This is a genomic window from Sporosarcina sp. G11-34, assembly GCF_026931025.1.
This window is the reverse complement of the sequence record NZ_JAHNZW010000003.1, coordinates 1-115,343: the sequence shown is the minus strand read 5'-3', so window position 1 is coordinate 115,343 and position 115,343 is coordinate 1. Positions and strand designations below refer to the sequence as shown.

Below are 115,343 nucleotides of genomic sequence, written 5' to 3'. Positions count from 1 at the left end.
TGTCATTTACTGTGTCATTCGCACGCGCTTCATAAAATAATTGAATCGTAAACACCTACTTTCATCGTTGAAATAAATCTCCGCCCATAACGTATCGTATTCATAGGACCGGTATATTGTTCAAAACAAAAAAACATGCAAGCGATAATGAGATCGCCACATGTTTTAGGATGTTAATAGAATGTCTTATTGTTTATTTAATCATCGCAGCGACGTCTGCGTAAGATAAAACATTTTTCGTCATCTTATCAAAGCTTTGTGTATTGAATATTTCTTCGCTAATACTTTTCAAATGTGTCACTGTCGCTCTAAATGGACCAGATCCACAACTGACGCGTTCGATTCCGATTGCCGAAAGATCCGATAAAGATGGTAATTCAGAATGTGCCAATAGATTAATCGGCACGGAAATTTCTTTTCTAAATTTTTTAATCGTTTCTAAATCTGTTAGCCCGGGTATGAAAATGCAATCGGCTCCCGCCTCTATGTAGGCTTTAGCCCGTTTTAAAGCTTCTTCAAAACGTTTTTCCGGCGCACCAACATTGGCCCAATACAAATCTGTTCGGGCATTGATAAACAACGACATACTAAGTGAGTCCGAAAGATCCCTTATCGCTTCAATATTTTCTGTTTGGATCGTCAGGTCATGTAAAGGCTCTTCCACATTTCCCGTTCCATCTTCAATATTAATGCCAATGGCTCCCGCGTCAATAACTTGCTTTACATTATTCACAATTTCTTCAATCGTAAACCCATAGCCAGCTTCAATATCCGCACTAACAGGAATATCCACTGCATTCGAAATCGTGGAAATTGTATCAATTAATTTCTCAAAAGGCATATTTTGGCCATCCGTGTATCCTAACGACATCGCAATCCCCGCACTCGTCGTTCCAATTGCTTGAAAACCACTTTGTTCAAACGTTTTTGCACTAATTGCATCCCAAGCGTTGGGCAATACAAATGTAGTCGACTGTGTATGAAGTTCATGAAAATTCTTCGATTTTGTTAACTTTTTCTGATTCACAAAAAAACTCCCTTACATTACTCAATTTTGATATTCCAATATGGAGGTAATAATATGTTTGGGTGAATTCTCAAACAATGAAAAATAGTGCATCGGATGCTTTTTTGGGAACATCCTTTTCTGTATTTCGTGTCGAGTCAAGCCCTCGCTATGTAACGCAATGACCTTTTTTTGAACAGCAAGCAAATAATTCAATTTCTTGTTAACTTCTTGTTTCCCTTGCCCAATGACACCTTTATGGGAACAAATATATGTATCAAAATCATATAGTAACATTTTTTTCAATGAGTCAATAATTGTTGGGATCGATTCGAATGCAAACAAACTTTTTGGAGTCGATTGAATATATAAATCCCCGCCAAACATCCACTTTTTTTCACGATTGTATAATGCAATATGATCATCGGCATGTCCGGGTGTATGTATGATGTCCCAAGTATAATTAGGCGTTTTGAATGTCTCACCTAAAACTTTTGGTTGAAATGGGTCTCGTTCTCCCCAAGATATTTTTCGGTATAGTGGTAACTTCATTGCATTGCGACAATTTTCAATTCCAGTTTCATGAATATAAACCGGTACGTCTTTATTTTTCTGAATCCATTGTGCCGTCCCCGTATGGTCTTCATGATGATGCGTTAAAACAACTTCCCTTATGTCCCATTGTTCAAAAAGATGAATAAGTTCCTTTTGCTTGTTCGCAGGACCCGTATCTATCAATAAACCATCTATCAAATAAACGGAAACAACTAATTTCTGACCAAACAAAGAAAGTTCTGCCTCCGCTTGAATTAAATCTTCGCACGTTTTGATTTTCATAAAATCACCCACTTTTCAAGTTTATAATAAATTGAACAAATGAAGCAATTGACTAATAGGTTGGTAATTCCGAAAACTTTTCTTACTGTCATACTAACAATACAAAGGGCTCAGTTCAACACTCTAGATTCTTATAAAAGATTAATACTTGACCTCTGTCATTTGAACGTCAACAATCCCTTTACTTATAAATGCGTTTTAAATTTGTTATACTGCTATTAGTAAGTTATTGACAGCAAAGGAGATTATGAACATGCAAAACTTAAAAGGTAAAACCGCATTAATAACTGGGGCGGGCAGAGGTATTGGCCGCGCAACTGCAATTGCTTTCGCAAAAGAAGGCATAAATATAGGACTTTTAGGAAGAACAGCCGCTAATCTTGAAAAAGTGGCCGAAGAACTTAGTGAATACGGAGTTAATGTAACAATGGCTACGGCTGATGTATCAGATAACGCATCAGTCATTTCTGCAGTCGAGCATATCAAATCCGAACTAGGTCCAATTGATATTCTTATTAACAATGCTGGTATCGGTAAGTTCGGTAAATTTTTAGATCTTTCCCCTGAAGAATTTAAAAATATTATCGATGTCAACTTAATGGGCGTCTATTATGTTACACGTGCCGTCCTACCGGAAATGATTGAAAGACAAGCTGGAGATATCATTAATATTTCCTCAACCGCTGGGCAAAAAGGCGCACCTGTAACAAGTGCATATAGCGCTTCTAAATTTGGTGTTCTTGGCCTTACTGAATCACTTATGCTTGAAGTAAGAAAACATAACATCCGTGTAGGTGCATTGACACCGAGCACTGTCGCTACTGATTTGGCGTTCGCCGAAAACTTAACAGACGGCAATCCCGACAACGTCATGCAACCGGAAGATCTCGCTGAAGTGATGGTTGCGCAATTAAAACTACACCCGCGCATTCTTTTCAAATCAGCAAGCCTATGGTCGACAAATCCTTAATACAAAAAACAAAAAGACGATTCGTTCAAATTCGAACGAATCGTCTCTTTTTTCACTATTAATAGTAAGGTGAGATTAGAATGTACACCAATACTCCCGTAAAGCTGACATAAAGCCAAATCGGCATTGTCCAACGTGCAATTTTTTTATGGCGTTCATTTTCCATATTCCAAGCACGAGCCACACTCGTCAGCGCTAGTGGAACTATTGCCGCGGCAAGAATAATATGCGTGATTAAAACGAAGTAGTAAAACCCCGCCATAAACCCTTCGCCACCATAAGGCGTCGACGCTGCCAAATAATGAAACGACACATACGTAATGAGGAAAAGAGAAGTCGTAACAAATGCCGCATAAATAAAGCGACGGTGTACAGTTACGTTGCCTTTTAAAATAGCAATAAGTGCACACACTAAAAAGACAAAAGTAAAACAGTTCAAAACAGCATTCATTAAAGGTAAAATCGTTACGTCAAATGCATCAAAATCTTCAACGCCTGGCACTCCCGATAATACACCGATTGCACCTATTAAAATAATGGACAAAGCAATAATTAACGGTTTATAATTCCGTTTTTTAAATGGGCGCCCAGACCCTGTATTATTCTGCAATATAATGTTCACTCCAATATAAATAATAATCATCATTATTACTTTAATTGTATAACAACAAACAAAAACGTGCCTTCAATAAAAGCACGTTTTTGTGAACGTATTTGATTTATCATTAGGTTGAAGTAAAGTGTTCCTAAATTTCAGTACAAATCCAGTGAAGGCTAGCCCTAGCGTTTTTAGTAGGATTCTTTATTTCAAAGCATATAAATCCTTCATCTTTCTAAACGGACAACCCATTGTTCATCAATGTATTCCATTCCAGTACCAATCCAGCCATCTTGCAATAATCGTTGTTGCTCCTCGGTATTCGCCATTTCAACCGAACAACTTGTCGTATAGTTGTTCATCACAACGGGTTGCTTGAGATCTTTCACCAAAATATACCTAAGCAAGTTACCGTACTTTACTTTTAGCGACACGATTTGCATACCGTGTGTGAACTTATCTTTTAAACTCGCAATGTTAAATGGGGCTACAGTTGTACAAATGTAACGAAACCGTTCTTGGTCCACTTCTTCGAAAAGGTGTTTTCCCAATACGACTTGCAAATTATTCCCTCTGAAATTGGGGTCCACATTCGTTATTTCTGAATATAACACGAGCGGCAACTCATCTTTTGACAATCCCGCATCGATTCCTAGATGCTCTTTGTCATCTACTTCCGGCTCGAGCATCGCCCGAAATGCAATTAGTTGTTCATCGGCATACGCGCCAATCATTGGTCCTTTACCGTTTAAAATCGTAAGAAACTCTTCTTCCGTCAATGGCTGTAAAAATCCGCCGGTAGCCAATGAGTCGATTACTTTTTGCTGCAGTGTAAGAATCTCACTGAGGTGATCGGCTTCTAATCGTACAATTGTAATGTCGTTACCATTTTTTAACGTATGCTTTATTTTCACAGACTCACCTTTTCCGAAAACACGGTAAGTTCCCGCAATACTTGCTCGTCAATATCGATTCCCAACCCAGGCTTGCCATTCAAACGGATGAATGGAACATCATAATGTAAATTGCCAACGTCTTTGCTAAATTTAAGTGGCCCTGTTAATTCGACACTTGTAATAATCTTTTTTGAAAATGCGACATGGTAACCGGCTGCTGATCCAATCGACGATTCGACCATCGAACCTATTTGACACTCGATTCCAGCCATTTCCGCCATATGTGCAAGTTTTGTCGCTGGATAAATACCACCGCATTTCATCAGCTTAATATTCACTTTATCCGCAGCACGTTTTGCAATGATTTCTTGCATATCACGCACACCGCGTAAACCTTCGTCTATCATCATTGGCGTAGACGATTTAGATTTCACCTCGACCATTCCATCGATGTCGTCGGCACGTACAGGCTGCTCCAGCCAATCGAGTGAACAATGCTCTAGTTTTTGAAGACCTTGTAGTGTGTTTGCGCTTGTTCCCCATCCTTGGTTCACATCGACTCGAATCGCAATGTCTTCACCTACACGTTCACGTACCGCTTGAATACGCTCTACGTCTTCTGAAACTTTCGTTCCAACCTTCATTTTCATCGAACGGTATCCTAGTGCTACTCGTTCTTCAGCTTCGTTCGCCATTGCTTCAGGATCCCCAATACTTAGCACATGCGTAATAGGAAATTCCTTATGGTATCTACCCCCAAGAAGATCATAAACAGGGACGCCCAAAGTTTTACCCGCCACATCATAACAAGCAATATCTATGGCTGCTTTTGCAGTCGGAGCACCGTAAATTTCGGCATCCATCAGATCATGAATGCGCTCCATATTCATTGGATTTTCACCTAATAATTTGGGAGCAAGGGTATTTTTCAAAATTGCGAATGTACCTTCCCAGCTCTCGCCAGTTACATGTTCGTCCGCAACGCTTTCTCCATAACCAACAATCCCTGTGTCTGTTGTGATTTTCACAATAATAGAAGGCATATAATCATACGTTGCATAGCTAATTACAAATGGTTCATAGAGTGGTAAGTGAATTGCATACATTTCAATTTCAGATATTTTCATCATCAAAATCCTTTCTATTGGCAAAGTATTGTATTCATTGTATCATTGTCGTTAAATAGTCGCTAATGAAGGAGGCTTATTGTGAAAATAAAAATTGCAATCATCGGGTCCACTGATTTTTGTCATCGTACAGAACGACTTGTTGCCAATCGAAAAGATATTGAACTCAATTGCTATAGCTACAGCGAGCCAAAAGAAGCTCCTAGTTTACTAAAGACACTAAAACCATGTGATGCCATTCTATTTTCGGGGTCGCTTCCATACTTTTACGTAAAAGATATGCTTCAAACAATTCCAATGCCGGCCCTTTATCTGCAACAAGACGAAACCGCCGTGGCGATTACATTACTTCATATAGCTACACAAGGTTGGAAAGATCTAAGTCGTATATCTATCGATGTGCGTGACCAATCCTACATTGAACATGTGTTAAGTGATTTGGAACATACCAATCAGCTACCTTTCATCCATTTACTGAAAGATGATGAAAAGATTGAAGCAATTACTTCCTACCATCAAACGCTATTTTTACAAGGCAAAATAGATATGGCCATTACAAGTGTCCATGCTGTTTTCCAACAGTTACAACTACAAAACATACCAACTCATAAGATGATTGACCCCGAAAGTTCAATACTACGATGCATTGAACAAGCGAAACAGCAAGCTCTGTTACAAAAGAGTAATTCTGCCCAGATTGCAATCGGAGTTGTGAAAGCAATCTCCGCGGAACAAGATCTTAAGGCGTCTGTCGAGAGAATTGCATCTATTATGCAAGCCCACTGGAATGCCCAAGATGGACAATATACGCTGTACACATCGATGGGACATATCGAATACGCTTTGAAAACGAGTGAATTTCTATCCATATTTCAGTCGCTTGAAGGCAAAGCCAAGATCGCATTTGGCTACGGGGTATCGATTGTAGACGCCACTGAAAATGCTAATTTGGGGCTTAACCTTATAAAAGAAAGTGATGGCCATAGTTTTTATGTACTGGATTCAAACAAAAAACTATATGGCCCATATCCTCAATCTGATGCAAAAATTGAAATGAAAAACACGGAACCTAAACTTGTTGAAATGGCGGAAAAAACAAAACTAAGCCCTTCCAATATTTCAAAGTTGGTGCACTACAGTCAAACGCGACAAACGAAGCAATTTACAGCAAATGATTTAGCGCTTTACTTAAACGTCTCACGAAGAACCGCGGAGCGTACGATAAAAAAACTTGTCGAATGTAACTATGCAAAAATAATTGGTGAAGAAATGACCTATCACCAAGGCAGACCTCGTGCTTTATATGAGTTCAACTTTCATACTTATGTATAAGAAAAATGGAAAGCTCACAAAATAGATGTGAACTTTCCATTTTTCATTCAAGCTATGTTCAATTCTTTTTGTAGTTTTTCTTCCTTTAATTCGTCAGCCGCAAGTTTGTCTTTTTCTTCTTGTGTCAGTTTAACAATCGTAAATCCGGTTACTGCATAAAGAATTGAAAGTAACGGAACAGCGAAATTTAATATGGCATAGGGACCATATTCGAAAACACTAACGCCCAATGTACCTAATATGAACACACCACACGTATTCCATGGGATGAAAACCGAAGTTAGCGTTCCGCCATCCTCAAGTGCACGTGACAAGTTTTTCGAATGCAATCCCATATTCTGATACGCCTTACTAAACATCCTTGACGGAACGACAATTGAAATATACTGCTCTGAACATGAAGCATTCGTTAAGAAACACGCCGCAATCGTTGAAGTGATTAAAGATGCCGATGACTTCACGACTTTCATCAGCTGATTCATCAATGCCTGAAGCATCCCCGAGAACTCTAAAATTCCGCCAAATGTCATCGCAATAATGGTCAGTGAAACAGTAAACATCATTGATTCTACTCCACCGCGATTAAATAATTCATCGACCATTACATTGCCCGTCGCAATAGTAAATCCACTTTGTAACGCCTCTATCCCACCTGCAAGAGAACCACCTTGTATAAAGATTTGGGATAAGTATCCAAGGATTATACCTACAACAAGTGCCGGTATTGCGGGCACTTTCAAAGCAACTAAGACAATAACCGCCAGTGGTACTAACAAAAGCCACGGCGAGATGACAAAACTCTCCTGCATGACTTTTGAAGTTTGCGCAATTTCAAATGCTTCAATTTGATTTCCAGCAAAACTTCGACCCAAAAATGCATAGACTCCCAATGCAATTAGCAAGCCCGGAATCGTCGTGTAAAACATATGCTTAATATGGTCGAATAAGTCTGTACCCGTCAATCCAGCTGCTAAGTTTGTAGTGTCCGATAGTGGTGACATTTTGTCGCCAAAATAGGCTCCTGAAATAATTGCACCTGCAATCATTCCCGCAGGAACTCCCATACTCAAACCAATACCCATCCCTGCTACACCAATTGTTCCCATCGTTGACCATGAACTTCCAATTGCTAAAGAAACAATCGTACAAATAAGACAAATCGCAACTAAGAACCAGGAAGGGGTAATAATTTTCAAACCATAATAGATCATCGTGGCTACAATTCCCCCGCCCATCCAAGCCCCAATTATTAACCCTACTAACATAATAATAACAACCGCTGGAAGTGCCAAACGGATTCCCTTATACATCATTTCCTCAATTTCTTTCCACTTGAATCCCATCTTCCAAGCAACTATTGCCGCAGTTGCTGTTCCAATCATTAATGGAACATGGGGATCTTGTTTCAATTTAACAATCGTAAAAATCATCACAACAATCATCACAATCAATGGAAGTAATGCCATCCAAAAACCAATCTTTTTTTCTTGTTGTTCCATATAAAGGTCCTCCTGCTCCTAAGTATTTAGAAAATTATAAGTATTGTCGTTATATAGTCGTTAATAGTTATAATAAGTGCTGTCTGAACCAAAGTCAACAGCACCCCCGGCATTTTTTGTAAGCGATTTCATCTGTTTCATTCAAAATACGTACTATTTTTTCACCGTAAGCCATGGACGTTCATCTTCCCAGCCGATATGCACGGGTACTTGGTATGTTTCACTTAGTAAATCATCCCTTACGACGTCTTTCTTTGGCCCTGCCGCAATAATTTCCCCATCCTTAAGAAGTAGTACATGTGAAATTCCTTCGACAAACTCTTCAATATGATGAGTCACATAAACGATATGGCATTCGTTTTTCATAATCTCATTTATCGATTGTAAGAACTGCTCACGTGAAAGTAGATCTAACCCTGAACACGGCTCATCTAAAATAAGTAGTTCGGGATCACTCATTAACGAACGGGCGATGAGTACCCTTCTTTTCTCCCCTTCAGACAGTAACTGATACCGCTTCCCTTTCAAATACGTTAAACGCAAGCGCTCTAGAAGAGAATTCGCCTTCTCCCAATCCTCCTTAGCCACTTGTTCATACAGTCCAAAACTCGCAAATTTACCGCTCACTACAACCTTTTCCATCATTTCATTGTTAAAGTACTGGGAAAATCGATCCAATGAGTTGCTGACGAATCCGATTTTTTTGCGAAGTTCTGGTAAGTTGGTTTTTCCAAATAGATTTCCTAATACACTCACTTCACCCGATGACGGAAATTGGTAACCAGATACGATATTCAAGAGAGAAGTTTTCCCTGATCCGTTCAATCCTAAAATTCCCCATTGCTCATTTTTCTGAATCGACCAATTGATATGACGTAATATCTCTCGCCCATCTCTTGTAAAAGATACATTTTTCAAAGAAACTATTTCTTCCATGAAAACCCCTCCAGTTTAATGATAATTTCCTTGGTTTACGATTTAAACAAACGAAGCCATCCTTTACGCTTAAACCACAACAACATAGTCCCCCCAATTATAAGCATACCAATTATGACAACTGGATAACTATACCGCCACTTCAGTTCTGGCATGACCTCAAAGTTCATGCCGTAAATCCCCGCAATAAACGTCAGTGGAATAAAAACAGATGAGATAATCGTAAGAATCATCATAATTCGATTCATCTGATTCGAATTAATGGATAATTGACTGTCCCTTATATCAGCTGTCAGTTCCCTATTTGATTCCAATATATCCCCTAACCTCAGCAATTTATCGTATATATCACTATAGTAAGCGCGCTCATTTGTGGACAGCCCTAGCCGTTCAGAACTAATCATTCGATGCAAAAGCTCGCGCATTGGCAAAATAGTGCGTCGTAACTTAAGTAAGTTGCTTCGAACATCAAATACAGAATCCATAGATAGATGCACGGTTGAAGGGGAAAGAGTGTCTTCAATCTCATTCAAATTATCTTCAATTTTATATAGAATTGGAAAGTAATCATCGATGATTTCATCAATAATTTGGTGCGTAATTAAAACGTGGCCTTGCTCCCATTCGTTGGGGTATTGTGCTATTCTTTCACGAGCCCTTTCCAACTCCAGAACTTTTGTGTAATGAAAAGTTACAACGAAATTCTTTCCAAGAAAAAGATTCACTTCCTCTGCCTTTAGACTTTCATGACATATAGAATGCAGCACAAAGAAAATGTACTCATCATAGTGATCCATTTTTGGTCTTTGAAGCCGGTGAAAGCAATCCTCAATGGCAAGCGGATGGAAGTGAAAAAACGAGTGCAATAATAATTCCTCTTTTGCATCGGGCTGATCCAAATCAACCCAATACCATTTGAATGACTGAGTATGTATGTCTTCTAACGGGAAATCAAAAACCAGTTTATTTTCTTTCGTAAGCCCTATCGTCCGAATCAATGATAACCCTTCCTTCCATATATACTGTCACCATATAGTAATTGAATCTTACCAATAAACAGAAGCACGGCGCAAGCTCCCCAGTATATATGTTGAAATAAAGAATCCCATTGAATCCGCCACGGCACTTTTTTATATAAATCATCATGTGTTCAACATATATTTAAACATAAGATAACATTTTCAAAGTACCTGAATCCAAATTCCCTCTTGCATGCTATGATATGGAAAAGAGGGAGGGGAATAAGTTTGGATTTAATCTTAATTATTTTACCGGTATTCATCATCTTTTCAATTGGTTACATAGGTCAAAAAACAATTGGATTTGACATTAAATCCATTTCAACGGTAGCTCTTTATTTAATGTCCCCGTTTTTGGCATTTAGGACATTTTACACAAATGAATTAACGATGGACTATTTTTATATCATTTCATTTAGCTTAATTCTTACTTTTGTCCTTCTACTAGTTGTATGGATTACGGCATTACTTATGAAGTCCACGCGGTCGGAGTTATCAGCAATGATTCTTGGTGGCGTGTTCATGAACAGTGGAAACTATGGCGCACCCGTAGTTCTATTCGCTTTCGGAACTGTCGGGTTTGATTATGCAGTTATTATGATGGTTTTTCAGTCGTTGTTAATGAACAGCGTCGGCATCTTCTTTGCATCTATCGGCGGTGAGGAAAAAGCGACGTTGCGTCAATCCGTTCAACGTGTCATCCGGATGCCGCTTATCTATGCGGCCGTTGCTGGTATTCTTCTTCAATTGGTAAAAATAACGATTCCTGAAACATTAATGACGGGAATTAGCCTTGTTGCTGATGCATCTATTCCAACGGTTATGCTCGTTCTTGGTATGCAGCTCGCCGCGATTGCGAGAAAAAAGGTAGCTTATCGCTATGTTTCAGCGGTCGTTGTGATTCGTATGGTCTTGTCCCCGTTAATTGCATTTGGAATTCTATATTTCATGCCGGTGAACGATCTATTAAAAGCTGTGATCATTGTACAAGCATCCATGCCGGCTGCTGCAAATACGACGATGTTCGCCTTACAGTTCGGGACCGAACCTGATCTCGTATCATTTACAACATTTATTACAACCCTAATTAGCATCTTGACGATTCCCGTCGTATTGTGCTTTCTCGGTGTTTAATACGCAAAATAGCGAAAGACCACATTTGGATTTAATGTGGTCTTTCACTATTTATAGAGTAAGAAAAAGGGTTGTTAACCTAAACCACAATTAAATGACCAAAAAGAGATACAAATAACAAACTGACTGATCCAACAGATAATGCTGCAATCAATCCGATATAGAAAGGTTTTATCCCAAGCCCTTTGAAAACTTTAAAATTGGTCGATGATCCCACACCAGCCATAGCCAATCCGAGCATATATTTGGATCCAAATGAGCTCCAAGAATTATAAAATTCCGTCCACGTCGATGGATCAAGGAAACCAAACGCTGCACCCGTATTTGTGACCGTCACATCACCAATTGTTCGTATAAATGAAAGTACTAAAAAACCAATAACAAACAAGGGAATGAGCTTATACCATTTAGGTAATTCGTATTCATTTCCCTCTTCTTTTTTACCCTCACTTTTGAAAAAGAAATAAGAGACGAGCTGAATAACTGCAATAATAAATAGATTTCTCGTCAGTTTTGTAACCGTTGCAACGTCGACCGCCTTTTCCATATCATACATTTGGCTAAAAATTAAAGCCGCACCAGTAACTTGGGCCGTATCATGAATCGCAGTACCTAAAAACAACCCTGCTTTAATCGGATTGTTTGCGAAAAAAAGATTCGCTAAATACGGGTAAAACAACATTCCGACTAACCCAAAAATCGTTATATTTGCGACAGCATAGGAAATTTCATTATCCCTCGCTTTGACGACAGGTGAAACGGCCATAATTGCAGTGACTCCACAAATGCCAGTTCCACAAGCAATCAGCGTTCCCAATCGATTCGATTGATTCAACTTTTTTGTGAAATAGAGTGTAACAACTAACCCACAACTTATGCAGGCAATAATAAGTGGAAGCCCCCACGCCCCCAGTTTCAACGCTTCCGTAAGACTTAAGCGAAGGCCCAGTAAAATAATACCGGCACGCAATGCATATTTAACAGAAAACTGTACACCTTCAAGGAATATTGTAGACAATCCAATTATGTTCCAAATAATAATTCCTAGTAAAATAGCGACGAAAATTCCGGAGACTGGACTTGCACTTCCTTCAGGTAAGAGCCCAAGTTTCACAATGAACATTCCCAACAGATCCGCTGCATAAATACCAAACAATGTGACTACTAAAAAAATTAAAAGCCCAGGCAACGCTCTTGTAAGCATATTTGAATTTTTTTACGCCTTTTCCATATGTTCGCCCCCCATAACCCGAAAAGATTTCAATGTTCTTTATTCTTCATATAATACTAGGCAAACACCGAAAAATATCATTTACAAGAAAAAAACACAATCCGTTTAGGGATTGTGCTAGCCAATTCAATTCATCATTTCTGCAAGTATTTCATATGAATGAAGGCGATCTTCTTGATTGTAAATTTGGGTGTTAATAATAAGTTCATTGGCTTTTGTTTCATGAATAAAACTTTCAAGCTTTCGTTTAACGGTTTCGGGACTACCGACAATTGTTGTGCGTGGATCGAGCGTTTTCCCAATCGACGCTTTTTCATGAGGTGACCAATGTGCATCCATATTATCGACGGGTGGGCGTAGCAATGACGGCTTCCCTGTTGTAATACTTAAAAATTGCAACTGCTGTGAAGTTGCCAACCACTCGGCTTTTTCGTCCGTTTCGGCTGCAATCACATTTACGCCAAGCATTGCATACGGTTCTTTAAGAACTTTTGAAGGTTTAAAGTTTTGATGGTAAAGTTGCATCGCTTGTAATACGTATGCCGGTGCAAAATGACTTGCAAATGAAAACGGAAGTCCTTTATGCGCCGCAAGTTGTGCACTAAAGCCACTTGAACCAAGAAGCCATATCGGAATTTTCATGCCTTCTCCGGGCACTGCACGTACACGGGCTTCTGGATTCGCTTCAAAAAACATTTCCAGTTCAGCTAATTGTTCTGGAAAATCATCACCGCTACTTTGCAATGTGCGACGTAATGCATAAGCCGTCGCTTGATCTGAGCCAGGCGCCCGACCAAGTCCCAAGTCGATTCTTCCGGGATAAATAGATTCAAGTGTGCCGAACTGTTCGGCAATAACAAGCGGTGCATGGTTTGGAAGCATAATTCCTCCCGCGCCAACACGTATTCTTTCCGTCGCCCCCGCAATATGACCAATAAGTACAGACGTTGCGGAACTTCCGATGCCCGGCATATTATGATGCTCAGCTAACCAATAACGATTGAACCCCCACTTTTCAACATGTTGGGCAAGTTCCACACTATTTCTGTACGTTTGTCCGGTACTGCCACCTTCGATAATAGGCGCCGTATCTAGGACGGAAAGCGGGATATTGTTGAATTTCCTTACTTTATTAGACTGCAAATCTGTTCACTCCTTAGCTAATTCTTATCATGAATGATACCTATGTATGGAAAGTTCCACTATCAATTCGACTTCATTACTAACGGAACACCGCGCCTAATTCGCTTCGGCGCTTATTCTATAATATTTTACGATATATTATGAAGGTGAAAGAATTAGGTAAATGCACGTTAAATAACCCGTTCCTGGATAAACAAGCCCAGGAACGGGTTATTTTATGCGTTATTTATCATTTAAATTGTTGCCTGCTTTCATCGTACTGTCCTTTAAGCTCTTTGATTTCATCTGTGGTGGCTTGAGTAAACGAGCACCAGCCGTGCTGGAATTGTAAATCTAACAGTTTCCGATTTTGCTGTGAAATATCTTTAAACATTGTGAATAATAGCAAGTACAATTTTTCGCTACTTGCACTTTGCATCGACGCCGCGTACGAGTTACACAAGTTTTTTCCAGTTGAAAGTGCTGCATTAAGTAAATCATCATCATTAAATGTTGTTTTCTTTGAAAGCTCGGTTTTTGGGTTTTTAATTGTTTGAGAAGAATTCATTGGACATTGCCCCCATTTTCACTTAAAAAACCTAGTAAATTGTCATAGTGTTTCAAATAGATTTGACTTAATTCATCAAATTGATGTTTTAAATCTGGAAGTTGGCAATTTTGAGTGGCTTGCCGAATTTGTTTTACCGCAAGTAAATTCGAATTTAATAATTCTTTAATATGACCAATATCTATCGTTGAAATAATCATCGGGACCTCATAATAGCGACGTGCTTCTTGTACTGCATCTGTCTGCCCCTTTTTTTCAGATCCACTTTGTGTAGATTCCTCTTTCTCTTTCTCTGGGGCTTCTTGCTCTGGAGCTTCTTGCTCTCCTTCCTGCTTCTTTTTTTGCTGTTGTAATTGAATTTGCAGCTCTAATTGTTGGAGTTGGATTTGTAATTGTTTAAGTTGTTGTAGTTGCTCATTATTAGGTTGTTGGTCGTTATCCACTGTTTTTTCTCCTTTCGGCAAATCAAAACTTATATGTGTTGAAATAAAAAATCTTTTTCAATTCAGTATATGTAGTATGATTCCAGCCCTGAAAAATATACGTCGTGAATGAGGATACTTTGTTGAATGTCCAAATACTTGGGTCTTTTCACCTGAATTCTTTCGATATTTCCTTTTTCAACAAACGTTCTATTATAATTAGAATAAATGGTTAAATAAAGGGTGATTATTCCATGTTTAAATGGTTCAAATTCGGTGTAGTAAGTGTGACGGGTATTTTTGTCATTGTCGGTGTAATTATTGGCATCGCTTTGACGGTTCTTTTTAATTTATATATTGATCGGCAACAAAAAGAAATTAGCCCACCAATTTCTGAAGAGAAGACACAGCCAGCAAAATCAGATGATGATAGACAGTTTGATGAAAGAGAAGAGTCTTTCTTTGAAAAAGAAGTATTGAAGAAAGAAAACTATGAAAAACTACAGCGAGGAATTGATTACAACGAAGCTGTAAATATTCTTGGTGGAAACGGGACCCTTGAATCGGAAACAAAAAGCCGTGGCCATCACTCACTTTCCTATAAATTCGAAGAAGAGGACTGGGAAGGTATTCAAATTTCACTGAGATTCGTAAATGATGAACTTGATAGTAAAAGATATTATCATTCAACTACTAAAAAATCCGAGGCAATTATTACGGCAGATATTTTTGACCTTGTAAAGACAGGTATGACGTATGATGAAGTGAAAAAAATTACTGGAGGTGACGGGACCCTCAGATCCGACAGCGGTTTTGCTAACGAAGAATATCACAGACAGACATACCAATTTGACGGTGCATCTCGTCATTCGTCGGCCGATTTTACATTTGAAGAAGGTAAATTGGCAGCCAAATCCCAGTACGGATTATGATTACAGCGGCAACTTCCTATATTATAGGAGGTTGCCTTTTTCATTTCACACTAAGGAAGTCAATCTACAAACTACTAAACTTCTACTTGAATGAATATTCTATCAAAATGACGTATGCTAAATGTATGATTAAAGGAGGAATGGCTGATGAATGTAGCATCACTTTGGAGATATCCCGTCAAATCAATGATGGGGGAGGAACTGAATGCTTGCGAACTTACTGAAAAAGGGCTACTTGGTGACAGGACATATGGTGTAATTGACGAAGAAACGGGGAAACTGGCCAATGCGAAAAATCCTAGAAAATGGCCGGGTATGTTTCATTACCGCGCTTCTTTTACGGAACCCACTCAATTATCCGGGCCCATTCCACCTGTTCGGATTACTTTACCTAATGGACAAACTGTCATAAGCAACGAAGAAGATGTCAACGCTCGCTTAACCGAAAGCTTTCAAAGAGCTGTGACACTCTCTTCTCCATCGCTTGAAACCGTTGAATTTGAAGGGTATATTCCGGAAGATATTGAAGAACTAGACAACCCTGGAACTGTTTTTTCAAAAGCTTCACCAGAAGAAACTTTTTTTGATATAGCTATGGTTCATATCATTACAACTTCTACGATTGATATGCTTCGCAAGCTGACACCGAGTAGCCGAATCGAACCAAGACGATTTCGTCCAAACATCATTTTGGACGTACCAGGTGCTGAAGGCTTTGTAGAAGAACAATGGACAAATCGAATGCTAACGATTGGGGATAATGTCGTCTTGAAAATTATTCAGCCGACAAAAAGATGTGTTATGACCACACTCGCACAAGGTGATTTACCTAACGATCCAAACGTTTTACGAACACTTGCACAACAAAATAACGGAAACTTCGGAGTCTATGCAGAAGTCATTAAAACGGGGTCGGTCAAAATAGAAGACAAAGCCGTTCTTCAATAAGTAAAGCCCAAAAGTATTATACTTTTGGGCTTTCTTTTTAATAACTATTATTCGGCACTGTATTCAGCAATTGCGTTAGCAATCGCATCTTCAATCGGAGTCACTGTCGTCAAATCATTATTAATGAGTATCGAGAAGATCATCAGTTCCCCATCTTTTGTCGTAGCATACCCACCTAAAGCAGACACGCCCGTCAAGCTTCCTGTCTTCGCTGTTACATTACCTTTAGCGGCCCCACTTGTCATCCGATTTCTAAGCGTACCCCCGACTAGACGGTCTGCTTCCCCAGCAACCGGAATAGAAGTTAGGTACGTGTCATACCAACCTTCACTCTGTACTGCGTATAATAGCTGTGTAATTTCATGTGCTGGAATCAAATTCAAATGTGACATGCCGGATGCATCCCGTAATTGAACGGTCTTCGTATTGACACCTAAGTCAGCTGCTACATCTTCAATTATTACCATCCCAGCGTCCCAACTACCTTCGCCAGAAACAACTTGTCCCATCTCTTTTGCCAACACTTCGGCATGTCCGTTATTACTTAATTTCATGAACGGAATGAACAACTCACGCATTGGCATGGATTTTCGTTCAGCAAGCAACGTCGTACCTACAGGCGTTTTACCCATCTTCATTTTGTGATTACCAATCAACTGGATGCCTTGCGCCAAAAGAGCATTTTCAAACAGATCAAGCGCATAACCCGAAGGTTCCCATACTGCAATCCATTCGCGTGAACGCGTGCTTTCCAGCGGCATTTCTCCTTCAATAATAATATTATTCGAACCATGCTCACGTTCAATAGTTACTGTCTTTTTCTTATCCGCAGCTACTGTCGTCGTATTGTTAATAATATTGACGTATTCTGTTTGAGGTGTCAGCGTCACTTTCGTTTCCACACCTTCAGAATCACCTGGATTTACTTCCACAATAACCGATCCCGCGTCATAGTCTGCGTTTGGAGATGCAGTCAGCGCTGAAACTTGCGCCCCATAATAATAACTTTCATCGTCCCATGTAATGTCAGATGATAATCGAACATCATCATACCATGTATCATCGCCTATCAGATTACCCTTGATTTTCTGTATCCCTTTACTTTTCAGTTCTACTGCGAATTGTTCAAAGTCTTCCTGTAGTAATGTCGGATCTCCTTTTCCTTTCAAGTATAAATTTCCTTGAAGTACTTTCCCTTTTAGTGCACCATCCGTATGTACTTCGGTCGTAAATTGATAATCTTCGCCGAGTGTTTCAAGAGCGGCGGCCGCTGTAAATAACTTCATATTCGATGCAGGGTGTAGTCGTGTATCCCCAAAATGATCATAAACTATTTCGCCTGAATCGGCTTTTCGAACACTAACGCCTGTTGTAGCACCAGCAATCCGGTCATCTTGCATAATGACATTGATTTCATGTGCAAGCTCTGCATACGAATCATCTGCACCGACCGATAGTTCTAAATCACCTATTTCCATCGGGGATATAACCAACAACATCATTAAAAATAAAAGCACAGTAAACTTTAACGGATTCTTCCTTTTCATTTTTCTCTCTCCTTTGTCTATCAGACTATAAGAGAATACTATCACAAGTTAATGTCGAATCTTCTGATTATTATACAAATGATTCAATTAGCACAGTATTACTTGAAATGATAGACTAAAAAACCTATAGACCTTTGATTCCTTAGTATCTTTTCCGCCATAAAAATAACCGAGCACAAATTGCACCCGGTCAAATCTACTATCTATTTTCAAAATCCTCTATTTCTCAAATAAGATCATCTTACTTATGTGCATCTCCCAGATAGAAAATACTGCTCGGGTATTGCCAGAAGTCTTGTAAATCATCACGAACGCCTACAAGTAATTCCGAATAGTACAAGTAAACAGCTGGCGCTTCTTCCGCTAATTGATTTTGAACTTCTTTGTATAAGGCAAGGCGTGCATCCGAATCGGTTTCAACACGTGCCGCGGTTAACAATTCGTCAACTTTATCACTTTTCAAGAACAATCGGTTACCCGGTGCCCCGACATTCGAAGAGTGAAACATTGGATATAAAACGTAATCCGTATCTAATGTTACAGTTCCCCATGGACCGATAAACAATTCACTATGACCGTTTCGAGTTGCGTCTAGATATGCACCAGTTTCCATTGTATCAATGCTTACTTCAATTCCAAGGATCAAAGGTATCATGTCCTTCAAAAATCTGTCCACTTCTTCTAGTTAAGGAATTAAAACTTCTTCATCAATACTACTCCAATATGGTAAGTACGAGTTTAGTTGATTTGTTTTCAGTACAAAGTTTCATAAAAAAACCAATCTGAATGGGCTATAATAGCTCCATTTAAATTAGTGTTTTTGCAATCTATAGTTTTAATCAAATCGATTGAGCTCAATTTAATAGAAGCCTACGGGGCTAGTCTGTGTACTCAACAAAATATTTTTTGTTTGTTGGTAATGACTCAACATCATTTGATGGCCTTCCCGGCCAATCCCAGATGATTTATACCCACCAAATGCGGCATGAGCTGGATACGAATGGTACGAATTTGTCCAAACACGCCCTGCTTGAATTGATCGTCCCATTCTATACGCACGATTTAAGTCGCGAGTCCATACCCCGGCCGCTAAACCATACATTGAATCATTTGCAATTTCTAATGCTTCTTCTTCTGTTTTAAACGTAGTGACTCCAACCACTGGTCCAAAGATTTCTTCTTTAAAAATTCTCATGTCGTTAGTCCCTTTAAAGATTGTCGGTTTTACATAATAACCATCTCTAAGATCACCCTCAAGATTATTCCTTTCCCCCCCAATCAAGCATTCTGCTCCTTCTGCTTTACCGATTTCAATATAAGATAACACTTTTTCTAGTTGCTCTGTGGAGGCTTGGGCACCAATCATCGTTTCTAAATCTAAAGGATTTCCTTGCTTAATTTTCGCTGTTCTTTCTAATACCTTTTCCATAAACTTATCATAAATTGATTCCTGGATGAGAGCTCGTGATGGACAAGTACATGCCTCTCCTTGATTTAAAGCGAACATGACAAACCCTTCAACCGCCTTATCAAAAAATTCATCATCCGCGTCAGTGCAAACATCTGAAAAGAAAATATTGGGGGACTTTCCACCTAATTCAAGTGTCACAGGAATAAGATTTTGGGAAGCATATTGCATAATGAGTCGTCCTGTACTTGTCTCTCCTGTAAAGGCGATTTTTGCGATGCGATCACTTGTAGCAAGTGGCTTGCCGGCCTCTAGCCCGAATCCATTTACAACATTGACAACCCCTTCTGGAATTATATCTTGAATTAGCTCCATTAACACTAAAATTGAAACTGGCGTTTGTTCTGCTGGCTTAAGCACAACACAGTTACCCGCGGCTAAAGCAGGGGCAAGCTTCCATGAGGCCATTAAAAGTGGAAAGTTCCAAGGAATTATTTGCCCAACGACTCCTAACGGCTCATGATAGTGATATCCAATGGTTGTCCGGTCAATTTCACTAATACCGCCTTCTTGTGACCTGATTGCACTTGCAAAGTAGCGAAATTGATCAATTGCTAGCGGGATATCGGCAGCCAATGCTTCTCGAATCGGCTTCCCTTTCTCCCATGCTTCCGTAACTGCTAGCATTTCAAGTTTTTCTTCCATTCGGTCCGCGATTTTATTCAAAATACGTGCTCTTTCAGCGACAGATGTACTTCCCCATGAATCCTTCACTTTATGTGCGGCATCTAATGCCAATTCAATATCTTCGCTTGTTGAACGGGCAGCACTTGTGAAGGATTGTCCAGTTGCAGGAGCGATGTTTTCAAAATATTGGCCTTGAACGGGTGGCACCCATTTACCTCCAATAAAGTTATCATATCTCTTTTTAAAAGTTATTAAGGATCCTGGATTTCCTGGCGTTTCAAAAATCATCTTTATACCCCCTCTTGGATTTAAAAGGAAAAGAGCTAATCGTTACTAATTAGCTCTTTTCTTTTCTTAGGTTATAACAAAAAATTTACTGAAAGGTGTAATCGTTTTCCAATTCCCTGAAAATCCAGCTGCAAAAGAATATGAATTACCTGCTTCTATTTTTAAAACCTCACCATTTTTCAAAGTTAGTTCAGCCGCTCCATTTATAACGTGAAAGCTCTCGCTTCCAGCTACATTAAAGGGAATTCCATTTGGGTTCTCACCTGAAGTATGTTTCCATAACCCTGCAACTACCATTCCTCTTTCTTCTTCGGTCTGCCTTAATAATACAACTTGACCAGACTCTTCTCCTTCAATAAGATATGGCTCCCATTGCAATGCATTTTGTGATAGCTGAAAGATGTCTACTGTATTTATATTTGTCATTATGCTTCCTCCTCCTATAAATAGGCTTAACCCACAATAGATTCCCCTAACTTTATTTGCTGACGAGTTGTTTCTTCCCTTCTTTTAAATAGTGAGCAATCTTTTTACTCACTTTATAACCACTCTCAATTCCACCATCCATAAAGCCGCCCCAAAGATCTCCATAATCAGAACCTGAAACGAATATCCCACCCTCAGGTCTACCTAATTCAGCGTGATATTTTGTAAGTTGATTTGTCTTTCTCATTGACCATGTTTGACGAACAAGTTCATCATCAACCCAATTGTGGCCAGTACACTCAATCACTTCAATATCTGGGATCCAATGGCGTAGCGCTTGTTCAACTTCTTCTTTATTTTCAATATCTATTTTCGAAGCATCTGACCCAAAGGCTACAAGAAGTCCATTACCATTTTGATCAAATTCATACTGAACATAATTCAATGGATATTCCGCCGGGGCCATAGCCATAAAAGGCTTGGCGATATTCCGGACTTTCGCCCAAACCTTGACGCCTTGGGATGTTTGTTTTTCATCGGATATCGCACGTTTTCCTTTGGATAGAGCCGGTTTGAATTCAATATTATTCAACACATTCGTCGCTACGGTTACGACGACTGCCTTTGTAAAAAACGTATCGCCTTCTTTTGTTGTTACAAGATAACCCTCTTCATTTTTCTCCACTTTCGAAACGATTTTCTCAAATAATATATCGCCTTTAATATCACTTGCGATACAATCAATTAAAGACTTTGTCCCATTTTTCAATTTAAAATCAATCGTCGCTTCCATACAAAGTCTCCAATCATTATTAGAGACGGCTTGCCATCTAAATGCCTGCGTTAATCCACCATTTGCAAGGGGACCACAAAAGTATAGCGACCAGATGCTTTCTACCAAATCTTGCTCTCTTTTACTTAAATTCAATTCTGCCAATTTATCGGCAACTGAAAGATGATCAATCTCTTTTAACTTTTCTTCTTTTAAAAGTGGTTCTGATGGCTTCGGAAAATAATCCCTTACTTCTTCTGCAAACTTGTTCATCCCATGATCCATAATGTTGAATAACTCTTCAGGAGTTCCTTTTTCCAACTTATTGTCCGCAATCCAATAAGCTTCCTCGTAAGCCGGGGTTTCAACCGTTTCCAATCCATACCGTGTGATTTCTGCCCAAATATGGGGTTGAATCCAATGGACCCAAGTCCCACCCATTTCAAGATTTCTCCCAAGACGGTTATCGTACCAAGTCCGTCCCCCTAATCGGTCTTTCCCTTCAAGAACCAATGTTTTAAGGCCTTGATTACTTATTTCACGTGCTGACGTTACACCGGCAAAACCTCCACCAATAACAATGACATCATACTTAGCTTTCATAAAATAACTACCTCCATTTTCTTTTTTTATAATTGTGGAATAAATGATGCAAAATCATTTTACAAAAACAGGAATAGATATTTCTTTTGGGCTCTTGATTGCCATTAAAGTATTTAGGGATGGAAGGGACCTTTTTCCTTACCTCCTTCTTTTTTACAACAGATAATTTAATCATGGTTTACACTGGTTTACGTATAATCCCTTCTGCTACTACTCTAATGAAAAATATTACATTTAACCATTACCCATCCGGGCCATTTAATTAATAATTTGGATTAATCTAAATTATATGTGTTAATATTAAATTAATAATAGTAATAAGGAATAGGAGTGATTATCATTAGCAAATCTATGATAAGCGAAAAAAGTTATACGAAAGTACTATCATTTATAGACGATATATCTATAAGTGAAGAAAGTTTCGAGAAACAAGTATTATTAGCTTTTCAAAGATGGTTTGGTATTGATCAATCTTATTTTTGGCACTGTAAAGATAATAATTTAATAAACGCGGCAACTTTAAATTCACCTGAAAATTTACTAGAAGATTACTGCATGAATTATTCTGGACTAGATATTTTACGCCCCAATAATGTTATGCACAAAATAAATGAAAAAAGAGTCCTAGGGATTTTTGATATAAAAACGAAAGAAGAATATGAAAGAAGCGAATTTTACAATGACTTTATGAAGAAATACGGATTATATAATAATGCAGGTATCTTTCTACTTAATGATAATAAAATAATAGGATTAGTTGATTTGGCATCCAGTAAAAACGAAAAATTTATTAGTAATGATGACTTCATATCGATGGAGATCATCTCAAGATTTTTATCTCAAAAGCTATATAAACATCTTATTCCTAATGAAAACAATCAATCATCAACATTATTAAACAACTATATGAATATCTTGTCGACTAGAGAGTTCGATGTTCTTGAATTGGTTCAACTAGGCCATTCAAATAAAGAAATTGCCGAGCAACTATATGTAAGCGTTAACACAATCAAAAAGCATATTCAAAGCCTTTTTAAAAAACTCGGCGTAAATAATCGAACAAGCCTAACCTATAAAGTGAATACGCCTAAATACTAACCATTTAAACTCAAAATAACCCCAATTTAAGATTCGGCAGTTAATGATAACTTGGGTCGCTTTAGGTTCATACGCCTCTTAATCAGGTGCTAAGTCGAATAAGATTTTAGTTATAAAAAAGGACGGTAACGAATATTTCCATTACCCCCCTACTCCCTTTCCTATTTATGTGCATCCCGTAAGTAGAAAATACTACTTGGATATTTCGAAAACTTTTTAAATCATCACGAACGCCTACAAGTAATTCCGAATAGTAAAAGTAAGCAGCAGGTGCTTCTTCCGCTAATTAATTTTGAATTTCTTTGTATAAGGCAAGATGTGAATCGACTCCAATAATCGACTTTCCTTTTTTGATTCCAAATAGCTTTGTTAGAACTCACAGCTTCGACGTTGGAATTCGAACCCGCCTGGTTGGAACTCACGACCCCGACATTGGAATTCGAACCCGCTTAGTTGGAACTCACGATTTCAACATAATCCAACACCCTTAACTCCGAGGCGCCCATAGCATAACCGAAACCCCGATAATACAAATTAAAGCACCAGCCCAATCATAGACATCTGGGGTCTTCTTATCCACACCCCATCCCCACAAAACAGCAAGAACGACGAATACACCGCCATACGCAGCATACACTCTGCCGAATGTAGGAAAGGTTTGAAATGTAATAATAATTCCGTAAGCAATTAACACCATTCCACCAATAACGCCAAAACCGAATGGCTTACCTTCTCTGAGCCAAAGCCAAATTAAGTACCCACCGCCGATTTCGGCAAGCCCCGCTATCACAAATATTACCGCCACCAAAAGAATAATAACCACGTCCTTGAATTAATCTGGATTCGTATATTCAACGTATATAATATTCTATTCATAAGTATACCAGTTCAATTTACTTACACTCCCCGCTTTATTGTTATCCCTTTAGTACGTTTCAAGATTTCCTTTCACTCCATTGTGTATAATCAATAGTAACGATAATGTTTTGGAGTTAGGATGTGGTCTATATTTTCCCCAATGGAAAACAACAAGATAATATAGAAGAAATAGATGATGATGAACTGCAAGATCTTGTACTAATTGCGCAACAAAAGGCTCTTCAGAGAGCAGCAGAGGAAAAAGTAAATCCTAGAACGAGACGCCCTTTTCCTAAATGGATATTTTGGTTGCTTTCCATTGTGTTGGCGCTCAATACATTTGTCGTTATTTTTGAAATCTATTCCATACCAGCTATTGAATTTTTAAAAGCTTCCGCGAAATTATCGGCACAAGAAGATATTGCTTCCTATAAAAAATCCGTTGTCGTTATTAAGACAGATAACAGCAAAGGTACAGGCTTTTCCATATCTAGCGAAGGAACGATTCTAACGAATTATCATGTCGTTGAAGGCAGCGATACAGTTATGGTCACCTTTCCAGACGATGGTCGTTTTACCGCCAATGTAGTAGCCACATATCCTTCCGTCGATCTCGCCGTATTGGAAGTAAACGGTCACAATCTACCTCATTTACAACTTGCCGAGCAAACGACCTTCACAGATCATGAACCGATTAACTTCATTGGCAATCCACTTAGCTTTACAGGCATTGCAAATGAAGGAACGATTCTTGATTATACAAAATTAAGCGATTGGGAAAACCCAGTCGTCATGATGAAAGCACCGGTTTACCGTGGAAACAGCGGAAGCCCCGTACTCAATCGGGAAGGGCAAGTAATTGGTGTTGTCTTTGCCACATTAAATCATGAAACGTTCGGTAAAGTTGGACTGTTTGTACCTATTGATGAGTATTATCATGCCATTAACTAAAAATACGACCACCTACCCAACTTGGGCAGTGGTCGTTTTTCTTGTAAATAGTCACACAAGAATTTCTTTTCGTTTACTCTCCTTCTTTTTTTCATACAATCTTTTCGGGAGTTGAAAAGAAATGAAACTTGCGATAAATAAAACAACCGCTGCACTGCCGAATGATACCCAATGTGTATTAAATTTGTCGTATCCCCATCCGCCTAACAGTGAACTAATCGTCCCTGCGATTTGGTGGGAAAAATACGCCCATCCATACAATACACCAAGAAGACGTACCCCATAAATATCCGCCAAAATCGCAGAGGAGAGTGCAACACTACCCGCCCATACAAACCCCGCAATCAATGCGATCAGATAAAGTTGGTATGCAAAAGTAGCCCATACAAGGAAAACAAAGCCCAATCCTCTTATTAAATAAATAACTGAAAGAATATTTTTTCGGGGCACCCGGTCAGATAACTTCCCTAGTATAATTGTACTTGGAATCGCAACTAAACCAATCAATCCTACACCAAATGATGCAGTCATTTCTGAAAAACCATGATCGATTAACATTGGAACCCCGTGACTTCCCAATAAATTCATACTATACCCACAAGCAAATAATCCGAGACTTATTTGCCAAAAAGGTAATGTTTTAATCGCTTGGAGTACTGTTAGTTTCGGATGTGGGTCTTGTACGATACGCGGGGTCGTTTCAATAGTTCTTACACCTATCGTACTTGGTCCTTCATCTGCCCCTTCCGGCACATCCTCACGTATGATGAAAAGTGCTGTCGGTAAAACGAGGAGCACAAATACAATCGCAAAAATTAAAAACGTCTGCTGCCATCCAAATGCATTAATCAGCATCGTGTTAACAGGCGTCATAATAGCAATCCCCGCCATCGATCCAGTTGTTAAATAAAAGAGCGCTTGTCCCCGCCGTTTAACGAACCAACGTGCGATAAGTGGCGTTAAAGCAACCGGACTCGTTAATGCTAATCCTAATGATAAAAAGATACCGAAAGAAAGCAGCAAACTAATTGGTGTCTTTGAAAGCATCGTTCCTAAACTTGAAATGAAGACAATTACAGCACCCGTTAATAAAACAGTACGTGTTCCGAAGCGTCTTTCCATATACCCAGCCAACGGCATACCAACGCCGTAAACAAACATCCCCACCGCAACGATCATAGACAAGTTTGTCCGCGACATATCAAAATCTGCCAGCATCGGCAAAAAGAATGGACCAATACTCATTCGCATTCCGACCGTAATTAGCGTCAGAATGGCAGATGCAACGACAATATTCCAACCGTAATACCATTTCCCTTGAATCGGTTCCCCCATGTTTTTTCTTCCCTTCTTCAATCAAACATTCAACAATTACTTCTATCTTACCATATAATTTAGACCCAATCAGAAAAAATTCAGACAAACAAACTACGTGATTGCAATATCGGAATAGGTTATGCTAAAGACAGAACAGCTATAAAAGAAGGAGTTGGAAGCATGATTAGTTATAACTTAGCCGAAGCACTGAACCGCCAAATGAACAATGAGTTTGACGCAGCCCAATCCTATATGGCAATGGCAGCTTATTGTGAACATCGCAATTACGGGGGATTTGCAAACTATTATCTCCAACAAGCAGAGGAAGAACGCTTTCACGGTATGAAAATCTACAATTATTTAAATGACCGTGGAATCCAAGCAAAATTCTCAGCTACATCCGAACCAAAAATTGATTTTGAATCAATCTTGGATACGTTCGAATCTGGACTACAACAAGAAAAAATGGTTACGAAAAACTTCTATGAACTCACAGACTTAGCATGGGAAGAAAAAGAACATGCGACCATTTCATTTCTCAGATGGTTCTTGGACGAACAAGTAGAAGAAGAAGCATCTTTCGACACACATATCGAGTACTTAAAACGCATTGGTGAAGACAAAAATGCATTATTCATCTATGAAAAAGAACTTGGACAACGTCAATTTTCCCCTGAAACTGGAGAATAAGTTATAGAATTCACTTATCGAATTGAAACCGACCCTTTCGCATCCAGTGCGAAAGGGTCGGTTTTTCTATGTACGTTAAACGCCAACCATTCTCAAAAAGTCGCTTTCGCCTACAATTTGTATTGGATGACCGCTATTTATCAGCTCTTCTGTTTTCCTCATTTTTGTACTGCTAAACATCTCCGTAAAGCTTGTTAAATCATAGTCCCCGATCACTAAATAACTTGTATCTTTCGTCACGTTATTCTTGCAAATTCCACCGCATTTCACGACAAGTCGTGACGCTTCCCCACGAGTCATAGATTGCAATTTCCCTGTAAAAACAACATTCGCGCTAAATAATGGGTGCGATTCATCCATCCCCGTTTTCGAAGTTGGAGCCTTTACAGATTTCTTTCTTTTCTTTGTTCCAGCGGGTGTATACCCATCATACTTATGTACGCCAAGTTGTAAGTTATGCATATCTGATAACCCTTCGAGTGAATCCGTTTCACTATTCTCCAACGCGGCTAATGTCACTAACGCCGCTGCTCTGGCATCTTCCAATGCATCGTGATGTTTGAAGCTGATTCCTAAATAATCCGCCATTGTGGAAAGCTTATGATTGTAAAGCGAAGGCCACACCTTTTTGGAAAAAACATAAGAACAACCATACGTAAACGATGCATATGGTTCGTGAAATAAATTCAACGCATAACGCATGGCGCTCATATCGAAACTCGCATTATGTGCAATCAGCGTTTTGTTTTCAATCAATGTTTTAAATTCCGGCCAATATTCTTCAAAAGTTGGTGCACCTTGAACCATATCCTCGGTAATTCCGTGAATTTCAGTATTGAAGTACATAAACTCTTCCTGCGGATCTATGTACGTATGTATTTCTTCTTTAAGAACACCCTTTTCAACTATGACAATACCGACTGAACAAATACTCGCTCTCGAATCATTTGCGGTTTCAAAATCAATCGCTATAAAGTCCATTTGAAGTACCCCCTATCAATAATTATCCGGTCCCCTCAGTTTATCATAACGGTGGCCCATCAACGTACTAACCCGTGACTGAAAAATCACGTCTTATAATAATTTATATAATACCTATGGAAATAGTATACTTAGACTCTTGACAAGGCCAAATACATAGCTTAAAGTAAGTACCAACAACTTCATATTTCTTATTTAGAGAAGCTAAGGGACTGGCCCGATGACGCTTCAGCAACCTCTGTATCCTTGAAAGGTGCTAAATCCAGCAAGAGAACGTTCTTGGAAGATAAGAGCCGTAGTGTAAAATCGGATTCCTCTTTTCTCTTGAAAAGGGGTATTTTTTATAACTATATAGGTTGAACTAAAGAATGCGACACCTAGTTGATTGTAGTGGAGAGCGGCGACTCCAGCGGAAAAAGCGCGTCCAGGTGAGACCCCGCAGAGAAGCGAGGAGGCTCACGGACCGCCCGCGGAAAGCGTCCGCTCGGAACGGAAATCAACGGCTTGGTAAAGCAATCATCATTGAAGTCTTTCAGTATACCCAAATCGCCTCTTAACAAATTACGTTCGATTCATTTATTTATAAAACCTATTAAACAAATAGGAATTATTGAATATACTAAACGAAAGCATCTACTTTCATTTCTAAATACGAGGAGGACTATTATGATTAACTTATTTGTGAAAACGGAACAACAAAGGCAATGGTTGAAAAAGTTACATGAGAAAGAAACAAAGTTTAAAAGTTTATCGGCTCAAATTGATGAACTTTCCATCTTCCCCGAAGAGAATATTCAAGACTTAATTGACATTGGCTACACAAGTAGCACACTCCCTACAGCTTATGGCGGTGAAGGACTAAAGGTTTATGATTTGGTATTACTTCAAGAAACGTTAGCTAGTTTTGACGCAAATACCGCCCTTTCCATTGGCTGGAATCTAGGAGTTGTAGGTGAACTTTTCGAGAAAAAACTTTGGAAGGAGGAAAGCCTGAACTTCTTCGCAACAGAAGTGCTAAATGGCGCGCTAGTGAATCGCTCGGTCAGTGAAACTCAAACCGGCAGTCCAACAAGAGGAGGTCGCCCTGGAACAAATGCAAAAAAAGTCGGTGATTCTTGGGTGCTCTCTGGACGTAAAATATTCACGACTGCCTCTCCTGTATTAACTTATTTTCTAACTTCCGCATGGATTGAAGAAAAGCAAAAAGTAGGTTTCTTCCTTCTCCATAAAGATTTGGAAGGAATAACGATTGAAGAAACATGGGATGTCATTTCCATGAGAGGAACAGCAAGCCACGATCTTGTGCTCAACAACGTAACAGTCGATGAATCTAAACTTGTTGAGCTTCCCGAAACACCAAGTGGCGGTCCTATATCGAATGGTTGGATGCTTCACATTCCCGCGTGTTATCTCGGAATTGCACAAGCTGCGCGTGATTATGCGGTACATTTTGCAAATACCCATTCACCAAACAGCTTAAATGGACCCATTAGCCAATTGCCGAATGTCCAACAGCTACTAGGTGAAATCGATTTGGCGTTAGTTCAAGCGAGACATCTTCTTTATAGTGTGGCGGAAATCTATGACGACGAATCCCGCAGAGCGTTCCTGACCAATGAAATCGGTGTAGCGAAACATACAGTAACAAATTCAGCCGTTTCGATTGTCGATAAAGCGATGCGAATTGTAGGCGCAAAAAGCCTTCAACGCAGCAACCCTCTCCAAAGGTATTATCGCGACGTACGGGCGGGCTTACACAATCCCCCAATGGATGACATGACCATTAAAAAGTTAGCATTATCAGCGATTGAACAGGATAAAACAAAAAACGCGATTCACGCGTAAAAAAGGAGATTTTTATAATGAAAAATAAAAAGCTTTTAAAACTTGTAGCGCTTGGATTCGCTTTGACAACTATTTTAGCGGGATGTGGCGCGGGAGAAGCAACTACCGGGACAGATACCAATAACACGGACGTTAAAAAAGTGAAAGTTGCCTATGATCAAGCATCAAAACCAATGTCCTGGTTAGACGAAAAAGGTAACCCCACTGGCTATGATGTTGAAGTAATGAAATTGGTTGATGAACTGATTCCGGAGTATGAATTCGAATACATTGGGACAACAAGCGATGACTTACTCATCGGTGTCGAACAAGGTAAATATCAAGTCGGCGTCAAAAATGCGTTCTGGACGGAAGAACGCACGGAGAAATTTATCTTCCCAGAAGAATTCCTTGGACTAAGCAGTGCCGGACTCGTAGTTAAGAAAGAAAACGAACATATAAAAACACTGGCCGATTTTGCAAATGCTGGATTTACGCTAGCACCTATCGCTGCAAACAATGCCCAGTACACGGTCATAGACGAATACAATAAAGCCAACCCAGACAACGAAGTCAAACTCGTAGCTGGCGACGCTTTCTCAGTGGAAGTTGTGCAATGGGTAAATGAGGGCCGTGTAGATGGTGGTGTAATGATCGAAGGTCCTTTCGAAAAGAAAGTAATCGCAGAAGACGGTCCATTCCATGACTTTATAGATAACGTCGTTTACAACGAATTCGCGGTTATTAAAACTTGGCCGTTGTTCAATAAAAAAGAACAGGAATTTGCGGATGCTTACGATAAGGCTGTCAAACAGCTGAAAGAAGAAAAGAAGACCAACGACTTAACTGTAGAGTTTTACGGTAGAGACTTATTTGAAGTATTGGATGAAGTAAAAAGGTAAGTAGAAAGACCTTAAAAGGCTGTTGGGTGTACATAACCCCAACAGCCTTTAATCTAAAATAATAATGGAGTGAAGGCATGGAGAAATACTTTGATGCAAGCTATATATGGGATTCACTTCCAATGCTAATCCCCTTTTTAAAGGTCACATTTATGGTGGCTAGTCTATCCGTATTATTTGGAACACTACTTGGCTTCGTCCTTGCGGCAGCAAAAATCGGGAAAAATGCATTCGCAAGGAAAATAGCGAATGGATATACGACAATCATGAGATGTACACCATCTATCGTACTTTTATTTCTTATCTATTATGGCATTCCAGCAATCGGAAATAATTTTGGCGTAAACCTTAACGATGTCCATACAGCCGTATTTGTCGTCATCACGTTTGCCCTACAATTTGGGGCCGCCATGTCGGAGGTAATGAGATCCGCCTACGAATCGATTGATAAAGGACAATTAGAAGCCGCCGTAAGTGTCGGATTAAGCAACACACAGGCGTACAGAAGAATCGTCTTTCCACAAGCTTTCGTCGTTGCTTTACCGAACATTGGAAACAGTTTACTTGCGGTGCTTCAAGAAGGTTCCCTTGCCTATACAATCGGACTAATTGACGTTGTTGGGAAAGCGAATCTTATTATCGCCAATAACTACGATGCCCATGCACTCGAAATCTATCTCGCACTTGCCGTTATCTTTTGGGTAATTTCAATTGCAATTGAACAATTTTTCTTGAAGTTAGAAAAAGTATTTAGCAAAGGGAAATCAGTAATAAAAACGACGTAAGGTGGTGAAAACGTGTCAGAAGGTCTTAATTATAAATTTTTAGTAGATACATTTTTTGTCGCATTGTCTGGAGTCCCTATCGCTTTGGCCGTTACGGCCGTCGCTTTACTCATTGCATTGCCACTTGGCTTTTTACTAGCACTTACAAGAATCAATCGTATTCCGATTTTAAATCGCTTTGCACAAATATACGTTTCTTTTGTAAGAGGAACGCCGATCATTATTCAAATTTTCATTGTATACAGTAGCGTTCCCCTGTTACTCGATTCGTTTTTCACCAAATTTAATATCACTATGAATATTTACGATGTACACCCGATTTGGTATGCATTCATTGTTTTCTCCTTGAATACAACAGCCGTTTTAATCGAAGTGTTTCGTTCGGCCCTTGGAACAGTCGATAAAGGACAATTAGAAGCCGCCCAGTCAGTCGGGTTAACAAATCCACAAGCATTTAGAAGGATCATCATTCCACAATCACTCGTTGTTGCATTGCCAAATATTTGTACAGCAACCGTCAACCTCATTAAAGCAACGTCTTTAGGCTACGCAATGTCCCTGCAAGAGATTACACTAAAGGCAAAAGTAGCCGCCAATGTTGGATACAATTACGTCGAGGCATACATCGATATCTTTTTAGTTTATTTAATTTTATGTGGGTTAGTGGAATATGCATTTAAACTCTATGAAAAAAGGTTACGTAAATATAAACCGGCAAATGCGTAAAGTGAAATAGGAGGCCAAAGCATGTTAAAAATCAGCAATATCCATAAATCATTTGGTAAAACAGAAGTGTTAAAAGGCGTTGACCTAACAATCGATAAAGGCGATGTAGTCGTCATACTTGGCCCAAGTGGTTCAGGTAAAACAACATTACTCAGATGCATAAACTTCCTCGAAAAAGCGGATCAAGGCCATGCATTTTTTGGGGATATTGACGTCAATCTTAAAACCGCATCGAAAAAACAAATCCATAGTATTCGGCAAAAAATCGCTTTTGTATTTCAAAGTTATAATTTGTTTAACAATAAAACTGCATTGGAAAACGTCACTGAAGGGCTTATTATCGGAAGGAAAATACCCAAAAAAGAAGCCGATGAAATAGGAAGAAAAGCATTGGATAAAGTAGGCCTTTCTGAAAAGTACAGTGCATTCCCTAGTGAATTATCCGGTGGACAACAACAACGGGTTGGTATCGCCAGGGCAGTTGCTTTAAATCCAGACATCATTCTATTTGACGAACCAACTTCTGCATTGGACCCTGAATTAGTCGGTGAAGTGCTAACGGTTATGAAAAATATCGCAAAAGAAGGAACAACTATGTTAGTCGTCACACATGAAATGTCGTTTGCAAAGGACGTCGCAAACAAAGTCATCTTCATGGATGGCGGAGTTGTTGTAGAAGAAGGATCACCACAGGAGATTTTCGTTAATCCAAAAGAAGAACGAACACAGAAGTTTTTAAGAAGGGTTTTACCAGAAGATTTTACTTATTATATTTAATAAACTCTATTTCTAGCGAGTTATAGCAGTATTCATTAAGCAAAATATGGACGGATTAAGGATTCTTCGTACTATAACATTTTGGCTTATTGTGGATGCCTCCGCAATAAGCAGGATAGAAAACCGCTGTCCGGGAGGGATTGAACTACATCCCTCTTTTATCTTATCGCTTCAGCTACCCGGCAGGTGCCCCCGCCGGACTTTACATGGAATCATAAGTTCAACCTATATGAGTTAATTTCATAATAGAAGATTTAGTGTTGAAATACGAACAAAGTTGATTTCCGCTTCGGGCGGACGCTTTCCGTGGGCACAGCTTCAATCTCCTCGTCACTGCATTCCTGCGGGGCTTTCAGCTCGCGCTGTTCCCACTGGAGTCGCCGCCCTCCGCTCCAATCAACGGAACGCCTTCTATATTAATGAACAATAAAACTTAAAACCCCATTATCATTCGTATTTTAAGTTAAAATAGGGAATTATGAAATCGACTCACATAACATCAACGATTCTTTACCTCTCCAGGTTTAGCAGTTGCTCCTTCATCGATAACCCACCACGAAAGCCCGTCAATGAGCCATTTTTCCCAATAACCCGGTGACAAGGAACAATGATCAACATCGGATTTGCACCGATTGCCGTTCCAACAGCGCGCACAGCAGTCGGCCTTCCGATACGCTCCGCAATAGTCGTATACGATACCGTTTCACCAAAAGGAATGTCTACCAATGCCCGCCAAACAGATTGCTGAAAAGGTGTTCCGTGTAAACTAATAGGCGTTGTAAATTCTTTCCGTTTCCCATCCAAATACTCAATCAGTTCTGTCATATAAAATTGTATCGCTTTTTCCTCTTCAATTAGTACATACCCGGGCAATCGCTTCTTCGCCCATTTTTCAAGGTCATCAAAATCCTCATCTGGCGTTCCAAGATAACAAAGTCCCTCTTCAATGGCCGCGATATATACATTCAATTGGCCATGCTTCAGCCGTGTCCAAACGATTTTCTTGTCCATTCTGTCGCCCCCTACTTATCTATATTGTCATCGATTTAATAACGAATTGCAAAATACAGAAGCAATTGCTTATACATTATTCTACCCTTTTGAATAGTTTATAGTATGTAGTCAAAAAGTCGGTAGAAGGAGGGTTTCGTTTTGCTAAGGAGGGGAAATAATAGATTTCGTTTTTGTATCTTGCCAGGCTATAACTGGTGCGGGCCCGGTTGTAGTGGACCCGGTGCGCCTATAAATGAGGTAGATGCTGCCTGCAAAGCCCATGATGAGTGTTACCAAATGGGTGTCCATCCATGTGTTTGTGACCAAGAATTTCTCGATCGCCTTTACTCAAATATAAATCCATATACACAAGAAGGAAGACATGCTCGTCTTCTTTATAATTATATGAAACTACAATCTTTTTTTAGTTGCAACTCTTATCGCTGGTAACAAGTAGTAAAAGATACCTATATATAAAGTATAAAACAGACCGCCGATTTGTGAAATCTGGCGATCTGTTTTATTTGGACTATGGTCGATTATCTAGAGGTTTCTTGAAATTCAATAGCAATTACTTTTTCAGTTTCAGTCGTATATTCGATTCTTACAAAAACACCGAATTCTTTATCGCCATCTTTTAACCAAAGCTTAAACTTTTCAATTGTCGTATCCCTTTTAGATTCGCTTCCTTCATGCAAATAATCAATAACTTTCGCACTCGGATATTTTGCATGTGTCTCCTTTATCGCGAGCTTGCCCCACTTAGCGTAGGCTGGAACTGCCTCTTGTATATTGGAAATTGTCGGGATATGTGTTGGCGACGAATTAACGATGATAAACGTTCCAAGTACAATAAAAGTTTTTCGCATAATCAAACCCATCTCCTTCTTTCTAGGATGAGTAATTTACTTGAAATCATTCCCTACATATATCCGCCAATCAAAGGGCTACTTTTTATTCCACATAGAACTAAGATTCCTAATAGTTATATAAGCAAATTTCTTGTAGGTCTAAATAGGTCAGTGTATAATTTAGTTAAGATCAAAAATAGTCAAAGTCAAATACAATAAATACTCGAAAATACGAAGGGGGAAATATTTATGAAATGTCAACATTGTGGTCAAAACGAAGCAACGATGAACTTAAGATTTCGAATGAATCAACAAAATATGCAAGTGAATATGTGTCCTACGTGTTTTCAAGAAATCCAAAGACAATTGAATGCAGGGAATATGCCTTCTTTTAGCAATGGGGCCAACCAATTTTTCCAAACAAACGGCAACCCTCAAGCAAAAACACAAACAATGCAGGCACATGAAAATCAAGAAAATAGTTTGTTAGACCAACTTGGTAAAAATATTTCAAACGATGCAAAAGAAGGGCTAATTGACCCAGTCATCGGACGCGACCAAGAAGTAAGACGCGTTATCGAAACATTAAATAGAAGAAATAAAAACAACCCGGTGCTAATCGGGGAACCTGGTGTCGGTAAAACAGCAATCGCCGAAGGGCTTGCTGTAAAAATTCACGAAGGCGACGTACCTGTGAAGCTTATGAACAAAAAAGTATATTTGTTAGATGTCGCTTCACTTGTCACAAACACAGGCATTCGTGGACAGTTCGAAGAGCGAATGAAACAGCTAATTGAAGAGCTTCAAACACGGAAAGACGTCATTTTATTCATCGATGAAATCCACTTACTCGTTGGTGCAGGCTCTTCAGAAGGATCACAAATGGATGCCGGTAATATTTTAAAACCCGCTTTAGCACGGGGCGGCTTGCAACTTATCGGTGCAACAACATTGAAAGAATATCGTCAAATCGAAAAAGACGCTGCACTTGAACGCCGCTTCCAACCAATTATCGTTAAAGAACCATCCGCAGAAGATACGATTAAAATCTTAAACGGCATTAAAAATCGTTACGAAGATTTCCACGAAGTCCATTATTCAGACGAAGCCGTGCAAGCTTTTGTAACCTTATCAGAGCGCTATATTCAAGACCGCTTTTTACCAGACAAAGCGATTGATTTGATGGATGAAGTCGGATCACGTTTAAATCTTATACATGCCGCGGCCAATCCAGATTCAATTGGAATACGTCTAGGCGAAGTCATTCAGGAAAAAGAAAAAGCGGCAGAAGCGGAAGACTATGAAAAAGCGGCAAATTTACGCTATGAGGAAATTCAATTACGTAAACATTTAGAAGAAGCGAAACAACAAGGAGAAGCCAAGAATGCAGAAGTTTCTGTTGCAGATATCGAATTAATTATAGAGGAAAAAACAGGGATTCCTGTCACAAAACTACAAGCGGCAGAACAAGTGAAAATGAAAGGGCTTCAGGAAAACCTCGGTAAAAAAATCATCGGCCAAGAAGAAGCAGTCGATAAAATTGCGAAAGCAATCCGTCGTAGTCGCGCGGGGCTCAAATCTAAAAATCGTCCTATCGGATCTTTCCTATTTGTCGGTCCAACAGGTGTCGGTAAAACGGAAATCACAAAAGTTTTGGCTGAAGAACTATTTGGTTCACGCGATACGTTAATACGTCTCGACATGAGTGAATATATGGAAAAACATGCGGTATCTAAAATTATCGGTTCCCCTCCCGGTTATGTAGGGCATGAAGAGGCCGGTCAATTAACAGAACAAATTCGTCGCAATCCCTATTCAATTTTACTCCTTGACGAAATCGAAAAAGCGCATCCAGACGTTCAAAATATGTTCCTACAAATTATGGAAGACGGCCGTCTAACGGATTCACATGGCCGCACAGTCAGTTTCAAAGATACGGTCATTATTATGACAAGTAACGCGGGGACAGGTGAGAAAAAAGTGAACGTCGGGTTTAATCGAACAGAACATGAATCCGTCACTATGCTAGAAACATTAGGAGATTATTTCAAACCTGAATTTCTCAACCGTTTCGATACGATTGTATCATTTAATGAGTTAACAGAAGACAACTTACTCGAAATCGTAGACTTGATGCTTGTAGATTTACAAGTAACAATTGAAGAAAATGATATTGACATTACAATTTCCGAGGAAGCAAAAGAAGCATTGGTCAAACTAGGTTATGATAAACGTTTCGGTGCCCGACCACTTCGCAGAGTCATTCAAGACAAAATCGAAGACCCATTAACGGATCTTATTTTGGAAGACGATGTTGAAAAAGTTCATGTCGATGTCGTCGAAGAAGAAATTGTTGTGACAATACGATAATCTATCTAACAACCCACTGAAGATTTTTTTCAGTGGGTTGTTTGTTTTTTAGAGGATCTTACCACAAGTTATGAGTTTATCGAATAGTTAAGATACTGTCCATCGTTTTTATTTTTCAATAGCGTCTGTTTCAAGAAATTCCGCAATCGATTGCAAAACTTGTTCGTTGATTGAAATTGGAAGTGTCAAGAAACCATGTACCAACCCATCGTATCGGGTACGTTTCACTGGAACTCCACTCTTCTTTAGACGGTCGGCATATGCCTCTCCCTCATCACAAATTGGGTCATATTCCGCAGTGATTACAAGTGCAGGCGGCAAATTGCTTAAGTCTTTTTCTTTTATTGGCGATGCATACACATTTTCTCCATCCGCTTCTGTTTGGATATAATGATCCCAGAAACTTTTAGTGAGACTACTAGTCAAAATCGGCGCTTGCGCATTTTCTCGAATCGATTCATAGGGCGTATGCTCAATAGACCGCAAAGCATCTACGGCTGGATAAATCAATATTTGAGCGTAAATTTGCGGTCCTTTTCGCTCCCTGGACATTAACGTGACCGCAGCCGCAAGATTTCCTCCCGCACTATCTCCGCCAATCGAAATACGGCTATCATCCAACTGTAATTCTTCCGCATGATCAAAAACCCACTGAGTTGCCGCATAACAGTCCTCTAACCCTTTTGGAAAACGGTGCTCAGGTGCAAGTCGATAGCCGACAGAAATGACCTTATTTCCCGTCACATTTGCAAGTCTCCTACAAACCGCGTCATAGCTTATTAGGCTACCTATCGTCCATCCCCCACCATGATAGTAAACAATCGCCGGACACTTTTTCCCTTGACCTGCGGGCGTATAAATCCGGACAGGCACATCGCCATCAGGCCCCGGAATCGTACGGTTTTCCACTGATAAAACTTCCTGCCCCACTTCCCCAGCAGCAAGCACATCATTTATTTCTCGAATTGCTACAATTATTTCTGGAGTTAACGTATCAGGTAGCATAATTGGATTTTCTTCCAAATAAGTTGCAACTTCTTCATTGATTCGCATATAAATCGCCCCTTTTATAATTACTATCGTGCCGACAGGGAAGTTTAATGATTCTGTCTTATTAAGTTAAAAAAACATCAAATTTATTCATCCTAAATATTACCTTACCATATTTATAAGTCTTTTTGATATAAATCTATTCATGAAACTGAAATTTTACTAGTAAACTGTCGTTTCTTTATTTGGAGTGTTCGTAATGTGTAATTGTCATTGGCTCATACGTATTATAAATACAACGGTCTTGGTTTAAAGAATGAATAGGTTCACTTTCAAATTTAGTGCCTTCAACCCTACTCCAAGTAGGCCTTGTCGCTACCTCACGGGGTATCATATCCCCCCTATCATTCGCGGGTAAAAAATATAAAGATTCGCCCCGTCCCCGCCCTTTTTTTTACGCCCAAAAGGCTTTCTCACAATCGCGCCCGTTTGCGGAACAACAGTTCCATTATTAATACGGTCTTGGTAATTGATAGGTTTCATTTTCCAAAGACTACACACTAGGGCAACTATTTTGCAATCGTGTAGACTACTCCACCGACAACTCATTCAAAAACGGTAACAATTCTTTTTCAAAATCAACCAATTCATCATTGGCCAGTTGACGTAAATAATGCGCAGTTTTCGACTTTTGTTCAGTTGATAATTGCGCATACACATCAGGATCAACAAATTTCTTCACAATACGTGCGACTGTGTAAATCTCAGAATCTGTCGTCATTCGCATGTAGTTATACTGCATTTCTGCATACCCATACAGTGTATATAAAGGCTCCACATAATCTGTGTCATACTGTTCATTTTCAAAAAAAAGTGCACTATCTCTTAGCATATCTTGAATGCCATTATCCATTCCTACTTTATAAACATACACTTTATTATAAAATACGAATGTCGTACTACCAAATAGGATTGCCAGCATGACCAATATAATAAGGCTCACTTTTGCTTTCATAGGATTTCCCCCGCCATCTCTAATTCGAGTAAATTGCACCATTTTTCTCCACCTTAAATGGTCAGACTTTATATTTCGGGGAAAGCTTCAAGTTTATTAAAGAATTATAAAGTCTTACGTTAAATGGTCCGTTAGTTAAATAAATAATAATTTTCAATTCTTTCATAATCTATATTTAGATTAACATAAAAACTCCAATATCCTACAAGAAATAAGTGTTACGAATTACTTTTAGTAGATCAATTCGCAACCCTATTAGCACTGTTTTTGACAACATCGCATAAATTTATGCCGTAGTTTCAACTCGTGTGTGAATTGATGTGCTAATTCATTTGTTAAACCCGTTAAACAAAGTTGCATCTCTTTTTATTAAACCAACCTGGCCCGATTATGAAGGAAGCAATCTATTCAATGATTGCCCCCGATTACTTCACATTCACTTCCCTTTATCAAAACAATCGGCACAAAAAATTTCACTTTCCTTTTTCAGATATGCTTTGATTTCAACCACGGAATGCTTTGGGGCCTTCATTTTTGCATAAATTTCTTCACCATCTTGAACTTCTCGATTGCAATTGGAACAGTATAATTTACGTTTAAGCATTTTAACTCCTTCTCTTTTTTCTCACAAAATGACCCTTTTGCGAAAGATTGATCTTATTGAAAACCAGTCAAATATCTATAACAAGTATATCATCGCACTTTCCAAAATACGGTTTATCCTCTTTGATCATCCTGAAGGTATGAAATGGTAAGAGCTATGCTAAGGATGGTACATTTGATTGGCTGTAATCAGCCAATCAGCTCTCCTTGCAATAAAAATCTTCGAATTATATAATGTATGTAGAGATTGAATAAACTAAAAAAGACCACCAATCTACGAAATTGACGGTCAAACCAATAGTAGGTCCCTTTAAGGGGTCGGCTGTTATGGGATGTAATAACCCATCTTAACTGAGCTTCTAACTCAAGGATGGGTTATTTTTGGTGTTTAAAAGTTACCTATTCTATTGAACTTCCATTACACCATACATGCGTTCTATTCTTCTACTCTTCCAATGGACTTTCTTCCCCCCAGCCTGCGTTGGAAATAGAAAAAGACAGGAAGTGGGATCACAATCCATCCAAAACTTTTAATAAGTGTGTTTACCGAGCGTTTTATGGATTGCTCCTCATCACGCTCAATCATCGCGTCATAACTAGCCCTTAGTTCCTCTTCTGATTTTACTTCAGCCTCTATCTCACTCCCATACTCGGGTGTGCCCCATTGCTTATATTCCTCAAAAGATTGATGATACGGAGCTGGTGATACAACATCGGCTAATGCCATAAATACACCGATACTTCCGCCGATAGACATCATTAGTGTCGCAAATAAAACTAAATAAACATATATACTTTTCATCAATTCTTCCCCCTCCTCTTCTGTTTTGATTCTTAGTCCCGCAATCAATAACACGATAAGTGAAACGATGATAAATGGAACAAGTAACGTAATTACTCCCATAGTTCTCCTCCTGTATAGAAAGTATATCGTGGAAGTTTCCAGTTTATGAAACAGTTCCGAAGTGTTAGTTTGAATAGTAAAAAAAGCTACCGCCACAATTTTAGTTTTCCCAAAACTGTGGCAGTAGCTGTCATCGATTATTTATCATACAAGTTTATGTTTTTGGATAAAGTCTTTTAAAATACCGCTTAAATTCGGACTACCCACTTCGTCTAAATTATAATGTACACGTGTAGTCGGTTTATTAATTGAAATGATGCGTGTTAAATCCATTGGTGTTCCAATGATTACCGCATCGCAGTCCGTATTATTGATGGTTTCTTCAAGATCTTTCAATTGTTGCTCGCCATACCCCATTGCTGGAAGGACGTTTTGAATATGCCCGTATTTGTTAAACGTTTCTATTAATGAACCAACTGCAAATGGGCGTGCGTCAACGAGTTCCTTCGCACCTAAACGCTCAGCTGCAACTGTGCCCGCGCCAATTTTCATCTCTCCGTGTGTCAACGTCGGGCCATCTTCCACGACAAGTACACGTTTTCCAACGATAAGCTCTGGGTGATCGACCGTAATCTTTGAGTCGGCCTTAATAATCGTACTATTAGGACTTACACGTTTTATATTATTTTCTACAATTTCAATCGACTCTTCTGTTGCACTGTCAATTTTGTTAATAATATTCACATCAGCTGTTCTTAAACAAACTTCACCAGGATAGTATTTCAACTCGTGACCTGGACGATGTGGATCCAAGACGTTCACGGCTAAATCGGGCTCGTAGAAAGAGAAATCATTATTTCCACCGTCCCATAAAATCACGTCACAACCGTCTGGATCATTTTCAGCTGCCGCCAAAATATCTGCATAGTCAACACCAGCATAAATAATATTTCCACGTGTCACATGTGGTTCATACTCTTCCATTTCTTCGATTGTACAATTATGTTTCTTTAAGTCCTCTACCGTCGCAAAACGCTGAACACGTTGTGCATTTAAATCGCCATAAGGCATCGGATGTCTAATGGCAACAACTTTTAAATCATACTCCAGTAACGTTTCGATAATTTTTCGTGACGTTTGGCTTTTACCCGTTCCAGTTCGTACAGCACAAACAGAAATAACCGGTTTATTACTTTTTATCATCGTACTTTTCGGTCCTAGTAATGTGAAGTTAGCACCCGCTGAATTCACAATTGCACCGATGCTCATTACATCTTCATAACCAATATCACTATATGCGAAAACACATTCATCCACTTGCAACTCTTGAATTAACTCCGGTAATTGATCTTGTGAATGAATCTGAATGCCTTCTGGATAGAGCTCACCAGCTAATTCACTTGGATATTCACGCCCATCTATATCAGGAATTTGCGTTGCCGTAAAAGCAACCACATTGTATGCTTCGTTATCTCGATAATATGTATTGAAATTGTGAAAATCTCTTCCTGCGGCACCTATAATAATAACATTTTTTTTCTTCATATATATTCCCTCCTACGATTACATTACTCATCATAATTATAGCTCTTTCTGCATTTTAATACGAGTATAATTTCTAAAAAGAACCAAAAAGTTTTTGACTGCAATTGCTTTCAATCATTTTTTGCCGAAGGGAAAGACATCTTATTAACTCAACCTTCGCTTTAAATTCATCACCTACTAATTAGAGATCCACAATATTGACAGGCACCAACCCCTCCCTTTTCAATCTTATTATTTGCCCCGCAACCAGTACAAGTTACGACTATCATTTCTACTTTATGATTACTTACTTTAGAATTAGCTATAGCGTCTTTTGATAAAACAATTTCACCAGCGTTAAAATTAATATATGCATCCTCAAAAAAACCTTTTCCAATCATTTTTTGAAGATCTTCCATAGCAGTATCATAGGAAACAGGAATAGCGGATGCAAGCGTCGCAATAGACCTGATGTTGTTATTTATAATCATACTGATATACTTTTTATATTTCACAGCATTTACCGATGACTTTTTACCGATATAAACTAATGCCAAACCCGCGGAAATAAAAAACATCGTACGGAATGTTCCACTAAAGAATCCACCTGCAATCGATGTTGGCCATGAGATGACCCCCATCCCTACAATTACCCATCCCCATATCGTCATTTTTCTTCCTAAAGACAGTGAAGATTTCTTATCGACTCGAAGTCTACTTACAAGGAAAAAAACACCGACCGGCCAAAAAATAATTAGCATAAAAATAATTAATGGCCACGAGTACGATCCTGTTTTCTTCTCGGTTTTTATCGATTTATTGTAATTTGTTATCATTCTCTCGTTCCCCCTTAACTTATAGTGATTGGAGACATCATGGTGAACCCCTTTGAAATGGATACCGGCACCACAAAGTATTTTTCACCAAATAAAAAAAGTTGTCTCTTTTTCCTTTTAGATCATCTATATCTTTAATGGTAGCCCATTTACTTCGAAATTAAGTAAATCTGCATAGTCCAAAAAAATTCGAAAGATATGATTTTATAACAGACGAATTAACAGCCTAAGATTGATCTATAAACAGCATGAACTAGGTATTCTATAACTCTTTAGGCATCGCTCCAACAGACAACTAACAGACACTTAACATCTAACAAGAATGTAAGAATATAAAGAAGAGTAATTAGGTTGAGTTCGTTGGTTATAAATAATTTATTTTCACGGGATTTAACTTAAATTCTTGGGGCTTTGAGTAAATGAGTGACTGGTATCCGAAAAATTTAACTTTATAACTTTCTAAGATTCCTTTTAAAATGCCTCACAAACTCATCATCTGTCCATGCAAGTCGGTGTTTCAATTCCGCACAGTAACAAAGTAAGATCATAGGGCCATCAGAGTTTCTCTCAAATTCTACTTCATTGGAGGCTAGTATTTTAAATAATGGTTCGACTAATTGCCAATAATCATTTCGATAATTTATATCAGCCTCTTCTTTTGCTTCTTTTACGAAATCTAATAAACCAATTTCCCGAAGTTCTTCAGCCAACCCTTCGCTAATAAAATATGCAGCGCTAAAAAGCATGTCTATTTGTTTAAAGGTCAGCTTAATATCACCAACAAACAATAAATATATTTCTTTTTTTAATTCTTTTATGATTTTCACTTCTTCTTTTCGTGGATCTAGAGTTTTTAAAACACTCATATAATACCAGGATTGCTCGCGCTTTCCACGGTTAAAACGCATCCATATTTTATCACCATGTTCCTTCACGTCTGAATGCATTGATCGTACGTTATGCAATTTATCCGCAACAATCACAGCAAGTTCCTCTTGTGTTTTTACAGGAAGTTCTGCAATTGTGCACTCTTTCCGCTCCTCCCACGACAATCTTTTATCAGTTTCAGATGCTGCCTGTACAAACTGAAACACACACTTCCCAAACTCTTTGATTAGCTCGGCTTCTGTCGTTTCCGTATCTTCTAGCGTGTCATGTAAAAGTCCCGCCGCTACAACTTCATCACTATATTTTGCTTTCTTCAATATCATTGCTACAGCCACTGGATGCGTGATATATGGTATATTTGTCCCTTTTCTATACTGTCCTTCATGCTTCACGGCGGCAAACCTTAATGCTTTTTCAACCAGATTCATCATGAGACACCTCCGCTGTATCTTAATTCTAGTAATAAGCAATATGTAGATTTCCAAAACTCTTTCATTAACAATCTGCTGTAATCCTCTTGTAATTTTTGTTCATGCGATTCATTTGCTGGCGAAATTTTGTCTGCAATGCGGCTACATCGGGAATTGGCGTTTGTTCATAGCCATTTTTCCACTAAGCGCGCACTCAGTTCGTTTTCCAATTGTTGCCCGGTTTGGATAAGTCATCTGAATACCTCCTTGGTAGGGGCATGTTGGAAAGTTTCTGTTGCTGTCATTTTACCATAGACGTAGTACATTTATCTGATAACTTGTAGACTATATAGGTTGAACTAAAGAGTGCGATACTTAGTTGATTGGAGTGAAGAGCGACGACTCCGGCGGGAAAAGCGCGTCCAGGTGAGACCCCCCAGGAGCTTGCGACGAGGAGACTCACGGACCGCCCGCGGAAAGCGTCCGCTCGGAACGGAAATCAGCGGCTCGGGTGGAACTCATCTCTTTTAGTCCGAATGCCGGCTCTATCCGGGGATGTCCTCTCTTTCACTCGGAATGTCAGCTCTATCCACGGGGATGTCCCCTCTTTCACTCGGAATATCAGCTCAATCCACGGGAATGTCCACCCTTTCACCCAGAATGTCCACCCAATCTCCACCCACCGCCGTCAAGCCATAAAAAAACGATTGCAATAGTCTTACTCCATTGCAATCGTTTTTTTCAATTGTTTTAAATGACGTTTTTCGTGGAGACCGACAAATGGAAACCATTGGATCAATGGAATTCGCCCGAAAATCGGGTGCCTGAACGATTTTCCACGTAATTCGTCTTTTGTGCTCGATTCAAAGACATCTAATAAGAATATATGTGAATCGTACAATTCACATTTCATTTCTTCTTTTGATTTATAGATTTCAGTAGGCGCGGTATAACCCGGCGCTTCTACTTTTATTAAACGATTCGTAGAAATAGCAATTGGTTTCTTCATCGCTTTTGGACTGTCCGGATTTTTCAGTTCTTTCGCTATATTTGTTGCGATCACTGTTTCCATACGTACGAGATGTTCCAAAATTTGCTTTGGAGACCATCCGCCATCTGAAGGGACTTTGTTGAACTGTTCGTCCGTTAACCCATCAATTGTACGAAACAGCTCTTTTCGGATTTTATAATTCCCTGCTAAAATCACTTGAATCTCCCCTTATCGTTGAACTCGAAATTCGATTTTATCATAAAAAAGATTCGTTGGCTGTCTGAATTTGAAGAAATGGATAGTTAACAAAACAAGTTGTTGATAGCTTATGGCTTATACGGTTAATTAGTACAAAAAAGCCCCACGCCTTGGTGCTTTGGCGGAGGACATTTTTTGGATATTCCCTAAATTATTACACCGTCGCTTTAGCAAAACGGTCGAATCGTAATGGTTCTGTCGGGATAATTGTATCTGTTTTCCCGCTAATTAGTTCTTCAATCAGTTTACCAGTAACTGTTGCTAAGCTGATTCCATCACCTTCATGGCCTGCTGCGATGAAGAAGCCAGGGATTTCATTTACTTCAGAAACGATTGGTAAATGGTCCGCTGTCCATGGTCTGAAACCCGTATATGCACGGATCATTGTAAAGTCAATCATGTCTGGATAGAATCTAAGTGCTCTTTTCGCCATTGTTTGGACAACGTTAATATCAATTCTTCCGTCGTACCCAACAAATTGTCGGCTCGATCCAAGAAGGAAGTTTTGGCTTTCAGTCGGCTCCAGTACCAATGCTACACCGTGTTTTTCAGTCATTGGATCTGTAATACGGTCACGACCAAATTTATTCATCAAATAACCGAATTCCATAACGTTTCGCATCATGACAGGTTTTTGTCTTGCACCTACAACAATATGGCCTTTTCTTGGGATAATCGGAATATCGATATCGAGCATTTTACCAATGAATGGTGCCCATACGCCCGCCGCGTTCACTACTTTTTTCCCAGTAAATGTACCGTTTGTCGTTTCAACAGTGAATTCTTCTTTTTTCGTAATATTAGTTACTTCTGCTTTTGTATAGACACGAAGTCCGTATTGCTTCGCTTTATGAATTAGGGAATAACAGAACATATAAGGATTGATAAGAGAGTCTGTCGCACATTCCAATCCTCCAGGAATATCGTCCGCAAAGTAAGGAGATTCCGCTTTAAGATCAGCACGGTCTAATAATTTAAAATCTAGTCCAGCCGCGTTTTGGATATCGACCCATTCTTTTGCCGCTTGCATTTCTGTATCGTTTTCACATACAAGCAAGCTGCCAAGTGCACGGTATTCAAAATCCAAGTCAAGTTCGTCAGCTAAAGCCACCGTAAGTTCTTGACTTCTAAGGGACATTAAGCTATCAAAACCTGGATCTTTATCAACGATTGTAACGTTCCCATCACAGCGTGACGACGTACCACTTGCAATATCATCTTTTTCAATTAACACACAATCAATTCCAGATTTCGCAACGTAGTAAGCAATTGCACAACCGACAATTCCGCCACCAATAATGACAACTTCTGCATGATCTTTTTTAGACATATGTAAATCCTCCTTTGACATAGTAAAACCATTTGTATTATGATATATATAAGCGTGAAATGATTTTTTATTTTTCATATATATAGTAATTCACTTCTCTATATGTATGTTAGAATAGTAGTAGACGTTGTGTCAATCTTTTTCGTTAAAAATGTAAGCACTTTCTGACTGTATTTCATTTTGTGTAAGAGGAGGAAGTTAGACTATGAATCGAACAATTATTTGCAGATGTGAAGAAGTTTCTTTGGAAGACATCCAAAACACAGCAGCAACTTATGCTTGTTCTGCACGTGAAGTTAAACTACGGACAAGAGCAGGTATGGGTTACTGTGGTGGACGTACATGTAGACCGGCAGTCGATGCGGTATTGGAATCAGTCACAGGAGAAAAAGCAGGACATGAGATCCCAATGAAAGTCCAACCTCCCGTTAGACCCGTATCACTATCCGTTTTAGGAGGGAACACAAAATGACGACAAACCGAATCGTGGATCATCCGGTTCTAGGTAAACTGGAGAACCAGAAACCAGTTACGTTTACTTTTGACGGAACTACATACAAAGGCATTGAAGGTGATACAATCGCATCTGCGCTTCTTGCAAACGGTGTTAGGCAACTACGCGTTCATGAAGGAACCGGTACACCACGTGCAATCTATTGTAACATTGGACATTGCTTTGAGTGCCGCGTAACGGTTAACGAAGCGCAAGGTGTTCGTGCATGCATGACAACAATCCAAGAAAATATGGCAGTTGAAAGTGGTAAATTGCAAGCAGCTCCATTTGCTTCTTCACCAGATGAATGGCCACGTACATACGCTGAATTCGAACAAAAAAATAAAGACAAAAAGGCTGGTGGAACGCATGTATGATGTAGTAATCATTGGTGCGGGCCCTGCTGGTTTGTCAGCAGCAATTGCATGTCGTGAATCGGATTTAAAAGTTATTGTCATTGACGAATTCCCAAAGCCGGGCGGTAGACTACTCGGACAACTTCACCAAGAGCCAAATGGCGAATGGTGGAACGGAGTTAAAGAAACACAAATTTTGATGGATAAAGCCGAAAAACTAAATACGGAAATCAAATGTGAAGTTTCTGCTCACCATATCGAAAAAACAGACCAAGGATATGCGATACATACAAATATCGGTCTTCTTGAAACAACGAACCTACTTATTGCAACTGGAGCTGCAGAAACAGCAGCACCAATTCCAGGTTGGACACTTCCCGGCGTTATGTCGATTGGTGCAGCACAAGTCATGACGAACGTGCACCGCGTACGCGTTGGTAATAAAGGTATCGTCGTTGGTGTGAACGTATTATCCGCAGCAATCGCTCGTGAATTACAAATCGCCGGCGTTGAACTGCATAGTATGGCGTTGCCGGTTTCAAACCCGGTTACGAAAAACCATGCAGACCCTAAAAAAGTAATGGAAGGGCTTGTAAGTATTGCGCATCTAGCGCCTTCTGCTTTCCTTCGTTTCGGTAGTAAATTCGCGAAAGCGGAATGGGTACGCAATATCGCTGTTAGTTTTTATCCAAAAGGCGGCGTCAAAATGTGGGGTATGCCAATCCACATTCGTAAAGCCATCGTTCAAATAAACGGTACAGAAAAAGTGGAGTCCGTTACAATGTGTGACGTTACACCCGATGGAAAAGTTGTAGCAGGTAGCGAAAAAATTATAAACGTCGATTTCGTTTGTATTGCCGGTGGGCTTTACCCACTTACGGAACTTGCTTCCGTAATCGGTTGTCCATTCCAGTACGTCGAAGAATTAGGCGGACACGTTCCGATTCATAACGAGCAAATGGAAACACCACTTAAAGGGCTATACGTCGCTGGAAACATTACAGGCATCGAGTCTGCAAAAGTAGCCCGCGCACAAGGAACACTTGCAGGTCACTCCATCGCGAAAAATAACGCAAAAATGCAACAAGCGATGCAAGATGTAAAATCTACTCGTGACTCAGCGTCGATTCAATTCCACCCTGAAATTATGGAAGGCCGCAACAAGATTCATAAAGCATTCCAACAGTATGAAAAAGTCCAATAAGTATTTATAGGAAAAACGAAAAAGCGATCACTCCACTGAGTAATCGCTTTTTTTGTCAGGTATATTTAATGAGCATCGGGAAACACATTACGGACTGCTTCCGAAAACTCCTCGAAAAACCCTTCTACTGGCTCCCCTTCCTTAATTTTCGTACCGTATCCCGTCATTCGTTCGATAAAGTCAGGATTTGATGAGACATATACATTTTCAATGTTTGTATTGGCCTCTCGAACTTTATCTGCAATTTGGCTTTCCAATTCATCTGTGACAGCTTCGTCCGTTCCGCTTTTCAACATGACCGCGGCGTAAGCGTTGTGATCTGTCACTATAACCGTTGCACTTTCCACTTCATCTAATTCAGTAACCCGATTCGCGGCATCTTCAGCCACTTCTAGTTTTGTTTCGTTGCCATTGTTTACGGTATCATTTGTTGTATTATCCTCTTCAACTACGACGTCATTATTCTTATCTTCAACGACTTCTTTTGGCGTTGTCGCGTTGTCATTCTTCACCGTTCCTTTATCTTTATTAGCCCCGCATCCTATTAAAGCTAATGATAAAAGAACTGCAGTCGTAATCATAAATACCTTTTTCAATTCAATTCCTCCCAAATTTGTTATCAAATTTAGGATAGCCATACAATTGGTCTTTTAGTACGAAAAATATTCCCAATGAAATATTTTTAAAACGAGTACTAATTAAAAAAGTTGCCTATCCATTTTTATTAGTGCAACAAATCATACAGTGTACAATTCATAGTTTTAGATTTACATCTGCTATAATTTGTTGAGAAGATTCATTTCACAAGGAGGATCAACATGCAAAAAAAATTGGTCGTCTATCTTTACCTACTTATTGGTTTGCTTATTTTTTCTGGTTGTTCAAATACAATGTTCCAACCCAAAACAAAGGTAGATGGTATAGATGCAGATAAAGTCGTACAACAAGTTCTAAAGGATCCAAGATTGAAAGTCCATTACATAGATGTAGGTCAAGCCGATGCTACATTACTTCAATTTAATGATAAGAAAGAACCAATTACAGTGCTCATTGATACCGGAGACTGGGCCTCAAAAGATGTAGTAGCATATCTCCACACCCAAAACATTAAGGACATTGATATTATCGCCATTACCCATCCACATGCAGATCATATCGGCCAATTGGCGGAAATCATCGAAGCGTTTAATGTAAACGAAGTTTGGATGAATGGAGAAACTGCTAATTCTCAAGTATTTGCAAAATCATTGGAAGCCATCGAGAAGAATGGCGTTGATTATTACGAACCTAAACCAGGTGAGATTTTCGACATCGGCCCTATCGAAGTTGCGGTTCTTCATCCAACCACCCTTTCAGCAAATACGAACAATAACTCGCTGGCGCTACGTTTACAATATAAGGATATGTCTTTCCTTTTCACCGGAGATGCAGAACAACAAGCGGAAAACGACATGCTTAAACAAGGCGCCAATTTAAGCGCCACCATTTTGCATGTCGGTCACCACGGGTCCAATACATCTACCATCCCTGAATTTTTAAAAGCAGTACATCCTGAAGTCGCCATTTATTCAGCCGGGGTTAAAAATTCATATGGACATCCTGATGCCGAGATAATTACTAGAATCGAATCTAGCGGTACAATTTTTTACGGTACAGATATAAATGGAACAATTATTGTAGAAACCGATGGGAATAATTATAATGTTTCATCACAAAGTACACCATCCCATTCCTCGTCGGATGAATCTTGTGTGAACATTAACACGGCTACTATAGAAGAAGTTCAGAAAATCATACATATCGGATCCACCCTAGCAGTCGAATTAATCGAACTTCGACCTTATCTTGCCATCGACGATCTTGTCAAAATTAATGGCATCGGAACCGCCCGAATGAAAGACATTAAAATGCAAGGCATCGCATGCATGGAGGCTAAACAATGTATTCAGCATATCTCGACCGATTGACTGACGATAACAAAGCACTTTTACTCATCGATGAATTGCAGAAAGAATTTCACGTCGAGCATTCCTCCCTGCCTACAGAAAGCACGGTCGGAATGTGGTTTTTAGTCGAAGTAGAGGAAGAAGAAATTAGCACCATTCAAATCGACCATGAAAAGTCTGCATCCATGAAACGGGAAATCGATGACCGCATGCAACGCTTAAAATCGAATAAACGAAGTCGATTTAAACGAAAATAAAACTAAAAGAAGCCTGTAGGGTCTCTTTTTTCAATTCAAATAAGTCAGATACTTTTAAAAAACGTGTTAAAATAAGGTAAATAATACGGTTCCTTTCATACTTCAACTCCAAAGGAGGATTTATATGAAAAGAAAATGGATTGTACTTCTTATTGGCTTACTAACAGTCGCTTTTGTTAGTGCTTGCGGAAAAACAGACATAGTGAATACAGGTGAACAAGCACCAATGTTTGATCTCAAAGATTTAGCTGGAAACCAAGTTGCACTCTCAGATTTTGAAGGAGAAAAAGTGTATGTGAAGTATTGGGCTTCCTGGTGTTCAATTTGTCTTGCTGGGCTTGATGAACTTAACACGTTAGCCGCGCAAGACAACGACTTTAAAGTGCTTAGCATCGTCAGCCCTCGTTACAAAGCGGAGAAATCTTCGGCAGAATTCAAGAAGTGGTTTGCTTATTTAGATGCGGATAATTTGACTGTTTTATTGGATGAAGATGGTGTTTATTCCAAACAATTCGGTTTACTCGCCTACCCAACTTCTTATTATATTGGTTCTGATGGTCATCTCGTTCAAACGATAATTGGTCATAACCCGAATGAACAAATCATTAAAACATTTAAAGACATCAATTGAGGAGGAGCGTACATGAAGAGATTATCTAATGTAGCTTTTTTATTGATTTTAATGCTACTCGCCGCCTGTTCATCTGCGGGTGTTGAAAAAAATGAAAGCACAACAAACAATTCAAAGCCCACTGTAAACGTACCCGAAAGTGAACTTGACAAGATTTATTTTGCAGGTGGTTGTTTTTGGGGAGTGGAAGCTTATTTTTCAAGGATTAACGGAGTCCAGGATGTAACGTCTGGATATGCCAACGGAACAGGAGAACAGCCGTCGTATAAGGATGTCATAAAGGGAGACCGTGGTTTTGTTGAAGCTGTTGAAGTGAAATATAATCCTAAGCACATCTCCCTTTCGGAACTTCTAACGTACTATTTCAAAGTCATTGATCCTACACTGTTAAACAAACAAGGAAATGATACAGGCATTCAGTATCGTACGGGAATTTATTATGAAAACGATGAAGATGCACAAATCATTAAAGCAGCGATAGAAAAAGAACAAGAAAAATACGACAAACCGATTGTTACTGAAGCCGAGCCGTTAACAAACTATTACCTCGCAGAAGAAGCCCACCAAGATTATTTGGAGAAAAATCCAAATGCTTATTGCCATATCGATTTAAGTGTGTTGGATGGGGAAACGGTTAAAGTGGACCCGACATTGTATACAAGACCAAGTGATGAAGAAATAAAGATAAAATTAACAGATGATCAATATCAAGTTGCTGTACTCGATGATACGGAACACGCCTATTCCAACGAATATTGGGATTTGTATGCACCGGGTATTTATGTTGATATCGTAACCGGTGAACCCCTCTTTTCAAGTACCGACAAATACGATTCGGCATGCGGATGGCCCAGTTTCACAAAGCCAATCGACCCTGAAGTCGTTACGTATCATGAAGATACGAAATTTAACATGATTCGGACAGAAGTCAGAAGTCGCGTTGGCAATATCCATTTGGGGCATGTGTTTGATGACGGACCAAAAGATCGTGGCGGAAAAAGATATTGCATTAACAGCGCCTCGATTCTTTTTGTTCCACTGGAAGATATGGAGAAGACGGGGTATGGAGACTTAAGAATAGCGGTTGAATAAGCCAGAAAAGCGTAAGCGCCTGGGTGATCACGAAGGAAATAGGGAAATCCACAGAAGCTGCTCTTTGGCTTTTGGGGATTTCATTTTTTCAACAGTGAGCTAGGCACTGGAGTCTTTACATAAAAAAAGATACCCACTGGGCCACCTTTTTTACTTCAACGTCCCCGTATTTAAAACTTTAAATTCCACTTTCACTTCGTACTCAGACGAAGCAATTACCTTTTTCGTCATTTCTTCTGTCCACTTTCCCTTATAATGCATTCTAAAAAATTCACTAAAACCGACCGGGTCTAATTCCAACTTTTGAAGACTTTTAAGAATATCCTTTATTTCTTTTTCTAGGTGTTTGTTTATCTCCGTTTCAAGTTTCCTATATTCCCCTTTTTTACTTAAATCTCGATCCCCCTTATATTCAATGAGCACCGCTTTTATTTTAAGCACAATCGATACTTTCGGGGATTCGATGTTTTTATTTCCTTTAATCCTTACATCGCTCTCAATTTGTTCTAAAAAAAGTTTTTTGTCGGTATCATTATCTTTAAAATTTATGGCGATTGGCGCTAACTTTTCAAGCCCCTTTAAGGCCTGTATGATAAGCGAGTCTTCCGTCGAGATTGTTTCAATCATTTTTTTATTATCAAACAAAGTGACTTTTGTCACTTTAAGTGACTGCTCTTTTTTTTCCGAATAAGGAACCATCGTATGAAATACCGCATTCGTTTGAGTAAACATATAATCATGTATCGATGTAAATGGACTAAACGAATTATGAAGCTTCGGTTGGAACAAATCATTCAAATAAGCATCCATATGTTCGTTTTCTGGATAATCGGCTTTTAAAACATCTTCCACCTTATCTTTCACAATGACAAGACGGACTTTATTCCCAAGCGTTGCGTCCCTGTAAAAGTGTTCCACCACTTCCGTTACCTTCCCACTTTTCGCAAATTCTTCGCTAAATAAAATCGTTCGCAACTGATTTAAAATAAGCGTTTTGTCCGCTTGTGAGGAGATATCGACAATACCTTCTTGTATCATGTCCGTGTTGACAGAATAGGCTTCCGTTAGCACTGGGGATTCACCGGCTGGTTGTGGTATCCCAACTGTCATCCTCATTTCTTTATCGTCTCCTAAGTCAAAACCGATGCTACTGACCAATGCCAATTCTTCCACAGCAGCGCGCCCACCGCCTTCCGAACATCCTGTAATAAAAACAAAACACAAAATAAAAATTAGTAACATAAGCTTCTTCATCCGAATCCCTCGTTCTTTTTCGTTTTTAGCATGTGGATGATACAGAGCAAAATCGGCCATAAAAACATGGCGTACATTACGTAAAAAACACGTTCAAATAACAGTTTTTGAAACTCTTGCATAAACGGAAATTGTACAACGATAAAAATAAACACCACGATAATGTATAGATGAAACTTTTTGGTAGTAGATCGAATTGAATCCAACCCTCTTTTCGCAACCCATAAATAAGTAGAAGTTGTCGTTAAAATAAGAAATACCCACATCGTTATGCCTAACACGTCGATTCGTTCAAGAAACGATAATTCGACTTCTTTAAATAACCCCAAAACTGGATACAACACATTTTCAAGTTGCCATTCTGAAAAAAACATCACGCTTACGAAAGTAAATAGAAAGGTAATAAAAACGCTTAACCATATTCCAATAGATCCATGTTTCAGAGCTTTCTTTTGGTTAATAATATGTGGAAAGTAAAATGATATTAGTTCGAAACCGCCCACTGCTATTAATCCTTTTTTGGCCGCCGTGAAAAATTCCTTTGTTGTGAAGTTAAATATAGGCATCGCATGACGAATATCGCCTTCACTAATTCCCCACTTCAAAAAATAAATGACCCCTATCGTTAAGAAAAAACTTATAATGCAAAATCGCGCGATTGATTTAATGCCTCCGCTTACGATATAAGTAAGCATGAATAAAAAAATAAATAAAGGGCCTGTTATTTTCCGATCAATAAGTGCCACGACTTGAATGAGTTGCAAAAAACTTGTGCAGACAGCTGCTATTACAACGATGAAATACAAAAGCAGGATACTATTTATCGTTTTCCCTACCCATTTACCGAATACTTTTTCATGAATGATGAACAACGTATCGTTTCGGTATTTCAAACCAAGCCAGATCATCGGCACGAGTAAGACGTTCGCAATCACTCCAAATAATAAGGGCATCCACCACTGGCTATAGCCCATCGAACTTAATCGGTTCGGTAGCGATAGTATAGAGCTTCCCACAATCACATTTTGAACGAGAAATATCACATGATAATGGTTTAATACTTTTAGTTTGTTTTTATCCATTTCTCATTCCCCCTTTTCTGCAGGAGGTTTTTTTTCACGTTGTGCCCTAGCAATCCCTGGTTTTTGTTTAAGTAAAAAAGTTGGCATACGAACGACGGAGTCAAAAAGGTCCGACCACTTCCTTGGTATTAAAGGGGTCATAAATGGAGTTGTTAATGAAGTCAAATTTAATAAATGATGAAAAAGCCATGCGAATGCAATCATTTGGCCATAAAGCCCGAACATGCCCGCAGCCAATATAAAAAAGTAGCGAACAAAGCGACTCGCGTTGCTCATAATGAAGTTAGGAGGTAAAAAAGATAACAGTGCTGAAATGGCAACTAAAACGATGAGTGTATTACTAACGAGGCTTGCTTCGACCGCAGCCGTTCCAATGACAATCCCCCCAACAATACCAATTGTTTGACCAATTTTGGATGGCATTCGTGAGCCGGCTTCCCTTAATATTTCAATAACTAGTTCCATCAAAAGCACTTCCATAACGGGAGAAAATGGAACCCTCCCTCTTGACTCTTGTAAATTTAACAATAAATCAAATGGCAACATTTCCGGATGATGAGTAAGCACGGAAATATAAGTGGGTGTTAATGAAATAGTTAAGAAAAATCCAAAAAAACGAAGTGTGCGAAGAAGTGAAGCCGTCGTCCACCGATTGTAATAATCTTCCGGCGAAATAAATAGCTCGAAAAATGATATTGGACAAATCATAACTCCTTTACTATTGTCCATAGCAATGACGATGCGTCCGCCCATTAAATTAGACACTGCAATATCTGGTCGAACCGTTTCGTAACATTGCGGAAACGGAGAAAATGGGTGATCATCCATTAGCTGTTGTAAAATTGAAATGTCGTTAAATCCCGGATGATTGATTTCCTTAATTTTTTTACAGACGATATCCAAGTTTTCCTTATTCACAATGTGATCCAAATACATGACGGAAACTTTTGTATTTGTTTCGGTTCCTACAACAAAATTTTTGCTTTTTAAATTCGTATTATGAATTCGTCTTTTTAATAGGGATAAGTTTGTTTCAAGCGATTCAGTAAATGCATTTTGCGGACCAATCACGCTAGATTCAGTATCTGTATCCATAATTCCTGCTGTTGGTACGCTAAATGTATTTATTTTCAAGTACGTTTTTGTTTCATGGAAATAAATAATTGTATTTCCTTCCGTAATCGTAGATATGATGCTATCCAGATCATTGCGGTCAATTACTTCTGCTGTTTGTAAAAATTTTTCCTGTGATTGCATAAGTGGAAACATAACAAGCTTGTGTAAAGTGAGTTTATCTACAAGTGAACTAAGGTAAATAAGCGTAACTTGCATTTCACCAATTTCAATGTCGTTGAATACGGCATCTTCAATTCCAGCTAACTTATTTTTTATCGCCTTGATGGAATGCCCCCTGTACGTTAACTAGTCTTAAGGCTAATATTTCCTTAACGAACAACGTTTATACACAAATGAAAATAGAGCCAAATCAGATATGATTTGGCTCTGTTTTGTATTTTATATCCCTATTCGACGTTATCCATAAGTATCGTCGCAATTTGAGGGAAGAAAGAAAGAAAGAAAGATAGAACGACCATAAACACTAGCATAATAATCGCATATGGAACGACCCCTTTAACAATTTCATTTAGTCAATGGAATCTGTTAACTTTGTTGATTTAAATAAAAAAAGTCTACATACTATGCAGGTTAAAAATATAGACATCCTTCTAATACGCTTGGCGCTATGTGATGCCCCCGCTGTAGTCGTTTTTTATTAGTAGGAAACCTTTATTTCAGCACGCCCCGAAAATCGTTGAATAAGGCGACACTCCAGCGGGAATAGCGTTAGTCTCAGACCCCACAGCGGAAGCAAGGAGGCTGAGGCAACGCCCGCCGAAAGGGAGCCGTTTCAACGATTTTCTTTTTTAGTGAGAAACTTCATTTCAACCTATACACTTGTTTCATTTCGGGCGGTGATCCAAGAAGTTTTGGTAAGCAAATCCTTTAACTTCTTCTTCACTGTATGTCTTTAATAGTTCATTGATCAAATTCGGGTGCATCGATGCATCTTCAAGGTGTACAATTTTCGAAGAAATGCCGTCGAAATCAGATCCTAAGCCGATTTGTTTTATACCGCCTAGTGAACAGAAATGATCAATATGTTCAATCAGCTCGGCAATTGATACTTCCCCTTCTTCTTTCACGAACGGTGGATTATAAACAACATGGATCAATCCACCTTTTTCGAACATCGCTTTTGCTTGTTCATCCGTTAAGTTTCGCACGTGATTGCAAAGCGTTTTTGAATTCGAGTGGCTTGCGATTGGGTAGTCCGCTTCGTCCATGACATCCCAAAATGCTTGTTCACTTAGATGGGATACATCGGTTAAAATCTTATGCTCATTGTTGAACTGGACGATTTCTCTACCAAACATTGTGAGACCAGCCGCGCGCTTTTCGCCAACGCCATCTGCGGCCAAGTTTGCATTATTCCATGTAAGTCCAATCGAAATAACCCCCAACTCGTGAAGTATAGTTAGTTTTTGGAGGTCATTTCCTATCGCATCAACACCTTCTAGTGTTAAAAACGCCCCAATTTCTCCTTCTTGTAGTTCGTCAAAATCACTCCAACTTTTCAGTACTTTCATATTCGGATTGTTACCGATTACATCTGTATAGAAGTAGTGAATTTGGTCCAATGCAGCTTGGAATTTTTCGTCCGACTTCGTGTCGGGGTCGATGAATATTGCAAATGCCTGCACATGCACTTCACCTTTTTTAAGCTTTTCATAGTTTGCGTCAAGTTCGGATGCGTTTTTGAATTTCACTTTTCCTTTTGAATCATATAATCTCAGTAAAACGTCACAGTGCAAGTCGATTGTTTTCACTTCGTATTTCCCCCTTTTGTAGCTGCTTCAATGAACTTATCGAATAGCTTGTACGAAATGGCGTCTCCATTTGCTGATAGTTCTTCCGGATGCCACTGGACACCAATAACAAACTGATGCTTAGTACTTTCAATCACTTCAATGATTCCGTCACTTGCAACACCCGATACAATAAATGGTGCTGGGACATCTTTTACTGCTTGATGATGATAGGAGTTCACCTTAATTTCTGTACTTCCCGCAATCGATTCAAATAAACTTCCTTTTTTCACTTGAACAATATGGGACAGATGGCTTCGGACAGATTTTTGGGTATGTTGTAAAATCGGCTTATCATTTTGCGCGTAAATGTCTTGATACATATTTCCACCAATCGCCACATTTAACACTTGTAGCCCTCTACAAACACCAATTATCGGTTTGTCTAATTTAAGCATTTCTTGTGCAAGGGCAATCTCAATTGAATCTCGGGCCGGTGAAACGTCTCCCAGATCACGATGCGGTTCTTCGCCAAATAACATAGGATCGATATCATGCCCGCCACTTAACACGATGCCGTCCAGCAGGGCAGTTAGTTGCGAAAGATCCTCTTCAATTCCGACAGGTATAATAATCGGTATACCGCCAGCGCGTTGAACCGCCTTTAAATAGCTATCATACAATGTATGCTTGTTCCCTTTTTCCACATTCGAAGTAATTCCAATTAACGGTTTCATCAATAAAAACTCCTCACTTTTTAAGTAGCATTCGATTTCCTAAAAGAAGTGCCCATGTTTTTTTCGTATTGTCAAAAAAGAATCGTATTGGTTTTTCAAGTTCTGTTATAACAAGTGTGCGTTCGCTACTTGCACGAAGTACATGGGTTACCCCATCAATCGTACAAACTAACTTTTTATTCGCTACTGAAATTTCAACGTCGGATCGTTCATCCGACGTATACGTGCCCACAAATGGTTCAAACTTCTCTTCGCTTAAATCATATTCGGGTTCGACGTTCCGCTTGTGCTCCATCGGAATATCCAATGCCGTATTTACTGCTGCAAGCCATATCTCATCGGCACTAACTCCACTTAAGTTTGTTAAAACAACCGCGACCAGTTCTTTTTCACGAACGAAGCCAAAATTGGAAGAGACCCCTGGTTGACTGCCCCCATGCTCGGCAAGCGTGAAGCCTTCATAATTCGGCGTCGTTTGGAGCGCATACCCGTAAAACGAATTGCCATGTGTTCGAATAACGGTATTTGTCATTTGAGCCAAAGTTTCCTTATATTGTAAGTCGTCGTTTACATACATCTGGCCATACTTCAATAAGTCCATAACCGTTGAACGAATGCCGCCACCAACTGCATAGTTTCCTAATGTCGGCCACGCACAAGCAGTCGGCTTTTCTTTTTCGATCATATACGGTGTTGTCAAATTACCCAGTTGTTGCAATTCAAGTAAATCGAAAGACGTTCGATCCATTTGCAGTGGTGTAAAGATGGTTTTCGTTATGTATGCCTGATAACTTTCACCTGTTACCTTTTCAATAATCGCACCGAGTAAAAGAAACATATCATTGTTGTAGCAAATATATTCCCCCGGAACCCCTAACCAAGACCACTTTTTTGCGTTCAAATAATCGAGGTGCCCTGTAAAGTTTTTCAGATGATTTTTTCTTTCCATCGTCGCAAGTCCTGTTGTGTGAGAAAGGAGATGATGGATTTTAATTCCTTCTACCATTTCGTGTTGAATCGTTTGAAATTCGGGTAGATGCTTCGAAACAGCATCATCGACTTCTAACTTACCTTCTTCTACAAGTTTCATAATAGCTAGTGCCGTAAAAGATTTCGTGATGGATGCAATGCCAAATATCGTTTCAGGCGTAATCGGTTCTTTTGTTTGTAAATCTTTCGTACCAAACCCTTTAGCGTAAATCGTCTCGCCATTTTTCGATAGCGCAATAGCAACGCCCGGTATTTGTTGTTTTGCCATTAACTCTTCTACGTAGTGTTCAAACTGTTTCCACTTGTCCATTGACCCACCTCTTTAAATAGGAATTTAAGTGTTTTAAACTATATCTGTTGAAATAAAGATTCTTACTAACAACAAGGAGAGAGTGAACTTCCTCCCTCCCCCTCGGCGCTAGGCGATGCCTTTGCGGGAATAGCAAAGCCAAAACGGAGGGGGAAAGTTCAACTCCCTCTTTATTAGCTGAAGACCCCGCAGCGTAGGAGGCTATTGAAAAACTACCTTCTTATTAATGAAACTTAGTTGATCATAGCGGAGAGCGGCGACTCCAGCGGGAGAAGCGTGTCCAGTTGAGACCCCGCAGGAGCTTGCGACGAGGAGGCCCACGGACCGCCCGCGGAAAGCGTCCGCTCGGAACGGAGATCAACGAATTGAAGATAAAATTTATCGTCATTGGACTTATTCAGTGGCCCGGCAGCGTAGCGAGAAGGCTGAGGCAATGCCCGCGAAAAGGGAGCCGGTTCAACGACTTTCTTTTTTAAGGAAAATCTTTATTCCAACATACCTATATCATACACCTTATTGTTTAACTGTTGTGAAACTTTTACTTAATTCAAAAATAGAGCTGATCAATAGCTGACCAGCTCTATTCTTATTTCATTGAGTAACGATTTTAAGCAAGCCTTTGTTTCCTTTAGTAATGATATTGTCATAATCGATGTAGTCGTAAATGTCATCCGCTATATGACCACTGAATTTCGCAAACTCCTCAACCGTTAAGTCTTCAATCGCTTTTTCCTGTTCTTCACAGTAAATGATTAGTTTCCCGACGATTGAGTGGGCATCACGGAATGGAGTCCCTTTACTCACTAAGTAATCCGCAACTTCAGTTGCGTTAAGGAAACCAGCTTTAATGGCAGCTTTCATATTATCCGCATTGACATGCAATGTATCAATCATTTTCGACATAATTTCAAGACAATCCAACACCGTATCAAGCGCGTCAAAGAACTGTTCTTTGTCTTCTTGCATGTCTTTGTTGTACGTAAGCGGCAAACCTTTCATCGTCGTCAGTAACGCGAATAATGAACCATACACACGCCCCGTTTTTCCTCGGATCAATTCCGCGGCATCCGGGTTTTTCTTTTGCGGCATAATACTACTTCCCGTTGAGTATGCATCATCCATTTTAATGAAGCCGAACTCCTGGCTGCTCCATAAAATAAGTTCTTCACTCAAACGGCTTAAGTGCATCATAATAATCGAGAAATCGGACATTAGTTCCAATAAGTAATCGCGGTCACTTACACCATCTAAAAAATTATCTACAGGTTTAGCAAACCCTAAAAGCTCTGTCGTGACGTTGCGGTCAATATTATGTGTTGTCCCTGCTAACGCACCGCAACCAAGCGGGTTTTCATCCATAATTTCAATCGCATTTTCAATGCGTTTTTTATCCCGTTTAAACATTTGGGAATACGCACCTAAATGGTGGCTGAACGTTACAACTTGCGCGCGTTGTAAATGTGTATAGCCCGGCATAATGACGTTATTGTCTACAGACTTTTTATATAACGAATCGATTAGCTGCTCTAGCGAATCCATTACTTCACTTGCTTTATTTTTTGCGTAAAGGCGTACATCTACTGCAACTTGGTCGTTTCGACTTCTCGCCGTATGAAGTTTTTTACCCGTTTCACCGATTCTTTCCGTCAAATGCATTTCTACGAATGAATGAATGTCTTCGTAATCGCCTTCGACTTTCAGTTCACCACTTTGAATATCGCTCAAAATCGACTGCAACCCGTTAACGAGCAGTTCGCCCTCTTCAGGTGTTAATAAGTCACTATGAACAAGCATCGTAACATGCGCTAAGCTCCCTACGATGTCCTCATGATATAATCTATGATCGACAGGTAAAGAGGTATTGAATTGTTCCATAATTTCATCTTCACGATTTGTAAATCGTCCGCCCCAAAGTTTCATTTAAACGCCAACTCCTTCTTTAAATTTCCTATTTTGGATTTCCGATAAAACGATGACCGCTGTAATAAGAAGGCCTACCGTTAAAATTAAAGTCAGTGCGCTGCCCGTAATCCCCGCAACGACAAATCCGATAAAAGCAATCGTCGCGTTAAGAAGCGCATACGGGAACTGTGTTTTCACATGATCGATGTGATCGGCTCCCGCACCTGTCGATGATAAAATCGTCGTATCCGAGATTGGTGAACAGTGATCACCGAAAATCCCACCTGATAAAACCGCTCCTATACAAACTAAAAGATGCGCATCGAGTGCAACCGCCATCGGGATTGCGATTGGAATCATAATTGCGAATGTACCCCATGACGTTCCGGATGCAATCGCCATCCCCGCCCCAACAGCAAATAAAATTGCGGGAATGATGAAGGCAGGTACGTTCCCTTTCATCGCTTCGACGAGAAACATTGCTGTTCCCATCTCATTAATGACTTTACCTAGCGCCCATGCTAGTACGAGCGTAACAGAAACATACACCATTTTTTGCATGCCAGCTGTATAGATATCAAAAATCTCTCCAAATTTCTTTACTTTGTAGAAAAGCATTAAAATAATAATCGTAATGGCTGCAAATAAGTAAGCCGTACTTAACGATACCCTAAAATCGCTTCCTGGAACCGGTTCAAACGGGAATCCGAATGAAATTAATAAACCAAATAGCGTAATGAACAATACTAGCAATGGAAGCCAAATTAGAATGGCTCGGCTACCTGTCGTATACTCGGCTTCTTTTTCCGCTCTTCTAAGCGGTTTCGAATCTGGCCAGTATAATTCCCCGGTCGTTTGGATACGTCTTTCCGCTTTTGCCATCGGACCAAAATCGAGTTTCGTAATTGCAACTAGCGGAACCATAAGTACAGCTAAAATTGCATAAAACTGAAATGGAATGACACTTACTAGCGTACTAAATTCGGATGTTGTAATGTTCAACAAATCAAATTCTTGTCTAATTAACCCCATTATGTAAACTCCCCATCCAATAAAAGGGACGAGTACCGCAACTGGAGATGAAGTCGAGTCAATAATCCAAGCAAGCTTCTCTCTTGAAATTTTTGCCTTATCAAAAATCCGATCAAAAACGGGACCGACAATAAGTGGTGTTCCTAAATCGGAGAAGAAAATGATAATCCCACCGAACCAAGCAGATAGTTGGGCTTTTGCACGTGTATTTATGTATTTTGTTGCTTTAGACGCAAGTGCTGCCCCTCCACCCGATTTCTCCATAAGTCCAACAAACCCACCGATGAAGAAAAGTAAAACCAAAACGGCAGCATTATAACTATCCGCTACTTGTGGGAATAAATAATTCCCGATTGTTTCCATCGTTGCTTCAATCGGATGTCCACCAACTAATATTAAGACACCTATGTAGACGCCTGAAAACAATGAAATGATGACGTTCTTTGTAAGTATTGCTAAAATAACTGCCACAATTGGCGGTATTAACGACACAAGACCCATATGTTCCAAAATAGTTTTCTCTCCCCGCGAATAGTTATGCACAATGCTGTATTATAATTTCTTTCACACTGCTTTGCAACCATTACTTTTTTTGGCGTCTATCTTAATTAATATAAAAAGTTACATGCACAACATACGATGCAGATTTTTTGATACCTTTTCTGACGATTAATTATTCGATTCTACACCGAACAATGATAAGATAGACAGTGATAGAAAAAGGAGCGAAATTACGATGATTGAAAAAAGATTAGTTAAACAAACAGAAGAAGCGTTACATTTAATGAAAGAAGCCGATAAAATCGAACTTTTTAAAGAAGAGAAAGAATATGCTAAGAAACACGGACTGTTCCAAGATATAGAGGTTTTAGAGAAAGATTCAAGTACTCGCTTTGCAGATGCCTATATTGAGCGATGTGAAAAAGAAACGGAAGCACTCATACTTGTTGAGGCACCGATCTTTTTAGACCAATCGATAGAGCACTTGAAAAAGAATCGTCATGAATTTATCTTTGTTGAATCGACTTCATTTGGAGTGATTGGCGTCGACGCCATTTCCTTGGAATTCGATGACGTTTTTGAAACGTATACGGCACTACTTGGCTTAAAAATACAAAAGAAATTCGGACCTGCTATAAAAGATTATTTCGAAACAAACTTAACGGGCGATGCAGGGAAATACAGTGTGATGTTTTCAATGGCAGATGGACTGTGGGATGTAAACTTTGCACTTAGCTATGCGGATGGGTTTAAAGAAGATATGACATTAGCAGAGGCTTTCCAACTCATTTATCAATTCTTGTTCACGCTTGTTGAAGCTTGTGAAACGTTTGAGTAAAAAAAATCAGCAATCCAAATTCATCTATACGTATGCCTATCACGGCGATGAAGAAGATTTGTGTCGTATGGAAATGCGTGCATTTTTTGGATTTGATTCGCAGTCCAATGTAGTAAAGAGTAACGTTCAGATTGTTCCAAGCCGAAGTCCTTTTATGAAAGACCGAATTAAAGTGCTTTACGAGTCTGATCATTTAGCAGCAATTTTAGAGCAACTTCAACAAATTGAGTTAAACGGGAAAACATTTAAAGTAACTTGCCTCAATACTATCGACCTTGGCTCAACGAAAAAGATTGGCTATGAAAAACGGCGTGCGGTCGAACGAGATATCGGCATGCATATTGATGGGGAACCCGATTTTGAAAACCCTCAAATCGAATATGCCATCGCTCTTATCGATGAACAATGGGTTTTCGGAAAACATATGCAAACAGAGCCGATTTGGTTTCATCATCAGAAAAAGCCTCATAGTTATTCCATTGCACTAAATACCCGCGTGGCACGAGCGGTTGCAAATATTGCAGTTCCTCATCCTGACGGTGTCCGTGCAATCGATCCTTGTTGCGGCATTGGGACGGTGTTAATTGAAGCCCTATCAATGGGCATTCATATGGTTGGTCGCGACATTAACTATCAAATTGTAGAAGGTACGAAGAAAAACCTTATTTATTTTGGATATGTTGGTGACGTCGTTACTGGTCCCATTTCAGAAGTGACAACGAATTATGATGTTGCGGTTATCGATATGCCGTATAATCATTTTTCTCATATTTCACCCGAGGACCAGCAATCCATCATCACAAATGCTCGTCGCTTTTCTAAAAAAGTCGTTGTCGTAACGATTGAAAACATGGACGCAATGATTGAAAAAGCCGGATTTAAAATTATCGACCGCGGCGAAGCAAGAAAAGGAAACTTTGTTAGAGAAATTCTTATTTGTGAATGATGATTGATAGTTTTGAACAGACAAAAAAAACACCTGGAAAGGTGTTTTTTTCATCTGATTACAGCCATAAGGACATACGACTTCCGCCACTTTTCACCAGAAATCGCCGCAAGACTTACTACCCGTTGCAAATGAGTTTACCAATGGGTTAACGTCAAGAAAGTGTAAATTTACAACTTTAAGGATTTTGAAAGATAAAAAAAGCCTAATCATGCCTAATTGTTGAAGAGTAGATTCTAATTTCTTTTGTAAGGATAACCAATTCGGTTGTTTTCTTTTAGCCTAGTGGTTCTTCTCCAAATCTTTCCCATAGAACAGGAAATAGATTTTCCAAATCATCTTCTTCCCAATCAAATTCTATGTCAGTTACTGATTGTAGTCCCTTCTTGTCAAGGGCTTCTAATAACTCATTATGTATATCGTCATCCCATTCAATATCACCCGTCTTTATAAGCGTGTAGGCATCTACTCCAACCGAAAGCAATTCCTCATTTTGAGGCAAGCCTTCATCATCAAGGTTATCTTCATTTATGTATTCTGCTAAAAATTCGTGGTTTTTCATTACCTTGTTATATACTTTTTCCCCTTGTCCAATCAACCATCCTCTAAAATAGTCAAAAGTATCGTCAGAACAGCCTCCCATCAGAACAAATGCCGCTCCCCATAAACGAGATTGATAACTAGCGTTCATTAATTCTTCAAATAAAAATTCAAAGTCTAATACTTCTTCTAATCCCTTTTGTGCTAATTCCTCTGTTAACCATTCCGCTTGATCAAATTCTCTAGACTTCTCAATTAATTTCCAGAATTCCTTCTTTTCCAATATATACACCCTTTACTTAATTAATTATGAGAGTTATTCAATTTTATCTAACAGGATTTCTTTAAAAATAAATTCATTATAAAAAAATGGCCTTTTTCAAAAACGACCCAATTTCAAGCGAAAGACATCACCTAAGCAAGCAGAATAAAAGTCAACCTTCTTTTAACTTTAAAGGTTTATTCTTCCTCATCGCTTTCCAAGAAATCAATCATAACGGAAACAATTTCACCCGACGCATCCTGTTTGATATAAACTTGATATAAGCCATCTCCATATCCTGACATCGCTACCGCACCACCGGGAACGATCCCACCCTGCTGTTCAGAAGCAACTGCATCGCAACATGCAACATAGTATTTGGATACATCGTCATCCATTTCAATATCATACACATTTGCTACTTCACCAATTATTTTTTCATCATCGTCAAAAAAGGTAAATTCAAAAATCCCAGCTTGAGCTGAATCGACCGCAATCAACTGCTCGATTGGGATCCATTCCCCTTCAGGCTCCGTAGTTCCCCAAAAGACCGCTAGGTGATGAACAACCTCATCCTCATCATAAGAAACTGTAGCCGACCAATCCCCTCGTTTAGCTGATTTTAAAAGAACCTGCAAATCTTCAGAATCCTCTTCGGCGTAACCATAGCAAGGATCGCTTATAATAAGCTTGCCACTCGTCACTTGGAATGTCCCTAGGGAGATTGTTTTGTTTTTATACTTAGCAGTCTCACGTTCGATAAATTCTTTTAATGATAAGGCTACAACTCTGGCCCGGGCTGTTTCATGATCCCAGATATAAACTTGACTTTGCATGAACTTTTTTCTAACACGAAAGCATAGTTTATCTCCTGTTCCGTTCTCGCCGATCGCTATTAAATCGGTGGGCAAAGCTACTTCTCTTTGTTCTAGGTTTTGTCTTACGATATCGTCCCACGTTTGTTTTAGATTTAGGCTACCCTTAATCGGATAGAGAATCCAATCGCCAATCTCCGGATTATTAATCAACATAAAAAGTTCTTTATATTCATCTGGAAACAGTGCACCTATCTGATTTTCTGCTAATTTTATATGTATTTCATTCACTCCTGGTTTTTTTGTTGAAAGCAACTTTATTAAATTTTTCATGATTCACCTACCTTTATTAAATTATTGGAGAATTATTCAATTTATAACGCCATTTCTTCACAAACGAGAATTTCTAATCTATATATGCTGGCCTTATCCAACTGTTACATTCTAGCTCCCGTATTATCCATTCTAGAATATCTTTTACAAGTGTTAAATGACTTCGGCACCTAATGTGTTTTTGAAATGACCTAGTGCCCAATCATGTCCCGCCTGATTGAAGCTGGCAACACCTTGTTCATGGACAACGATTTTAAATCCTTTATTGTACGCATCGACCGCCGTATGAAGAATACAAATATCTGTACAAACGCCAACTAGGTGAAGTTCTATGATGCCGCGCTCACGTAATTTCAATTCAAGATTTGTGCCCGTAAAGGCCGAAAATCGTGTCTTGTCAAACCATAAAACATTATCGTGATCCCTATTCGCTTGATATAGATTGTTTAGGGTACTATATAGTTCGCGACCTGTTGTATTTTCGATATTGTGTGGTGGAAATTGCTTGGATTCAGGATGGTAGGAATCATTTTCTGTATGTAAATCAATCGGAAAAACAACCAAGTCATTATTGTCGATGAATGTCTTCGTTAAGTTACAAATATAATTCAATAACTTTTGGCCGGGTTCACCACAAGTCAATTTCCCATTCGTTGCAACAAAGTCATTTGTATAATCGATATTAAGTAGCGCTTTTTTCATAATAAACTCTCCCCTTAATTCATTTTCTGTTTTTATTAGTTGAGTCGATTTCATAATTCCCTATTTTAAATTAAGACACGAACGACAATGGACTTTTAAGTTTTATTGTTCGTTGATTGGAGCGGAGGGCGGCGACTCCAGTGGGAATAGCAGTGAGAGAGGAAGTTCACTCTCTCTTGGCTGAAAGCCTCGCAGGAACGCAGTGACGAGGAGATCGAAGCCGTGCCCACGGAAAGCGTCCGCCCGAAGCGGAAATCAACCTTGTTCGTATTTCAACACTAAATCTTCCGTTATGAAATTAACTCAGTTAACAATTCGTTAATCGGAAAAATTAATACCTAGCTGTATAGATGGGTTTCACAACATCGATGCCTGCAAATTCGTAAAGCTGGGTCGGGGACTTCGAAGTTCTTTGCGTTTTCATTCCATGTGCTGCATGGATGAATGGAAGTGTTTTTATCTTCCTTGCAAAATTTTGATCACTCGAAATAGCGGGGTCCTTTGTAACCGTTAATAAAAGTGCTTGAAGTTCCGAGTAAGTGAAGTACTTCGGTAAAAAGTTCTGTGCCACCGTCGTTTGAAGTAAGTCGTTCGTAATTCGATTAACAGCTTCTTTTATGATATCGTAGTGGTCGAAAGCTAAATCTAGTTTCAATACGTCGTCTACCGAAAATAATTCAACTTCGGTCGCGTCATCACTTGCTTTTCGCTCCGACAAAGAATATTCAGGGACAATGGCATAGTGTGCATTTGATATAATCCATCCCCGTGGATCCCTACCCGGTTTGTCGTACACACCAAAATGTTGAATGTGAATATTATTTACCCCTGTTTCTTCTTCCAGTTCTCTTTTTGCTGCATCGTAACCCGATTCGTCTTCTTGAACGAATCCACCTGGTAACGCCCACTTCCCAGATTCAATATTCGTTTGTCCTTCCGCGTTTAACAATGCCCGTTTAATAAGCATTAGTTTCAACGTCATTTTGGGTGGCGTGTACTGAGCCATTTGGCGGGAAGTAATGGTGAATACAGCAATATCTGATGTATATCCATCTGGTGTTCGAAACAAGTGAACATCATATTGTTTAAGTGCTTCTTCATTAGACACTTGCTGGGCCCCCTTGCCTATTAATCACTTTTTTAAAGTTAACGATTTGTTAATTGTCAAGTATATCTTATGCCTGATCGTTGAAGAAGTCAACCGAAACGTGAAAATGAAGAATCCTCGTGTTGGGATAACTAATACAAATAAGCGACTAAGATGGGCTATCCCTATCTAGTCGCTTATTTTTGTTAAATGCCTCTATCCATCTTATATAAAGCCCGGTATTTTGACGATGTAGCCATCAGTTCGTCGTGCGTTCCTTGGAGTTGGATACCGCCATCTTCCAAAAAGATAATTTCATCCATTTGTTCAATGCCCGCCAAGTGATGCGTCACCCAAACTACTGTTTTTTCTTTGGCTGCTGAAAACATCGTTTGTAGTAAGGCATGCTCTGTTTTTGGATCCAGCCCAATTGTCGGTTCATCAAAAATAACAATCGGTGTTTCTTGTAAAAGAACACGTGCAAATGCAATCCGTTGACGTTCCCCACCCGAGAAGCGATGCCCCATTTCTTCCATCGGTGTTTTGAGTCCTAATGGTAAGGATGACAGTAAACGATGGAGCCTCGCTTGTTCGACAACTCTCCAAATATCCTCTTCACTCGCCTCGGGTCGCCCAATTCGAATATTATTACCAACTGTCGTATCAAAAAGATGTGATTTTTGATTTAAAATAGAAATGGATGTGGATAACAACGCTTGGTTTGCTTCTTGCCCCGCCAGTAAAATAGTTCCAGTCGTTGGCTGAAGAGCACCTGTCAATAGTTTCAACAGCGTTGACTTTCCTACGCCACTTCTTCCAAGAATCGCAACTTTCTTTCCCGCTTTAATCGTCACAGAAATATTCTGTAAAACAGTTTCGGTACTTTCTGGATAGCGATACGAAACGTTTTCCAAGTGAATCATAGATTTATTATCGAAGGTGCTTAATGTATTCCCTGGAATTACTCGTTTTTCTTTTTCGATGTCTTTTACTTTAACAAGTTGTGTGCCGACTGGAATCGCCGTATTCTCGATTTTTTCTAAACGCCTTAGTGATTCTTCATACGTCGGGATATGCTCAATCGCTTCAGAAGTAGGTGCAAGCGCATCTGTAATCGACAGCATCATTAATGTGAAAGCCGCAATAACCGTTGGCGCAATACGTCCTGCTTCTGCTTCGCCTCCTGTCCAAATGATCATTAGTATTACTGAAACCCCAATGACGAGTTGTATAAAACCACTTCGCATATGCCGAAAGCGTTGAATTTTCTTTTCAGTTTCCATCAGCGCATGTTCATCATTTTGATAATTCGTTAGAAATGTTTTCGTACGACCACTTGCAATCCAATCCGACAAACCAAATACCGCATCTGTTAATTGTTCGTATAACTTGTTTCGTTCATTTTTTAGCGCAATGTATTTTCGGCGCGTTATTTTTGAAAAAAGAAATGGAATTAGAAACACAATGACGCCTAATGTAAGTGCCATCAGTAACGCAAATACCCAATCAAACAAACCGAGAACCCCAATTAAAAGTCCATAAATGAACAAAGACAATATACTTGGAAAGACCGTTTTCAAATAAAAGTCTTGTAAATGCTCGATATCATCCGACAACATACTAAGTAAGTTTCCTGTTTTGTAACGAGATCGCAAGAACAATGCTTGTGGTTCAAGCACCTTGTACAACCGAGTACGCATCTTCTCTACAATCCGTAAAATGATATCATGTCCAATTAATCGTTCTAAATAACGCATCGTTGATTGACTAATGCTAAACAGGCGAACGGCAACGATTGGAACGTACACAACCATAATGTTTTCGGGTCTGAGGGCCGATTTAGAGATTAAATACCCAGATATGAATAACAACATCGCACTCGACCCGACACCGAGCGCACCGAATAGAACCGTGAGTAACATACGTCCGCGATGCTGTTTCATATACGGTATAATCCAAGTGCTCACATACCTTCGCCCCTTCCCCTATCCTGTCTAATTAGATCCGCATATGTTCCGTTCATTTTAAGCAACTCATCATGGGTACCGTTTTCAACAAGTTGACCCTCTTTTAAAACGACTAAATGATCCATTTCTTTCATCCAATGAATGCGGTGCGTTGCAAGAAAGACGAGTTTCCCTTCAAAAAGTCGAAGCATCGATTGCTTGATTTCAAATTCTGTTTCGATATCGAGATGGGCTGTCGGTTCATCGAGTAATAAAATAGGGCGTTTGCTTAAAAGTGCTCGCGCCATAGATATACGTTGTTCTTGGCCACCACTTAAAGGTCTTCCGCCTTCACCAATACGTTCATTCATTTTCCCAGGCAACTGCTCCACGAATGAACCAAGACCGATTTCATCGACCACGCGGTCAATTTCTTCGTCCGTTGCATCTGGTTCATAAAAACGGATGTTTTCTTTAATAGACGTAGGAAAAATATAAGGATGTTGTGGGATATAAGCAATCTGTTCCACCCAGTCCCCCCGCATAAGCGAAGACATTTTCTGTCCATTCACTTCAATGCTACCGCTTGATGGTTGTAGGAATCCCGCAATAATATCGATGAATGTCGATTTTCCCGCTCCACTTTCACCTACTATGCCGATTGCCCCATTTCCTTTCCATGAAAATTGGAGTCGATGTAAAATTGGTTTCTCCTTATCATCACTGTCCGCTGTTATTTCATGAAATGACAATTGACTAGATGATGTCCATTCGATTTTCGATGTCACTGTTGGCCCAATGAGTTCTTCTTGCTCTTTAATAATTTCTTCAACTTGGACTAAAGCAATTTGCCCGTCCAATGTCGCATGGTAATCGGTCCCAACTTGGCGTATTGGCAGGAAATATTCGGGTGCCAATATAAGAATCGTTAAAGCTGGAAGTAGAATCGTCGTTCCTTCAATTAATCGGAATCCAAGACTTACCGCAACAAATGCAATCGATAAACTCGTAAAAAAATCGAGCGCAAATGATGATAGAAATGCCATACGTAAGGTTTTCATCGTCGCTTTTCGGTATTGTTTACTGACGCGTGCAATTTTCCCTTCGTGCTTCTCGCTCTTCCCTAAATACGTTAATGTTTCCAACCCTTTTAATGTATCCATGAAATGATTCGATAGCACACGATACGTATCATACTGTTTATCCGCCATTTTTTGCGCCGCCATCCCGAGTAAAATCATAAATACAATGATAATCGGAACAGTTGCAATTACAATAATGGAAGACGTACTATCCAATGTGAAAATGTACATTGCAAGTACAGCAGGAATAATAAATGTGCGTATCATTCGTGGAATGGCTATTTCCAAATAAGTTTTAATTTGTTCAATTCCTTCAATCGCAAGTGTAACAAGTTGCCCGGTTCCCTTTGTCTGTGCAAACCGGGGCCCTAATTTAAAGTAGGAGACGACTAACTTTTCACGTAATGCTTTCGTTGTTCGAATTGCAAATCGTTCGGCAAAAAACTGCTGTATATGAGACAGTGCATGACGAAGGAGAAAGAAGAGTAGAAAGAAACCTACGTCTTTCCCAATCGTTTGCACAGCCGCACCTTGGAATAAAAACGTCACACTTCGTGCAAGAAAGATTGCCTGAAAAACAATTACGACCGCCTCGAAAAGGATTAATATAGCTAATGTCACATATAGTGAACGGCTACCAGGATAGGATGGAAGACCTTTTTTCCGTTCCATTAATACTCCAGCTCGTCTTTGCCTTTAAGGCGTTCACGAAACACATAATAGCTCCATCCTTGATAAGCTAATACAAAAGGTATGATCGTGAGCGACACATAACTCATTACTTTCAACGAATAATCTCCTGATGACGCATTGTATACCGTTAGATTATTCGCTTCGCCGAGCGTACTAATCATAACCCTTGGGAATAAACCGATAAATACGCTTGCGACTAAGAGTAACATCGTCAGTGATGTAAAAAAGAAAGCCCATCCGTCTTTATTTTTTGCATTTAAAATACTAGAAAATAGAAGGGCAGCCCATGCCAATAATGGTAGTGCAATCCATGCGGTTCCATGAGCCGTAAAAATGTCTGTTTTCCAAAGCCCGACAGCAGCAAATGCAAGCAAGACGATTAACGCCAAAGGAGCAAATCGTCTTGAAGCTTTTTCCGCACGTTCTTTCAACTCCCCTTGCGTACGTATTGATATAAACTGAAGACCATGCACAATACAAAGAAGAAGGAACATGACCCCCCCTAGCAATGCAAATGGGTGAAGCAATTGCAAAAAGCCACCAAGCATTTCTTTATTTTCATCAATTGGAACGCCTGTCATGAAATTCGTAAGCGCAACACCCCAAAGAATCGGTGGAACACTACTTCCAAAGAATATCGCCCAATCCCACACCTTTTTCCACGTAGGATGCTCGACTTTCCCTCGAAATTCAAAGGCTACCCCTCGAATAATTAACGCCAGCAACATAAATACAAATGCAATATAATAGCCACTGAACAAGGTTGCATACCAATGCGGGAATGCCGCAAACATTGCCGCTCCGGCTGAAATAAGCCACACTTCATTGGCATCCCAAAATGGGCCAATCGTATTTAAATACACCCGTTTTTCATGATCATTTCTACCAAGATACTTCGCAACTGTTCCGACACCGAAATCAAATCCTTCAAGTATGAAGAATAAGGTGAACATAAAAGCAATTAGAATAAACCACAACTCACTTAATTGCATCTTCGTCATCCTCCCTATCAAATGGGTCCACAGAATCCGTAACAACCTCTTCATCGAGACTTGCATCTTTCTTAATTGTACGGACAAATAAATACACAAGTACGCCAGCTAAAATTGCATACATCGTTGAAAACGAAATGAGTGAAAAGAGTACTTCCCCAAAGGTGACATTAGGTGATACGGCATCTTCTGTTTTCATAACACCAAAGACTACCCACGGCTGACGCCCCATTTCTGTCATAAGCCACCCAAAGGAATTTGCGATAAACGGCAACGCAATTGCGAACACCATCAGTTTCATGAATCGTGGTCTTTTTTCAAGCCTATTTTTCCGCGACAAGAACCATCCGTAGAGTCCAATTAAAACCATAATCGTCCCTGTCAATACCATAATGCGGAAACTATAAAACACTGTTTTAACAGGCGGAATATAATCGCCAGGTCCATATTTTTCTTCGTAATGTTCTTGGATCTCGTTCATTCCTTCAACTTGCCCACTAAATTTGTTAAACGACAAGATGCTTAACATATAAGGAATTTGAATCTGGTTCGACGTTACTTTTTCATCCGTATTGATTTTTGCAATGACTGTGAACGGTGCTGGATCTGGACTGTCAGCGTACAACGCTTCAGCCGCAGCCATTTTCATCGGTTGACTCGTCATTAAAAACAAGGCTTGCTGATGACCAATTAGAAGAACGCCCATTGTTGAAATCGTCGCAATGATAATCGAAATTCGAAATGATTTTTTAAACATATTTGTTTGTTGTTTCTTACTGATTTTCCATGCACTCACTCCCGCGACGAAAAAAGCGCCTGTCGCAAATGCAGAAGTTAACACGTGCGGAAACTGCACCCAGAGTTGAGGATTTGTTAGTAGCGCTAGAAAATCATTCATCTGCGCCCTTCCATCGGCGTACTCAAATCCTACCGGATGATGCATGAATGAATTCGCAGTTAAAATCCAAAACGCCGAAAGAACCGTTCCGAATAAAACAAGCCAAATTGACAGTAGATGAATTCGCTTCGGCAATCGGTTCCAACCGAATACCCATAAGCCAATAAATGTAGACTCCATAAAAAATGCAAGTAACCCTTCAATCGCAAGCGACGGTCCAAACACATCTCCGACGAATCTTGAATAGGTCGACCAGTTCATACCAAATTGAAATTCTTGTAAAATACCTGTTACGACACCGACTGCGAAATTGATAAGAAATAACGTCCCCCAAAACTTCGTCATCTTCTTATACAATTCATTACCTGTTAGGTGATAAATTGTTTGCATAATCGCGATAATTAACGCGAGCCCTATTGACATAGGAACGAACAAATAATGAAAAATAGTTGTAGAGGCAAACTGTAATCTTGATAATTCTAGAACATCCACAGTGCATACATTCCTTTCAATAAATGATTGAAATCGTATTACTCTCCAAATAAAACATAAGATTATTTAACTACACCCTAATTGTAGCGTGAATCTATGCGCTATCTGTGAAGTCCATTTGCCAAACCATTGACTAATCAGCGACATATTCTTGGCGGAATGTTGACCGATTTTCGACATTTGTTATTGTGACAAAATAATTATCCCAATTGTTCACACAAAAAATAAGCACACTATAAAAAGATTAGTGTACTTACTTTTAACGCTCTTTTTTTCTTGCTGGGTCATTTAATAGTAAGAACCGTTAAATAAACCTGTTCCACACCATCTAAATTCTTTGCCATTTTAATTGCTCCTTCCACTAAAAATTCTAGTTTAAACAGAAGACAGTTGTTTATCCAAAATAACTTAAAATGTGAAATGCTTTCACATAATTAAACAGTCCAACCTTTGATTTTTTGTATAAATAGTTCCTTACTTCACATACTAGTCGTGAATGACACATAAATAAAAGGGAGTGCTTTTATTGGGAATTATGGATGGTAATCCAAAAAATGAGCCGATGCATTATGGAGAAGTTATTGGTTCATGGGCATTTGTCGGAGCTAATACTGGACTTATTAGTGCATATGAAGCATTTATCAATCACGCCAGCGATAAAGAACTCGTAAAACTTCTTGAAGAGTCCATTCATATGATGGAATCCGAAAAAAAGGAAGTCGAAAAGTTATTAAAAAACAACGGAATCGTGCCTCCGCCATCTTTACCTGGGCGACCAAAAGCAAATGCTGAGGAAATTCCCGCTGGTGCAAGGTTCACGGATCCAGAAATTAGCGCAGCTGTTTCCATAAACGTAGGACAAGGACTCGTATCGTGTAGTGAGGTAATGGGACAATGCCTCAGAGAAGATATTGCGATGATGTTCGGCAAATTTCATGTAGAAAGAGCCATGTTAGGTGCAAAGTTACTTAGGTTAAATAAAGAAAAAGGCTGGATTATTCCACCTCCTCTTCAAATAAACAAATCAAAATGAAATAAGTAAAACAATCTTCCATAGCAACAACAAAATGTTACAAAGCATTAATAAATACATGAAAAGGGACTATAAACCTTACTGGTATAGTCCCTTTTCCTATATCTACACGAAAATCAATAATAGCTCGTATTTGTACAACAATCAGATTATTCTATAAAAGGAACTCTGTCTGCATTATTATAATAAAGTGCATGGCCATGATTGACAACTCCAGCTAATTATTAATCGACTAGAAAATTGCAGTAAAGGTGCAATTTTAGTCCCTCATAAGATGCTTTAAAATCTGTCGTTTCAGTGAAAATATCAAGTAATTTATAGGCGTCTTCTCATTTTTTAAGATTCTCAACGTTTTCGATAAACTCAATGATACTGCTGGCATTTTCTTCTGTCTTGGGTTTGTACATAATTAGCGATATCCTTACTATTATTATAAAAAGTAAAGTGCTCAGCTAGTAGGCCGAGCACTTTGTTACTTATTTTGAAACATGAGTCGTAAAGTCTGCTAGCAAACGCGCGCCGTATCCTGTTGCCGATTTCGCGTAATAACCGGATGCTTTGCTTTTATCCATAACACCCGCCATATCTACGTGTAGCCATTTGCTTTCTTTCGGAACGAAACGTCGAAGGAATAAACCAGCTGTAATTGAACCTGCTCCGCTTAATGAGCTAATGTTGTTCATGTCTGCATAATCGCTATCCAATGAGCTGTCATATGCATCGACTAATGGCATTGGCCAGATGAAGTCGCCGTTTACGTCACCGATTTTTTTAATGGCAGACGATAGTTCTTCGTCACCAAATACGCCGCCGAGTTCTGTACCAAGGGCATTCATGATTGCGCCAGTTAACGTAGCGATATTAACGATGTACTCTGCATTCCATTCACCTGCACGAATAAGTCCATCAGCAAGAATTAGACGTCCTTCTGCATCCGTGTTTCCTACTTGAACGGTTAACCCATTTTTATAATGGATGACTTCTCCCGGTAAGACAGATGTGTTATCCGGCATGTTTTCCACAATTGGAATGAGTGCAACGACATTCACTTTTGCTTTCGATTTTGCAAGCAATGTAAGTGCCCCAGAAACTGCAGCTGCCCCGCCCATATCCATGCGCATGTCGCTTAAATCTTTGCCACTCTTCAAACTAATACCGCCTGTATCAAATGTCACACCTTTTCCGACGAGCGCAACGAGTGGTTTAGAATCGTCGCCTTTGTAGACAAGCTCTACGAATGCCGGCTTATATTTACTGCCCCGTGCAACAGTTAGAACACCGTTCATTTCCAACTTTTCAAGTTGTTCTTTGTCCAACACATTTACTTGTACATCAGTACCTTCAAATTTTTGCTTAAGCACTTCTGGAAACGTTTCTGGATTTAAGACGTTCGAAACTTCATTCATTAGATCCCGTGAAAACGCAGTCGCTTCCGCCCGAATTTTACCAGCTTCAACAAATTGTTGTGCTTCATCGCCTGTTACACTTAGCGTTGTCTCAAATGGAGTAATACTTGGTTTATACTTAAGAAATTGGTAAGCACCTAATTGCCATCCTTCTACAAACGCTGTGAGAACTTCTCCTTTGTCTAGTTTAGGAAACCCATTTGTAAGGACGTCGGCTGTTACTTCCGCAGATGTTACTTTACGAGTACTTAAATCTCGTGCTAAATTTCCAGCAGTTGCACGTACATTTTCTAGTGTAATAAGCGCTTTCTTACTTTCTTTCACAACTACGTAATGCGTTTCATTCAATAGAACCGAACAATGACCGGCAGGACTATTTTCCACAAAATCTTTTACTGATTGATTTCCAGTGATGAGTGAATCTTTTTCAAATAGTATTTTTACATTGTTGGACATTTTACATTCCCCCATTATCTAGTTGACAAGTTCTTTCTGAAAATTGTCTACTATAATTGTATCACTCATGGTCATTATCTTCTATCCGCAAAGACAAGATAAAGCGTGGCAATCGTAACTAACAATAAAGAAACTAGAAACCCGTTCAAACGACTTCTGTTTGAAGGTCTCAATCCAATATTGTTAAGTTAGCCAATTCTTTCCGTTCTTCTTCATTCGCTTCAGACATGCTCTTAATAATCCAGCTAGCATCTTTCTCAACGATGATTGCAAACTCAGTTTCACCTTTCACGTACGATACGTCTTTTCCATGTTTGTAACCTTCTACCGCGCTTAATATAGTGTTGATTTCCGGGCCGGGTCCTATCTCACCAAGCACGATGTCTCCATTGATTGACATAATGGCAAGCTTTTTATCAGCAAAATAAGCAACCGTATCTTTATCATAATAGAACGTGGCTAAAATTAAGCTGAATGCAAAAACAGCAATACATATAAATCCACCGCCCATCAGAATACCAAATAGAATATTAGATTTTCTCGATTTCTTATCTGTATTGCTGTTCATTGCTTCGTTCACTTCATTTGCACCCCCATTATGTACTAAGTTACTAGTTGAATAAACGTTCCTTACCTAGCCATTATGATACACTTTTCTTAATCAAACCTTTTAGGAGATGAACACGTTAAAAAAAATATGGGATCATAGAGGAATCATTGAAAAGTTTGAAGCAAATCGAAACGTAGAACAAGCAGAGCCCATGAAGGCTTATATGAAAGATCATTTCTCCTTTCTTGGTATAAGGAGCCCCCTTCGAAAAGAGCTATTAAAAGAACAGTTTAGGGAATACGCACTTCCTGAACCTGAGCAACTTTTTAGTGAGGTTTGGAAGCTATACAAGCTCCCAGAGCGTGAATACCAATATGCGGCGATTGCTCTTCTTGAGAAAATGAAAAAGCATTTAACAAGTGATGATTTACCGGATTTATTACAACTGATTGAATCCAAATCATGGTGGGATAGCGTCGATTCAATTGCACCGAAAGCTATCGGTCATGTCGTGAAGTTGGATCGTACGCACGGTGAAAAAGTGATGCGGGAATGGTCCTTGTCAGACAATATGTGGACCAATCGTTCCGCCATTCTCCATCAATTAAAATTCAAACAAGAAACAAATACGGATTTATTATTTGAGATGATCAATCAGCATTCAAGTTCAAATGAATTCTTTATTCAAAAAGCAATAGGATGGGTGTTACGAGAATACGCTAAGACCAATCCGGATATTGTGAAATTGTTTGTTGAGGAAAATCCTTTAAAACCACTTAGTAAACGGGAAGCATTGAAACATTTTAAGTGATTTGAGTAAAAGCATCTGTAATCAGATGCTTCTTTTTTACAACAGTACCTTGCAATGAATAGTACTGAGTGATATATTATTAGCAACAAGTTACATTTCATATTATAGTACTGTCTATTGATTTGTAGTGAAAGGGCGTGTAAGTGTTGAATGTCCAATTTAAAAAAGGTGTATTAAATCTTTGTGTGCTCGTTCTTCTCGACAAAGAAGATCGATATGGCTATGAACTTGTCCAAAAAATTTCAAACCAAATTTCCATCTCTGAAGGTTCAGTATATCCACTTCTTAGACGGTTGACGAAAGAAGGTTACTTTACAACTTATTTGCAAGAATCGACGGAAGGTCCCCCACGCAAATATTACAAACTAACCGACTCTGGTCGCGAGTATCTTCATGAACAGCTGAACGAGTGGAAAACCTTTACAGACGGCGTCAATACATTAATAGAGGAGGGTGTTAGGCATGACTGAAAATCAATTTATACGCGTACTTGAAGATACTTTGAAACAATTACCAAACGAGGAACGGAACGATATCATTCAAGATATTCACGAGTATTTTACAAATGGTCGCGCAGATGGAAAGACAGATAGTGAGATTGCCAATTCACTTGGCTCTCCTAGTCAAATCGCCGAGGAGCTGCTTGCCTCCTATTCGTTTGCTACGCAAGATATTCCTGACGAAATAAGCAATGAACTGATTACGCTTCAAAATAATACGTATACGAAAATTGACATGAATGTCCAGCACGGTGCACTCGTTGTTCGCCCATCCACTGACACCGTAACGACTGTCGAATTAATCGGTGCAAATGAAAAAATGCAATTGTCTGCGGAAGTTGTTGGCGATACGCTATTCATCCGTTTAAAAAGTCTACGCCACTGGTTATTCATGTTCAATATGAAACCAGTGATTGTTAATGTGTTTATTCCAAGCAAGCTCTATCAATCCATTGCAATGAAAACCGATAACGGACGCATTTCAGCAAGGAAATTACTTGGAAAAAGTATCACTGCCAACACCGATAATGGACGAATCGAGTTAAATGAAATCGCTGCATCCGACCTTTCTACTGAAGCGGATAATGGACGCATTATGCTAGATAAAATACAGGCCGATACTATAAAAGTGGAGACTGATAACGGGCGAATTGAAATGCGACACATTGAAGCCGACACTATTTCCGTGGAATCCGATAATGGTCGAATCGAAATGGAACATGTCGACGGGGCCATTACGGGTAAAACGGATAATGGGCGGATTACACTCGAAACATCGAGCCTTGATCGAAATATGGATTTCCGTACAGATAATGGAGCAATCTTCATTAAATCAAAAAGTAAACCGACAAACCTGTCAATTTACACGAAGACAGGTAACGGAAAAATAGATGTCTTTGGCGAACAAAATTCAAAAACAGTAATTGGTGTAGGAGAAAATACACTTCGTTTAAAATCGGGTAATGGGCGGATTACTGTTGGCTACTAATTAATATATACGCACATTAAGCAAAAAAGGGATACAACTTATCAGATTTTCCGATAAGTTGTATCCCTTTTCCCTTTATAATTCCGGTGCTTCCCCGCCGAATTCTGCCCATTCTTCGCGGGATGGTCCATAAACACCAGGTACACTAAGACCCGCTTGACGCATGAGTACGGTCATTTGGCCACGATGATGTGTCTGGTGTGACGGTAAAATGCCAAGTACGGTTGCGATTGGCCATTGCTCTCCGTACATATCTTTTACCTCACTAAGTGTTGCGTCTGTCCACTGCCCTTTTATCGCAGCAACCATTGCCGCACTTGACGAACGGTACGCTTCCGCAATTTCGTCCGCCGATGCGGGAACCGGCGTATCATGACGTGCCCCCTCGAATTCAAGTCCCGTCCGTGACATCATTTCATCCAATGTCGTTACAACATGCCAAGCAATTCGGCCTAGTGTACGATCGTCAGGTGAAACTTCTTGTGTAAGTGACTCGTCTGTCAATGCATTCAATACTTTTTGTGTCGATCCACTTTCGTGACCCCAATTAGTTAAAAATTCCTCGATTGTTTTAAACATAAGTGAACCTCCCCAAATTTGTTGTTCCTTCTGTAATATACGGGAAGTATTCGGCCGATTCCTCCTTTCTGCTATTCTTCCGTTTTATGTACGTAAAATCGAATCAGCATCCAGAATAAACGCATTTAGGTTCTATCTTTGCTATACTTCGAATAGAGATAATAAAGGGAGGTTGCGGAATGGCGACGATTCTTATTGATGCGGACGCATGTCCGGTAGTAAATGAGACAATCCGCATATCAAAAACTTTTGGATATCGCTGTATCCTCATTTGCGATACCACACATGAAATTCATCGTGAAGGTGCGGAAACCGTTATTGTTTCAAAAGGTGCCGATGCAGTTGATTTTGTTCTTGTAAACCGTGTCCAAAAGGGTGATATTGTCGTCACCCAAGATTATGGATTGGCTGCGATGGTCCTTGCAAAACGAGGACATCCAATCGATCAAAATGGAAGATGGTATACAAATGACAACATCGACCAATTGCTATATGCGCGACACAAAGCACAAAAAGTGCGAATGGCAGGTGGACGATTACGTGGTCCAAAAAAGCGTTCAAAAGAAAGTGACTTAAAGTTCGTAAAAAGCTTAACAGAATTATGCGAGAAACTATCAGCCTCGTAGTAGCAAGCAAGTACACTAGAAAGCTGAATAAAAGAGCCTGCCAGTAATTTGGCGGGCTTTTCATGAATATGTCCATCACTCTTGCCGAAACGAATTTAATAAGGTTCTTTATTTCAACATACACTAACTTAGATGGGGGTAACCAATGCCTAAAATTATGTCCGTAAGTATAGTTAAACCATCGTATGAAATAAAACAAGAATCAGCTACCGAATTGACCCGTTCATTATTCAGTGAAAAGTTTGATAATATTGAACGATTATTAAAAGTATTCGAAAATGGCGATATCGAGACACGTCATATTTGTATGCCGCTCGAATGGTACGGCGAACCTCATGATTTTGAGGAACGAAATAATTTATATATTAAACACGCAGTTGATTACGGCGTACAAGCCGTAAAGAAATGCCTGGATGGCGAAGGTTTGTTTGAAAACTCCATTAAACCTTCTGAAGTCGATGCAATTTTCTTCATTTCTAGCAGTGGTATTTCAACACCTAGTATTGAAGCCCGGATTATGAACCAAATTCCTTTTAGAGATGACACGAAACGGATTCCGATTTGGGGACTTGGTTGTGCTGGAGGTGCTGTCGGACTTAGCCGAGCCGCCGATTATTGTCTTGCATATCCAAAGGCAAACGTTCTTGTCCTTTCCGTCGAACTATGTAGCCTTACTTTTCAAAAGGATGATTATTCGAAAAGCAATCTTGTCGGGGCATCCTTATTTTCTGACGGCATAGCATGTGCATTAATTTCTGGGGATGAATCATCCATAACGATGAATCGACCAATGCCCCAAATTATCGCGACAACTTCCAAGCTTATGCCTGAATCGGAAGATGTTATGGGCTGGGACTTAAAAAACAGCGGACTTCATGTGGTATTTTCCAAGAGTATTCCAAGTATTATTACGAACTGGCTTGGTCCATTTGTTCATACATTTCTTGAAACTAACGGCTTGGCGAAAGATGATATTACCCATTTCATCGCCCATCCTGGCGGTAAGAAAGTGCTTGAAGCGTATGAGGAATCACTTGGATTTGAGAGTTCGAAAACAACTATATCTAGGGAGATCTTAAGAGAAAATGGGAATATGTCTTCTCCTACAATCCTTTATGTTCTTCAGCGATTTATGGAAAATGAACCGGTAGCTGGTGATATCGGATTGATGGCAGCTCTTGGTCCTGGATTTTGCGGAGAACTTCTATTGCTGAAATGGGAATGAGGTGAATGGTAGGTGCTTTTTACTGTTGTTCTAGCAATTGTCATCTTACAACGCCTTGTTGAATTACTCGTTGCCAAACGAAATGAAACATGGATGCGTAATCAAGGTGCATTTGAAGTCGGTGCGGCACATTATCCAATTATGGTGGCGATGCATGTCGCCTTTTTTATGTCCCTCATAATCGAGGTGACTTTTTTCGAACGAGCACTGTCTCCATTTTGGATTTCGCTACTTGCCGTTTTTCTTTTGGCACAAGTAGGACGTCTATGGTGTCTTACTTCACTCGGAAAGTTTTGGAACACGAAGATTATTATTTTGCCAGGTGCGGAAGTAGTACAAAAAGGCCCATATACATTTATTCGCCATCCGAATTACGTAATTGTTGCGATTGAATTGCTCGTACTGCCCCTACTGTTTAGCGCTTATTACACCGCCATCCTTTTTTCCATCCTCAATGTCTGGATGTTGTCAGTTCGGATTCCGGCAGAAGAACAAGCGCTGAAAGAATCAACAAATTATAATGAAAAGTTTCCGATGAAATAAATAAGCTTCCCTTCCACCTTATTAATCGGATGGAAGGGAAGCTTATTTTTCTATATTTAATTTACTTTCTTCGGTCCAGTCCAATACAACTCTCTCAAGCGGAACTTTTGTAATTTACCCGTAGCCGTTTTCGGTAAAGACTCCGTAAACTCCACTGCTTTAGGTGCTTTAAAATGAGACATATTTGCTCGGCAATAATCAATTACTTCTTTTTCCGTCAGTTCACAATCCGGTTGCAACACAATAATCGCTTTCGGTACTTCTCCCCACTTTTCATCGGGTACTGCAATTACTGCAACTTCTAAAACGTCCGGATGTTTATATAAGACCCCTTCAATTTCTGTTGAAGAAATATTTTCTCCGCCAGAAATGATCATATCTTTAATACGGTCTTGGATTTCGATGAACCCATCCGGATAAGTGACTGCTAAATCACCCGTATAGAACCAGCCGCCTTTAATGGCTTCCGCTGTTTGTTCCGGATTTTTATAATACCCTGCCATAACGACATTGCCCCGAGTCACGATTTCACCGATTTCCTTGCCGTCCCAAGCAACTTCTTCACTTTCCGCATTAAGAACTTTTGTTTCGCCGTTAAATGCCAATTCAATTCCTTGTCTCGCTTTGATTGTCGCCTGCTCGTCCAGTGTTTTGGAATCGAATTCTTTTCGCCATTCACAATAAAGAATGAACGGTGACGTTTCCGTTAGTCCATACACATGAATCATATTTAAGCCGAGTATTTCTTGAGCTTTTCCGATCAATGCCGCCGCTGGAGGTGCACCAGCCGTCGCCATTCGTGGATTTGTCGTAATCTTAACGTCTTTTGCTTTCGGTTCATTCACCAACATACTCACAACTGTTGGCGCACCACATAACAAGGAAACTTTATGTTCTTCAAATAAATCAAGAATCAGTGGCGGATCCACTTTTCGTAAACAGACATGCGTACCGCCCGCCGCTGTAATTGCCCAAACACCGCCCCAACCATTTGCATGGAACATCGGTAATGTGTGAAGATAGACATCGTCGTTAAGCACATTTAGATGATATAAGAAGTTTGCGGCGTTGAGATAATTGCCACGGTGAGTCAGCATAACACCTTTTGGTTTTGAAGTCGTTCCGCTTGTGTAATTCAGCGTAAGCAGTTGATTTTCATCTATTTCAATTTCAGGCAGCGCGCTATCTTCCGGCGCTTGTTGCAGAAAGTCCTCGTAATCAAATCCTTTTAAGGACGTTTCCTGTCCTTCAACCGCAACAACTACAAACTTGTCAAAAGAAAGATTTCCTTGGATTTCTTCAATCGGCGCTGTAAATTCCTCGTCAACAATTAACATTTTCGAGTCACTGTGGCTGATGATATATTCCAAGTCGTTCGCCGACAACCGGTAGTTAAGTGGCACCATTACTGCACCTAATTGACAAATTCCATAAAAGCACTCCAACATATAATGCGTATTCGGAATCATTACCGCGACGTGATCGCCTTCTTTAATACCAGCTTTTTGTAAAGATACTGACAGCTGATCTACACGCTTTCCAAACTCTTCATATGTAAACTTTTTATCACCATCGATAACAGCTACTTTTTGTGGATAATATTTTATCGCTCTTCGTTTCCAATCCAATGGGGTTAGTGGTGCAAACATACTTACCATCTCCTTTTTGTAATAAATCTGTCTATGTTGAAATAAAGAATGCCTATGCTTAGTTTGTATACGCTTTCATATATTCAGCGTATCGACTTTTTCTTTTCCAAAAACACCTTTTTCAGTGAACTGTTGAATTTCTTTCTCGTCAAAACCGATTTCTTCTAGTATCGCTTCTGAATGTTTTCCCGTTTGCACACCTACAAAGTTATACGCAGGTTGCTTAGTAGAGAATTTAATCGGAAAAGCAATTTGACTTTGAGTGCCTCCCTGTTCGTTTGGAACAGAAACAACCATATCCCTCGCTTTTATCTGTGGATGATTTACAGCTTCCGAGAAATTTAATACAGGTTCCACACACCCATTAAAACCTTTTTCTAAAATTGTGATCCACTCGTCAAAAGTCTTTTGTTTAAAAGTCTTTATCAGCTTTTCTTTAAATTTTTGCTGATCTTCTTTTCGTTGACTACTACTCAGTTTCACTAACCCTTTATCTCCTATTAATTCACAAAGCATTTCTTGAAATTGAGGTTCTAAACTTCCAACCGAAAAGTAACGATGATCTTTCGTTTCATAATAATCATAGAAAGAACCGCCGTTTAACAATAAAGATTCTGCTTCGGGTTCTACCCCACCTACTAAATAGCCGGACCCATACATCGCATTCAATGAAAAAGAAACATCGGTGAGACTAATGTCGATGGACTGCCCTTCACCTGTTTTCTCACGGTTGTAAGCCGCGGCAAGTATTCCAATTACGGCTGGCATTGAACCTCCCGCAATATCCGCAACTTGCACTCCAGCAGGTACGGGGGCCTGATCTTTCCTGAAGGAATAACTTGAAACACCCGCTAAAGATAAATAGTTAATATCATGCCCTGCTTGATTTTTAAGTGGACCTGTTTGCCCATATCCCGTCACCGAGCAAAAAATGACTTTAGGATTTATCTCTTTTAATACGTCGTATCCGATGCCCAATTTGTCCATTACTCCTGGGCGAAACTGTTCAACCACAATGTCATATTCTTTTATTAATCGAAATACAATTTCTTTCGATTCCCCTAATTTCAAATCCAATGCTATGGACCGCTTTGAACGATTCAGATGCCCGAATGCCGCAGATACTTCCCCATCCATTGGCCCAAAATATTTGACGAAATCTTCCCTACTCGGAGATTCTACTTTAACAACGTCTGCTCCCATATCAGCTAACATCATCGTCGCAAAAGGACCGGGTAGCAAAGTGGAAAAGTCTAATATTTTAAGACCTTTCAAAATCCCCACAGACATCGCCTCCATTTATTTTATAGCAATCTTTCTAACTCAATCTGTTGTACACAATAATACACCAATTTCAAATAGATATATTAAATAGAATAATAACACATGTAGATTCGAATTGGTATGTATATAAAAAAGAAGCTTCCCCGGTATCTATCTGACGGGGAAACTTCTTTTTTATTACTTTTCTTCTTTATACTTCTTACTATCGAAACCACGGTCTGTTGCGTAGTCTTCGAGGCTCCAAATACCAAGCCCGGATTTCTTCGCTCGCTCTTGCGCTTTTTCATATTGATCTAAATGCTTCGTATTTGGTGGATAGACATACCCAACTCGAGCTAGCCCTTCTTCAATTAGTTTCTCCTGAACACTTTCACCATCGATGTAAATATAAGGAAGAAGTCTGCCATACTTATCAATCCGTTCGCCAATGTCAAACTCAATTTCAAGTTGTCCGCTGTTCATTAGCTCCTGATTTCTTTCTTTCGCCTGCTGACCAAAGGGCTGTTTTCCAAGTTGAGGATGATTTGTTTCAGGTGTATCGACAAGTAAATAACGCACATTTTGCTCTTTGCCTTCATATTTTATCTTGATCGTATCCCCGTCAATTGTCTTTACAAGCTCTACGGGAATTAACCCTTCACGACTTGGTAATTGTTCTTCATCGGATAATAGCTCTGGAAAATAAAACGCAATAAGTGCAATTGCAATGATGGCTAAAACCGATTTCACTATATTTTGCTGACTTGATTTCTTTTTTGGCTTTGCCATTTTCATCATTCCTTCATATATAAGAAATTAGTACATATCCTGTTGCTGCGAGTGAAATTCCACCGCAATATGTAACGACTACATACAGTACTGCTTCTTTCTTTTTCTTACCTTCCCATAATTCAACTAACTCTTTATTCAACGTTGAAAATGTCGTCAATGCGCCCGCAAGACCGGATGCCAAAAAGAAAGTCCAGATTCGGGATAGCTCCAGTCCGAAGACACAACCGATGAGCAGTGCACCTGCTAAATTGACAATAAGTGTACCCTTTGGAATTTGCTTCGGACGGTTGAAGTACGTTGAAATAGCATACCGGATGACCGCACCTAAAAAACCTCCAACACCAATCACGAACAGTTCAAAGGCAGTCATCCCGCCACCTTCTTCCTACCGACATAAAACCCAAGCACTCCGGCTCCAAGTCCGCCTAGTATACTCATTGCAACGTACAAAACAGCCGTAATAAACTGACCCGTTTCAACGAGCAAGATCGTTTCCATGCTTAAAGCCGAAAAGGTCGTAAAGGCACCAAGAAATCCTGTTGTTACTATATTTTCAATATCTTTAGTAGCATTTGATTTACGGAGGGCACCTGCCACAATAAAACATAATAAAAACGTGCCCACTATATTTACCCCGAATGTCGCTATCGGAAACCCTGATTCACCGTTTACAATTTGCCCAATTACCGTCCGGAGGATTGCCCCCGCCGCCCCTGCCAGCCCTATCCATATAAGCTTCTTCATTAGACGACCAGTTCAAGAATTCGATGTTTTAATACCGTTTCAATATCCAATTCCTTTTGCATCTTTTCAAACTGAATAACAAGCCGATTGGCCTCAGAAGCAATAATTACCCCTTTGCCAAAAACGCGATGCACAACATTCGCCCCAACTTTTAATTCACTGCTGTTTGCAATGCCATTTGGATTTATTGCAATTCCTAATTTTGTAACGCTCGGCTTTGCCGGTTCGCTTTTCGCTTCACCGGGTTTTATGAGAAGCCCACGTACTTCATTTAGAAATCTGGAGTCTTCTTTTGATTTGCCCTCATCTTGTTGATAAGAAAGAAGTTCAAGTCGTTCTCTTGCTCGTGTCATACCGACGTAAAAGAGGCGCCTTGCTTCTTCTAATGCTGCAACATCTTCCTCATCCTCTTCAGACGGAATAATACCTTTTTGCAAATCGATCATGAATACCCTATCAAACTCAAGCCCTTTTGCACTGTGGAAAGTCGATAAAGTGACCGCATTTTCTGGCGGATTAAATTTCGCGTTTTGTACGGCCTCCTCCAATTCCTTCAAGCGTGTGGCGAATTCCACCATTGTTCGGAGTTGTGATGCAATGCCCTCAAGGGTATCAAGAATTCCAAGCATATTATCAATACGGAAACCAAACTTTTCGGCACGACTCTTCAATGCCGCCTCATAACCGAGATCATTTCGGATCATACGAATGACTTGTGCTGGACGCTTATCTAATATAGAAGCATAGACCGCTTTGTATTCTGTTAGTTTTTTTATTTGGTTTGTTCGTAGTTCTACCGTTCGGATGAATCCATCAAATACGTTCCCTGTCGTCTCTGAATTATTGAACTCGGTTAACATGTTCCGAGAAACGAATACATTCATTTTCATAATAATTTTTGAAAAGATATCCTTCCGTTCGGTATTAAAACTAAGCCGCATGAAATTCAAAATGTCTTCAACAATCCAATGCGTAAAAAACTTATCATCCGCATCTTTCATGTAAAATGGAATACCACGGCGATGCAATTCACTTACGTACATCGTCGATGATGAATTATTGCGAAATAGAATTGCGACTTCATTTAAATCTTTCTCCCCAAGCAATTCATAAGTTACATACTCAAGTTGCCGTTTGGGATTGTCGAGCCGCTTCAGTCCAATCGGTTTCACAGCAGTATTTTCCGTATGCATTTCCTTCGGATACCGTTTTTTATTTCGTTTGATAAACTTCGCGGTCGTGTCCACAATATCTTTTGAGGATCGATAATTCCGTTCCATCATTAAAATTTCCGCATCCGGATAAACTTTACGGAAATCGAGTAGATAATCGGGTTCCGCACCTCGCCACGTATAAATGGATTGATCATCATCAGCTACGACACAAAGATTGCCGTGAAAAGCTGCAAGATGTTCGACGATTTTATGTTGAACGAGTGACGTATCTTGGCTTTCATCCGTTAGTAAATAATCATACATATTACAAAAATGTTCGCCCAATTGCTCATCATTTCTAAATGCTTCTTCTGCCAGGACGAGCATATCGTCGAAGTCGAGGAGCAGATGACCCGGTTCTCGCGACTTTACTTGTTCATATTTCCGCGCAATCAGACCTGCTTTGTCCACAGGACCTTTTAGATTTCCCCACTCTTCGGGTGGAATCATTCGATTTTTAATCGAGCTGATGAATGTTGAAAGCGCAGCTAATTCATCGTCTGTACAGTCATCTTTTAATACGTCTTTATATAAACCTTTCAGCAAAAAAGATTTATTAATCGACTGTTTGTCCTTTCCTCCACCTTCAATTAGCTCAAATGTCGTTCCTTGTTTGTCTAAATATTTTCGGGCGATCATAAATGCAAGACTATGTATCGTCGAAAAATCAACCGGTGTACTTTCAGGAAAAAAACGAGTAAATCGTTCTGCCATATCACGCGCAGATGCCCGACTAAATGTAATCGCCTTAATACGCCTTGGATGAACTTGCTTCTCCTCTATTAAATACCCTATACGCATAATCATAGTCGTCGTTTTTCCAGAACCCGGGCATGCTAGTAAAAGCAAAGGTCCCTCTGTCTTCAAGACGGCTTTCTTTTGCACATCATTCAAATCAATACCAAATTCTATTTTTTTTCGCTCAAAAAAATCATTCATTGTGAGTAACTCCCTTTGCTTACAGTACTTCTAATTTACCATACGAATCGGGTCAACCAAAGAAAAACCTCCACACATATGACGTGGAGGTCATTATTGCTATCTTATTTCGGAATGCCTATTTCTTTTAATGGATAAAAACGAAAAGATACTTTTCCAACGACTGATTTTTCATCGATGAATCCAATTTCCCTACTATCTGTACTTCTTCTTCGATTGTCGCCTAGTACATATAAATAGCCTTCAGGGACTTCAACCTCAAAGTCTTGCGTTAACATCTGCCCTTCAAAAACCTGCGCTTTATTCGCTTGCACATATTCCTCGACATATTGCTTCCCATTTATATATAGTTTGTCGTCTTCCATGACAACTACATCACCTGGAAGTCCAATTACCCGCTTGATAAAATCATCTTCGGAATCAGGTGCATGAAACACAATCATGTCGAAGTGATTAATTTTAGATACCTTTGAAATAACGATTCTATTGTCATTTTCAAAAGTTGGAAACATTGACTCTCCCGAAACAACAACAGGTGTAAATAAAAATTGGCGAATTAAAAGTGCAAGTATAAATGCAAAAGCGATTGATTTTACCCACGAGAAAAGCTCTTTCTTTCGATTTTCACCCATCGTCCTGCCTCCCAATCAAATGATTCAATACTTATTTTATTCCTTTGCTAGCTGAATGCTTCTAATGCCCATAACGAGTTGCATAATGAACGCAAGGCCACACATAACAATTACCCCAATTGACAGCCAGTCAAGGGGATCCATGAGCGACGTTTTCCAGACAATTAATAAAAGCATCGCAGAAAGGCTAAAATTGACGATATACGGTTTTTGTTTTAATTTCACCAATGCAAACCAAACAAAAATACCCATGCCAATGATTAAAAAAGATAGTAGTTGATCCAACGAAATTCCCCCTTATGACAAATGCTTTGTGCAATTATATAAAATGCAAATGTTTTGATCCTCTTTTAACTGAATAATCGTAAGTGAGGTATTATCAAGTGCAATTCCCAGATTTCCTGTAGGAATGAGCGCTTCGACCAATTCCACAATAAAACTACCATGGCTCACTACCAACACCCGTTTTCCCGAATGGGCCCTACTAATCTCTTCAATAAACGCAAGTCCCCGACCTATTGTTTCCTCCCGCGATTCAAAACCCAGCCCTAAACTTCTCCACGATTGGCCCCATTTTTCAATACGCTCCGCTTCCGTCGTCCCCTCGATTAAGCCACTCCCTATTTCCCGAATGCGGTTATCTATAACTAAATCCATACTAGGCTTTTTTTCTACAATCAATTCAGCAGTCTGTTTCGCGCGCATTAATGGGCTTGTGTATACAATATCCCAATCTTCTTTCGCAAGTCGGTCGGCGATACATCGCGACATTTGGATTCCTTCTTCATCTAAAGAGATATCCGAACTGCCTTGCTCACGTCCTTCTTTATTCCACGCGGTAATACCATGCCGCACAAACCCAATCGTTGTCATTTACAACACTTCCTAAGTTCGAATTAATTCATTCTATTATAGACTATGTAGCCTAGGGATGAAATACATATTCGCCCAAAACAAAAACGCCATGGATTGGCGTTTTTATGATTAAGCCTAGAACACCCGTGACTTCAGTCGTGGGTGGTTCATAACCTCAAACAACATATCCAAGTGAACGAAGAACCGAATGCATGAAGGATTCCGTATATAAATAAACCTCGTCCCGTTCAGGTTCTTGGTAGACATCATGGTATAATCGTTTCCATTTTTTATATTGAAATTCAGATAATCCCTGCGCTAACAGCCATTTTTTTGCGTATTTTATATCCGTAATTTTATCCTTTTCAGCCGAATGCATAAGGACTGGTATGTTGGCGATAACCTTTTCATTTTGACCGACTAGCTTTATAAATAATTGCAATTCCTTATACCAAGATCCGGTCATGATTGTTGTATAGTTTGGATCTTCGTTTGCTTCGGCGTATAAGTCTTTGTTTCTCGTTAACATGTCTATCGTAATTTCATGATCAAGTTTTACAGACGAAGAAAACTTTGTCAATACGCTTGAATGCTTTGGCGGTAAATGTTCTAAATGCAACCACGGCGAACTTAAAATGAAACCCGCACATTCGACGTTCCCCCGCTGTAATATTCGCATGACAACCGTTGCACCAAGACCATGACCAAGGATAAATAACGGTAAACCATCCTCAAGACTGACGCTCAGTAATTTTTGTGCGTATTTTATGTACGTATCAAATGTTTCATTGTGAACACTACTTCCCGCTGTTTCCCCGTGACCCGGTAAGTCGCCGGCAACGACGTGAAATCCACTACTTCGCAGTTTCTGAATAAGCCAAGCATATCGGCTATGATGCTCGTATACATTATGGACGATGGCTACAACCGCTTTCGGCTGCCCTTCCGCTTCCCATTTCCACATCGTCATCATCCCCCTTATATGTCGGTCCATACACTATGTATTTCCCTATTTTCATTTAATAAAAACATAGACTTTGATACACTTAATTATACACTACATAAAGAATTGAGGAGAGGTAATGATTTATCCTTACAAAGATAAAACCCCAGTAATCGACCCTTCTGCATTTATCGCGGATTTCACGACAATTACAGGAGATGTAACAATCGGCGCCGAATCATCTATTTGGTTCAATACGGTAATCCGCGGAGACGTTTCTCCAACGATTATCGGAAAAAGAGTAAGCGTTCAAGACTTATCCTGTCTGCACCAAAGCCCAAACACGCCTCTTATACTTGAGGATGAAGTCACTATTGGCCATCAAGTTACTTTGCATAGCTGTACAGTGAGAAAAGGTGCACTCGTTGGCATGGGTTCCATTATTCTCGATGGCGCTGAAATTGGAGAAGGCGCATTTATCGGCGCGGGTAGCCTCGTTCCACCTGGTAAGAAAATCCCACCCGGTGTACTCGCACTTGGTTCTCCCGCTAAAGTAATACGCGAACTAAATGATGCAGATCGCGCAGAGATGACACGTGTCATTAAAGGGTATGTAGAAAAAGGACAGTATTATAAAGGGTTGCAGAAATAAGTAGGGACCCGGTTAATGGCCACGGCCTACCGGGTTTTTATAATTATTTGCTGTTAGCAACAAGTTCTTTAATTAATTTATCATCTAAAGTCATATTTACTGCTTGTCACCCGGCTACGCCCTTTACATGATTGAAGTGGAAGTTTTCTTTTCGGTAAATAGATAAAACTACAAAAAAAGCGTCAGAAAAGGGACAATTCCTCTTCCAACGCTTATCCTCATTTATTTGTTCCCTAATTCTTTCAAAACAGAAGCTTTATCTGTTTCTTCCCATGGTAGATCGATATCTGTACGACCAAAGTGACCATAAGCCGCTGTTTGTTTATAAATTGGACGACGTAGGTCAAGCATTTTAATAATACCTGCTGGACGAAGGTCGAATAATTCGCGTACAAGTTCTACAAGACGGCCTTCAGATACTTTTCCTGTACCAAATGTATCAATCGAAATCGACACGGGCTGAGCTACACCAATTGCATAAGCAAGTTGTACTTCACAACGGTCTGCAAGTTCCGCAGCAACGATGTTTTTGGCAACATAGCGTGCTGCATAAGAAGCCGAACGATCCACTTTCGTCGGATCTTTCCCAGAGAAAGCACCACCGCCGTGACGCGCATACCCACCATATGTGTCTACGATGATTTTACGACCTGTAAGACCCGCGTCTCCTTGTGGCCCACCGATAACGAAACGGCCCGTCGGATTAATGAAATACTTTGTATCTTCGTCAATCAACTCTTTTGGTACAACTGGCTTAATAACATGTTCTTTAATGTCTTTTTGAATTTGCTCAAGTGTTACTTCTGGATGATGTTGCGTTGAAATAACGATTGTATCGATGCGAACGGGATTATTGTTCTCATCATATTCAACCGTTACTTGCGTTTTACCGTCGGGACGCAAATACGATAGAATTTCTTCTTTTCGTACTTGTGCAAGTCTGTATGAAAGTTTATGGGACATACTAATTGGTAGTGGCATTAGTTCGGGTGTTTCATTACAAGCATACCCAAACATTAAGCCTTGGTCGCCCGCTCCGATTGCTTCTAGCTCATCGTCTGACATAGAACCCTCACGTGCCTCAAGAGCCGTGTCTACCCCTGCAGCGATGTCCGCTGATTGTTCGTCGATTGCTGTCAATACAGCAGACGTTTCCCAATCAAAACCGTATTTTGCACGAACATAGCCGATATCCTTAACCGTTTCCCGCACTACTTTTGGTATATCCACATATGTTGTCGTTGTGATTTCACCTGCTACAAGAACGAGCCCAGTTGTAATCGTCGTTTCACAAGCAACACGTGCGTTTGGATCTTCTGCTAAAATAGCATCCAAAATGGCATCAGAAATCTGATCACACATTTTGTCTGGATGTCCTTCTGTTACCGATTCTGAAGTAAATAGACGTCGATTTGTCATTTAATTTCCTCCTTATATCCTACGAGATTGATACGGTACTCATATTTCCCATGTAAAAAGTCCGCTTTATTGGAATGGACTTTAAGCCATTTCGAGCTCTATACACGAGGATTAAGGGCTAAACAATAGAAAAAGCCCTTCACTCACGTCATAATACATGAGGAAAGGCATGATTTGAAAAAGCACCTTTCACTCTTATCGTCCAAGGGTTTTCACCTTGCATCAGGTTTGGCACCATCACATTAACAAAAAAACGTTATTGCAGGTTGCCGGGTTTCATAGGGCCTGACCCCTCCACCAGCTCGGGATAAGAGTATCCGTTCAATTAAACATGTTACAAAAAATGACGTCTTATGTCAAACATTTTAGAGCATAACTCTTAAGCTTTTAATTAGTATAGACTAATATTTTTAATGTGTTATACTAATTCCACAATGTGATATCACCCAATTGTTTGGGACTATATGCAAAGGACGGTACTTAACTATGATTACAACGAAAATTAGCGAAAAACTTAAAGATCTGCTTTTAGGAGAGAATGTAAATGTTCAACTTTCCGTTCCACAGCTTGTTGAAATGTCAATATCACGTGGAGAGGCACTGTTAACTGCAGATGGCGCAGTAGTGGCCCAAACAGGAAAATATACAGGTCGTTCCCCTGATGACCGATTTATCGTTGAAGAAGAGTCTTCCAAAGACAATATCGATTGGGGCAATGTAAACCGTCCAATTTCTTCAGAAGTTTTCAATTCATTATATAACAAAGTTATGGACCACTTAAAAACTAAAGATGGATTATATGTGTTTAAAGGATTTGCAGGTGCAGATCCAGCGTCACGTCTTTCCATCCAAGTAGTCAATGAATTTGCTTGGCACAACCTATTCGTACACCAATTGTTCATTCGTCCATCCGAGGAAGAACTTAACGAACACGAAGCACAATTCACGATTGTTTCAGCTCCATCGTTCAAAGCAAATCCTACAATCGATGGTACAAATTCTGAAGCATTCGTTATTGTTTCAATGGAAAAACGCATTATTCTAATTGGTGGAACTGAGTATGCAGGCGAAATGAAGAAATCAATCTTCTCAATTATGAACTATTTACTTCCTGAAAAAGGAATTTTACCGATGCACTGTTCGGCAAACGTTGGTACAGACGGTGATGTAGCTTTATTTTTCGGACTTTCTGGCACAGGTAAAACAACGCTTTCCGCAGATGCAGATCGTAAATTAGTCGGCGACGACGAGCACGGATGGTCTGATAATGGCGTGTTCAACATCGAAGGCGGCTGCTATGCGAAGTGTATTAACCTTTCAGCTGAAAAAGAACCAGAAATCTTTGGAGCAATTCGTTTCGGTTCCGTTCTTGAAAACGTCGCAATCAATCCAGAAACGCGGACTCCCGATTATGACGACGGTTCACTAACAGAAAATACGCGTGCAGCGTATCCGATTCAAGCGATTGACAACATTGTTGATCCCTCTGTTGCAGGCCATCCAAAAACAATTGTCTTTCTTACGGCAGATGCATTTGGTGTATTGCCTCCAATCTCGATATTGACAAAAGAACAAGCAATGTACCACTTCTTAAGCGGCTTCACATCGAAACTTGCAGGTACAGAACGTGGCATTACATCGCCTGAAGCAACGTTCTCAACATGCTTCGGTTCTCCTTTCCTTCCATTACATGCAACTGTGTATGCTGAAATGCTTGGGAAGAAAATTGATGAGCACGATGCACAAGTATTCCTCGTCAACACAGGTTGGACAGGTGGCGAATACGGCGTTGGACATCGTATGGATCTTAAGTATACACGCACGATGGTACGTGCAGCACTTGAAGGTAAACTCAAAAATGCTGAAACCGAAGTAAACGCGGTATTTGGTCTCGAAATGCCGATAGCAATTGATGGTGTTCCGACTGAAGTTCTTAACCCACGCAACGCATGGGCTGACGGCGAACAATATGATAAAAAAGCCAATGAACTTGCGAATTTATTCCATGAAAACTTTAAAAAATTTGGTACAGTTTCTAAAGATATCTCTTCAAAAGGTGGACCCATCGCATAATAAGTAAAGTGGAGGGCGCCCGCTAGGCGCGACAAGCGCTGGAAGACTTGAAGGTACTTTACCATCAAATCTGAGGCGACTCGAGCGACTGGCGCCTGGAGTCTAGACACCGACCTAAGTTAAAAAGCTTATACTTTCTTACCTAGTAAAAAAAGTGGCTTGCACTGTAATTGTGCAAGCCACTTTTTTCATCCGCGTTAATTGCGTAGCGAAGATAAATATACTGTCATATAGGTTGAACATATGAATACGAGTACAAACTAAGCGAAGGCGCCGAAGCGAGTTAGAAGGAATTCTTTAGTTCAACCTATAATAGCAATCTAAAATAAAGGGAAGGACTGATACTGCCCCCTTAAATAACAATCAAATGACCAAACAAACTAATCAGCGTGAGACTGACAATTCCAACAGACACCGCTGCAATAAGTCCTATGTAAAACGGTTTTATTCCTAGTCCTTTGAATGTGCTGAAATCTGTTGACAACCCAACACCAGCCATTGCCAAGCCGAGCATATAAGTAGTTCCAAAAGAACTTCCGTAAGTATAAACATTTTTCCATGTGGTGGAATCCAGGAAGCCGAAAGCCAATCCATTATTTTCTAAATTCATGTCCCCAATCGTTCTTACAAATGCAAGCAGCAAAAAACCAATGACAAATAAAGGTATGAGCTTATACCATTTCGGAATTTTCCGCTCTCCTCCATTACCATCCTCCACACCTTCATTTTTGAAAAACAGAAATGAAATAAGCGGAATTACAGCGATAATAAATAAATTTCTTGTTAGCTTGGTAACCATTGCAACGTCAACTGCTTTTTCCATATCAAACATTTGATTGTAAATGAGTGCAGATCCCGTAACTTGTGCCGTATCATGAATGGCCGTTCCCAAAAATAATCCCGCTTTGATTGGATCATCACCAAAAAAAGTATTTGCAAGATAAGGATAAAACAGCATACCTACCAAACCGAAGATGGTAATATTGGCAACCGCATATGAAATTTCATTATCCTTGGCCTTTAAAACAGGAGATATTGCCATGATAGCCGTTACCCCACAAATACCTGTTCCACAGGCAATCAACGTACCAAGTCGATTGGACTGGTTCAGTTTCTTAGTAAAATACAAAGTGACAATGATTCCGCATGAAATACACGCAATAATTAGCGGAATTCCCCAAGCACCAAGCCTTAGTGCCTCATTAAGACTCAATCTAAGACCGAGCAAGATAATACCTGCCCGCAAAGCATATTTAACAGCAAAAGCGACTCCATTTCTGAAAATTGAATGCATATTAACCGTGTTGCGGATAATAATACCAAGAATAATAGCTACAAATATTCCGGACACTGGACTGGAACTTCCTTCAGGTAAAATCCCCAATTTTACAATCATGACCCCAATTAGCTCCGCTAAATAAATACCTGCAATCATCACGACAAAACAGATTAAGATTCCTGGTAAAATGACATTTATAAAACTACGATTGGGAGTCGACTCTAGTTTATTCATATACATTTTCAACTTCCCCATAAATTCCCTCCTTACTTCATTTTATTATACTTCGATACTTCTTAAATTTAAGAAACACCCATAGTCTCACCTACTTTTAATCATAACGCAATTAAAAGTAATTAATATGAGATTATGGATGTCCATTTTTATATTATATCAAAACTATTTTTATTCTTGAATTTGTCTTTTCATTATTAAACACAGGATTAACTAGTTATTTTTATTCATCTTTCCATGAACGGTAATCAAGATGCTTATATTTCTCTAAATAACGAGTAGGTAGCTCTAACGCATCTTTTCTGAATGGTGGCGCGAGCATAGTGCCATCGACTTGTATGTCGATAATTGCTGGCCTTTTTGCCTTTAGGGCTTCTGCAATGGCTGGTCCAATATCTTCTGCTTTGTCAATTGTAAATCCAAGCGCACCCATCGCCCTTGCAACTTCAGCAAAATCAGGTGCATCAATATCAGATCCAACAAAACGATTATTGTAAAAATCTACTTGGTTCTTTTTCTCTGCCGCCCATGATTTATTATTAAATACACAAGCAATGACAGGAAGTTTTTGCTCAACTGCTGTACTGATTTCATGTAAACTCATTCCCCAAGCCCCGTCACCTACAATTGCACATGTTGGTGAATCTGGTTCTGCAATTTGCGCGCCCATAGCCGCTGGGAAAGCAAATCCACAATTACCGAAAGTTAATGCTGCAAGATGACGCCTAGGTTGATTGAAGTGTAAATAAGCATTTGCCGTCGAAGACACGTTCCCAATATCTGTTGCAATAATTGTGTTATCAGGTAATGCTTTTCTTACTTCCAACAATGCACGTCGTGGATTAATTGGACTACCTTCTACCATAGCCAAATCGACGAGCTCTTTTTCCCATTCCTCTTTACGTTTTGTTATTTCTTGTAGACGAGAGGAATCCACTTCTCTTTTTTCACTCTGTAATTGCTTCAAAATCTCTTCAGCGGCGCTTTTCGCATCTGCTATAATACCAATTTCAACCGGATGTGTCCTTGCAATATTTCGTGGATTGATGTCAATTTGAATAATATTTGCTTCTTTTGGGAAATAATCGATGTCATAAGCCGGTAATGTTCCAAAGACTGACAGTCGCGTACCGATTGCTAGAACTACGTCTGCTTCTTTAAGCGAATACATTGCTGCTTTTGATCCCATATATCCAATTGGTCCAACTGCTTGCGGATGGTTAGCTGGGAAAGCATCATTATGCATATAAGAAACGGCAACAGGTGCAGTTAAATGTTCAGCTATCTGAGCGATTGCATCTATTCCGTTTGCATCGACGGCACCGCGTCCCGAAATAATTACTGGCTTTTTTGCATTTTTCAACAATTCGACAGCGCTTTCAATTGAGGCAGGATCACCACTACCGCGAGCATCTACACGATATTGATGGGGCGATAAAATCTGATCCTCAAGTTCTCCGTAAAAATAATCACGTGGAATATCATATAACACAGGACCACGCTCAGCATATGCAATACGGAAAGCAGTCCGTAACGTCTCTGCCACACGACTTCTATGTGTAACCCGTACTGTTTCTTTTGTTATGGATTTAAAGATAGAAACTTGATCACTTTCTTGGAAACCGTCCCATCCAATAGTCGGTGTACCTGCAGATGGTGAAATGATAACCATCGGAGTATGTGCCTGATTTGCTGCAGCAACCGATGTTACCATATTTGTAATACCTGGACCATTTTGACCGATTACAACTCCCGCTACACCTGTGACACGCGTGAAAGCGTCCGCCATATGTCCAGAACTTTGTTCATGTCTTACCGGCATAAAGCGAATCCCTGCTGCAGGTAGTAAATCCAGCATATCCATAAATGCCGAACCAAGTATTCCATAAATATCTTTTACTCCTTCTGCTAACAATGTTTCTACAATAGCCTCACTTGGTGTCATCTTCACCTTTTTACTTACAACTTTCTTTACTTCAACTTGTAATTTTGTCATTTAATTTTCCTCCAATATAATAGTATTTTTTTATACTTTATCCCTAGATATAAAAGCTGATTGAACTGCATCGATAATGACAAGTTAGTTTTTCACTCCCATTTCCGATGCTATTTTACCAAACTTACTTATACTGTCCTATCCAATCTCTATTTGTCTCGGTAAATATGATGAAGTCATAAATCATCCTCCATAAATCCCTTTTTATTATGTTTGTATTGCATTGTTACTTTAGTAAACCGACCCAAAACCAATTGCCGGTATGTAAGTAATCAATTCTAGAAATACGAACATCGGAATAAATATGAATTTTCGCCCTGACTCACCTCCTTAAATGCTCAAATTAGTGATTCGAATTGCAAGGTTAAAGGCTAAAGATTAATAGCTATAATCGATTCGATATGCATCGGTTCAGTGCTTAATTCAATTTTATAAAACTTGTACTAGATTGTTACTCTGGGAATCCGACCAAATGAATGGATGGATTTAGATCTGTTTGTAGAGTCAACTGAATCCTCTCTTTGCTTTAATTCTAAAAACATACATATCCGGGCGATAAAGACCTTTATAATATTCAACTGGGGTTTCGGTTTCATCATAAATGATTCTTTCGACACTAAACACACTTGTATTCAATGGTACATCTAGTAAATATGCTGATCGTTCATCAACAATTTCAGTACTAATGAATTGTTCCGCCTCGATTAAATTAATTCCTAGTTCATTCTCTAGCAGTTCAAAAATAGTTGCACTTTCCAAATCATATTTTGATAAATTTAATCCAAGATCAAGCGAATAGTAATGCTGCTCGATTGCTATTGGTTTTTTATTCGCAAAACGAAGACGTTCGATTGAATACATATCATTCTCAATTAGATTGTTTGAACAATGCTCTTTATTAACTTTCCCCTTCTTTAACAGTTTACTTCCGGGCTCCATACCCATATTTTGTACTGTTTCAGTAAAGCTATTTAAAGAAGAAAGCCATTGTTGAATAGGTGGTATTTTTGTAATGAATGTTCCTTTTCCATGTATTTTTTTTAGAGTGCCCAGATTTACAAGTCTTAAAACAGCTTCCCTTATAGTCGTTCTACTAACTGAAAACTGATCCATTAAATCTCTTTCACTTGGTATTTTCTCTTTATAAATACCTTCTTTTATTTTCTTTTCTAGAATCCTACTAATCTGTATATGAAGTGGAATGTGCAGGTCACTATTAATCATAGGTAATCACCTTTCTTAATTAGTCCGTACATCCGTACCAGTTATCTTTTAATAAGATTTTTCTGACTGGCTCTATATACATCATTAAATCAAACAATTCAGAATAAGTCAACAGTTTATTTTAAATACTTTTATTTAAGTAAAATTTATGATTTCATAAACGCATAAAGGCGGCATGCACTATTCTGTGCATGCCGCCTTTTCTATCGTCCCTGTCTTCTCATCCACCCACATAAATCGCGAACAATTTGTGCATTCATAGTGGGCGGAATATGGTGGGTGTACTTTGGAAAATACCATGTTTCAACGCTTTTATCATTTTCCTTCAGTGCACTTTCAAGCAACTTCGCTTGTTCGAATGAAACATGTTCATCTGACATGCCATGGATAATAAGAACAGCTGCATCAATCTCAGTTATACGAAACAACGCTGTTCGATTTCGATACTCGTCTGGTTTATTATTCGGGGTCCCTCCGATTACACGCTTCATCATTCGTCTTAAGTCTTTCCGTTCTTTATATGTAAATATGATGTCAGATACACCCGACCATGTAACAACCGATGTAATATCTTCCCGTAATATCGCAGTCCAAAGTGCCATAATACCGCCACGTGAAAATGCGAATAGATGGAGCCTTTCTGAATCCGTTTTCGCATGTTGTTTCAATACATCGACAGCATGCACCGCATCCATACGGTCAACTCCTGCAAATTCATCTCTGCCATCTCCCCCGCGATTGCCGCGGTAATACGGGGCAAATACAACAAAACCATTCGAGGCAAGTTGCGCTATACGTGAAGGACGAACCATCCCAACATGTTGGATTCCTCCCCTTAAGTAAATAATTCCTTCATACATTCCATCCGTAATCGGCTCAGCAAGTAAACCTTTTACCTTTATACCTTCCGACCAATATGTAATTTCCTCCAGTCGAACATGCGGATTCGGGGAAGGATATATGCGTCTGTTTTCAATCGTTCCGCTGCGATTCATACGTATCCACCCACTTTCTAATGGCGGACATCCCTTCATCTTTCATATAAAAACTTAAATTCGTGCAGGCGTCCAACTCGCTATCTGACATCCACTCTGCACCTTCTGTTTCATGAAGTATGGGGCTTTCATCAATATGAACGACTTCCGCTGTAAAAACGGCCTTACAAAATGTGACGTTGCTTTGAACGACGTATTCAGCAAATTTTACAAGGTTTGTTATAGTCACGCCCGTTTCCTCAATTGTTTCACGCACAGCCGCCTCTTCGATTGTCTCACCTTCTTCTGCTTTACCGCCTGGAAATTCGATTCCTCGAACCGAGTTTCGGGTAAGCAACCATTTGCCTTTATGTCTTAGCACAACTAACACATGCCTCGCTGGCATTTCAAATCGATTCTCTCCAAATGTCAGCTCGACATGTACACCATTTGCATCGTTGAAAGATACGATAGAAATCACGTCCTTTCGTTAAGTGTAGCGAACGAAAGGATTCATTTCAACGAAAATACGGGAGTTGTTCAATAAACTTTTTTGACTCGTCATTAGTAAATTCATGGATTAGTGCATATACTTTTTTCGTCCGTAATTCTATTTCCTGATTAAAGCCGCCATAATGATCTGGCAAGGGTGGAAAATGTGATCTGAGAAAGTTCATCGATTCAAGTGTACCTGCTTGGTCAAACAACCTTTGAAAAACGGGCACATACCTGTCTGTAACAACCACTTCATATTCCCATGGCGAATCGTCTGGGTAAAAATACACTTGTTGATTCACAACTGAAACGTACATTTTATATTTTTTCATCGCAATACCATCCTTTTATTCATTAGTATGGCCCAATGGATAAAAAACATGCATTCACCTATATCAATACAAAAAAATACCAACTCGGTAAAAATTGAACTTACCTTTTCAATGATTATTTTTTCTAGTTTAACATTTCTCCAATTTTCATCAAAAGCTAATCAAGGGTTCATAAGAATAAATCATGATACAATAATAAGTATCTAGATTACTTAGGAGTCCGCTATGAAAACAATACTAATGTTGATTATAAAACTTTACCAAAAAGCCATTTCACCTTTAATGCCACCATCATGCCGCTTTTATCCTACTTGTTCCCATTACGGCATTGAAGCTATTGAGACACATGGTGCATTAAAAGGATCTTGGCTTGCGGTCCGTCGCATTTCAAAATGTCACCCCTTTCATGAAGGTGGATTTGATCCCGTTCCGGAGAAAGTCACGAAAGAAAACTGATAATCTATTGAAATGGTTCGGCTACGTAGCTGAATCTTTTTTTTAGTTGCAAAATCATATTTTCTCTTGTATGATGATAAAGTAAATAAACTAAATCGTAATGGTTACTATTTAAGAAGGGAAGGATTTTGACCAATGAACAAAAAACTATTCATCGTTATTTCATTACTTACAATCGCATTGCTTACTGCTTGTAGTAATAAAGATATGGATAATAAGAAAAAGAACAGCGATCAACTTTCTGTTTACACAACAGTTTACCCGCTTCAATATTTCACAGAACGAATTGGGGGTAGCCATGTTGACGTGAAATCCGTTTATCCCGTAGGTGCTGATGAGCATACATTTGAACCGACACAAAAAGGTATGATGGAACTTGCTGATTCTGATCTATTCTTTTACATCGGCCTTGGGCTTGAAGGCTTTGTGGAGAACGCTGAGAAGACGTTAAAAAATGAGCATGTAACAATGGTTGCAACCGCAGATGCAATAACCGAAGATATGTTTGGCGAAGGTCATGAAGACGAAGATCATGATCACGGCGATGTAGATCCACATGTATGGATGTCACCTATTTTGAGTGACGCACTGGCTTATTCAATTAAAGAGGCATTAATTGAAGCGGCCCCGGAAAAAAAAGCAGATTTTGAAAAGAACTTTGAAGAGCTACGTGCCGATTTACTGAAACTGGACCGCGCATTTATAGATATGGCCTCTGCGGCACAAACAAAAACATTTTTTGTTTCGCATGCAGCATTCGGCTATATCGCCGAGACATACGGCCTTGAGCAAGTAGCTGTTGCGGGATTGCACTCTCAAACTGAGCCTTCCCAAAAACAATTGGCATCCCTTGTCGAATATGCAAAAGAACAAGATGTAAAATACATCCTATTTGAACAAAACGTGTCTTCCAAACTGACAGAAGTCATCCAAAAAGAAATTGGTGCGGAATCACTTATGCTTCATAATCTTGGCGTATTGACAGCTGATGACGTGAAAAACGATGAAGACTATTTCACACTAATGGAATACAACATCGAAACGCTAGAACAAGCACTAAACGTCAAATAAAAGGCGCATCTCTTTCACAGCTATCCGTGGAAAAGATGCGTCTTTCTTTTTTGTGGTTATTATTTCGCTTCAATCCATTCCCTTAACTTGCGCCGCAATAATTTGTTCGATGCATTGCGAGGTAAGTTTTCGACAAAACGAAATTCTGTTGGTACTTTGTAGCGGGCAAGACGCTTCGCACAATAATGTCCTAACTCCTCGGCGGTCACTTGTCCTGAAGTCTTAACGAATGCAATGGGGACACTTCCCCACTTCGGATCCTCTTTACCGCAAACACCAACTTCCAAAATGTCGGGATGTCCAGACAAAACACCTTCAATTTCAGCGGGGTAAATATTTTCTCCTCCTGAAATAATTAAATCCGAACGTCTATCAACGATATATAAATACCCTTCTTCATCTAGATAGCCGATATCCCCAGTTGGAAGCCAGCCATCAACAAGAGGATTCCTGTCAGCGACATGTCCTATATATCCAGGAGTCACATGCGGACCGCGAATATGCACTTCACCATTTTGGCCAGAAGTCTTCGCGCCATCGATTTTGATTTGATTGAAAAATAGTGGCTTGCCTGCGGAACCGATTTTTCGCAACGCATCGGGTGCAGAAAGCGTAGCTGTTTGAGAACTGGTTTCGGTCATACCGTACGTTTGAAGAACTGGGATTTGGCATCTGTCCGCCCGTTCTAAGTAATCAATTGGAACAGGGCCACCTCCCGCAAGCATGGATTTGAATGAATGATGTGCAACCGCATTTTGTGCTTCTAACTCGCGAAGAATTTTATCCAATGTGAGCGAAACGACAGAAATGCGTGTCACCGAACCATTCTTAATTTCTTCTGCCACTTGTACGGCATCAAACTTCTCATAGAGACGTACTTCCATCCCATAAAGAACGGAACGTACAAGGATGGAGAAGCCACTAATATGGAACAGCGGCATCGCACATAGCCAACTATCCTCTTCACCGAGACCTAAGTTCAAAACGGAAGACAGCGCGCTCGAAACATGATTTCCTGCTGTTTGACGAACACCTTTTGGGTGGCCAGTCGTTCCCGACGTATACATAATTGTAATTGTTCGATCTGAATCCCAAGTCTTTTCAACGTGCAAATCGTTTTCGTCGCTGTCTTCAAGCGCCGAAAAAAATAATAAGCGTACACTAGACCCGGCGACTACTTCTTTGAACGCATCATCTACGAGCACTAGTTCCACACCGCAATCATTGAGCTGCCATTCGAGTTCTTTTTTCGTTAATCGACTATTGAGCATAACAATTTCAAGTCCCACTAACATACACGAATGGATAATAAATACCATTTCCACATTAGATGGACCTAAAAGTGCAATCCGATCCCCGTCGTTCAGACCGTTTGCCTTTAATTTACGCGCCAGTTCCATCGACTTTTCTTTCATTTCGGCAAACGTCCATTTTTCATCCGCAAAGGATAACGCTATTTTGTTCGGCGTCAAATAAGCTCGTTGCATAAGCCAGTTTGGAGTCATTTTCTTCACCTTTCATTCAGAAAAAGCTGCCTAATTAAGGGCAGCTTTTTGTCTGTTCGATTTAAGGGAAACGTGGGAATTGACCAAAGTCAGGTTTGCGTTTTTCTTTAAACGCATCGCGTCCTTCTTTCGCTTCGTCCGTTGTGTAATAAAGAAGTGTCGCATCTCCAGCCATTTGTTGAAGTCCTGCAAGGCCATCCGTATCCGCATTCATCGCCGCTTTTACAAAACGAAGTGCAGTTGGGCTCATTCCTAACATTTCTTCACACCATTGAACTGTTTCGTCTTCTAGCTGCTCATATGGCACAACCGTGTTCACAAGACCCATATCAAGTGCTTCTTGTGCATTGTATTGACGGCATAAGAACCAGATTTCACGTGCTTTCTTATGACCAATGATCCGTGCAAGATAGCCCGAACCGTATCCCGCGTCGAATGAACCGACTTTCGGACCTGTTTGTCCAAAGATTGCATTGTCCGCAGCAATTGTTAAATCACAAACAACGTGTAGAACGTGTCCGCCACCAATTGCAAAACCTGCAACCATTGCAACTACTGGTTTGGGAATTACTCGAATTAACCGTTGCAAATCAAGAACGTTTAGACGTGGAATTTCATCTTCCCCGACGTAACCACCATGACCACGAACTCGTTGGTCTCCGCCTGAACAGAATGCTTTTTCGCCTTCACCTGTTAGAACAATTACACCGATACTTGCATCATCGCGAGCGCGTGAAAATGCATCAATTAGTTCTGTTACCGTTTTCGGACGGAATGCGTTACGAACTTCCGGACGATTAATTGTAATCTTTCCAATTCCGCCGAATTGTTCATATTTAATGTCTTCGTATGTACGTAGTGTTTCCCATTGACGTGTCATAAAATATACCTCCTCAAATTTTCAACTCTTTTATATGTTCCTCTATCATTGTAGCAAATGACGTCGGTTTTTCCACATGTATTGCATGTCCTGCGCGTTTTATTGTCTGATGACGTACAAAAGGTAAAAATGTACTCATTTCCCGGGCAATAAAGACAAACTTTGTGTCGATTTCCCCAGTAATAAGCATAACGGGTTGTCTAATCGATTCAAGATCATTCCAATACGATGGTTGACTACCTGTTCCAATGCCCAGTAAACTATTCGCTAGGCCGATTACATTTTGTCCGAGCCGCTCTTCCCTAACTGCTTGTTGTTTTTCTTTCGGTAATAATTTCTGTGATGCAAAAAGTGGAATCTGTTCCCAAAAGTCAACGAAGGATTGTATGCCGCCCCCACTAATTTTTTTCGCAAGCAACTCGTCTGCATCTTTTCGATTAACCCGTTCCTTTTCTGTCTTTAAACCGGGTGATGCGCTTTCCAAAATAAGCGAGGCGACTCGCCCCGGATAGTTCACTGTGTAAGCAAGCGCAATTCGTCCACCCATCGAGTAACCTACAAGGGTGAATTTTTGAAGAGAAAGCTTGTCAAAAACGGCTTCCAAGTCCTTTACTTGCTCTTCCATCGAATAGCGTTCCGGATTTTTAAACGCCGTTGACTTGCCATGCCCGTTTAAGTCCACAGACACCGTCTTAAATTTCCCATCTAACAAAGTGAAAACTTCATCCCATGTTCTTGTACTTCCCGTAAAACCGTGTAAAAAAACGAGGACGGGTAAACCATTATCCCCTCTTACTTCCACATGAAGTTGATTGCCACGAACGTGAATAAGTTCTTCATTCATCAAAATCGAGCATCCTTGTAACTTGGTCCCACAATTTACGATGCGCTGCTACATTTAAGTTGCGATCTGTGAACACTTCAATAATGCGTAACGGCTTCACTTTTTCTTTCGATAACTCTTCTTCAAACGCCTGCAGTGTACTGACAGACGCGTACTGTGCCCCATACATTTTTGCTATATGATCAAAAGTAAGTCCTGTTGGCGTCCCAAAAAGCTCTTCAAAATGAGTTCCGGTCTTAGCCTGCGGAAGAAACGAGAATATTCCGCCACCATCGTTGTTCATAATAACAATTGTTAAATCCGTCTCGTGAAAACGTGTCGCAATAAGTCCGTTGACGTCGTGTAAAAAGGATAAGTCCCCAATTAACAACCATGCGGGTCGCCGTCTTGCGGCTTGAATACCTATAGCAGTCGACACAACACCGTCGATGCCATTCGTTCCTCGATTCGCAAAAATAGCAACGTCTTTAGTTGTTTTCCCGAAAAATGTATCAACATCACGAATCGGCATACTACTTCCACTTATTAAGTCTGTCTGCGTAGGTAGATGTCGGAACAATGTTTGACTATATGCGCCTTCATCTCCCTTAACACCGACATGACTTTCAATAATGACAGACGCTTTTTCGTCCGCTTCACTCCATAACTGCTTATACGGAGAAGTTTCCGGTTTTTTCACGAAGATTTGTAAGATAGCTTCCGGTTTTCCTTGAACATGATGTGTAACGACACCGAGCGGATCTCTGAATTCTGGTGATTCATCCACCGCAATTACATTGGCTGGTCGTGCCTGTTTCAAAAAAAGTGACAGCGGTTTTGATACGGGCTGGGCACCGAAGCGAATAACCGTATCGGGTTGCACTTTTTCGGAAAACACCGGACTTTTTAAAATCGCGTCGTAATTCGTTATGCAAAGTGACATACAGTCTTTCGGTACCTCTGAGCGAAGATTCGACAATGGATCGCATAAAACCGGCCATTTCAACATTTTTGCGAACTTCCAAAAGGTCGCTTTATCTAGATCTATTGGTAACTCCCCGGCAATAATTAGGCCTTTACTTGCCCCTATTAGCAGGTTAGACAATTCCTCTGTAAGTTTTGCACTTAATGATTCAGTCACTTCAAACCTTTTTTTGAAAGTCAAAGTCGGGACTACCATGTCGAAATCAATATGGAGTGGCTCACGAAAAGGCACATTCAAATGAATAGGTCCCACTGGTGCGGACAGTCCCACCGATAATGCACGTTGAATATGACGGTCTATAAAATCATCAATATCTGGATTCTTTTCGGGCAATGGAAAATCGACACTATACTTTACGTGGTTGCCATACATTTGTATTTGATTGATTGCCTGTGGTGCGCCTACTTCTCTTAATTCGTGTGGACGATCTGCTGTAATGACAACTAATGGAACACGTGAATAATGCGCTTCTGTAACTGCTGGATAGTAATTCGATGCAGCGGTTCCGGATGTGCAAAGTAAAACAACAGGTTCACCTTTTGTTTTCGCCAAACCAAGTGCAAAATAACCTGCCGACCTTTCATCTATTTGCATATAAACGTCTAGACCTTCAGTCGATGCGAATGCATATGCAAGCGGCGTTGAGCGTGATCCTGGACTAATGACAACTGCTTTCACTCCGGCGTTCACTAATGCACTCGTCATTCGGCGAACGTAATTTGTCAGCACATGAACATTATCCATTCAATTTTCCTCCAAGCGCCCGCAATACCGGCCTAAACTTCACCCATGTTTCATCGTACTCGTTTTTAGCTTCCGAGTCCGCAACAATTCCTCCACCTGCATACAAATAAGCTTTGTCTCCGTCGAGCAATGCAGAACGAATCGCAACAGCAAATTCACCATTACCCAACGTATCTGTCCAACCAATTGGCGCGGCATAATAACCGCGATCCATGTTTTCCTTTTCACGAATAATCATTTTCGAAGTCTCATATGGAACACCACCAAGTGCAGGCGTTGGATGAAGAGCTTCGACAAGACTAAAAATATCCACTCCTTTTTCCAGCTTTCCTTCAATTGGTGTAAATAAATGCTGGATATCACGAATTTTCATTAACTTAGGCATTTTTGGCATCGAAATATCGGTACAAAATTCATTGAACACGCGTGAAATCATATCTACGACATAATGATGCTCCACACGGTTCTTATTGTCGCCAAGAAGTTCTTCACCTAGTTCCCGGTCTTCAACCGCGGTTTTTCCACGTCCAATCGAGCCGGCGACACAAGCCGAAAAGGCGCGTCCTTTAGTCACTTCAATTAGGCGTTCTGGTGTTGCGCCAAAAAATAATTGACCATCTTTCTGTAATCCAAAATGGTAACTTTCCTGTTGTTCATTTGAAATATGATGTAGTGCAGAAACAGCCGATACTTCATTTTCAAAGTTTAGTTTAATTGCGCGTGCAATGACTACTTTTTCGGCTTCCCCGTTTTTTATTTGATTGGTAACGTCGGTAACCGCTTGTATATAGTTTTCTTTTGCACGTTCATCAATCGACAGGACTGTCGGTTTTACTGAAGGATTGAAATCATTTACTTGCGCAATATGAATCAGTCGATCCCTTTCATCACGTAGCTGATCGAATTGAAATACGGCATTTTCACTTTCCGTCACCAAATTAATAGAAATGGTTGTCTTTCCATTTTTAATGACCAATTGAAAGGATGGCACGACAAAATGGGCTGAAGGAAATTCATTCCATTCAGAGTCTTTCACACTTTCCGGATCAAATGAAAATCCGCCAAAAAGAACCGGTTCCATATCTTTGTCTTCTTTAATAAGTGCTGCGCTTAACTTTTCCCATTTCGTTGAAATCTCTTTAAAACGATTGTCAGTAGCTTCACTCGTTAATACAGAAGCATGACCGATTCCGACAAGCGTCAATGTATTATCCGCGTTTTGCCAATAAAAACGTTCGTTGTTATAATGCGAATCACCTGCTTCAAAAAAAGATAAAGGTGAAATCCGTGCCACTTCGATTGTTTCTGTAAAAAAGCGTACATGTTCTTTTTTAATTTCTATGTTCTTTTCAAGGACAGTTGTAAAATTCTGTTTCATGTTTTTCCCTCCGTACATTATACGACTCATCAAGAAAGTGTATAGCCTTTATCCATTATACCGAATTCTACACGTTTCGGCACATCTTAAGCCGGCGGTATGTTCACTTCACTGAATTTGGAGTACAATAGATAAGGTTCAATACATTTCATAAGGAGAGAATACCATTGCAACAAACAATACAAGCTGATACGGGTTGGCGGATTTGGTGGAAACTTACCCGACCACACACACTGACGGCCGCATTCGCTCCAGTTTTTCTTGGTACAATGATTGCGCTGACAAACGGAAACATTAATTTCCCTCTTTTCTTTGCCATGCTCATCGCTAGCATCTTTATCCAAATGGCGACAAATATGTTCAATGAGTACTATGATTTCAAAAGAGGTCTTGATACAGAACAGTCGATTGGTATCGGAGGTACGATTGTACGAAATGGCGTAAAACCGAAAACAGTATTAAATTTAGCATTTATCCTTTACGGAATTTCTGTTCTTATCGGTATTTACATATGTATGGAGACATCTTGGTGGCTTGCTGTCGTGGGGCTTATCTCTATGGCAATCGGCTATTTTTACACAGGCGGACCCTATCCTATCGCCTACACACCTTTTGGAGAATTAGTTTCTGGAGTCGTCATGGGCATGCTACTCATTCTTATCGCATTTTACATACAGACCTTAACTGTAACGACTGAAGCTATTCTGTTATCTGTTCCAAGTATGTTGCTTGTTGGTGGAATTATGATGGCAAACAATATACGCGATATTGAAGGCGACACGAAAGGCGGCCGTAGAACGCTCGCTATACTTGTCAATCGGTCAAATGCAATTACAATATTGATGCTTTTTTTCATTATCTCTTACGTTTGGATTATCGGAATGGTTCTTTTTGGACACCTTACACCTTGGGCACTTCTAGTGTTCCTTAGTATCAAAAAGCCAGCGACCGCAATCAATGTATTTCGTAAAAATAAAAACCCACTTCTTGTCAATCCAGCGATGAAAAACACTGCTATTACAAACACCTTGTTCGGATTGCTACTCGGTATCGGTATATTACTCGGTCATTTAATTTAACAAAAATCCTCAAACATTGATAGCAATGTTTGAGGATTTTTTGCGTCTTACTGTTGAATAATATTTAATGTTCATGAAGTATGCTTTGAATGCGCATACTGTTGTTATTACTATGAAGGAAGTGACCTGCATTGTTGAGCACAACACAACTATCCAAACTAAAAAAAGATCTTCTCGAAATGAAAATGGATTTGTCAAAAACCGAAGAAGAAACAACTATCAAAGAAAATTCTCAAGAAGCATCGGGCGAACTTTCTATGTATGCCAATCACCCAGGCGATATGGGCACAGAACTCTTTGAGCGGGAAAAAGACATGGCACTACACGTACATGCAGGGAGTGAGCTCGAAAAGGTTGAAAACGCCTTACAAGCAATCGTAAGCAAGTCTTATGGGAAGTGTGAAGTCTGTCAAAGGGAAATTCCATTTGAACGGCTCGAAGCCATTCCTTACACCACTTTTTGTATGGAACATAGTATGGAACATTCGGAGCAAAATTTAATACGTGATCGACCTGTTGAAGAAGAGATCCTTATACCAGCCAAACCAGATTCATTTGCGGACAGAAGACACGGAGTAGCCCGTGATGCTGAAGACAGTTTCCAAGAGGCAGCAAAGTCGGGTACTTCCGAAACCCCTTCAGACTTCACCGGTGATCACGATAGCTATGCCGGATTATATGATAATAATATTGAGGACGGCGCAACTGAAAAGTATGAAGAATTCGCCGCTACAGATATAACGGGCGAATCACACGGCTTTCTGAGATCCGATGAATCAGAGAAATACGAAGCCGAACTGGATGACAAAAGTATTCAATCCCCGCTTGGTGATATTCCTTACCACGAAGGAGATAGTTATGTCGATAGGGATTAGCAATGAATTTCAATATCGCTAATAAATAGGAACACTTTATTAATATCAGCACACTCGAAAATCGCTGAATAAGGCGAACCTCCTAGCCGGAATAGCGTGAGCCCCGGACCCTTCAAACTTAAAAAAGAAGGCTGGGGCAATACACGCGAAAAAGGTGCCCATTCAACGATTTTCTTTTTTTAGTGAATCCGAATAAGTAAATGAAGGCAATCAAAAAAGTGTATTGTTGGTCTGCAAAGACTAACAATACACTTTTTCTTTTGTATGACCCCTACGGGATTCGAACCCGTGATACCGCCGTGAAAGGGCGGTGTCTTAACCGCTTGACCAAGGGGCCAAATTATGGCGGAGAAGGAGGGATTCGAACCCTCGCACCGCTTACGCGATCTATGCCCTTAGCAGGGGCACCTCTTGAGCCGCTTGAGTACTTCCCCATAAATGGCTCCGCAGGTAGGATTCGAACCTACGACCGATCGGTTAACAGCCGATTGCTCTACCACTGAGCTACTGCGGAATGGTGGGCCTAAGTGGACTCGAACCACCGACCTCACGCTTATCAGGCGTGCGCTCTAACCAGCTGAGCTATAGGCCCTTGTTTGGAGCGAGTGAAGGGAATCGAACCCTCATCATCAGCTTGGAAGGCTGAGGTTTTGCCATTAAACTACACTCGCATGAAACAATGGCTCAGGACGGAATCGAACCGCCGACACAAGGATTTTCAGTCCTTTGCTCTACCGACTGAGCTACTGAGCCTTAATTTTTCGGTTTATATTATTCTCACAACCTAAAACTTACTTACTTCTTAAAAATGGCGGTCCCGACGGGAATCGAACCCGCGATCTCCTGCGTGACAGGCAGGCATGTTAACCGCTACACCACGGGACCTATTTGGTTGCGGGGACAGGATTTGAACCTGTGACCTTCGGGTTATGAGCCCGACGAGCTACCACTGCTCCACCCCGCGACAATATTATTAAACCTACTTTTTAAAAATGGAGGAGGAAGAGGGATTCGAACCCCCGCGGGTTTTAACACCCCTGTCGGTTTTCAAGACCGATCCCTTCAGCCAGGCTTGGGTATTCCTCCGTGACAGTTAAAAATACAAATGGTGGACCTTGCAGGACTCGAACCTGCGACCGGACGGTTATGAGCCGTCTGCTCTAACCAACTGAGCTAAAGGTCCTTCAAGATGGCGGCAGAGGGGATCGAACCCCCGACCTTACGGGTATGAACCGTACGCTCTAGCCAGCTGAGCTACGCCGCCAGGATCTTTATAAAATAATATGTTGGTGGAGCCTAGCGGGATCGAACCGCTGACCTCCTGCGTGCAAGGCAGGCGCTCTCCCAGCTGAGCTAAGGCCCCATAAAGTGGTCGGGAAGACAGGATTTGAACCCGCGGCCCCTTGGTCCCAAACCAAGTGCTCTACCAAGCTGAGCTACTTCCCGACAATTAATATAATCTTACTGGAAAAAATAATGGCGCGCCCGGCAGAAGTCGAATCCACAACCTTCTGATCCGTAGTCAGACGCTCTATCCAATTGAGCTACGGGCGCATATATACACGGTTTAAAAATTTGGTGCCGAGAACCGGAATCGAACCGGTACGGTAGTTACCCACCGCAGGATTTTAAGTCCTGTGCGTCTGCCAGTTCCGCCACCCCGGCAATGAAATGGAGCGGAAGACGGGATTCGAACCCGCGACCCCGACCTTGGCAAGGTC

General features: G+C 39.8%; 111 protein-coding genes, 15 tRNA genes, 2 pseudogenes and 2 riboswitches (1 of these 130 running past the window's edge). Of the genes and pseudogenes, 37 read left to right on the top strand and 91 right to left on the bottom strand.

What is annotated here, in order from left to right; translation table 11 throughout:
* From KSU66_RS04780 to KSU66_RS04770, 3 genes are all read right to left on the bottom strand, one after another.
* Positions 1–55, bottom strand: partial view of a LysM peptidoglycan-binding domain-containing protein gene (locus tag KSU66_RS04780; protein ID WP_269050279.1) — the beginning only. Its footprint begins 1,757 nt before the window's first position; only the first 55 of its 1,812 coding nucleotides appear in the window; its start codon is at positions 53–55; its stop codon lies beyond the left edge, outside the window.
* Positions 56–193: 138 nt separating this feature from the next.
* Positions 194–1,027 (bottom strand): isocitrate lyase/PEP mutase family protein, encoded by an 834-nt coding sequence (locus KSU66_RS04775; protein ID WP_269050278.1) that lies wholly within the window; start codon positions 1,025–1,027, stop codon positions 194–196.
* Between the two features lie 21 nt (positions 1,028–1,048).
* On the bottom strand, positions 1,049–1,843 hold the full coding sequence (locus KSU66_RS04770) for an MBL fold metallo-hydrolase (protein ID WP_269050277.1): 795 nt from the start codon (positions 1,841–1,843) through the stop codon (positions 1,049–1,051).
* A 253-nt stretch (positions 1,844–2,096) separates the two neighbouring features.
* Here KSU66_RS04770 and KSU66_RS04765 point away from each other — a divergent pair, with 253 nt between their 5' ends.
* Positions 2,097–2,813 (top strand): 3-ketoacyl-ACP reductase, encoded by a 717-nt coding sequence (locus tag KSU66_RS04765; RefSeq protein WP_269050276.1) that lies wholly within the window; start codon positions 2,097–2,099, stop codon positions 2,811–2,813.
* A gap of 58 nt (positions 2,814–2,871) precedes the next feature.
* Here the strand turns inward: KSU66_RS04765 and KSU66_RS04760 are convergent, their stop codons facing one another.
* The 3 genes from KSU66_RS04760 to KSU66_RS04750 all read right to left on the bottom strand — a co-directional run bounded on the left by KSU66_RS04760 (position 2,872) and on the right by KSU66_RS04750 (position 5,434).
* Positions 2,872–3,423: a DUF420 domain-containing protein gene (locus KSU66_RS04760; RefSeq protein ID WP_269050275.1), complete on the bottom strand. Its 552-nt coding sequence runs from the start codon at positions 3,421–3,423 to the stop codon at positions 2,872–2,874.
* A gap of 215 nt (positions 3,424–3,638) precedes the next feature.
* Positions 3,639–4,325 (bottom strand): GNAT family N-acetyltransferase, encoded by a 687-nt coding sequence (locus KSU66_RS04755; RefSeq protein WP_269050274.1) that lies wholly within the window; start codon positions 4,323–4,325, stop codon positions 3,639–3,641.
* A complete protein-coding gene (locus KSU66_RS04750; protein ID WP_269050560.1) occupies positions 4,322–5,434 on the bottom strand; it encodes a mandelate racemase/muconate lactonizing enzyme family protein in 1,113 nt (370 codons plus the stop codon). The genes KSU66_RS04755 and KSU66_RS04750 overlap by 4 nt, the downstream gene beginning before the upstream one ends.
* An 81-nt stretch (positions 5,435–5,515) precedes the next feature.
* On the opposite strand from KSU66_RS04750, the gene KSU66_RS04745 reads away from it, so the two are divergent.
* Entirely contained in the window at positions 5,516–6,766 is a 1,251-nt protein-coding gene (locus KSU66_RS04745; RefSeq protein ID WP_269050273.1) for an HTH domain-containing protein, read from the top strand.
* A 47-nt stretch (positions 6,767–6,813) separates the two neighbouring features.
* Here KSU66_RS04745 and nhaC read toward each other — a convergent pair whose 3' ends face one another.
* From nhaC to corA, 3 genes are all read right to left on the bottom strand, one after another.
* Complete coding sequence (gene nhaC / locus KSU66_RS04740) at positions 6,814–8,265, bottom strand: Na+/H+ antiporter NhaC (RefSeq protein ID WP_269050272.1); 1,452 nt, start codon at positions 8,263–8,265, stop codon at positions 6,814–6,816.
* 153 nt (positions 8,266–8,418) lie between these two features.
* Positions 8,419–9,201 (bottom strand): ABC transporter ATP-binding protein, encoded by a 783-nt coding sequence (locus tag KSU66_RS04735; RefSeq protein ID WP_269050271.1) that lies wholly within the window; start codon positions 9,199–9,201, stop codon positions 8,419–8,421.
* A 35-nt stretch (positions 9,202–9,236) separates the two neighbouring features.
* Positions 9,237–10,199 carry a magnesium/cobalt transporter CorA gene (gene corA / locus KSU66_RS04730; protein ID WP_269050270.1) on the bottom strand — a complete coding sequence of 321 codons (963 nt, stop codon included), beginning with the start codon at positions 10,197–10,199 and terminating at the stop codon, positions 9,237–9,239.
* A gap of 249 nt (positions 10,200–10,448) precedes the next feature.
* Here corA and KSU66_RS04725 point away from each other — a divergent pair, with 249 nt between their 5' ends.
* A complete protein-coding gene (locus KSU66_RS04725; protein WP_269050269.1) occupies positions 10,449–11,354 on the top strand; it encodes an AEC family transporter in 906 nt (301 codons plus the stop codon).
* A 79-nt stretch (positions 11,355–11,433) separates the two neighbouring features.
* On the opposite strand, the gene KSU66_RS04720 is transcribed toward KSU66_RS04725, so the two are convergent.
* From KSU66_RS04720 to KSU66_RS04705, 4 genes are all read right to left on the bottom strand, one after another.
* On the bottom strand, positions 11,434–12,558 hold the full coding sequence (locus KSU66_RS04720; protein ID WP_269050268.1) for a YeiH family protein: 1,125 nt from the start codon (positions 12,556–12,558) through the stop codon (positions 11,434–11,436).
* A 153-nt stretch (positions 12,559–12,711) separates the two neighbouring features.
* Positions 12,712–13,728, bottom strand: coding sequence for an LLM class flavin-dependent oxidoreductase (locus KSU66_RS04715; RefSeq protein ID WP_269050267.1), 1,017 nt, complete (start codon positions 13,726–13,728; stop codon positions 12,712–12,714).
* Positions 13,729–13,957: 229 nt separating this feature from the next.
* Positions 13,958–14,275, bottom strand: coding sequence for a spore coat protein (locus KSU66_RS04710; protein WP_269050266.1), 318 nt, complete (start codon positions 14,273–14,275; stop codon positions 13,958–13,960).
* Positions 14,272–14,718, bottom strand: a complete 447-nt coding sequence (locus tag KSU66_RS04705; RefSeq protein ID WP_269050265.1) for a hypothetical protein — start codon at positions 14,716–14,718, stop codon at positions 14,272–14,274. Before KSU66_RS04705 ends, KSU66_RS04710 begins: the two co-directional genes overlap by 4 nt.
* A 233-nt stretch (positions 14,719–14,951) precedes the next feature.
* On the opposite strand from KSU66_RS04705, the gene KSU66_RS04700 reads away from it, so the two are divergent.
* Positions 14,952–15,629 (top strand): DUF3862 domain-containing protein, encoded by a 678-nt coding sequence (locus KSU66_RS04700; protein WP_269050264.1) that lies wholly within the window; start codon positions 14,952–14,954, stop codon positions 15,627–15,629.
* 147 nt (positions 15,630–15,776) lie between these two features.
* Positions 15,777–16,577: an MOSC domain-containing protein gene (locus KSU66_RS04695; protein ID WP_269050263.1), complete on the top strand. Its 801-nt coding sequence runs from the start codon at positions 15,777–15,779 to the stop codon at positions 16,575–16,577.
* Between the two features lie 47 nt (positions 16,578–16,624).
* Here the strand turns inward: KSU66_RS04695 and dacB are convergent, their stop codons facing one another.
* From dacB to KSU66_RS04670, 5 genes are all read right to left on the bottom strand, one after another.
* A complete protein-coding gene (dacB, locus tag KSU66_RS04690; protein WP_269050262.1) occupies positions 16,625–18,124 on the bottom strand; it encodes a D-alanyl-D-alanine carboxypeptidase/D-alanyl-D-alanine endopeptidase in 1,500 nt (499 codons plus the stop codon).
* Between the two features lie 241 nt (positions 18,125–18,365).
* Positions 18,366–18,779, bottom strand: a complete 414-nt coding sequence (locus tag KSU66_RS04685) for a hypothetical protein (RefSeq protein WP_269050261.1) — start codon at positions 18,777–18,779, stop codon at positions 18,366–18,368.
* Positions 18,780–18,983: 204 nt separating this feature from the next.
* On the bottom strand, positions 18,984–20,507 hold the full coding sequence (gene exaC / locus KSU66_RS04680; RefSeq protein ID WP_269050260.1) for an acetaldehyde dehydrogenase ExaC: 1,524 nt from the start codon (positions 20,505–20,507) through the stop codon (positions 18,984–18,986).
* A 66-nt stretch (positions 20,508–20,573) separates the two neighbouring features.
* Entirely contained in the window at positions 20,574–20,933 is a 360-nt protein-coding gene (locus KSU66_RS04675) for a cupin domain-containing protein (RefSeq protein ID WP_269050259.1), read from the bottom strand.
* A 52-nt stretch (positions 20,934–20,985) separates the two neighbouring features.
* Complete coding sequence (locus KSU66_RS04670; RefSeq protein WP_269050258.1) at positions 20,986–22,308, bottom strand: flavin monoamine oxidase family protein; 1,323 nt, start codon at positions 22,306–22,308, stop codon at positions 20,986–20,988.
* Between the two features lie 351 nt (positions 22,309–22,659).
* Here KSU66_RS04670 and KSU66_RS04665 point away from each other — a divergent pair, with 351 nt between their 5' ends.
* Positions 22,660–23,406, top strand: a complete 747-nt coding sequence (locus KSU66_RS04665) for a helix-turn-helix transcriptional regulator (protein WP_269050257.1) — start codon at positions 22,660–22,662, stop codon at positions 23,404–23,406.
* Positions 23,407–23,893: 487 nt separating this feature from the next.
* Here the strand turns inward: KSU66_RS04665 and KSU66_RS04660 are convergent, their stop codons facing one another.
* Complete coding sequence (locus tag KSU66_RS04660) at positions 23,894–24,211, bottom strand: YnfA family protein (RefSeq protein ID WP_443028936.1); 318 nt, start codon at positions 24,209–24,211, stop codon at positions 23,894–23,896.
* Positions 24,212–24,405: 194 nt separating this feature from the next.
* Between KSU66_RS04660 and KSU66_RS04655 the strand changes: the two genes are divergently transcribed.
* Entirely contained in the window at positions 24,406–25,215 is an 810-nt protein-coding gene (locus tag KSU66_RS04655; RefSeq protein WP_269050256.1) for a S1C family serine protease, read from the top strand.
* Positions 25,216–25,266: 51 nt separating this feature from the next.
* On the opposite strand, the gene KSU66_RS04650 is transcribed toward KSU66_RS04655, so the two are convergent.
* Positions 25,267–26,550, bottom strand: coding sequence for an MFS transporter (locus tag KSU66_RS04650; protein WP_269050255.1), 1,284 nt, complete (start codon positions 26,548–26,550; stop codon positions 25,267–25,269).
* A gap of 162 nt (positions 26,551–26,712) precedes the next feature.
* On the opposite strand from KSU66_RS04650, the gene KSU66_RS04645 reads away from it, so the two are divergent.
* Complete coding sequence (locus tag KSU66_RS04645; RefSeq protein WP_269050254.1) at positions 26,713–27,222, top strand: ferritin; 510 nt, start codon at positions 26,713–26,715, stop codon at positions 27,220–27,222.
* Between the two features lie 75 nt (positions 27,223–27,297).
* On the opposite strand, the gene KSU66_RS04640 is transcribed toward KSU66_RS04645, so the two are convergent.
* Positions 27,298–28,203 carry an exonuclease domain-containing protein gene (locus KSU66_RS04640; protein WP_269050253.1) on the bottom strand — a complete coding sequence of 302 codons (906 nt, stop codon included), beginning with the start codon at positions 28,201–28,203 and terminating at the stop codon, positions 27,298–27,300.
* Positions 28,204–28,391: 188 nt separating this feature from the next.
* Positions 28,392–28,496: riboswitch (SAM riboswitch) on the top strand.
* Between the two features lie 373 nt (positions 28,497–28,869).
* Here KSU66_RS04640 and KSU66_RS04635 point away from each other — a divergent pair.
* From KSU66_RS04635 to KSU66_RS04615, 5 genes are all read left to right on the top strand, one after another.
* Positions 28,870–30,048, top strand: a complete 1,179-nt coding sequence (locus KSU66_RS04635) for an acyl-CoA dehydrogenase family protein (protein ID WP_269050252.1) — start codon at positions 28,870–28,872, stop codon at positions 30,046–30,048.
* A 17-nt stretch (positions 30,049–30,065) separates the two neighbouring features.
* Positions 30,066–30,929, top strand: a complete 864-nt coding sequence (locus tag KSU66_RS04630; RefSeq protein ID WP_269050251.1) for a transporter substrate-binding domain-containing protein — start codon at positions 30,066–30,068, stop codon at positions 30,927–30,929.
* Between the two features lie 77 nt (positions 30,930–31,006).
* Positions 31,007–31,714: an amino acid ABC transporter permease gene (locus KSU66_RS04625; protein WP_269050250.1), complete on the top strand. Its 708-nt coding sequence runs from the start codon at positions 31,007–31,009 to the stop codon at positions 31,712–31,714.
* Positions 31,715–31,726: 12 nt separating this feature from the next.
* Positions 31,727–32,440, top strand: coding sequence for an amino acid ABC transporter permease (locus KSU66_RS04620; RefSeq protein WP_269050249.1), 714 nt, complete (start codon positions 31,727–31,729; stop codon positions 32,438–32,440).
* A 21-nt stretch (positions 32,441–32,461) separates the two neighbouring features.
* A complete protein-coding gene (locus KSU66_RS04615; protein ID WP_269050248.1) occupies positions 32,462–33,217 on the top strand; it encodes an amino acid ABC transporter ATP-binding protein in 756 nt (251 codons plus the stop codon).
* Between the two features lie 510 nt (positions 33,218–33,727).
* On the opposite strand, the gene KSU66_RS04610 is transcribed toward KSU66_RS04615, so the two are convergent.
* Entirely contained in the window at positions 33,728–34,228 is a 501-nt protein-coding gene (locus KSU66_RS04610; RefSeq protein ID WP_269050247.1) for a methylated-DNA--[protein]-cysteine S-methyltransferase, read from the bottom strand.
* A gap of 141 nt (positions 34,229–34,369) precedes the next feature.
* Here KSU66_RS04610 and KSU66_RS04605 point away from each other — a divergent pair, with 141 nt between their 5' ends.
* Positions 34,370–34,660 (top strand): phospholipase, encoded by a 291-nt coding sequence (locus KSU66_RS04605; protein WP_269050246.1) that lies wholly within the window; start codon positions 34,370–34,372, stop codon positions 34,658–34,660.
* An 89-nt stretch (positions 34,661–34,749) separates the two neighbouring features.
* On the opposite strand, the gene KSU66_RS04600 is transcribed toward KSU66_RS04605, so the two are convergent.
* Entirely contained in the window at positions 34,750–35,079 is a 330-nt protein-coding gene (locus tag KSU66_RS04600; protein WP_269050245.1) for a DUF3889 domain-containing protein, read from the bottom strand.
* A gap of 231 nt (positions 35,080–35,310) precedes the next feature.
* Here KSU66_RS04600 and KSU66_RS04595 point away from each other — a divergent pair, with 231 nt between their 5' ends.
* Positions 35,311–37,431, top strand: a complete 2,121-nt coding sequence (locus KSU66_RS04595; protein ID WP_269050244.1) for an ATP-dependent Clp protease ATP-binding subunit — start codon at positions 35,311–35,313, stop codon at positions 37,429–37,431.
* Between the two features lie 108 nt (positions 37,432–37,539).
* Here KSU66_RS04595 and KSU66_RS04590 read toward each other — a convergent pair whose 3' ends face one another.
* The 10 genes from KSU66_RS04590 to KSU66_RS04545 form a co-directional block, all read right to left on the bottom strand.
* Entirely contained in the window at positions 37,540–38,484 is a 945-nt protein-coding gene (locus KSU66_RS04590) for an alpha/beta hydrolase (RefSeq protein ID WP_269050243.1), read from the bottom strand.
* 526 nt (positions 38,485–39,010) lie between these two features.
* The gene (locus KSU66_RS04585) at positions 39,011–39,478 is read right to left on the bottom strand and encodes a hypothetical protein (RefSeq protein WP_269050242.1); all 468 of its coding nucleotides are present in this window, start codon (positions 39,476–39,478) and stop codon (positions 39,011–39,013) included.
* A gap of 394 nt (positions 39,479–39,872) precedes the next feature.
* On the bottom strand, positions 39,873–40,040 hold the full coding sequence (locus KSU66_RS04580; RefSeq protein ID WP_269050241.1) for a Fe3+ hydroxamate ABC transporter substrate-binding protein: 168 nt from the start codon (positions 40,038–40,040) through the stop codon (positions 39,873–39,875).
* 435 nt (positions 40,041–40,475) lie between these two features.
* On the bottom strand, positions 40,476–40,943 hold the full coding sequence (locus tag KSU66_RS04575) for a hypothetical protein (protein ID WP_269050240.1): 468 nt from the start codon (positions 40,941–40,943) through the stop codon (positions 40,476–40,478).
* 144 nt (positions 40,944–41,087) lie between these two features.
* Positions 41,088–42,428, bottom strand: a complete 1,341-nt coding sequence (locus KSU66_RS04570; protein ID WP_269050239.1) for a cyclic 2,3-diphosphoglycerate synthase — start codon at positions 42,426–42,428, stop codon at positions 41,088–41,090.
* Positions 42,429–42,598: 170 nt separating this feature from the next.
* Complete coding sequence (locus tag KSU66_RS04565) at positions 42,599–43,243, bottom strand: hypothetical protein (RefSeq protein ID WP_269050238.1); 645 nt, start codon at positions 43,241–43,243, stop codon at positions 42,599–42,601.
* A gap of 449 nt (positions 43,244–43,692) precedes the next feature.
* Positions 43,693–44,559, bottom strand: coding sequence for an HD domain-containing protein (locus KSU66_RS04560; RefSeq protein WP_269050237.1), 867 nt, complete (start codon positions 44,557–44,559; stop codon positions 43,693–43,695).
* Between the two features lie 481 nt (positions 44,560–45,040).
* Positions 45,041–45,220, bottom strand: coding sequence for a hypothetical protein (locus KSU66_RS04555; protein ID WP_269050236.1), 180 nt, complete (start codon positions 45,218–45,220; stop codon positions 45,041–45,043).
* A gap of 39 nt (positions 45,221–45,259) precedes the next feature.
* A complete protein-coding gene (locus KSU66_RS04550; protein WP_269050235.1) occupies positions 45,260–45,748 on the bottom strand; it encodes a DinB family protein in 489 nt (162 codons plus the stop codon).
* A 196-nt stretch (positions 45,749–45,944) separates the two neighbouring features.
* Positions 45,945–47,120 (bottom strand): NAD(P)/FAD-dependent oxidoreductase, encoded by a 1,176-nt coding sequence (locus KSU66_RS04545; protein ID WP_269050234.1) that lies wholly within the window; start codon positions 47,118–47,120, stop codon positions 45,945–45,947.
* 205 nt (positions 47,121–47,325) lie between these two features.
* Here KSU66_RS04545 and KSU66_RS04540 point away from each other — a divergent pair, with 205 nt between their 5' ends.
* The 3 genes and pseudogenes from KSU66_RS04540 to KSU66_RS04530 all read left to right on the top strand — a co-directional run bounded on the left by KSU66_RS04540 (position 47,326) and on the right by KSU66_RS04530 (position 49,173).
* Entirely contained in the window at positions 47,326–47,592 is a 267-nt protein-coding gene (locus tag KSU66_RS04540; RefSeq protein WP_269050233.1) for a (2Fe-2S)-binding protein, read from the top strand.
* Positions 47,589–47,885, top strand: a pseudogene (locus KSU66_RS04535) ((2Fe-2S)-binding protein); the annotation flags it as partial. The gene KSU66_RS04540 and the pseudogene KSU66_RS04535, both read left to right, overlap by 4 nt.
* Before the next feature lie 97 nt (positions 47,886–47,982).
* The gene (locus KSU66_RS04530; protein WP_269050232.1) at positions 47,983–49,173 is read left to right on the top strand and encodes an NAD(P)/FAD-dependent oxidoreductase; all 1,191 of its coding nucleotides are present in this window, start codon (positions 47,983–47,985) and stop codon (positions 49,171–49,173) included.
* Between the two features lie 65 nt (positions 49,174–49,238).
* Here KSU66_RS04530 and KSU66_RS04525 read toward each other — a convergent pair whose 3' ends face one another.
* Complete coding sequence (locus KSU66_RS04525; RefSeq protein WP_269050231.1) at positions 49,239–49,769, bottom strand: YhcN/YlaJ family sporulation lipoprotein; 531 nt, start codon at positions 49,767–49,769, stop codon at positions 49,239–49,241.
* Positions 49,770–49,991: 222 nt separating this feature from the next.
* Here KSU66_RS04525 and KSU66_RS04520 point away from each other — a divergent pair, with 222 nt between their 5' ends.
* The 4 genes from KSU66_RS04520 to msrA all read left to right on the top strand — a co-directional run bounded on the left by KSU66_RS04520 (position 49,992) and on the right by msrA (position 53,099).
* On the top strand, positions 49,992–51,140 hold the full coding sequence (locus tag KSU66_RS04520) for an MBL fold metallo-hydrolase (RefSeq protein ID WP_269050230.1): 1,149 nt from the start codon (positions 49,992–49,994) through the stop codon (positions 51,138–51,140).
* A complete protein-coding gene (locus KSU66_RS04515; protein ID WP_269050229.1) occupies positions 51,113–51,376 on the top strand; it encodes a DUF3006 family protein in 264 nt (87 codons plus the stop codon). The genes KSU66_RS04520 and KSU66_RS04515 overlap by 28 nt, the downstream gene beginning before the upstream one ends.
* Before the next feature lie 124 nt (positions 51,377–51,500).
* Positions 51,501–52,007 carry a redoxin family protein gene (locus tag KSU66_RS04510; RefSeq protein WP_269050228.1) on the top strand — a complete coding sequence of 169 codons (507 nt, stop codon included), beginning with the start codon at positions 51,501–51,503 and terminating at the stop codon, positions 52,005–52,007.
* Positions 52,008–52,019: 12 nt separating this feature from the next.
* Positions 52,020–53,099: a peptide-methionine (S)-S-oxide reductase MsrA gene (gene msrA, locus KSU66_RS04505; RefSeq protein ID WP_269050227.1), complete on the top strand. Its 1,080-nt coding sequence runs from the start codon at positions 52,020–52,022 to the stop codon at positions 53,097–53,099.
* Between the two features lie 150 nt (positions 53,100–53,249).
* Here the strand turns inward: msrA and KSU66_RS04500 are convergent, their stop codons facing one another.
* From KSU66_RS04500 to KSU66_RS04465, 8 genes are all read right to left on the bottom strand, one after another.
* Positions 53,250–54,353: a Ger(x)C family spore germination protein gene (locus KSU66_RS04500; protein WP_269050226.1), complete on the bottom strand. Its 1,104-nt coding sequence runs from the start codon at positions 54,351–54,353 to the stop codon at positions 53,250–53,252.
* Positions 54,350–55,435 (bottom strand): GerAB/ArcD/ProY family transporter, encoded by a 1,086-nt coding sequence (locus KSU66_RS04495; RefSeq protein WP_269050225.1) that lies wholly within the window; start codon positions 55,433–55,435, stop codon positions 54,350–54,352. The genes KSU66_RS04500 and KSU66_RS04495 overlap by 4 nt, the downstream gene beginning before the upstream one ends.
* 3 nt (positions 55,436–55,438) lie before the next feature.
* Positions 55,439–56,806 (bottom strand): spore germination protein, encoded by a 1,368-nt coding sequence (locus tag KSU66_RS04490; RefSeq protein WP_443028941.1) that lies wholly within the window; start codon positions 56,804–56,806, stop codon positions 55,439–55,441.
* Positions 56,807–57,396: 590 nt separating this feature from the next.
* Entirely contained in the window at positions 57,397–58,323 is a 927-nt protein-coding gene (locus KSU66_RS04485; protein WP_269050224.1) for a dipeptidase, read from the bottom strand.
* A complete protein-coding gene (locus KSU66_RS04480; protein WP_269050223.1) occupies positions 58,320–59,039 on the bottom strand; it encodes a gamma-glutamyl-gamma-aminobutyrate hydrolase family protein in 720 nt (239 codons plus the stop codon). Before KSU66_RS04480 ends, KSU66_RS04485 begins: the two co-directional genes overlap by 4 nt.
* Before the next feature lie 13 nt (positions 59,040–59,052).
* On the bottom strand, positions 59,053–60,339 hold the full coding sequence (locus KSU66_RS04475; protein ID WP_269050222.1) for a serine hydrolase domain-containing protein: 1,287 nt from the start codon (positions 60,337–60,339) through the stop codon (positions 59,053–59,055).
* Between the two features lie 591 nt (positions 60,340–60,930).
* Complete coding sequence (gene argH / locus KSU66_RS04470) at positions 60,931–62,259, bottom strand: argininosuccinate lyase (protein ID WP_269050221.1); 1,329 nt, start codon at positions 62,257–62,259, stop codon at positions 60,931–60,933.
* Positions 62,260–63,774, bottom strand: a complete 1,515-nt coding sequence (locus KSU66_RS04465; RefSeq protein WP_269050557.1) for a Na+/H+ antiporter NhaC family protein — start codon at positions 63,772–63,774, stop codon at positions 62,260–62,262.
* Between the two features lie 235 nt (positions 63,775–64,009).
* On the opposite strand from KSU66_RS04465, the gene KSU66_RS04460 reads away from it, so the two are divergent.
* Positions 64,010–64,612, top strand: a complete 603-nt coding sequence (locus tag KSU66_RS04460) for a branched-chain amino acid aminotransferase (RefSeq protein ID WP_269050220.1) — start codon at positions 64,010–64,012, stop codon at positions 64,610–64,612.
* Positions 64,605–65,558 (top strand): TRM11 family SAM-dependent methyltransferase, encoded by a 954-nt coding sequence (locus KSU66_RS04455; RefSeq protein WP_443028940.1) that lies wholly within the window; start codon positions 64,605–64,607, stop codon positions 65,556–65,558. Before KSU66_RS04460 ends, KSU66_RS04455 begins: the two co-directional genes overlap by 8 nt.
* A 277-nt stretch (positions 65,559–65,835) precedes the next feature.
* Here the strand turns inward: KSU66_RS04455 and KSU66_RS04450 are convergent, their stop codons facing one another.
* The 8 genes from KSU66_RS04450 to KSU66_RS04415 form a co-directional block, all read right to left on the bottom strand.
* Positions 65,836–66,390, bottom strand: a complete 555-nt coding sequence (locus tag KSU66_RS04450) for a DUF4240 domain-containing protein (RefSeq protein ID WP_269050218.1) — start codon at positions 66,388–66,390, stop codon at positions 65,836–65,838.
* A 167-nt stretch (positions 66,391–66,557) separates the two neighbouring features.
* A complete protein-coding gene (locus KSU66_RS04445) occupies positions 66,558–67,508 on the bottom strand; it encodes an SMI1/KNR4 family protein (RefSeq protein WP_269050217.1) in 951 nt (316 codons plus the stop codon).
* Positions 67,509–67,661: 153 nt separating this feature from the next.
* Positions 67,662–68,210, bottom strand: a complete 549-nt coding sequence (locus KSU66_RS04440) for a cysteine hydrolase family protein (RefSeq protein WP_269050216.1) — start codon at positions 68,208–68,210, stop codon at positions 67,662–67,664.
* Positions 68,211–68,541: 331 nt separating this feature from the next.
* Complete coding sequence (locus KSU66_RS04435; RefSeq protein ID WP_269050215.1) at positions 68,542–69,318, bottom strand: NUDIX hydrolase; 777 nt, start codon at positions 69,316–69,318, stop codon at positions 68,542–68,544.
* Positions 69,319–69,503: 185 nt separating this feature from the next.
* Positions 69,504–71,264 (bottom strand): thiol reductant ABC exporter subunit CydC, encoded by a 1,761-nt coding sequence (cydC, locus tag KSU66_RS04430; protein WP_269050214.1) that lies wholly within the window; start codon positions 71,262–71,264, stop codon positions 69,504–69,506.
* Complete coding sequence (cydD, locus tag KSU66_RS04425) at positions 71,261–72,997, bottom strand: thiol reductant ABC exporter subunit CydD (protein WP_269050213.1); 1,737 nt, start codon at positions 72,995–72,997, stop codon at positions 71,261–71,263. The genes cydC and cydD overlap by 4 nt, the downstream gene beginning before the upstream one ends.
* Positions 72,997–74,010, bottom strand: a complete 1,014-nt coding sequence (cydB, locus tag KSU66_RS04420) for a cytochrome d ubiquinol oxidase subunit II (RefSeq protein WP_269050556.1) — start codon at positions 74,008–74,010, stop codon at positions 72,997–72,999. The genes cydD and cydB overlap by 1 nt, the downstream gene beginning before the upstream one ends.
* Complete coding sequence (locus KSU66_RS04415) at positions 73,997–75,400, bottom strand: cytochrome ubiquinol oxidase subunit I (protein WP_269050212.1); 1,404 nt, start codon at positions 75,398–75,400, stop codon at positions 73,997–73,999. The genes cydB and KSU66_RS04415 overlap by 14 nt, the downstream gene beginning before the upstream one ends.
* A gap of 526 nt (positions 75,401–75,926) precedes the next feature.
* Here KSU66_RS04415 and KSU66_RS04410 point away from each other — a divergent pair.
* The gene (locus KSU66_RS04410) at positions 75,927–76,433 is read left to right on the top strand and encodes a DUF3231 family protein (protein WP_269050211.1); all 507 of its coding nucleotides are present in this window, start codon (positions 75,927–75,929) and stop codon (positions 76,431–76,433) included.
* Positions 76,434–76,696: 263 nt separating this feature from the next.
* Here KSU66_RS04410 and KSU66_RS21405 read toward each other — a convergent pair.
* The 3 genes and pseudogenes from KSU66_RS21405 to KSU66_RS04395 all read right to left on the bottom strand — a co-directional run.
* Positions 76,697–76,840, bottom strand: a pseudogene (locus KSU66_RS21405) (DUF1801 domain-containing protein); the annotation flags it as partial.
* Positions 76,841–76,909: 69 nt separating this feature from the next.
* Complete coding sequence (locus KSU66_RS04400; RefSeq protein ID WP_269050210.1) at positions 76,910–78,295, bottom strand: leucyl aminopeptidase family protein; 1,386 nt, start codon at positions 78,293–78,295, stop codon at positions 76,910–76,912.
* Between the two features lie 169 nt (positions 78,296–78,464).
* A complete protein-coding gene (locus tag KSU66_RS04395; protein WP_269050209.1) occupies positions 78,465–78,875 on the bottom strand; it encodes a hypothetical protein in 411 nt (136 codons plus the stop codon).
* A gap of 97 nt (positions 78,876–78,972) precedes the next feature.
* Between KSU66_RS04395 and KSU66_RS04390 the strand changes: the two genes are divergently transcribed.
* The 3 genes from KSU66_RS04390 (at position 78,973) to KSU66_RS04380 (ending at position 81,144) form a co-directional block, all read left to right on the top strand.
* Positions 78,973–79,656, top strand: a complete 684-nt coding sequence (locus KSU66_RS04390; protein ID WP_269050208.1) for a DNA alkylation repair protein — start codon at positions 78,973–78,975, stop codon at positions 79,654–79,656.
* Positions 79,657–79,802: 146 nt separating this feature from the next.
* Complete coding sequence (locus KSU66_RS04385) at positions 79,803–80,126, top strand: PadR family transcriptional regulator (protein WP_269050207.1); 324 nt, start codon at positions 79,803–79,805, stop codon at positions 80,124–80,126.
* Positions 80,119–81,144 (top strand): DUF4097 family beta strand repeat-containing protein, encoded by a 1,026-nt coding sequence (locus KSU66_RS04380; RefSeq protein WP_269050206.1) that lies wholly within the window; start codon positions 80,119–80,121, stop codon positions 81,142–81,144. Before KSU66_RS04385 ends, KSU66_RS04380 begins: the two co-directional genes overlap by 8 nt.
* A 75-nt stretch (positions 81,145–81,219) precedes the next feature.
* Here KSU66_RS04380 and KSU66_RS04375 read toward each other — a convergent pair whose 3' ends face one another.
* Positions 81,220–81,723, bottom strand: coding sequence for a DinB family protein (locus KSU66_RS04375; RefSeq protein ID WP_269050205.1), 504 nt, complete (start codon positions 81,721–81,723; stop codon positions 81,220–81,222).
* Between the two features lie 179 nt (positions 81,724–81,902).
* On the opposite strand from KSU66_RS04375, the gene KSU66_RS04370 reads away from it, so the two are divergent.
* The 3 genes from KSU66_RS04370 to KSU66_RS04360 all read left to right on the top strand — a co-directional run bounded on the left by KSU66_RS04370 (position 81,903) and on the right by KSU66_RS04360 (position 84,117).
* A complete protein-coding gene (locus tag KSU66_RS04370) occupies positions 81,903–82,349 on the top strand; it encodes a YaiI/YqxD family protein (protein ID WP_269050204.1) in 447 nt (148 codons plus the stop codon).
* A 145-nt stretch (positions 82,350–82,494) separates the two neighbouring features.
* Positions 82,495–83,574 (top strand): type III polyketide synthase, encoded by a 1,080-nt coding sequence (locus KSU66_RS04365; protein ID WP_269050203.1) that lies wholly within the window; start codon positions 82,495–82,497, stop codon positions 83,572–83,574.
* A gap of 12 nt (positions 83,575–83,586) precedes the next feature.
* A complete protein-coding gene (locus tag KSU66_RS04360) occupies positions 83,587–84,117 on the top strand; it encodes an isoprenylcysteine carboxyl methyltransferase family protein (RefSeq protein ID WP_269050202.1) in 531 nt (176 codons plus the stop codon).
* Positions 84,118–84,173: 56 nt separating this feature from the next.
* Here KSU66_RS04360 and KSU66_RS04355 read toward each other — a convergent pair whose 3' ends face one another.
* The 10 genes from KSU66_RS04355 to KSU66_RS04310 all read right to left on the bottom strand — a co-directional run bounded on the left by KSU66_RS04355 (position 84,174) and on the right by KSU66_RS04310 (position 93,169).
* Positions 84,174–85,766: a long-chain-fatty-acid--CoA ligase gene (locus KSU66_RS04355; RefSeq protein ID WP_269050201.1), complete on the bottom strand. Its 1,593-nt coding sequence runs from the start codon at positions 85,764–85,766 to the stop codon at positions 84,174–84,176.
* Positions 85,767–85,841: 75 nt separating this feature from the next.
* Positions 85,842–87,050, bottom strand: coding sequence for a CaiB/BaiF CoA transferase family protein (locus tag KSU66_RS04350; protein ID WP_269050200.1), 1,209 nt, complete (start codon positions 87,048–87,050; stop codon positions 85,842–85,844).
* A gap of 177 nt (positions 87,051–87,227) precedes the next feature.
* Positions 87,228–87,818, bottom strand: coding sequence for a thermonuclease family protein (locus tag KSU66_RS04345; RefSeq protein WP_269050199.1), 591 nt, complete (start codon positions 87,816–87,818; stop codon positions 87,228–87,230).
* A gap of 13 nt (positions 87,819–87,831) precedes the next feature.
* Complete coding sequence (locus KSU66_RS04340; RefSeq protein ID WP_269050198.1) at positions 87,832–88,191, bottom strand: fluoride efflux transporter FluC; 360 nt, start codon at positions 88,189–88,191, stop codon at positions 87,832–87,834.
* Positions 88,188–88,565 (bottom strand): fluoride efflux transporter CrcB, encoded by a 378-nt coding sequence (gene crcB / locus KSU66_RS04335; protein ID WP_269050197.1) that lies wholly within the window; start codon positions 88,563–88,565, stop codon positions 88,188–88,190. Before crcB ends, KSU66_RS04340 begins: the two co-directional genes overlap by 4 nt.
* Positions 88,565–90,718: an ATP-dependent helicase gene (locus KSU66_RS04330; protein ID WP_269050196.1), complete on the bottom strand. Its 2,154-nt coding sequence runs from the start codon at positions 90,716–90,718 to the stop codon at positions 88,565–88,567. The genes crcB and KSU66_RS04330 overlap by 1 nt, the downstream gene beginning before the upstream one ends.
* Positions 90,719–90,822: 104 nt before the next feature.
* Positions 90,823–91,350, bottom strand: coding sequence for a signal peptidase I (gene lepB / locus KSU66_RS04325; protein ID WP_269050195.1), 528 nt, complete (start codon positions 91,348–91,350; stop codon positions 90,823–90,825).
* A 36-nt stretch (positions 91,351–91,386) separates the two neighbouring features.
* Positions 91,387–91,635 carry a hypothetical protein gene (locus KSU66_RS04320; RefSeq protein ID WP_269050194.1) on the bottom strand — a complete coding sequence of 83 codons (249 nt, stop codon included), beginning with the start codon at positions 91,633–91,635 and terminating at the stop codon, positions 91,387–91,389.
* A 12-nt stretch (positions 91,636–91,647) separates the two neighbouring features.
* The gene (locus KSU66_RS04315; RefSeq protein ID WP_269050193.1) at positions 91,648–92,223 is read right to left on the bottom strand and encodes a histidine phosphatase family protein; all 576 of its coding nucleotides are present in this window, start codon (positions 92,221–92,223) and stop codon (positions 91,648–91,650) included.
* 157 nt (positions 92,224–92,380) lie between these two features.
* Positions 92,381–93,169 (bottom strand): alpha/beta hydrolase, encoded by a 789-nt coding sequence (locus KSU66_RS04310; protein WP_269050192.1) that lies wholly within the window; start codon positions 93,167–93,169, stop codon positions 92,381–92,383.
* Between the two features lie 118 nt (positions 93,170–93,287).
* Between KSU66_RS04310 and KSU66_RS04305 the strand changes: the two genes are divergently transcribed.
* Entirely contained in the window at positions 93,288–93,800 is a 513-nt protein-coding gene (locus KSU66_RS04305; RefSeq protein WP_269050191.1) for a gamma carbonic anhydrase, read from the top strand.
* Between the two features lie 222 nt (positions 93,801–94,022).
* Here KSU66_RS04305 and metK read toward each other — a convergent pair whose 3' ends face one another.
* Positions 94,023–95,219 carry a methionine adenosyltransferase gene (gene metK, locus KSU66_RS04300; protein ID WP_269050190.1) on the bottom strand — a complete coding sequence of 399 codons (1,197 nt, stop codon included), beginning with the start codon at positions 95,217–95,219 and terminating at the stop codon, positions 94,023–94,025.
* Between the two features lie 192 nt (positions 95,220–95,411).
* Positions 95,412–95,533: riboswitch (SAM riboswitch) on the bottom strand.
* Between the two features lie 172 nt (positions 95,534–95,705).
* On the opposite strand from metK, the gene pckA reads away from it, so the two are divergent.
* The gene (gene pckA, locus KSU66_RS04295; protein ID WP_269050189.1) at positions 95,706–97,292 is read left to right on the top strand and encodes a phosphoenolpyruvate carboxykinase (ATP); all 1,587 of its coding nucleotides are present in this window, start codon (positions 95,706–95,708) and stop codon (positions 97,290–97,292) included.
* Between the two features lie 352 nt (positions 97,293–97,644).
* Here pckA and KSU66_RS04290 read toward each other — a convergent pair whose 3' ends face one another.
* The 6 genes from KSU66_RS04290 to KSU66_RS04265 form a co-directional block, all read right to left on the bottom strand.
* A complete protein-coding gene (locus KSU66_RS04290; RefSeq protein ID WP_269050188.1) occupies positions 97,645–98,826 on the bottom strand; it encodes a YeiH family protein in 1,182 nt (393 codons plus the stop codon).
* Positions 98,827–99,028: 202 nt separating this feature from the next.
* Entirely contained in the window at positions 99,029–100,801 is a 1,773-nt protein-coding gene (xsc, locus tag KSU66_RS04285) for a sulfoacetaldehyde acetyltransferase (RefSeq protein WP_269050187.1), read from the bottom strand.
* A 504-nt stretch (positions 100,802–101,305) separates the two neighbouring features.
* Positions 101,306–102,025, bottom strand: a complete 720-nt coding sequence (locus KSU66_RS04280; RefSeq protein ID WP_269050186.1) for a GntR family transcriptional regulator — start codon at positions 102,023–102,025, stop codon at positions 101,306–101,308.
* A gap of 203 nt (positions 102,026–102,228) precedes the next feature.
* Positions 102,229–103,020: an alpha/beta hydrolase family protein gene (locus KSU66_RS04275; RefSeq protein WP_269050185.1), complete on the bottom strand. Its 792-nt coding sequence runs from the start codon at positions 103,018–103,020 to the stop codon at positions 102,229–102,231.
* Positions 102,998–103,480 carry an NUDIX domain-containing protein gene (locus KSU66_RS04270; RefSeq protein ID WP_329958773.1) on the bottom strand — a complete coding sequence of 161 codons (483 nt, stop codon included), beginning with the start codon at positions 103,478–103,480 and terminating at the stop codon, positions 102,998–103,000. The genes KSU66_RS04275 and KSU66_RS04270 overlap by 23 nt, the downstream gene beginning before the upstream one ends.
* A 37-nt stretch (positions 103,481–103,517) precedes the next feature.
* Entirely contained in the window at positions 103,518–103,826 is a 309-nt protein-coding gene (locus KSU66_RS04265) for a transposase (protein ID WP_269050184.1), read from the bottom strand.
* A gap of 225 nt (positions 103,827–104,051) precedes the next feature.
* Here KSU66_RS04265 and yidD point away from each other — a divergent pair, with 225 nt between their 5' ends.
* Both yidD and KSU66_RS04255 read left to right on the top strand, forming a co-directional pair.
* Positions 104,052–104,282, top strand: a complete 231-nt coding sequence (gene yidD / locus KSU66_RS04260; RefSeq protein ID WP_269050183.1) for a membrane protein insertion efficiency factor YidD — start codon at positions 104,052–104,054, stop codon at positions 104,280–104,282.
* A gap of 135 nt (positions 104,283–104,417) precedes the next feature.
* Positions 104,418–105,353 (top strand): metal ABC transporter solute-binding protein, Zn/Mn family, encoded by a 936-nt coding sequence (locus tag KSU66_RS04255; protein WP_269050182.1) that lies wholly within the window; start codon positions 104,418–104,420, stop codon positions 105,351–105,353.
* Positions 105,354–105,412: 59 nt separating this feature from the next.
* Here the strand turns inward: KSU66_RS04255 and KSU66_RS04250 are convergent, their stop codons facing one another.
* From KSU66_RS04250 to KSU66_RS04230, 5 genes are all read right to left on the bottom strand, one after another.
* Complete coding sequence (locus tag KSU66_RS04250) at positions 105,413–106,858, bottom strand: o-succinylbenzoate--CoA ligase (RefSeq protein WP_269050554.1); 1,446 nt, start codon at positions 106,856–106,858, stop codon at positions 105,413–105,415.
* A 61-nt stretch (positions 106,859–106,919) separates the two neighbouring features.
* Positions 106,920–107,738 carry a 1,4-dihydroxy-2-naphthoyl-CoA synthase gene (gene menB, locus KSU66_RS04245; protein ID WP_269050181.1) on the bottom strand — a complete coding sequence of 273 codons (819 nt, stop codon included), beginning with the start codon at positions 107,736–107,738 and terminating at the stop codon, positions 106,920–106,922.
* Positions 107,739–107,751: 13 nt separating this feature from the next.
* On the bottom strand, positions 107,752–108,582 hold the full coding sequence (gene menH, locus KSU66_RS04240) for a 2-succinyl-6-hydroxy-2,4-cyclohexadiene-1-carboxylate synthase (RefSeq protein ID WP_269050180.1): 831 nt from the start codon (positions 108,580–108,582) through the stop codon (positions 107,752–107,754).
* On the bottom strand, positions 108,575–110,290 hold the full coding sequence (gene menD / locus KSU66_RS04235; protein WP_269050179.1) for a 2-succinyl-5-enolpyruvyl-6-hydroxy-3-cyclohexene-1-carboxylic-acid synthase: 1,716 nt from the start codon (positions 110,288–110,290) through the stop codon (positions 108,575–108,577). Before menD ends, menH begins: the two co-directional genes overlap by 8 nt.
* On the bottom strand, positions 110,283–111,668 hold the full coding sequence (locus KSU66_RS04230; RefSeq protein ID WP_269050178.1) for an isochorismate synthase: 1,386 nt from the start codon (positions 111,666–111,668) through the stop codon (positions 110,283–110,285). The genes menD and KSU66_RS04230 overlap by 8 nt, the downstream gene beginning before the upstream one ends.
* 167 nt (positions 111,669–111,835) lie before the next feature.
* Between KSU66_RS04230 and KSU66_RS04225 the strand changes: the two genes are divergently transcribed.
* Together KSU66_RS04225 and KSU66_RS04220 are read left to right on the top strand one after the other, a co-directional pair.
* Entirely contained in the window at positions 111,836–112,747 is a 912-nt protein-coding gene (locus tag KSU66_RS04225) for a 1,4-dihydroxy-2-naphthoate polyprenyltransferase (RefSeq protein WP_269050177.1), read from the top strand.
* A gap of 131 nt (positions 112,748–112,878) precedes the next feature.
* The gene (locus KSU66_RS04220) at positions 112,879–113,622 is read left to right on the top strand and encodes a TraR/DksA C4-type zinc finger protein (protein WP_269050176.1); all 744 of its coding nucleotides are present in this window, start codon (positions 112,879–112,881) and stop codon (positions 113,620–113,622) included.
* Positions 113,623–113,887: 265 nt separating this feature from the next.
* On the opposite strand, the gene KSU66_RS04215 is transcribed toward KSU66_RS04220, so the two are convergent.
* The 15 genes from KSU66_RS04215 to KSU66_RS04145 all read right to left on the bottom strand — a co-directional run bounded on the left by KSU66_RS04215 (position 113,888) and on the right by KSU66_RS04145 (position 115,287).
* Positions 113,888–113,959: transfer RNA gene (locus KSU66_RS04215), tRNA-Glu, on the bottom strand.
* Positions 113,960–113,965: 6 nt separating this feature from the next.
* Positions 113,966–114,056 (bottom strand) — tRNA-Ser (locus tag KSU66_RS04210).
* A 5-nt stretch (positions 114,057–114,061) separates the two neighbouring features.
* A tRNA-Asn gene (locus KSU66_RS04205) sits at positions 114,062–114,136 on the bottom strand.
* A gap of 1 nt (position 114,137) precedes the next feature.
* Positions 114,138–114,214, bottom strand: a tRNA-Ile gene (locus KSU66_RS04200).
* 5 nt (positions 114,215–114,219) lie between these two features.
* Positions 114,220–114,293: transfer RNA gene (locus KSU66_RS04195), tRNA-Gly, on the bottom strand.
* Between the two features lie 9 nt (positions 114,294–114,302).
* Positions 114,303–114,375 (bottom strand) — tRNA-Phe (locus KSU66_RS04190).
* A 56-nt stretch (positions 114,376–114,431) separates the two neighbouring features.
* Positions 114,432–114,507 (bottom strand) — tRNA-Asp (locus KSU66_RS04185).
* A 4-nt stretch (positions 114,508–114,511) separates the two neighbouring features.
* Positions 114,512–114,586: transfer RNA gene (locus tag KSU66_RS04180), tRNA-Met, on the bottom strand.
* 29 nt (positions 114,587–114,615) lie between these two features.
* A tRNA-Ser gene (locus KSU66_RS04175) sits at positions 114,616–114,708 on the bottom strand.
* 20 nt (positions 114,709–114,728) lie between these two features.
* A tRNA-Ile gene (locus KSU66_RS04170) sits at positions 114,729–114,805 on the bottom strand.
* Between the two features lie 7 nt (positions 114,806–114,812).
* Positions 114,813–114,886: transfer RNA gene (locus tag KSU66_RS04165), tRNA-Met, on the bottom strand.
* Positions 114,887–114,909: 23 nt separating this feature from the next.
* Positions 114,910–114,985, bottom strand: a tRNA-Ala gene (locus tag KSU66_RS04160).
* A gap of 6 nt (positions 114,986–114,991) precedes the next feature.
* A tRNA-Pro gene (locus KSU66_RS04155) sits at positions 114,992–115,068 on the bottom strand.
* Between the two features lie 31 nt (positions 115,069–115,099).
* A tRNA-Arg gene (locus tag KSU66_RS04150) sits at positions 115,100–115,176 on the bottom strand.
* Positions 115,177–115,198: 22 nt separating this feature from the next.
* A tRNA-Leu gene (locus KSU66_RS04145) sits at positions 115,199–115,287 on the bottom strand.
* Positions 115,288–115,343: the final 56 nt, after the last annotated feature.

Excerpts from the sequence above, each read along its gene's own strand:
- KSU66_RS04770 (WP_269050277.1), bottom strand. The coding sequence starts at position 1,843 with ATGAAAATCAAAACGTGCGAAGATTTAATTCAAGCGGAGGCAGAACTT.
- KSU66_RS04765 (WP_269050276.1), top strand. The coding sequence starts at position 2,097 with ATGCAAAACTTAAAAGGTAAAACCGCATTAATAACTGGGGCGGGCAGA.
- KSU66_RS04750 (WP_269050560.1), bottom strand. The coding sequence starts at position 5,434 with ATGAAAATATCTGAAATTGAAATGTATGCAATTCACTTACCACTCTAT.
- nhaC (WP_269050272.1), bottom strand. The coding sequence starts at position 8,265 with ATGGAACAACAAGAAAAAAAGATTGGTTTTTGGATGGCATTACTTCCA.
- KSU66_RS04735 (WP_269050271.1), bottom strand. The coding sequence starts at position 9,201 with ATGGAAGAAATAGTTTCTTTGAAAAATGTATCTTTTACAAGAGATGGG.
- KSU66_RS04720 (WP_269050268.1), bottom strand. The coding sequence starts at position 12,558 with ATGCTTACAAGAGCGTTGCCTGGGCTTTTAATTTTTTTAGTAGTCACA.
- KSU66_RS04710 (WP_269050266.1), bottom strand. The coding sequence starts at position 14,275 with ATGAATTCTTCTCAAACAATTAAAAACCCAAAAACCGAGCTTTCAAAG.
- KSU66_RS04700 (WP_269050264.1), top strand. The coding sequence starts at position 14,952 with ATGTTTAAATGGTTCAAATTCGGTGTAGTAAGTGTGACGGGTATTTTT.
- KSU66_RS04695 (WP_269050263.1), top strand. The coding sequence starts at position 15,777 with ATGAATGTAGCATCACTTTGGAGATATCCCGTCAAATCAATGATGGGG.
- dacB (WP_269050262.1), bottom strand. The coding sequence starts at position 18,124 with ATGAAAAGGAAGAATCCGTTAAAGTTTACTGTGCTTTTATTTTTAATG.
- KSU66_RS04685 (WP_269050261.1), bottom strand. The coding sequence starts at position 18,779 with ATGATACCTTTGATCCTTGGAATTGAAGTAAGCATTGATACAATGGAA.
- exaC (WP_269050260.1), bottom strand. The coding sequence starts at position 20,507 with ATGATTTTTGAAACGCCAGGAAATCCAGGATCCTTAATAACTTTTAAA.
- KSU66_RS04675 (WP_269050259.1), bottom strand. The coding sequence starts at position 20,933 with ATGACAAATATAAATACAGTAGACATCTTTCAGCTATCACAAAATGCA.
- KSU66_RS04670 (WP_269050258.1), bottom strand. The coding sequence starts at position 22,308 with ATGAAAGCTAAGTATGATGTCATTGTTATTGGTGGAGGTTTTGCCGGT.
- KSU66_RS04665 (WP_269050257.1), top strand. The coding sequence starts at position 22,660 with ATGATAAGCGAAAAAAGTTATACGAAAGTACTATCATTTATAGACGAT.
- KSU66_RS04650 (WP_269050255.1), bottom strand. The coding sequence starts at position 26,550 with ATGGGGGAACCGATTCAAGGGAAATGGTATTACGGTTGGAATATTGTC.
- KSU66_RS04645 (WP_269050254.1), top strand. The coding sequence starts at position 26,713 with ATGATTAGTTATAACTTAGCCGAAGCACTGAACCGCCAAATGAACAAT.
- KSU66_RS04640 (WP_269050253.1), bottom strand. The coding sequence starts at position 28,203 with ATGGACTTTATAGCGATTGATTTTGAAACCGCAAATGATTCGAGAGCG.
- KSU66_RS04635 (WP_269050252.1), top strand. The coding sequence starts at position 28,870 with ATGATTAACTTATTTGTGAAAACGGAACAACAAAGGCAATGGTTGAAA.
- KSU66_RS04630 (WP_269050251.1), top strand. The coding sequence starts at position 30,066 with ATGAAAAATAAAAAGCTTTTAAAACTTGTAGCGCTTGGATTCGCTTTG.
- KSU66_RS04625 (WP_269050250.1), top strand. The coding sequence starts at position 31,007 with ATGGAGAAATACTTTGATGCAAGCTATATATGGGATTCACTTCCAATG.
- KSU66_RS04615 (WP_269050248.1), top strand. The coding sequence starts at position 32,462 with ATGTTAAAAATCAGCAATATCCATAAATCATTTGGTAAAACAGAAGTG.
- KSU66_RS04610 (WP_269050247.1), bottom strand. The coding sequence starts at position 34,228 with ATGGACAAGAAAATCGTTTGGACACGGCTGAAGCATGGCCAATTGAAT.
- KSU66_RS04600 (WP_269050245.1), bottom strand. The coding sequence starts at position 35,079 with ATGCGAAAAACTTTTATTGTACTTGGAACGTTTATCATCGTTAATTCG.
- KSU66_RS04595 (WP_269050244.1), top strand. The coding sequence starts at position 35,311 with ATGAAATGTCAACATTGTGGTCAAAACGAAGCAACGATGAACTTAAGA.
- KSU66_RS04590 (WP_269050243.1), bottom strand. The coding sequence starts at position 38,484 with ATGCGAATCAATGAAGAAGTTGCAACTTATTTGGAAGAAAATCCAATT.
- KSU66_RS04585 (WP_269050242.1), bottom strand. The coding sequence starts at position 39,478 with ATGGTGCAATTTACTCGAATTAGAGATGGCGGGGGAAATCCTATGAAA.
- KSU66_RS04580 (WP_269050241.1), bottom strand. The coding sequence starts at position 40,040 with ATGCTTAAACGTAAATTATACTGTTCCAATTGCAATCGAGAAGTTCAA.
- KSU66_RS04575 (WP_269050240.1), bottom strand. The coding sequence starts at position 40,943 with ATGGGAGTAATTACGTTACTTGTTCCATTTATCATCGTTTCACTTATC.
- KSU66_RS04570 (WP_269050239.1), bottom strand. The coding sequence starts at position 42,428 with ATGAAGAAAAAAAATGTTATTATTATAGGTGCCGCAGGAAGAGATTTT.
- KSU66_RS04565 (WP_269050238.1), bottom strand. The coding sequence starts at position 43,243 with ATGATAACAAATTACAATAAATCGATAAAAACCGAGAAGAAAACAGGA.
- KSU66_RS04560 (WP_269050237.1), bottom strand. The coding sequence starts at position 44,559 with ATGAATCTGGTTGAAAAAGCATTAAGGTTTGCCGCCGTGAAGCATGAA.
- KSU66_RS04545 (WP_269050234.1), bottom strand. The coding sequence starts at position 47,120 with ATGTCTAAAAAAGATCATGCAGAAGTTGTCATTATTGGTGGCGGAATT.
- KSU66_RS04540 (WP_269050233.1), top strand. The coding sequence starts at position 47,326 with ATGAATCGAACAATTATTTGCAGATGTGAAGAAGTTTCTTTGGAAGAC.
- KSU66_RS04530 (WP_269050232.1), top strand. The coding sequence starts at position 47,983 with ATGTATGATGTAGTAATCATTGGTGCGGGCCCTGCTGGTTTGTCAGCA.
- KSU66_RS04520 (WP_269050230.1), top strand. The coding sequence starts at position 49,992 with ATGCAAAAAAAATTGGTCGTCTATCTTTACCTACTTATTGGTTTGCTT.
- KSU66_RS04515 (WP_269050229.1), top strand. The coding sequence starts at position 51,113 with ATGTATTCAGCATATCTCGACCGATTGACTGACGATAACAAAGCACTT.
- KSU66_RS04510 (WP_269050228.1), top strand. The coding sequence starts at position 51,501 with ATGAAAAGAAAATGGATTGTACTTCTTATTGGCTTACTAACAGTCGCT.
- msrA (WP_269050227.1), top strand. The coding sequence starts at position 52,020 with ATGAAGAGATTATCTAATGTAGCTTTTTTATTGATTTTAATGCTACTC.
- KSU66_RS04500 (WP_269050226.1), bottom strand. The coding sequence starts at position 54,353 with ATGAAGAAGCTTATGTTACTAATTTTTATTTTGTGTTTTGTTTTTATT.
- KSU66_RS04495 (WP_269050225.1), bottom strand. The coding sequence starts at position 55,435 with ATGGATAAAAACAAACTAAAAGTATTAAACCATTATCATGTGATATTT.
- KSU66_RS04480 (WP_269050223.1), bottom strand. The coding sequence starts at position 59,039 with ATGAAACCGTTAATTGGAATTACTTCGAATGTGGAAAAAGGGAACAAG.
- KSU66_RS04475 (WP_269050222.1), bottom strand. The coding sequence starts at position 60,339 with ATGGACAAGTGGAAACAGTTTGAACACTACGTAGAAGAGTTAATGGCA.
- argH (WP_269050221.1), bottom strand. The coding sequence starts at position 62,259 with ATGAAACTTTGGGGCGGACGATTTACAAATCGTGAAGATGAAATTATG.
- KSU66_RS04465 (WP_269050557.1), bottom strand. The coding sequence starts at position 63,774 with ATGGGTCTTGTGTCGTTAATACCGCCAATTGTGGCAGTTATTTTAGCA.
- KSU66_RS04460 (WP_269050220.1), top strand. The coding sequence starts at position 64,010 with ATGATTGAAAAAAGATTAGTTAAACAAACAGAAGAAGCGTTACATTTA.
- KSU66_RS04445 (WP_269050217.1), bottom strand. The coding sequence starts at position 67,508 with ATGAAAAATTTAATAAAGTTGCTTTCAACAAAAAAACCAGGAGTGAAT.
- KSU66_RS04440 (WP_269050216.1), bottom strand. The coding sequence starts at position 68,210 with ATGAAAAAAGCGCTACTTAATATCGATTATACAAATGACTTTGTTGCA.
- cydD (WP_269050213.1), bottom strand. The coding sequence starts at position 72,997 with ATGGAACGGAAAAAAGGTCTTCCATCCTATCCTGGTAGCCGTTCACTA.
- cydB (WP_269050556.1), bottom strand. The coding sequence starts at position 74,010 with ATGCAATTAAGTGAGTTGTGGTTTATTCTAATTGCTTTTATGTTCACC.
- KSU66_RS04400 (WP_269050210.1), bottom strand. The coding sequence starts at position 78,295 with ATGTCCAACAATGTAAAAATACTATTTGAAAAAGATTCACTCATCACT.
- KSU66_RS04390 (WP_269050208.1), top strand. The coding sequence starts at position 78,973 with ATGAACACGTTAAAAAAAATATGGGATCATAGAGGAATCATTGAAAAG.
- KSU66_RS04380 (WP_269050206.1), top strand. The coding sequence starts at position 80,119 with ATGACTGAAAATCAATTTATACGCGTACTTGAAGATACTTTGAAACAA.
- KSU66_RS04375 (WP_269050205.1), bottom strand. The coding sequence starts at position 81,723 with ATGTTTAAAACAATCGAGGAATTTTTAACTAATTGGGGTCACGAAAGT.
- KSU66_RS04370 (WP_269050204.1), top strand. The coding sequence starts at position 81,903 with ATGGCGACGATTCTTATTGATGCGGACGCATGTCCGGTAGTAAATGAG.
- KSU66_RS04365 (WP_269050203.1), top strand. The coding sequence starts at position 82,495 with ATGCCTAAAATTATGTCCGTAAGTATAGTTAAACCATCGTATGAAATA.
- KSU66_RS04355 (WP_269050201.1), bottom strand. The coding sequence starts at position 85,766 with ATGTTTGCACCACTAACCCCATTGGATTGGAAACGAAGAGCGATAAAA.
- KSU66_RS04345 (WP_269050199.1), bottom strand. The coding sequence starts at position 87,818 with ATGGCAAAGCCAAAAAAGAAATCAAGTCAGCAAAATATAGTGAAATCG.
- KSU66_RS04340 (WP_269050198.1), bottom strand. The coding sequence starts at position 88,191 with ATGACTGCCTTTGAACTGTTCGTGATTGGTGTTGGAGGTTTTTTAGGT.
- crcB (WP_269050197.1), bottom strand. The coding sequence starts at position 88,565 with ATGAAGAAGCTTATATGGATAGGGCTGGCAGGGGCGGCGGGGGCAATC.
- KSU66_RS04330 (WP_269050196.1), bottom strand. The coding sequence starts at position 90,718 with ATGAATGATTTTTTTGAGCGAAAAAAAATAGAATTTGGTATTGATTTG.
- lepB (WP_269050195.1), bottom strand. The coding sequence starts at position 91,350 with ATGGGTGAAAATCGAAAGAAAGAGCTTTTCTCGTGGGTAAAATCAATC.
- KSU66_RS04315 (WP_269050193.1), bottom strand. The coding sequence starts at position 92,223 with ATGACAACGATTGGGTTTGTGCGGCATGGTATTACCGCGTGGAATAAA.
- KSU66_RS04310 (WP_269050192.1), bottom strand. The coding sequence starts at position 93,169 with ATGTGGAAATGGGAAGCGGAAGGGCAGCCGAAAGCGGTTGTAGCCATC.
- KSU66_RS04305 (WP_269050191.1), top strand. The coding sequence starts at position 93,288 with ATGATTTATCCTTACAAAGATAAAACCCCAGTAATCGACCCTTCTGCA.
- metK (WP_269050190.1), bottom strand. The coding sequence starts at position 95,219 with ATGACAAATCGACGTCTATTTACTTCAGAATCGGTAACAGAAGGACAT.
- pckA (WP_269050189.1), top strand. The coding sequence starts at position 95,706 with ATGATTACAACGAAAATTAGCGAAAAACTTAAAGATCTGCTTTTAGGA.
- KSU66_RS04290 (WP_269050188.1), bottom strand. The coding sequence starts at position 98,826 with ATGGGGAAGTTGAAAATGTATATGAATAAACTAGAGTCGACTCCCAAT.
- xsc (WP_269050187.1), bottom strand. The coding sequence starts at position 100,801 with ATGACAAAATTACAAGTTGAAGTAAAGAAAGTTGTAAGTAAAAAGGTG.
- KSU66_RS04280 (WP_269050186.1), bottom strand. The coding sequence starts at position 102,025 with ATGATTAATAGTGACCTGCACATTCCACTTCATATACAGATTAGTAGG.
- KSU66_RS04275 (WP_269050185.1), bottom strand. The coding sequence starts at position 103,020 with ATGAATCGCAGCGGAACGATTGAAAACAGACGCATATATCCTTCCCCG.
- KSU66_RS04265 (WP_269050184.1), bottom strand. The coding sequence starts at position 103,826 with ATGAAAAAATATAAAATGTACGTTTCAGTTGTGAATCAACAAGTGTAT.
- yidD (WP_269050183.1), top strand. The coding sequence starts at position 104,052 with ATGAAAACAATACTAATGTTGATTATAAAACTTTACCAAAAAGCCATT.
- KSU66_RS04255 (WP_269050182.1), top strand. The coding sequence starts at position 104,418 with ATGAACAAAAAACTATTCATCGTTATTTCATTACTTACAATCGCATTG.
- KSU66_RS04250 (WP_269050554.1), bottom strand. The coding sequence starts at position 106,858 with ATGACTCCAAACTGGCTTATGCAACGAGCTTATTTGACGCCGAACAAA.
- menB (WP_269050181.1), bottom strand. The coding sequence starts at position 107,738 with ATGACACGTCAATGGGAAACACTACGTACATACGAAGACATTAAATAT.
- menH (WP_269050180.1), bottom strand. The coding sequence starts at position 108,582 with ATGAATGAAGAACTTATTCACGTTCGTGGCAATCAACTTCATGTGGAA.
- menD (WP_269050179.1), bottom strand. The coding sequence starts at position 110,290 with ATGGATAATGTTCATGTGCTGACAAATTACGTTCGCCGAATGACGAGT.
- KSU66_RS04230 (WP_269050178.1), bottom strand. The coding sequence starts at position 111,668 with ATGAAACAGAATTTTACAACTGTCCTTGAAAAGAACATAGAAATTAAA.